The sequence below is a fragment of the Algoriphagus mannitolivorans DSM 15301 genome (genome assembly GCF_000429425.1).
Lineage (GTDB): Bacteria > Bacteroidota > Bacteroidia > Cytophagales > Cyclobacteriaceae > Algoriphagus > Algoriphagus mannitolivorans.
Genome location: NZ_KE386902.1, coordinates 282167 through 397509, shown reverse-complemented (window position 1 = coordinate 397509; position 115343 = coordinate 282167). Strand labels below are relative to the sequence as shown.

General features: G+C 43.2%; 96 protein-coding genes and 4 tRNA genes (2 of these 100 running past the window's edge). 36 read left to right on the top strand and 64 right to left on the bottom strand.

Annotation, left to right across the window (positions count from 1 at the left end):
• From rplB to G458_RS0118645, 23 genes are all read right to left on the bottom strand, one after another.
• Window positions 1-412, bottom strand: the start of a protein-coding gene (gene rplB / locus G458_RS0118755) for a 50S ribosomal protein L2 (protein WP_026953266.1). It extends 413 nt beyond the left edge of the window; only the first 412 of its 825 coding nucleotides appear in the window; the start codon lies at window positions 410-412; the stop codon falls past the left edge of the window.
• A gap of 13 nt (window positions 413-425) precedes the next feature.
• Entirely contained in the window at window positions 426-713 is a 288-nt protein-coding gene (gene rplW, locus G458_RS0118750; RefSeq protein ID WP_026953265.1) for a 50S ribosomal protein L23, read from the bottom strand.
• 4 nt (window positions 714-717) lie between these two features.
• Window positions 718-1347 carry a 50S ribosomal protein L4 gene (gene rplD, locus G458_RS0118745; protein ID WP_026953264.1) on the bottom strand — a complete coding sequence of 210 codons (630 nt, stop codon included), beginning with the start codon at window positions 1345-1347 and terminating at the stop codon, window positions 718-720.
• A 3-nt stretch (window positions 1348-1350) separates the two neighbouring features.
• Window positions 1351-1983: a 50S ribosomal protein L3 gene (gene rplC, locus G458_RS0118740; RefSeq protein WP_026953263.1), complete on the bottom strand. Its 633-nt coding sequence runs from the start codon at window positions 1981-1983 to the stop codon at window positions 1351-1353.
• Between the two features lie 246 nt (window positions 1984-2229).
• Window positions 2230-2535, bottom strand: coding sequence for a 30S ribosomal protein S10 (rpsJ, locus tag G458_RS0118735; protein WP_024284766.1), 306 nt, complete (start codon window positions 2533-2535; stop codon window positions 2230-2232).
• 11 nt (window positions 2536-2546) lie between these two features.
• Window positions 2547-4667, bottom strand: a complete 2121-nt coding sequence (gene fusA / locus G458_RS0118730) for an elongation factor G (RefSeq protein WP_026953262.1) — start codon at window positions 4665-4667, stop codon at window positions 2547-2549.
• Window positions 4668-4672: 5 nt separating this feature from the next.
• Window positions 4673-5140: a 30S ribosomal protein S7 gene (gene rpsG, locus G458_RS0118725; protein ID WP_026953261.1), complete on the bottom strand. Its 468-nt coding sequence runs from the start codon at window positions 5138-5140 to the stop codon at window positions 4673-4675.
• Between the two features lie 19 nt (window positions 5141-5159).
• Window positions 5160-5573, bottom strand: a complete 414-nt coding sequence (gene rpsL / locus G458_RS0118720) for a 30S ribosomal protein S12 (protein ID WP_026953260.1) — start codon at window positions 5571-5573, stop codon at window positions 5160-5162.
• Between the two features lie 98 nt (window positions 5574-5671).
• Window positions 5672-5986, bottom strand: coding sequence for a DUF3467 domain-containing protein (locus G458_RS0118715; protein ID WP_026953259.1), 315 nt, complete (start codon window positions 5984-5986; stop codon window positions 5672-5674).
• A gap of 67 nt (window positions 5987-6053) precedes the next feature.
• Window positions 6054-10367, bottom strand: a complete 4314-nt coding sequence (gene rpoC / locus G458_RS0118710; protein ID WP_026953258.1) for a DNA-directed RNA polymerase subunit beta' — start codon at window positions 10365-10367, stop codon at window positions 6054-6056.
• Window positions 10368-10414: 47 nt separating this feature from the next.
• Complete coding sequence (rpoB, locus tag G458_RS0118705) at window positions 10415-14290, bottom strand: DNA-directed RNA polymerase subunit beta (protein WP_026953257.1); 3876 nt, start codon at window positions 14288-14290, stop codon at window positions 10415-10417.
• Between the two features lie 156 nt (window positions 14291-14446).
• Complete coding sequence (rplL, locus tag G458_RS0118700; RefSeq protein WP_026953256.1) at window positions 14447-14830, bottom strand: 50S ribosomal protein L7/L12; 384 nt, start codon at window positions 14828-14830, stop codon at window positions 14447-14449.
• A 42-nt stretch (window positions 14831-14872) separates the two neighbouring features.
• A complete protein-coding gene (gene rplJ / locus G458_RS0118695) occupies window positions 14873-15415 on the bottom strand; it encodes a 50S ribosomal protein L10 (RefSeq protein ID WP_026953255.1) in 543 nt (180 codons plus the stop codon).
• A 2-nt stretch (window positions 15416-15417) separates the two neighbouring features.
• Window positions 15418-16116, bottom strand: coding sequence for a 50S ribosomal protein L1 (gene rplA, locus G458_RS0118690; RefSeq protein ID WP_026953254.1), 699 nt, complete (start codon window positions 16114-16116; stop codon window positions 15418-15420).
• 10 nt (window positions 16117-16126) lie between these two features.
• Window positions 16127-16570, bottom strand: a complete 444-nt coding sequence (gene rplK / locus G458_RS0118685) for a 50S ribosomal protein L11 (RefSeq protein ID WP_026953253.1) — start codon at window positions 16568-16570, stop codon at window positions 16127-16129.
• 3 nt (window positions 16571-16573) lie between these two features.
• Window positions 16574-17131 (bottom strand): transcription termination/antitermination protein NusG, encoded by a 558-nt coding sequence (gene nusG / locus G458_RS0118680; RefSeq protein WP_026953252.1) that lies wholly within the window; start codon window positions 17129-17131, stop codon window positions 16574-16576.
• A gap of 13 nt (window positions 17132-17144) precedes the next feature.
• Window positions 17145-17333 carry a preprotein translocase subunit SecE gene (secE, locus tag G458_RS0118675; protein ID WP_026953251.1) on the bottom strand — a complete coding sequence of 63 codons (189 nt, stop codon included), beginning with the start codon at window positions 17331-17333 and terminating at the stop codon, window positions 17145-17147.
• A 15-nt stretch (window positions 17334-17348) separates the two neighbouring features.
• Window positions 17349-17419: transfer RNA gene (locus G458_RS0118670), tRNA-Trp, on the bottom strand.
• Between the two features lie 113 nt (window positions 17420-17532).
• Window positions 17533-18720 carry an elongation factor Tu gene (gene tuf, locus G458_RS0118665; protein ID WP_026953250.1) on the bottom strand — a complete coding sequence of 396 codons (1188 nt, stop codon included), beginning with the start codon at window positions 18718-18720 and terminating at the stop codon, window positions 17533-17535.
• Between the two features lie 57 nt (window positions 18721-18777).
• Window positions 18778-18849, bottom strand: a tRNA-Thr gene (locus tag G458_RS0118660).
• A gap of 29 nt (window positions 18850-18878) precedes the next feature.
• Window positions 18879-18951: transfer RNA gene (locus G458_RS0118655), tRNA-Gly, on the bottom strand.
• A 74-nt stretch (window positions 18952-19025) separates the two neighbouring features.
• Window positions 19026-19108 (bottom strand) — tRNA-Tyr (locus G458_RS0118650).
• A gap of 146 nt (window positions 19109-19254) precedes the next feature.
• Window positions 19255-21876 carry a M1 family metallopeptidase gene (locus G458_RS0118645; protein ID WP_051287441.1) on the bottom strand — a complete coding sequence of 874 codons (2622 nt, stop codon included), beginning with the start codon at window positions 21874-21876 and terminating at the stop codon, window positions 19255-19257.
• 69 nt (window positions 21877-21945) lie between these two features.
• On the opposite strand from G458_RS0118645, the gene G458_RS0118640 reads away from it, so the two are divergent.
• From G458_RS0118640 to frr, 3 genes are all read left to right on the top strand, one after another.
• The gene (locus G458_RS0118640) at window positions 21946-22440 is read left to right on the top strand and encodes an acetyl-CoA carboxylase biotin carboxyl carrier protein subunit (protein WP_026953248.1); all 495 of its coding nucleotides are present in this window, start codon (window positions 21946-21948) and stop codon (window positions 22438-22440) included.
• A gap of 216 nt (window positions 22441-22656) precedes the next feature.
• Complete coding sequence (gene pyrH, locus G458_RS0118630; protein ID WP_026953247.1) at window positions 22657-23364, top strand: UMP kinase; 708 nt, start codon at window positions 22657-22659, stop codon at window positions 23362-23364.
• 14 nt (window positions 23365-23378) lie between these two features.
• Window positions 23379-23939 (top strand): ribosome recycling factor, encoded by a 561-nt coding sequence (gene frr / locus G458_RS0118625; RefSeq protein WP_026953246.1) that lies wholly within the window; start codon window positions 23379-23381, stop codon window positions 23937-23939.
• 75 nt (window positions 23940-24014) lie between these two features.
• Here the strand turns inward: frr and G458_RS0118620 are convergent, their stop codons facing one another.
• Window positions 24015-25205: an ATP-binding protein gene (locus G458_RS0118620; RefSeq protein WP_026953245.1), complete on the bottom strand. Its 1191-nt coding sequence runs from the start codon at window positions 25203-25205 to the stop codon at window positions 24015-24017.
• Window positions 25206-25661: 456 nt separating this feature from the next.
• On the opposite strand from G458_RS0118620, the gene G458_RS0118615 reads away from it, so the two are divergent.
• Window positions 25662-27878: a carbohydrate binding family 9 domain-containing protein gene (locus G458_RS0118615; protein WP_026953244.1), complete on the top strand. Its 2217-nt coding sequence runs from the start codon at window positions 25662-25664 to the stop codon at window positions 27876-27878.
• Between the two features lie 66 nt (window positions 27879-27944).
• Here G458_RS0118615 and G458_RS0118610 read toward each other — a convergent pair whose 3' ends face one another.
• Window positions 27945-30608, bottom strand: coding sequence for a DUF5686 and carboxypeptidase regulatory-like domain-containing protein (locus tag G458_RS0118610; RefSeq protein ID WP_035468472.1), 2664 nt, complete (start codon window positions 30606-30608; stop codon window positions 27945-27947).
• A gap of 489 nt (window positions 30609-31097) precedes the next feature.
• On the opposite strand from G458_RS0118610, the gene G458_RS0118605 reads away from it, so the two are divergent.
• The 7 genes from G458_RS0118605 (at window position 31098) to G458_RS0118575 (ending at window position 47537) form a co-directional block, all read left to right on the top strand.
• Complete coding sequence (locus G458_RS0118605; protein WP_026953242.1) at window positions 31098-34091, top strand: SusC/RagA family TonB-linked outer membrane protein; 2994 nt, start codon at window positions 31098-31100, stop codon at window positions 34089-34091.
• Window positions 34092-34110: 19 nt separating this feature from the next.
• Window positions 34111-35601 (top strand): RagB/SusD family nutrient uptake outer membrane protein, encoded by a 1491-nt coding sequence (locus G458_RS0118600; protein WP_035468470.1) that lies wholly within the window; start codon window positions 34111-34113, stop codon window positions 35599-35601.
• Window positions 35602-35666: 65 nt separating this feature from the next.
• Window positions 35667-38954 (top strand): VCBS repeat-containing protein, encoded by a 3288-nt coding sequence (locus G458_RS0118595; protein WP_026953240.1) that lies wholly within the window; start codon window positions 35667-35669, stop codon window positions 38952-38954.
• Entirely contained in the window at window positions 38941-39501 is a 561-nt protein-coding gene (locus tag G458_RS0118590; RefSeq protein ID WP_026953239.1) for a hypothetical protein, read from the top strand. Before G458_RS0118595 ends, G458_RS0118590 begins: the two co-directional genes overlap by 14 nt.
• Window positions 39498-42800: a VCBS repeat-containing protein gene (locus tag G458_RS0118585; RefSeq protein WP_026953238.1), complete on the top strand. Its 3303-nt coding sequence runs from the start codon at window positions 39498-39500 to the stop codon at window positions 42798-42800. The genes G458_RS0118590 and G458_RS0118585 overlap by 4 nt, the downstream gene beginning before the upstream one ends.
• Before the next feature lie 2 nt (window positions 42801-42802).
• Window positions 42803-46063 carry a VCBS repeat-containing protein gene (locus G458_RS0118580; RefSeq protein ID WP_026953237.1) on the top strand — a complete coding sequence of 1087 codons (3261 nt, stop codon included), beginning with the start codon at window positions 42803-42805 and terminating at the stop codon, window positions 46061-46063.
• 124 nt (window positions 46064-46187) lie between these two features.
• Window positions 46188-47537, top strand: a complete 1350-nt coding sequence (locus G458_RS0118575; RefSeq protein WP_051287439.1) for a vanadium-dependent haloperoxidase — start codon at window positions 46188-46190, stop codon at window positions 47535-47537.
• Window positions 47538-47733: 196 nt separating this feature from the next.
• Here G458_RS0118575 and G458_RS0118570 read toward each other — a convergent pair whose 3' ends face one another.
• The 5 genes from G458_RS0118570 to G458_RS0118550 form a co-directional block, all read right to left on the bottom strand.
• On the bottom strand, window positions 47734-48879 hold the full coding sequence (locus G458_RS0118570) for a 6-bladed beta-propeller (RefSeq protein WP_026953235.1): 1146 nt from the start codon (window positions 48877-48879) through the stop codon (window positions 47734-47736).
• 476 nt (window positions 48880-49355) lie between these two features.
• Window positions 49356-49922, bottom strand: coding sequence for a nicotinate (nicotinamide) nucleotide adenylyltransferase (nadD, locus tag G458_RS0118565; RefSeq protein ID WP_026953234.1), 567 nt, complete (start codon window positions 49920-49922; stop codon window positions 49356-49358).
• Between the two features lie 6 nt (window positions 49923-49928).
• Window positions 49929-50507 (bottom strand): guanylate kinase, encoded by a 579-nt coding sequence (gene gmk, locus G458_RS0118560; RefSeq protein ID WP_026953233.1) that lies wholly within the window; start codon window positions 50505-50507, stop codon window positions 49929-49931.
• On the bottom strand, window positions 50504-50776 hold the full coding sequence (locus G458_RS0118555) for a mycothiol system anti-sigma-R factor (RefSeq protein ID WP_026953232.1): 273 nt from the start codon (window positions 50774-50776) through the stop codon (window positions 50504-50506). Before G458_RS0118555 ends, gmk begins: the two co-directional genes overlap by 4 nt.
• 11 nt (window positions 50777-50787) lie before the next feature.
• Window positions 50788-51384: a sigma-70 family RNA polymerase sigma factor gene (locus G458_RS0118550; protein ID WP_026953231.1), complete on the bottom strand. Its 597-nt coding sequence runs from the start codon at window positions 51382-51384 to the stop codon at window positions 50788-50790.
• Window positions 51385-51505: 121 nt separating this feature from the next.
• Between G458_RS0118550 and G458_RS0118545 the strand changes: the two genes are divergently transcribed.
• From G458_RS0118545 to G458_RS0118500, 9 genes are all read left to right on the top strand, one after another.
• Window positions 51506-52345 (top strand): lysophospholipid acyltransferase family protein, encoded by an 840-nt coding sequence (locus G458_RS0118545; protein ID WP_026953230.1) that lies wholly within the window; start codon window positions 51506-51508, stop codon window positions 52343-52345.
• A gap of 209 nt (window positions 52346-52554) precedes the next feature.
• Window positions 52555-54816: an ATP-dependent helicase gene (locus tag G458_RS0118540; protein WP_026953229.1), complete on the top strand. Its 2262-nt coding sequence runs from the start codon at window positions 52555-52557 to the stop codon at window positions 54814-54816.
• 65 nt (window positions 54817-54881) lie between these two features.
• Window positions 54882-55535 carry a DUF4290 domain-containing protein gene (locus G458_RS0118535; RefSeq protein WP_026953228.1) on the top strand — a complete coding sequence of 218 codons (654 nt, stop codon included), beginning with the start codon at window positions 54882-54884 and terminating at the stop codon, window positions 55533-55535.
• Window positions 55536-55540: 5 nt separating this feature from the next.
• Window positions 55541-56848 carry a UDP-N-acetylglucosamine 1-carboxyvinyltransferase gene (gene murA, locus G458_RS0118530; protein ID WP_026953227.1) on the top strand — a complete coding sequence of 436 codons (1308 nt, stop codon included), beginning with the start codon at window positions 55541-55543 and terminating at the stop codon, window positions 56846-56848.
• Window positions 56849-56900: 52 nt separating this feature from the next.
• Entirely contained in the window at window positions 56901-57887 is a 987-nt protein-coding gene (locus tag G458_RS0118525; RefSeq protein ID WP_169719284.1) for a glycosyltransferase family 61 protein, read from the top strand.
• A gap of 90 nt (window positions 57888-57977) precedes the next feature.
• Window positions 57978-59696 (top strand): IlvD/Edd family dehydratase, encoded by a 1719-nt coding sequence (locus G458_RS0118520; protein WP_026953225.1) that lies wholly within the window; start codon window positions 57978-57980, stop codon window positions 59694-59696.
• A 41-nt stretch (window positions 59697-59737) separates the two neighbouring features.
• Window positions 59738-60499, top strand: coding sequence for an SDR family NAD(P)-dependent oxidoreductase (locus G458_RS0118515; RefSeq protein ID WP_026953224.1), 762 nt, complete (start codon window positions 59738-59740; stop codon window positions 60497-60499).
• Window positions 60492-61172, top strand: coding sequence for an acetoacetate decarboxylase family protein (locus tag G458_RS0118510; RefSeq protein ID WP_051287437.1), 681 nt, complete (start codon window positions 60492-60494; stop codon window positions 61170-61172). Before G458_RS0118515 ends, G458_RS0118510 begins: the two co-directional genes overlap by 8 nt.
• Window positions 61173-61430: 258 nt before the next feature.
• On the top strand, window positions 61431-62090 hold the full coding sequence (locus G458_RS0118500; RefSeq protein ID WP_026953222.1) for a hypothetical protein: 660 nt from the start codon (window positions 61431-61433) through the stop codon (window positions 62088-62090).
• 50 nt (window positions 62091-62140) lie between these two features.
• Here G458_RS0118500 and G458_RS0118495 read toward each other — a convergent pair whose 3' ends face one another.
• The 5 genes from G458_RS0118495 to G458_RS0118475 form a co-directional block, all read right to left on the bottom strand.
• A complete protein-coding gene (locus G458_RS0118495; protein WP_026953221.1) occupies window positions 62141-62371 on the bottom strand; it encodes a hypothetical protein in 231 nt (76 codons plus the stop codon).
• 46 nt (window positions 62372-62417) lie between these two features.
• The gene (locus G458_RS0118490) at window positions 62418-65576 is read right to left on the bottom strand and encodes an efflux RND transporter permease subunit (RefSeq protein WP_026953220.1); all 3159 of its coding nucleotides are present in this window, start codon (window positions 65574-65576) and stop codon (window positions 62418-62420) included.
• Window positions 65577-65578: 2 nt separating this feature from the next.
• On the bottom strand, window positions 65579-66631 hold the full coding sequence (locus tag G458_RS0118485) for an efflux RND transporter periplasmic adaptor subunit (protein ID WP_026953219.1): 1053 nt from the start codon (window positions 66629-66631) through the stop codon (window positions 65579-65581).
• A gap of 19 nt (window positions 66632-66650) precedes the next feature.
• Window positions 66651-68021 carry a TolC family protein gene (locus G458_RS0118480; protein WP_035468466.1) on the bottom strand — a complete coding sequence of 457 codons (1371 nt, stop codon included), beginning with the start codon at window positions 68019-68021 and terminating at the stop codon, window positions 66651-66653.
• Between the two features lie 71 nt (window positions 68022-68092).
• Window positions 68093-68554 carry a GbsR/MarR family transcriptional regulator gene (locus tag G458_RS0118475; RefSeq protein ID WP_026953217.1) on the bottom strand — a complete coding sequence of 154 codons (462 nt, stop codon included), beginning with the start codon at window positions 68552-68554 and terminating at the stop codon, window positions 68093-68095.
• A 112-nt stretch (window positions 68555-68666) separates the two neighbouring features.
• Between G458_RS0118475 and G458_RS0118470 the strand changes: the two genes are divergently transcribed.
• On the top strand, window positions 68667-69575 hold the full coding sequence (locus tag G458_RS0118470) for a Nif3-like dinuclear metal center hexameric protein (protein WP_026953216.1): 909 nt from the start codon (window positions 68667-68669) through the stop codon (window positions 69573-69575).
• Between the two features lie 56 nt (window positions 69576-69631).
• Here the strand turns inward: G458_RS0118470 and G458_RS0118465 are convergent, their stop codons facing one another.
• The 3 genes from G458_RS0118465 to G458_RS0118450 all read right to left on the bottom strand — a co-directional run bounded on the left by G458_RS0118465 (window position 69632) and on the right by G458_RS0118450 (window position 71034).
• Window positions 69632-70126 (bottom strand): Dps family protein, encoded by a 495-nt coding sequence (locus G458_RS0118465; RefSeq protein WP_051287433.1) that lies wholly within the window; start codon window positions 70124-70126, stop codon window positions 69632-69634.
• A gap of 264 nt (window positions 70127-70390) precedes the next feature.
• Window positions 70391-70816, bottom strand: a complete 426-nt coding sequence (locus G458_RS0118455) for a sll1863 family stress response protein (protein WP_026953214.1) — start codon at window positions 70814-70816, stop codon at window positions 70391-70393.
• Between the two features lie 23 nt (window positions 70817-70839).
• Entirely contained in the window at window positions 70840-71034 is a 195-nt protein-coding gene (locus G458_RS0118450) for a CsbD family protein (protein WP_026953213.1), read from the bottom strand.
• A 257-nt stretch (window positions 71035-71291) separates the two neighbouring features.
• Between G458_RS0118450 and G458_RS21720 the strand changes: the two genes are divergently transcribed.
• Window positions 71292-71459 carry a DUF1328 family protein gene (locus G458_RS21720; protein WP_026953212.1) on the top strand — a complete coding sequence of 56 codons (168 nt, stop codon included), beginning with the start codon at window positions 71292-71294 and terminating at the stop codon, window positions 71457-71459.
• A gap of 330 nt (window positions 71460-71789) precedes the next feature.
• Here the strand turns inward: G458_RS21720 and G458_RS0118435 are convergent, their stop codons facing one another.
• The 8 genes from G458_RS0118435 to G458_RS0118400 form a co-directional block, all read right to left on the bottom strand.
• Window positions 71790-73238: an ATP-binding response regulator gene (locus G458_RS0118435; protein ID WP_026953211.1), complete on the bottom strand. Its 1449-nt coding sequence runs from the start codon at window positions 73236-73238 to the stop codon at window positions 71790-71792.
• 1 nt (window position 73239) lies between these two features.
• Entirely contained in the window at window positions 73240-73689 is a 450-nt protein-coding gene (locus tag G458_RS0118430; protein ID WP_026953210.1) for a response regulator, read from the bottom strand.
• 14 nt (window positions 73690-73703) lie between these two features.
• On the bottom strand, window positions 73704-75584 hold the full coding sequence (locus G458_RS21575; protein WP_051287429.1) for a sensor histidine kinase: 1881 nt from the start codon (window positions 75582-75584) through the stop codon (window positions 73704-73706).
• A complete protein-coding gene (locus tag G458_RS0118420; RefSeq protein ID WP_026953209.1) occupies window positions 75581-76975 on the bottom strand; it encodes a sigma-54-dependent transcriptional regulator in 1395 nt (464 codons plus the stop codon). Before G458_RS0118420 ends, G458_RS21575 begins: the two co-directional genes overlap by 4 nt.
• Before the next feature lie 23 nt (window positions 76976-76998).
• Window positions 76999-77343 carry a response regulator gene (locus G458_RS0118415; protein ID WP_026953208.1) on the bottom strand — a complete coding sequence of 115 codons (345 nt, stop codon included), beginning with the start codon at window positions 77341-77343 and terminating at the stop codon, window positions 76999-77001.
• A 181-nt stretch (window positions 77344-77524) separates the two neighbouring features.
• The gene (locus G458_RS0118410) at window positions 77525-78118 is read right to left on the bottom strand and encodes a gluconate 2-dehydrogenase subunit 3 family protein (protein WP_026953207.1); all 594 of its coding nucleotides are present in this window, start codon (window positions 78116-78118) and stop codon (window positions 77525-77527) included.
• Between the two features lie 3 nt (window positions 78119-78121).
• The gene (locus G458_RS0118405; protein ID WP_026953206.1) at window positions 78122-79828 is read right to left on the bottom strand and encodes a GMC oxidoreductase; all 1707 of its coding nucleotides are present in this window, start codon (window positions 79826-79828) and stop codon (window positions 78122-78124) included.
• Between the two features lie 87 nt (window positions 79829-79915).
• Window positions 79916-80377: a hypothetical protein gene (locus G458_RS0118400; RefSeq protein ID WP_026953205.1), complete on the bottom strand. Its 462-nt coding sequence runs from the start codon at window positions 80375-80377 to the stop codon at window positions 79916-79918.
• Window positions 80378-80737: 360 nt separating this feature from the next.
• Between G458_RS0118400 and tnpA the strand changes: the two genes are divergently transcribed.
• From tnpA to G458_RS0118380, 3 genes are all read left to right on the top strand, one after another.
• A complete protein-coding gene (gene tnpA / locus G458_RS0118395; protein WP_026953204.1) occupies window positions 80738-81184 on the top strand; it encodes an IS200/IS605 family transposase in 447 nt (148 codons plus the stop codon).
• Between the two features lie 296 nt (window positions 81185-81480).
• Window positions 81481-82770, top strand: a complete 1290-nt coding sequence (locus G458_RS0118385) for a M20/M25/M40 family metallo-hydrolase (RefSeq protein ID WP_026953203.1) — start codon at window positions 81481-81483, stop codon at window positions 82768-82770.
• 4 nt (window positions 82771-82774) lie between these two features.
• A complete protein-coding gene (locus G458_RS0118380; RefSeq protein WP_026953202.1) occupies window positions 82775-84634 on the top strand; it encodes an alpha-amylase family protein in 1860 nt (619 codons plus the stop codon).
• Between the two features lie 538 nt (window positions 84635-85172).
• Here the strand turns inward: G458_RS0118380 and G458_RS0118370 are convergent.
• A complete protein-coding gene (locus tag G458_RS0118370) occupies window positions 85173-86327 on the bottom strand; it encodes a hypothetical protein (RefSeq protein ID WP_026953200.1) in 1155 nt (384 codons plus the stop codon).
• 181 nt (window positions 86328-86508) lie between these two features.
• On the opposite strand from G458_RS0118370, the gene G458_RS21165 reads away from it, so the two are divergent.
• Complete coding sequence (locus G458_RS21165; protein ID WP_051287427.1) at window positions 86509-87315, top strand: glycoside hydrolase family 25 protein; 807 nt, start codon at window positions 86509-86511, stop codon at window positions 87313-87315.
• On the opposite strand, the gene G458_RS0118360 is transcribed toward G458_RS21165, so the two are convergent.
• The gene (locus G458_RS0118360) at window positions 87312-88475 is read right to left on the bottom strand and encodes an alpha/beta hydrolase family protein (RefSeq protein WP_035468516.1); all 1164 of its coding nucleotides are present in this window, start codon (window positions 88473-88475) and stop codon (window positions 87312-87314) included. The genes G458_RS21165 and G458_RS0118360 overlap by 4 nt on opposite strands.
• Before the next feature lie 10 nt (window positions 88476-88485).
• Window positions 88486-88788, bottom strand: coding sequence for a hypothetical protein (locus tag G458_RS0118355; RefSeq protein WP_026953198.1), 303 nt, complete (start codon window positions 88786-88788; stop codon window positions 88486-88488).
• A gap of 123 nt (window positions 88789-88911) precedes the next feature.
• On the opposite strand from G458_RS0118355, the gene G458_RS0118350 reads away from it, so the two are divergent.
• Window positions 88912-89694, top strand: a complete 783-nt coding sequence (locus tag G458_RS0118350; RefSeq protein WP_026953197.1) for a hypothetical protein — start codon at window positions 88912-88914, stop codon at window positions 89692-89694.
• 71 nt (window positions 89695-89765) lie between these two features.
• Here G458_RS0118350 and G458_RS0118345 read toward each other — a convergent pair whose 3' ends face one another.
• The gene (locus tag G458_RS0118345; protein ID WP_026953196.1) at window positions 89766-91403 is read right to left on the bottom strand and encodes a sulfatase family protein; all 1638 of its coding nucleotides are present in this window, start codon (window positions 91401-91403) and stop codon (window positions 89766-89768) included.
• Window positions 91404-91595: 192 nt separating this feature from the next.
• Between G458_RS0118345 and G458_RS0118335 the strand changes: the two genes are divergently transcribed.
• The 3 genes from G458_RS0118335 to G458_RS22040 are packed head-to-tail and all read left to right on the top strand — an operon-like array spanning window position 91596 to window position 93038.
• Window positions 91596-92531 (top strand): sugar phosphate isomerase/epimerase family protein, encoded by a 936-nt coding sequence (locus G458_RS0118335; RefSeq protein ID WP_026953195.1) that lies wholly within the window; start codon window positions 91596-91598, stop codon window positions 92529-92531.
• 9 nt (window positions 92532-92540) lie between these two features.
• Window positions 92541-92903 carry a glyoxalase/bleomycin resistance/extradiol dioxygenase family protein gene (locus tag G458_RS0118330; RefSeq protein WP_026953194.1) on the top strand — a complete coding sequence of 121 codons (363 nt, stop codon included), beginning with the start codon at window positions 92541-92543 and terminating at the stop codon, window positions 92901-92903.
• A 9-nt stretch (window positions 92904-92912) separates the two neighbouring features.
• A complete protein-coding gene (locus G458_RS22040; protein WP_281171632.1) occupies window positions 92913-93038 on the top strand; it encodes a hypothetical protein in 126 nt (41 codons plus the stop codon).
• 158 nt (window positions 93039-93196) lie between these two features.
• Here G458_RS22040 and G458_RS0118320 read toward each other — a convergent pair whose 3' ends face one another.
• Both G458_RS0118320 and G458_RS0118315 read right to left on the bottom strand, forming a co-directional pair.
• Window positions 93197-93913 (bottom strand): hypothetical protein, encoded by a 717-nt coding sequence (locus G458_RS0118320; RefSeq protein WP_035468464.1) that lies wholly within the window; start codon window positions 93911-93913, stop codon window positions 93197-93199.
• A gap of 1 nt (window position 93914) precedes the next feature.
• Window positions 93915-94964 (bottom strand): hypothetical protein, encoded by a 1050-nt coding sequence (locus tag G458_RS0118315; RefSeq protein WP_026953192.1) that lies wholly within the window; start codon window positions 94962-94964, stop codon window positions 93915-93917.
• 197 nt (window positions 94965-95161) lie between these two features.
• Here G458_RS0118315 and G458_RS0118310 point away from each other — a divergent pair, with 197 nt between their 5' ends.
• Window positions 95162-96970, top strand: a complete 1809-nt coding sequence (locus tag G458_RS0118310; protein ID WP_026953191.1) for a serine hydrolase — start codon at window positions 95162-95164, stop codon at window positions 96968-96970.
• A gap of 309 nt (window positions 96971-97279) precedes the next feature.
• On the opposite strand, the gene G458_RS0118305 is transcribed toward G458_RS0118310, so the two are convergent.
• Complete coding sequence (locus tag G458_RS0118305) at window positions 97280-98422, bottom strand: DUF4221 family protein (RefSeq protein ID WP_026953190.1); 1143 nt, start codon at window positions 98420-98422, stop codon at window positions 97280-97282.
• A 313-nt stretch (window positions 98423-98735) separates the two neighbouring features.
• On the opposite strand from G458_RS0118305, the gene G458_RS0118295 reads away from it, so the two are divergent.
• Window positions 98736-99125 carry a VOC family protein gene (locus tag G458_RS0118295; RefSeq protein WP_026953189.1) on the top strand — a complete coding sequence of 130 codons (390 nt, stop codon included), beginning with the start codon at window positions 98736-98738 and terminating at the stop codon, window positions 99123-99125.
• A gap of 193 nt (window positions 99126-99318) precedes the next feature.
• Entirely contained in the window at window positions 99319-99543 is a 225-nt protein-coding gene (locus G458_RS0118290) for a VF530 family protein (RefSeq protein WP_084438899.1), read from the top strand.
• Window positions 99544-99643: 100 nt separating this feature from the next.
• On the opposite strand, the gene dnaN is transcribed toward G458_RS0118290, so the two are convergent.
• The 6 genes from dnaN to G458_RS0118260 all read right to left on the bottom strand — a co-directional run bounded on the left by dnaN (window position 99644) and on the right by G458_RS0118260 (window position 105838).
• Window positions 99644-100768 carry a DNA polymerase III subunit beta gene (gene dnaN, locus G458_RS0118285; RefSeq protein ID WP_026953187.1) on the bottom strand — a complete coding sequence of 375 codons (1125 nt, stop codon included), beginning with the start codon at window positions 100766-100768 and terminating at the stop codon, window positions 99644-99646.
• A gap of 215 nt (window positions 100769-100983) precedes the next feature.
• Window positions 100984-102669 carry a gliding motility-associated ABC transporter substrate-binding protein GldG gene (gene gldG, locus G458_RS0118280; protein WP_026953186.1) on the bottom strand — a complete coding sequence of 562 codons (1686 nt, stop codon included), beginning with the start codon at window positions 102667-102669 and terminating at the stop codon, window positions 100984-100986.
• Window positions 102666-103385 carry a gliding motility-associated ABC transporter permease subunit GldF gene (gldF, locus tag G458_RS0118275; protein ID WP_026953185.1) on the bottom strand — a complete coding sequence of 240 codons (720 nt, stop codon included), beginning with the start codon at window positions 103383-103385 and terminating at the stop codon, window positions 102666-102668. Before gldF ends, gldG begins: the two co-directional genes overlap by 4 nt.
• Window positions 103382-104293: a gliding motility-associated ABC transporter ATP-binding subunit GldA gene (gldA, locus tag G458_RS0118270; RefSeq protein WP_026953184.1), complete on the bottom strand. Its 912-nt coding sequence runs from the start codon at window positions 104291-104293 to the stop codon at window positions 103382-103384. The genes gldF and gldA overlap by 4 nt, the downstream gene beginning before the upstream one ends.
• 206 nt (window positions 104294-104499) lie before the next feature.
• On the bottom strand, window positions 104500-104874 hold the full coding sequence (locus tag G458_RS0118265; protein ID WP_026953183.1) for a four helix bundle protein: 375 nt from the start codon (window positions 104872-104874) through the stop codon (window positions 104500-104502).
• Window positions 104875-105139: 265 nt separating this feature from the next.
• A complete protein-coding gene (locus tag G458_RS0118260; protein WP_026953182.1) occupies window positions 105140-105838 on the bottom strand; it encodes an SDR family oxidoreductase in 699 nt (232 codons plus the stop codon).
• A 281-nt stretch (window positions 105839-106119) separates the two neighbouring features.
• On the opposite strand from G458_RS0118260, the gene G458_RS0118255 reads away from it, so the two are divergent.
• Both G458_RS0118255 and G458_RS0118250 read left to right on the top strand, forming a co-directional pair.
• Window positions 106120-107412 (top strand): amidohydrolase, encoded by a 1293-nt coding sequence (locus G458_RS0118255; protein ID WP_026953181.1) that lies wholly within the window; start codon window positions 106120-106122, stop codon window positions 107410-107412.
• Between the two features lie 142 nt (window positions 107413-107554).
• Window positions 107555-108841: an amidohydrolase gene (locus G458_RS0118250; protein ID WP_026953180.1), complete on the top strand. Its 1287-nt coding sequence runs from the start codon at window positions 107555-107557 to the stop codon at window positions 108839-108841.
• A gap of 269 nt (window positions 108842-109110) precedes the next feature.
• On the opposite strand, the gene G458_RS0118245 is transcribed toward G458_RS0118250, so the two are convergent.
• From G458_RS0118245 to G458_RS0118215, 5 genes are all read right to left on the bottom strand, one after another.
• Complete coding sequence (locus G458_RS0118245) at window positions 109111-109590, bottom strand: hypothetical protein (protein ID WP_026953179.1); 480 nt, start codon at window positions 109588-109590, stop codon at window positions 109111-109113.
• Window positions 109591-109957: 367 nt separating this feature from the next.
• Entirely contained in the window at window positions 109958-110560 is a 603-nt protein-coding gene (locus tag G458_RS0118235; RefSeq protein WP_026953178.1) for a hypothetical protein, read from the bottom strand.
• A gap of 168 nt (window positions 110561-110728) precedes the next feature.
• Window positions 110729-111235 carry a hypothetical protein gene (locus tag G458_RS0118225; protein ID WP_026953177.1) on the bottom strand — a complete coding sequence of 169 codons (507 nt, stop codon included), beginning with the start codon at window positions 111233-111235 and terminating at the stop codon, window positions 110729-110731.
• Window positions 111236-111736: 501 nt separating this feature from the next.
• Entirely contained in the window at window positions 111737-112834 is a 1098-nt protein-coding gene (locus G458_RS0118220; protein WP_026953176.1) for a DUF4249 family protein, read from the bottom strand.
• Window positions 112827-115169 (bottom strand): TonB-dependent receptor, encoded by a 2343-nt coding sequence (locus tag G458_RS0118215; protein WP_169719283.1) that lies wholly within the window; start codon window positions 115167-115169, stop codon window positions 112827-112829. Before G458_RS0118215 ends, G458_RS0118220 begins: the two co-directional genes overlap by 8 nt.
• A 169-nt stretch (window positions 115170-115338) precedes the next feature.
• Between G458_RS0118215 and G458_RS0118210 the strand changes: the two genes are divergently transcribed.
• On the top strand, window positions 115339-115343 hold the start of the coding sequence (locus G458_RS0118210) for a hypothetical protein (protein ID WP_026953174.1). 469 nt of this gene lie beyond the right edge of the window; only the first 5 of its 474 coding nucleotides appear in the window; it begins with the start codon at window positions 115339-115341; its stop codon lies beyond the right edge, outside the window.

Below are 115343 nucleotides of genomic sequence, written 5' to 3'. Positions count from 1 at the left end.
CCATTGGAATGTTTGCCATTGGCATGGCGTTACCCACTTCTGGGGCAACTTGCTCACCGGAAATCACTGTTTGTCCTACTTGCAAACCTTCCGGAGCGATAATGTAGGCTTTAGCACCATCTGCGTAGTAAAGTAGGGCAAGACGTGCTGTTCTGTTTGGATCGTACTCGATAGCTTTTACAGTAGCAGGTACACCAAACTTGTTTCTTTTGAAGTCTACAATTCTTAGTCTTCTCTTATGACCGCCACCGATGTATCGGGCAGTCATTTTGCCTTCATTATTTCTACCGCCTGACTTTTTCGCGGGAGCGAGAAGAGATTTCTCTGGCTTTGACGCTGTAATTTCGTCAAATGCAGGAGCAACTCTAAATCGGGTTCCCGGAGTAACAGGCTTCAACTTTTTAATTGCCATGATATTGATTCAATTAAATTTCTCCGTAAAAATCAATAACCTCACCGTCGGCCACTTGCACGATTGCTTTCTTGAAAGCATTGGTGAAGCCTGATACGATTTTATTCTTGGTGTATCTTGTCTTATGCTTCGCAGCATATCTCATGGTACGAATAGATACCACTTTCACACCGTACGTTTTCTCTACAGCGTTTTTGATTTCTGTCTTACCGGCAGTTTTTTCTACGATGAAACCGTAAATTCCCTTTTCGTTAAGAGCGGAAACCTTTTCTGTAATCAAAGGCTGCTTTAGAATATCCATTGTCTTATTTCGATAAAATGGTTTCCAATTTACTTACAGATCCTTCGCACAGAACCAGATGGTCAGCATTGAGGAGTTGGTAAGTATTCACATCATTTACAGTCACTACTTTCGCCTTTGGAAGGTTTCTGCTGGACAAGAATACATTCTTGTTGTCCTCTGGGAGAACCAACAAAGTCTTCTTGTCAGAAAGAGAAAGACCGTTCAATACTGCGATGTAGTTTTTGGTCTTTGGAGCATCAAATGAAAGATCTTCCAATACCATCAGGCTGTTGTCTTTTGCCTTGTAAGAAAGGGCAGACTTACGAGCCAACTGCTTCACTTTTTTATTCAATTTGAAGGAATAGTCTCTTGGCTTAGGACCAAAAACTCTACCTCCACCTCTGAAGTTTGGAGCCTTCAAAGATCCAGCACGGGCACCACCGGTACCTTTTTGCTTTTTGATCTTCTTGGTCGATCCAGCTACTTCATTTCTTTCTTTTGATTTGTGAGTTCCCTGTCTTTGGTTAGCCAGGTATTGCTTCACGTCCAGGTAGATTGCGTTATCGTTTGGTTCGATCGCGAAGATCTCATCAGAAAGGGTCACCTTTCTACCTGTATCTTGTCCTTTGTGATTGATTACTGCTAATTCCATGGCTTACTTCTCCAGAATAACGTATGAATTTTTTGGACCAGGTACTGAACCAGAAACCAATAGGAGGTTTTGCTCAGGATAAACCTTCAAAATTCTCAAGTTGAGAACTTTAACACGATCACCTCCGGTTCTTCCGGCCATTCTCATTCCCTTAAATACTCGGGATGGCCAAGAACAAGCACCAATGGATCCTGGGTGTCTTTGTCTGTTGTGCTGACCGTGAGTTTGTCCACCCACACCACCAAAACCATGACGCTTCACCACACCCTGGAAGCCTTTACCTTTTGAAGTACCGATAGCATCGACGAAGTCACCTTCTACGAATACTTCTCCAGCCTTCACTTCATTTCCGAGCTTCACTTGGCCTTCAAATTCGACCCTGAAGTCACGGAACTCAACAACTTTGTGCTTTGGTGTAGTACCGGCCTTTTTAAAGTGACCGATCAGTGGCTTAGGAGTGTTTTTCTCCTTACGCTCACCATACGCCAACTGCACAGCGTTGTACCCGTCTGTTTCAACGTTTTTTACTTGCGTCACTACGCAAGGACCAGCTTCTATTAGCGTGCATGCGACATTACGTCCATCGGCACTGAAGATGCTAGTCATTCCGACTTTTTTTCCTATAATACCAGACATCTTGTATAAGATAATTTGATAATCCACAAGCGATTATACACTTGGGCCCTTTTTAAGGACTGCAAAGTTACTGAAATAAAATTCGGCAGCAAATCCCAACTCTAATATTTTCAAACAATTAGGAAAAATTTCATTCTGCCGGATTCACCGTAAAAGGCTTCGGGCAGCAAAAAATTTCAAAAATGGCTATAAAAACAAAAGACCTGCTGGATTTGCAGGTCTTTTGAATTTGCTTTTCAAGTACTGTCAGACTTTGATTTCTACATCCACTCCACTTGGAAGCTCGATCTTCATCAAAGCATCTACTGTCTTAGAAGAGTTAGAGTAGATATCCACCAATCTCTTGTAAGTACAAAGCTGATACTGATCTCTGGCTTTCTTGTTTACGTGTGGAGACTTCAATACTGTGAATTTCTCCTTCTTGGTAGGCAATGGAATAGGACCAACTACTACCGCGCCAGTGGCTTTTACAGCCTTCACGATCTTCTCTGATGACTTGTCCACCAGGCTATGATCGTATGATTTTAATTTTATTCTGATTTTCTGGTTCATTTTCTTGAAGATTAGGCTTTTTCACCTTTTACTTTTGCAATTACCGTTTCTGCGATGTTGCTTGGAACAGGCTCGTAGTGAGAGAAGGTCAAAGACGCTGTAGCTCTACCGGAGGAGATTGTTCTCAAATCAGTCACATAACCAAACAACTCGGACAAAGGAACTGCGGCTTTGATAACAGTAGAAGTACCTTTGGTATCCATACCTCTCATCAAACCTCTTCTTCTGTTCAAGTCACCAGTGATTGGACCTGTGTATTCGTCAGGAGTAACCACATCTACAGACATGATCGGCTCAAGTAACTGAGGCTTACATTTTTTAGCTGCCTCTTTGAAACCAATTCTTGCTGCCAATTCGAAAGACAAGGCATCGGAATCCACGTCATGGTAAGAACCGTGGAACAATCTTACTTTCATGGACTCGATAGGATATCCAGCCAAAGGACCATTTTTCATAGCTTCCTGGAAACCTTTCTGTACCGGCGCGATGAATTCTTTTGGAATAACACCACCCACAATTCCGTTCACAAAGTCCAAACCTGGCTTGATCTCTCCTGTCTCAGGATCTGGATCTTTTGGTCCAAGTTCGAACACGATATCCGCGAACTTACCTTTACCACCTGTTTGCTTCTTGTAAACTTCTTTGTGTTCAACATTGCCAAACAAAGCTTCTTTGTAAGCAACCTGAGGAGCACCTTGGTTGATCTCTACTTTGAATTCACGCTTCAATCGGTCAATGATGATTTCCAAGTGAAGTTCACCCATACCTCTCAAGATGGTCTGACCAGTTTCCTGATCAGTGTTTACCTGAAGGGTTGGATCTTCTTCTACCAATTTAGCGATCGCCATACCAAGCTTGTCAACGTCAGCTTGAGTCTTAGGCTCGATAGCATAACCGATAACTGGCTCAGGGAAGATCATAGATTCAAGAACTACCTTACGCTTTTCGTCGCAAAGAGTGTCTCCAGTTTTGATATCCTTGAAACCAACTACTGCACCGATATCACCAGCTACCAATCTTTCGATTTGGTTCTGCTTGTTAGCATGCATCTGGAATACTCGGGAGATACGCTCCTTATTGCCAGAACGGCTGTTGAATACATAAGATCCAGACTCAAGGATACCTGAGTAAGCTCTTACGAAGCAAAGTCGACCAACAAATGGGTCAGTAGCGATTTTGAAAGCCAAACCAGTAAATGGTTCTTTTTCATCAGGGGCGATTCTGACTTCTTTTTCTTCATTGTCCAATTCATGGCCAATGATATCATCCTTGTCCAATGGAGATGGAAGCAATTCCATTACCAAGTCAAGCATAGTCTGAACCCCTTTATTTTTGAAAGAAGATCCACAAACCATAGGAACAACTTTCATTTTGATAGTTGCTTCTCTAAGTGCAGCCAAAATCTCAGCTTCAGTAATTGAATCTGGATCTTCAAAATATTTCTCCATCAAAGACTCGTCGAATTCAGCTACGGATTCAAGCAAGTGCTCTCTCCATTGTGCTACTTCGTCAAGCATGTCTTCAGGAATAGGAATAACTTCGTAAGTCATCCCCATGTCGTGCTCATTCCAAGTGATCGCACGGTTATTGATCAAGTCAACAACCCCTTTGAACTTGTCCTCAGCACCGATTGGCAATTGCAAAGGAACGGCATGGGAACCCAGCATTTCCTTTACTTGCTTGCAAACCTCCAAAAAGTTTGCACCAGCACGGTCCATTTTGTTCACGAAACCGATTCTGGCTACTTTGTATCCATCAGCCAATCTCCAGTTGGTCTCTGATTGAGGCTCTACGCCGTCAACAGCACTAAACAGGAAAACTAGACCATCCAGGATTCTCAAGGAACGGTTAACCTCAACAGTAAAGTCAACGTGTCCCGGAGTATCGATGATATTGACTTGATACTTTTGCTCTTTGTAGTTCCAAAATACGGTAGTGGCCGCAGAGGTAATGGTGATACCTCTCTCTTGCTCCTGAGCCATCCAGTCCATGGTAGCTGCACCATCGTGCACCTCGCCGATTTTGTGGCTGACACCGGAATAAAATAGGATACGCTCAGTGGTGGTAGTCTTACCGGCATCGATGTGCGCAGCAATCCCGATATTTCTTGTAAATCTTAAATCTCTTGCCATCCTAATTAAAATCTAAAGTGAGAGAATGCTTTGTTGGCTTCGGCCATTCTGTGAGTATCATCCTTCTTCTTCACTGCGGCACCTTCGCCTTTTGCAGCTGCGATGATTTCTCCAGCAAGTCTGTCCATCATGGTTTTCTCACCTCTTTTTCGAGCGTAGTTGATCATCCACTTGATTCCAAGGGCCATCTTTCTTTCTGGTCTGACTTCCATTGGAACTTGGAATGTAGCACCACCAACTCTACGACTCTTCACCTCAACGGATGGAGCAATATTGTTAAGCGCTTTTTTCCAAACCTCAAGACCATTCTCACCTACTTTTGATTCCACTTTCTCGATTGCATCGTAGAAAATGTTGTAAGCAATACTCTTCTTCCCGTCGTACATCAGACAGTTTACAAACTTAGTGACCAAAGTATCATTGAACTTTGGGTCAGGAAGAATATATCTCTTCTTTGGTTTCGCTTTTCTCATTTCTTTCTAAAATATTTTGTTATTTCTTCTTGCCTGGAGCTGCAGCAGGAGCGCCTTTGCCAGCTTTAGGTCTTTTAGCACCGTACTTGGAGCGACCTTGCTTACGGTCTTTTACTCCGGCAGTATCCAATGCACCTCGGATGATGTGATATCTTACACCTGGAAGGTCCTTCACACGACCACCTCTGATCAATACGATTGAGTGTTCCTGTAGATTGTGACCTTCACCCGGAATGTAAGCGTTCACTTCTTTTCCGTTCGTCAATCTCACCCTCGCTACCTTTCTCATAGCTGAGTTAGGCTTCTTAGGGGTTGTAGTATATACTCTGGTACAAACACCTCTCCTTTGCGGACATGCATCCAAGGCACGAGATTTCGATTTGATTTCCAGTGTATTTCTACCTTTTCTTACTAACTGTTGAATAGTAGGCATTAACTGATAAAATTTAGTTTTCCTGTAAACTGTTAAATTTTGGACTGCAAAGGTACAATAAGTAATAAGAGTAACAAAATTAAGCAGTTATATTTTTGTTAGGCTTCACCTGGGGTCCCGAAGGAAATTGGAAAGGACGGAGCCCCTCCTCCTTGATTGATTTTTCCGAAGGCAGCTTCATATTTTTCAATGTTGTCTTTCAATGCTGCAAGCAATCTTTTAGCATGGTCTGGAGTGACAATAATTCTGGATTTGACTTTTGCCTTGGGTACCCCTGGCATTAAGCGGATAAAATCAATTACAAACTCTGAATTGGAATGGGCAATCATCGCCAGATTGGAATACACACCCTCTGCCACTTCTTCCGATAATTCCACATTAATTTGCTGTTCCGGATTTTTGATATCGTCCATGTTGTTTTTGGATTAAAAAAGGCCTGTATGTTTAGTACAGGCCCTTTTGATAAACACTATTTTCTAATTAGAGAATTGCTTCACTGGATTTTTTGGAGGAAGTTCTTTCCATATTTTCAGAAAGTTTTTCATACTCTTCCTTAGATCCGACGATCATATTATGGAAAGCTCGCTGACCAGTACCTGCTGGGATCAGGTGACCTACGATCACATTTTCCTTCAGTCCCAAAAGCTCATCTCGCTTACCTCTGATCGCTGCTTCGGAAAGTACCTTGGTAGTTTCCTGGAAGGATGCTGCTGAGATAAATGATTCTGTGCCCAAGGAAGCTGCAGTGATACCCTGTAGAGTTGGAGCAGATACTGCTGTTTCAGCATCTCTTACCTGTACCAATTTCAAATCTTTCCGCTTCAAGCTAGAGTTTTCGTCTCTTAATCTTCTTGCAGAAATGATCATGCCTGGCTTCAAGGTAGAAGAGTCACCCGCATCCATCACCACCTTCTTGTCCAAGATATTGTCGTTTTCCTCACGGAACGCCCACTTATCTACAACTTGCCCCTGAAGGAAATTGGTGTCACCTGCGTCAAGGATTTCAACTTTCTGCATCATTTGAGATACGATTACCTCAATGTGCTTATCGTTGATTTTCACACCCTGAAGTCGGTACACTTCCTGAATTTCATTCACCAAGTATTCCTGAACTGCGGTTGGTCCTTTGATTGCCAAGATATCGCTAGGAGTAATAGCTCCGTCAGAAAGTGGCTCACCAGCTCTGATGAAGTCATTTTCCTGAACCAGGATGTGCTTGGACAAAGAAACCATGTACTTCTTGATCACCCCGTCCTTAGACTCGATGATGATTTCTCTATTACCTCTCTTGATACCTCCGTAAGTAACAACACCGTCAATTTCAGAAACCACAGCCGGGTTGGAAGGGTTACGTGCTTCGAATAGTTCGGTTACTCTTGGAAGACCACCGGTAATATCTCGGGTTTTACCAACGGATCTAGGAATTTTAACCAAGATCTGACCAGCTTTCACTTTTTCACCTGCTTCTACAGCAAGGTGAGCTCCCACTGGAATGTTATATCCTTTTGAATCTTCGCCATAGTTGACGATGATCGCAGGGTTCTTAGTTCTATCTTTTGTATCGATGATTACCTTCTCACGGAATCCAGTCTGATCATCGGCAACCTCCTTGTAAGTGATACCTTCTACAATTGCTTCGAATTCAATTGAACCATCAAATTCAGAAAGAATCACAGCATTGTATGGATCCCAAGTACAAAGAGAATCTCCTTTAGAAATCTTCTGACCATCCTTCACATTTAGGATTGCTCCGTAAGGAACGTGGTTAGAAACCAAAGTTTTTCCTGACTTAGCGTCATTGATTTTAATTTCACCGGATCTACCCATTACAATGGTCACTGGCTCACCATCTTTGTTAGTGGTTTCGATGTATCTCAATTCTTCTTCGAATTCAACTACACCGTCAAACTTAGCATTGATGCTGGCATCAACCGCCATGTTCGAAGCAGTACCACCTACGTGGAATGTTCTCAAGGTCAACTGAGTACCTGGTTCACCGATAGACTGTGCCGCGATTACGCCGACAGCCTCACCTGCTTGTACCATATTTCCAGTGGCCAAGTTTCTTCCGTAACACTTGGAGCAAACTCCTCTTCTAGTTTCGCAAGTCAATACAGATCGAATCTCTACTTCTTCAATAGCAGACTCGTCTACTTTTCTAGCGATATCGTCGTCGATTTCAATTCCAGCCGGAACAATCAATTCTTCTGTCACCGGATCATACACATCGTGTACAGAAACTCGACCCAAGATTCTTTCAGAAAGTGGCTCGACAATCTCATCGTTGTCTTTCAATGGCTGAACCACCAATCCTCTCAAAGTACCGCAATCCTCTTCAGTCACGATCATATCTTGCGCTACGTCTACCAAACGACGAGTCAAGTAACCCGCATCGGCAGTTTTCAAAGCCGTATCCGCCAGACCTTTTCGTGCACCGTGAGTGGAGATAAAGTACTCCAATACATCCAAACCTTCTTTAAAGTTTGAAAGGATAGGGTTTTCAATGATTTCACCTACGGAACCCTGAAGGTTTTTCTGAGGCTTAGCCATCAATCCTCTCATACCACCCAACTGACGGATCTGCTCTCTGGAACCTCGGGCTCCTGAGTGCATCATCATGTAGATGGCGTTGAATCCTTGCTTGTCCTCTTCCATCTTCTTCATCAGATTGTTCGTCAAATGAGAGTTGGTACGAGTCCAAATATCAATTACCTGGTTGTAACGCTCGTTATCCGTGATCAGACCCATCAAGTAGTTGTTCCAAACCTGGTCAACTTCTTCTTTCGCTTTCGCGATCATTGGTTCTTTTTCTTCAGGAATGATTACGTCATTCAATCCCATAGAAAGACCACCTTGGTAAGCCATTTGGAATCCTAGATGCTTGATATCATCCAAGAATTGGGCAGTACGTGCAATGCCGCAGACTTTTACAACTTCAGCGATGATCTGCTGTAGTTTTTTCTTCGTCAAAAGCTCGTTGACATAACCTACTTCTTCAGGAACAAACTGATTGAAGATCAATCGGCCTGCTACTGTTTCAATGATTTGTTCTGTGATCTCACCATCGGCATTTCTCACCTTCACCTTGCACTTAATGTTGGCGTGCTTGGAGATCTTCTCTTCGTTCAAGGCGATGATAACTTCCTCAGTGCTGTAGAAAGTCATTCCTTCACCTGCAACAGGTTCTTCCGGTGTGGATTTCTTTCCTTTGGTCACATAATACAGACCCAAAACCATGTCTTGAGAAGGTACTGTAATTGGAGCACCGTTCGCAGGGTTAAGGATGTTGTGAGCAGAAAGCATCAAGGTAGAAGCTTCCAAAATCGCCTCATGTCCTAGAGGTACGTGTACCGCCATTTGGTCACCGTCAAAATCGGCGTTGAATGCAGTACATACCAATGGGTGAAGCTGGATGGCTTTTCCTTCGATCAATTTTGGTTGGAATGCCTGGATACCCAATCTGTGAAGAGTTGGGGCACGGTTTAGGAGCACTGGGTGTCCTTTCAATACGTTTTCCAAAATATCCCAAACCACTGGATCTTTACGATCCACGATTTTCTTGGCAGATTTTACAGTCTTTACAATACCTCTTTCAATCAGTTTTCTGATGATAAACGGCTTGAAAAGCTCAGCTGCCATATTTTTAGGAAGACCACACTCGTGAAGCTTCAATTCTGGACCTACGACGATTACAGATCGACCGGAGTAATCCACACGCTTACCTAGCAAGTTTTGACGGAAACGGCCTTGCTTACCTTTCAACATATCGGAAAGGGATTTCAAAGCACGGTTACCATCGGATCTTACCGCATTTACTTTTCTGGAGTTATCGAAAAGTGAATCCACAGCTTCCTGTAGCATACGCTTTTCGTTTCTCAAAATCACCTCTGGAGCTTTGATATCGATCAAACGCTTCAGACGGTTGTTTCTGATGATTACTCTTCTGTACAAATCATTCAAGTCAGAAGTAGCGAATCGTCCACCATCCAAAGGAACCAATGGACGCAATTCCGGTGGAATAACAGGAACCATTCTTACTACCATCCACTCCGGACGGTTTTCAATTCTGGTTCTTGCATCACGGAATGCTTCTACCACTTTTAGACGCTTCAGCGCTTCTGCTTTTCTCTGCTGAGATGTATCGGTAGCAGCTTGGTGACGAAGAGAATAGGAAAGATCATCCAAATCCAATCTTGCCAACAACATTTCCAAAGCTTCAGCACCCATTTTGGCGATGAATTTATTTGGATCGTCATCGTCCAGCATGTGGTTTTCCTTTGGAAGCTTATCCATGATATCCAAGTATTCATCTTCTGTCAAGAAGTCCAAATACTGGATACCTTCTTCCGCCTTAATACCAGCTTGCACTACAACATAACGCTCATAGTACACGATCTGGTCAAGCTTTTTAGTAGGAAGCCCAAGAAGGTAACCGATTTTGTTTGGAAGAGACTTGAAATACCAGATGTGCGCTACAGGAACCACCAATTCGATGTGCCCCATACGCTCACGACGTACTTTTTTCTCAGTCACCTCTACACCGCAACGGTCGCAGATAATGCCTTTATATCTAATTCGCTTGTATTTTCCACAATGACATTCCCAATCCTTCACAGGTCCAAAGATTCGCTCACAGAACAAACCACCCATTTCAGGCTTGTAGGTTCTATAGTTGATGGTCTCTGGCTGGGTTACTTCACCGTTTGAACTATCCAGAATAGATTCTGGAGAGGCCAAGCTGATTGTAACTCGGGAGAAATCGTTGTTGAGTTTTTTATTTTTTCTAAACGACATAATGTTTTGAGATATGTTCAGGGCGGTTACCCGCCCCATGAGCCAAATTAATCCAGTGTAATTTCAAGAGCCAAGCCTCTCAACTCATGAACCAATACATTGAATGATTCAGGAATATTTGGCTTAGGAAGGTTTTCACCTTTCACAATAGCTTCGTAAGCTTTTGCTCTACCGATTACGTCATCAGACTTCACAGTCAAGATTTCTTGAAGGACATGAGATGCACCGAATGCTTCCAGTGCCCACACTTCCATTTCTCCAAATCGCTGACCACCAAACTGTGCCTTACCACCCAATGGTTGCTGGGTAATAAGTGAGTATGGACCGATGGATCTTGCGTGCATCTTGTCATCAACCAAGTGACCTAGTTTCAGCATGTACGCCACCCCTACAGTTACAGGCTGATCAAATTTCTTACCGGTCAAACCATCGTATAGGTAAGTACGGCCATAAGCTGGCAATCCTGCCAATTCCAATTCAGCAGAAACCTCATCCAATGAAGCTCCGTCGAAGATTGGAGTAGCGTATTTCTTGCCCAACTTCTGTCCAGCCCAAGCCAAAACGGTTTCGAAGATCTGACCGATGTTCATTCGGGAAGGTACACCCAGTGGATTCAATACGATATCCATTGGAGTTCCATCTTCCAAGAATGGCATGTCTTCATCTCTTACGATTCTTGCCACGATACCTTTGTTACCGTGACGACCTGCCATCTTATCTCCTACTTTCAGCTTACGCTTCTTGGCGATATACACTTTGGCTAGCTGAACGATACCTGCTGGAAGTTCATCACCCACCTCAAGTGTGAATCTATCACGCTTGAACAGACCGGAAATCTCGTTTCTGGCGTTGGTGTAGTTTTTAACCAATTGTACAATCAATGAATTGGTGTGCGCATCGTCTGTCCAATCATCCAAGATGATGTCGGAAATCAGGTTAGCCTCCTCAGGAACATTGTAGTTAGACTCATCTCTGTAAGGGTTCTTAGCAGGGAAAAGGTTATTCTCGATGTTCTTATGGTTGAACTTCACGCCTTTGCTGATGATTTCATCACCAAACTTGTGCTTCACACCCAAGGAAGTCTTACCATCCAATATGGTCACCAACTTGTTGATCATTCTGGCACGGATGCCCAAAAGATCCTTAGAATATTTTGCTTTCAGTTTTTCAACTTCAGCTTTTGACTTGGCTCTGTTATCCTTGTCCTTCTTAGGTCTGGAGAACAGTTTTGTTTCGATAACCACACCATTCAAAGAAGGAGAAGCTTTCAATGAAGCATCTTTCACGTCACCAGCTTTGTCACCGAAGATCGCTCTCAAGAGTTTTTCTTCCGGAGTTGGATCAGTCTCTCCTTTAGGAGTGATTTTACCAATGATGATGTCGCCTTCTTTTACTTCAGCACCGATTCGGATAATCCCGTTTTCGTCCAAATGCTTAACAGCCTCTTCAGAAACGTTAGGGATTTCAGAAGTCAATTCTTCTTCGCCTCGCTTAGTATCTCTTACTTCCAACTGGAATTCTTCCACGTGAATGGAAGTAAAGATGTCCTCACGAACTACTCTTTCGGAGATTACAATCGCATCCTCGAAGTTGTATCCTTGCCAAGGCATGTAAGCTACTTTTAGGTTTTTACCCAAAGCCAACTCACCGTTATTTGTAGAATAACCTTCTACCAAGACCTGACCTTTCTCTACTCTCTCTCCCTTCAATACCAAAGGAGTCAAGTTGATGGTAGTGTCCTGGTTGGTTCTTCTGAATTTGATCAGATCGTATGTTTTGTATTCGTCAGAGAAATTCACCAATAGATCCTCTTCAGTAAGGTCGTACTTGATGGTGATTTTCTTGGCATCTACATAATCCACAACTCCGTTTGCTTCCGCAATGATCAGGGCTCTGGAATCAATAGCTGCTTTTCCTTCCAAACCTGTTCCTACAATAGGAGCTTCAGGTCTCAACAAAGGAACAGCCTGGCGCTGCATGTTGGATCCCATCAATGCACGGTTCGCATCATCATGCTCCAAGAATGGAATCAAGGATGCTGCTACGGACACGATTTGGTTTGGAGCAACGTCCATGTAAGAAATCTCACTTGGTTCCAATACCGGGAAGTCCCCTTCAAATCTTGCCTTTACTTTTTCATTGATGAAGTTTCCTTTTTCATCCAACGGTGCATTTGCCTGGGCAATGTTATTATTGTCTTCTTCCTCTGCAGTCAAGAACACAATACTTTCTTTGTCCATACCTACTTTTCCGCCCTCCACTTTTCTGTATGGGGTTTCCAAGAAGCCCATGGAATTCACTTTAGCATGCACGCAAAGAGAAGAGATCAAACCAATGTTTGGACCTTCAGGAGTTTCGATGGTACAAAGACGGCCATAGTGTGTATAGTGAACGTCTCGAACTTCGAAACCTGCTCTTTCTCTGGAAAGACCGCCTGGACCCAAAGCTGAAAGCCGTCTCTTATGAGTCAATTCGGCCAGCGGGTTGGTTTGATCCATGAATTGAGAAAGCTGGTTGGTTCCAAAGAAGGAGTTGATCACAGAAGAAAGTGTACGGGCGTTGATCAAATCGACTGGTTTGAAGTCTTCATTGTCACGAACGTTCATTCTTTCTCGGATAGTTCTGGCCATTCTGGCCAAACCAACTCCAAATTGGCTATACAACTGCTCACCTACAGTTCTCACACGTCTGTTAGACAAGTGATCAATATCATCCACTACTGCTTTGGAATTGATCAAACCGATCAAATACTTCACGATGTAGATGATATCTTCTTTAGTCAATACGATCTTCTCAGCTTCGATATCCAAACCAAGCTTTTTGTTGATTCTGTATCGACCTACTTCACCAAGATCATAACGCTTGTCTGAGAAGAACAAACTTTGGATGACTTCACGAGCAGTAGCTTCGTCAGGAGCTTCAGTATTTCTCAATTGACGATAAATAACCTCAACTGCTTCTTTTTCAGAGTTGGAGTTATCTTTCTGTAATGTATTGTAGATGATTGAGTAATCGGCCACGTTCACATCTTCTCTATGGAGAATGATGGACTTTGAGCCGGAATCCAAAATCATTTCGATGTCTTCTTCAGTCAGGACGGTATCACGCTCAAGCAATACCTCATTTCTGTCGATGGAAACTACCTCACCGGTGTCCTCATCTACGAAGTCTTCTACCCAAGTTCTCAAAACCCTTGCCGCCAATTTTCTTCCGGCTACTTTTTTCAAAGCAGTCTTGGTGGCAGATACTTCCTCAGAAAGACCAAACAAGTCTAGGATATCTTTATCAGATCCATAACCGATTGCTCTCAACAAGGTCGTAACAGGGAATTTTTTCTTACGGTCGATGTAAGCATACATGACATTATTGATGTCCGTAGCGAATTCGATCCAAGAACCTTTGAAAGGGATAATCCTTGCGGAATAAAGCTTGGTTCCGTTGGTGTGTTTACTTTGAGCAAAGAAAACACCTGGAGATCTGTGCAACTGAGACACGATCACTCGTTCGGCACCATTGATTACAAATGACCCTTTTTCGGTCATGTAAGGCAGGTTGCCTAGGAACACCTCTTGCTCGATGGTTTCGAAATCCTCATTGTCCTCATCGTGGCAAAGTAGTCTCAATTTCGCCTTTAACGGAACGGAATAGGTCAATCCACGATCGATACATTCACCCACGCTGTATTTTGGTGGATCAACGGCATAGTCAATAAATTCCAGGGTAAAGTTTTCTCTGGAATCACTAATCGGGAAGTTTTCAGCAAAAACTTTAAATAACCCATCTGCCCGTCTCTTTTCTGCGGGAGTATCCAACTGGAAAAAGTCTTTGAATGACTGCAGCTGAATATCGAGAAAATCGGGATAGTCTTTGACCACCTTAATGGAGGAGAAGCTTTTCCTTTCGGTTTGATTCTTGATAGCCAAGGTAGTGTATAGTTTATAGTGAAATTAAATGTTGGAAAGTGAATATTTCCACTTGAAATAATGCAATTTTCGACCTGTGCATAAACAGGAAAAGACCTGACTTTAAAAGTCAGGTCTTCGGGCTTATCCCTGTCCTAATGGGCAGAGATCCGCAAATTACTTGATCTCTACTTCAGCACCAGCTTCTTCTAGAGACTTCTTCAAAGCCTCAGCTTCGTCCTTAGCGATACCTTCTTTCAAGGCCTTAGGAGCAGCGTCAACTAGATCTTTTGCTTCTTTCAAACCAAGACCGGTCAATTCTTTAACCAATTTCACTACTGCAAGCTTCTGAGCTCCAGCAGCCTTAAGAACTACGTCGAAAGAAGTTTTTTCCTCTTCAGCAGCACCGCCATCAGCACCACCAGCAGCAGGACCAGCAACAGCTACTGCAGCAGCAGCTGGCTCAATTCCGTACTGATCTTTAAGGATATCAGTCAATTCTTTAACTTCTTTTACAGTCAAGTTTACCAACTGTTCTGCAAGTTGTGTAAGATCTGCCATTGTATTAATTATTTAATTTGTTTTTTGAATGATTTGATAAGATTATTTTGCTTCTCGATCAGCAAGAGTCTTAAGAACACCAGTGATGTTATTTTGTCCAGACTGCAATGCAGATACGAGATTTTTAGCAGGAGACTGAAGCAATCCGATAAGATCACCCAGCAATTCTTGCTTAGACTTAAGATTAGACAACATTTCAAGGTTGTTCTCGCCCAAGATTACATCTGAGTCGATTCCCGCACCTTTGAATACAGGTCTTGTTTCTTTTTTACCTTGTTTCTTTCTGAAATCCAGCAATACTTTTGCTGGAAGGTTACTAGTCTCTTTAGAGAAAATAATTCCCGAGAACCCCTTCAAAGCACCGTCCGCCAATTTGGAGTAGTCAGAATCCAAGTTCTCAAGGGCTTTGGCAATAAGGGTATTTTTGTACACCTTATATTCAACACCTCTTTCGTAACAAGTTCTTCTGAATGCGTTAACCTCCGCTACTGAAAATCCAGACGCGTCTGTAATATAGAAGAAAGGGTTTTCCTTCAATTTCTCAGTCAGACTGTCGATAATTAGTTTTTTCTCGTCTCTAGTCATGATTAAATACCTTGAATACTACCCTTGTCAATAGCTATACCCGGGGACATAGTACTGGACAAATGAATGCTTTTGAAATATGTTCCTTTAGAAGAGGAAGGCTTAAGTTTGGAAATAGTAGTGATAAGTTCCTTCACATTTTCCTGAATTTGCTCAGGAGAGAAAGACACTTTTCCTACACCAGCATGGATAATTCCAAATTTGTCTACCTTGAAATCAATCTTACCAGCTTTTACTTCTTTTACAGCTTTACCAACTTCCAGAGTTACGGTTCCTGATTTAGGATTTGGCATCAAGCCTCTAGGACCTAATACTCTACCTAACCTACCTACTTTAGCCATTACGTTAGGCATAGTGATGATGACGTCAACGTCAGTCCATCCGCCTTCGATTTTGGCAATATAATCGTCCAAACCAACGTAATCTGCACCTGCTTCGGTGGCTTCTGCTACTTTGTCAGGAGTACAAAGCACCAATACTTTGATGTCTTTGCCTGTACCATGAGGAAGTGCTACTACACCTCTTACCATTTGATCAGCTTTACGAGGATCTACGCCCAAACGAACGTCTACATCCACAGAAGCATCAAATTTTGTCATGGTAATTTCCTTCACCAGTGAAGAAGCTGCCTCCAGGGAGTACACTTGGCTTGGGTCGTACTTAGAAAGAGCTTCTTTTTGCTTTTTTGTTAACTTAGCCATTGTTGTTTATTTATACTTCCCAAGGGGCTTTACCAGATACTGTGATACCCATGCTTCGTGCAGTACCCGCCACCATTTTCATGGCCGATTCTACTTTGAAAGCATTCAGGTCAGGCATTTTCGTCTCAGCGATTGCTCTCACTTGATCCCAAGTGACAGAACCTACCTTTTTTCTGTTTGGCTCCGCAGAACCGCTTTTCACTTTTGCAGCTTCCAACAGCATATTTGCAGCTGGTGGAGTTTTTACTACAAAGTCAAAAGACTTGTCAGAATACACTGTAATCAGCACAGGAAGCACAGTACCCATTTTTTCTTGAGTACGCGCGTTGAACTGCTTACAGAACTCCATGATGTTCAAACCCTTGGAACCAAGAGCTGGACCTACTGGAGGTGACGGATTAGCCTGGCCACCTTTCACCTGTAGTTTTACATAACCAGTGATTTCCTTAGCCATTGCTTAGTCTTGTTTTTCTACTTGTATAAAGTTTAATTCAACAGGAGTATTTCGGCCGAAAATCTTAACCATAACGTTAAGCTTTTTCTTTTCCTCAAATATCTCCTCAATTGTCCCGGTAAATCCACTGAAGGGACCGTCCATTACCTTAACGGCCTCTCCGACTATAAATGGTGTATCCTGCTTCTCGGCAAACTCATCAATCTCCTCAACCTTTCCTAAGATACGGTTGACTTCAGACTGTCGTAATGGTTCAGGGGTTTTGGAAGCTCCCCCCTGGTTTGATCCAAGAAAACCGATTACTCCCGGAATACTCGTAATTACGTGATTGGCTTCACCATTGGAAAGATCCGCATTGACCAAGACGTATCCAGGAAAGAAATTTCTTTCTCTGACACGTTTTTTACCGTTGCGCATCTCATATACTTTCTCAGAAGGAATAAGCACCTCAGGAATGAATTCATCCAACTTCTGTCTGTAGATCTCATTCTCCAGATAAGTCTTGGTCTTTTTTTCCTGCCCTGCTACTACTCTGAGGACGTACCATTTATGTTCAGCCATTCTGTAATGTCAATTAGAATAAATCATAAAACCATGTCATGATATTTTCGAATCCCAAATCAATCACCCCGATAAACAAGGCAAAGATCAGAGACGCTACCAATACCAATACGGCACTGTTTTGAAGGAAGGAGAACTTTGGCCAGGTGACCTTGTTCTTCATCTCATCATAAGATTCGAGGACAAAGCTTTTCAGATTCATAGTCTATTACTGATGCACGGGCAGAGAGATTCGAACTCCCATCAACGGTTTTGGAGACCGCTATTCTGCCATTGAACTATGCCCGTGTAAATGAACGATCCCCAAACGGGAACGCAAAATTAGGGATAAAGTCTTTAGAAACAAATGCGATCCCAAAATTTTCTTCGGGATCGCATCATTAATTTTAAAGTATTATGGATTAGTCCAAGATTTCGGTAACCTGACCGGCACCTACTGTACGACCACCTTCACGGATCGCAAATCTCAAACCTTTCTCCAAAGCCACTGCTGACAACAAGTTAACTTCGATAGTTACGTTGTCACCTGGCATAACCATTTCCACATTCTCAGGAAGTTTGATCTCGCCAGTTACGTCAGTAGTTCTAAGGTAGAACTGAGGTCTGTACTTGTTGAAGAATGGAGTGTGACGTCCACCTTCTTCTTTAGAAAGTACGTAAACTTCAGCCTTGAAGTGAGCGTGAGGCTTCACAGAACCTGGCTTACAGATGATCATACCACGCTTGATTTGAGATTTTTCAATACCTCTCAACAACAAACCTACGTTGTCACCAGCTTCACCTCTGTCAAGGATCTTACGGAACATCTCAACACCAGTAACGGTAGACTTCAAGCCTTCAGCACCCATACCGATGATATCAACTGGATCACCAGAGTTAACTACACCTCTTTCGATACGGCCAGTTGCTACAGTACCTCTACCAGTGATAGAGAATACGTCTTCTACAGGCATCAAGAAGTCTTTGTCAACCAAACGCTCTGGAAGAGGAATGTAAGAGTCAACAGCATCCATCAATTGCATTACTGTGTCCACCCACTTCTCTTCACCGTTCAATGCACCAAGTGCAGAACCAGCGATTACTGGGATGTTGTCACCGTCGAATTCGTAGAAAGAAAGCAATTCTCTAACTTCCATTTCAACAAGTTCCAACAATTCAGGATCGTCCACCATGTCCACTTTGTTCAAGAAAACAACAAGCGCTGGAACACCAACCTGACGAGCCAAAAGGATGTGCTCTCTAGTTTGTGGCATTGGTCCATCAGTAGCAGCTACTACAAGAATAGCGCCGTCCATCTGAGCAGCACCAGTAACCATGTTCTTCACATAGTCAGCGTGACCAGGACAGTCTACGTGAGCGTAGTGTCTCTTTTCAGTCTGATATTCTACGTGAGAAGTGTTGATGGTGATACCTCTTTCTTTCTCTTCTGGAGCGTTGTCGATAGAAGAGAAATCTCTCAATTCAGAAAGACCTTTTTTTGCCAATACGGTAGTAATGGCGGCAGTCAAAGTTGTTTTGCCATGGTCTACGTGTCCAATCGTACCGATGTTAACGTGCGGCTTGGAACGGTCGAATGTTGCTTTTGCCATGCGTGAAAATCCTCAGTTTAAGTTTAAAGATATGTTTAGATAATAATTTCTGTGTTGAGCCAACGACGGGATTTGAACCCGTGACCCCTTCCTTACCAAGGAAGTACTCTACCCCTGAGCTACGTCGGCTTACCAATACTCCGTGCTAAAAAGCACAGAGCGGGAGACGAGGCTCGAACCCGCGACCTGCAGCTTGGAAGGCTGCCGCTCTACCAACTGAGCTACTCCCGCTTGTGTCCGGCGTACCGGATATTTTTAATGCCCTGCAAAACTAGAAAAAAATTTTACAATCAGGCAATTCTAGGTGGGGGAAACAGGATTCGAACCTGTGAAGACATAAGTCAACGGATTTACAGTCCGTCCCAGTTGGCCGCTTTGGTATTCCCCCAACTGCGTTAATTTCTTAAAGTTTCTGAGCCCTTATGACCTTAACGGATGGCAAAATTATAGCCTTTTATCAAAGTATCAAAGGTTAGGTTCTAAAAAAGATTAATTTTTCAAATCATTCAGGCCAAGATTTTAATTATCAACCGATTAATTTTCTTCGGAAAGAATCTCCAGGTAATAATTGAAGTAATTTCTCGCCGTTTCATCAGCCTCTTTCCTGGCTATCTCCCGAATTTTAGCCACTATCTCAGGGCTATCCACAAATCCCATCAAGGCCTGAAATGCCCCAACTCTTAAATAACTCTGGGTCTGAGTCTGCATCATTGATAATAATAAATCGGTTGCTCTGCTTGCTCCCTCCTCAGGAATTCTGCTGAAATACTCCCCAAAATACCCCAGAAAATAATACAAGCCTTCTGCACGAAGCACTGAAGCTTTCTCAAAAAACCAGGACCCTTTTCCTCGAACCTGATTCTCCAAGTAGTATTCAGCCACTGGAATAACCATTCTGAAGTTATTCTCAGACTCAAATCTTTCGAGCTCAAGCGGAGTAAGGCTTCCTTCAGAACCTGCCACCAAACCCGCTAAAGCTGATCCCGCCACATAGAAGGAAGGATCATTGACCAAGCGCTTGAAAACTCCCTGATATTTCTCGGCATCCCAGGAATTCATCAAATCCAAAGCAGATGATCTCACTGAATTTCTCGGATCGTTCTCGGCAATATTCAGGATTAAATCTTCCACTGAAATTTTTTCTCCCCAACTGGGATCATTCTGAAGAAAAACCAAGGCGCTTTCTCTTACAGACCAAAAAGAATCCTTCAAAGCCAAGGGTATTGCTTCTATCAGCAACTCTTCATTTCCAGTCGAAATCAAGCTGTCCAGGGCCTCATATCGCCCTACGCCCAACTGGGACTCTTTCAACTGTCTCAGATAGTATTGCGGAGTGGTTATTTGACTTCTTCTGGCCAATAGGTTTTTTCTTTCATCCAGATAGACCTGATTCACGGGAAGCTTATTCTGCAAGCTGAATTGCTGGAAAGTCTGATTCACAAAAAAAGTTTTCGATTCCCTTTTCCCCTCCACATACCAGCTTACTTCCAAAGGAAACTGAAAAAGCGGGTTTGATTTTAAATCTTGGGCTTGGACCACCGAGATCAAAATATCCTCCGGCTGGGAATAATCCACTTCTAAAAGCAGCTCTGGATGGCCCTTGTCCAAAAACCACTGATTGAAAAACCAATTCAAATCCTGTCCGGTGACTTCCTCAAATGCCATTCGGAGATCATGTACTTCCACAGATTTGAAGGCGTTTTTGGTGAGATATAAATTTAAGGACTTAAAAAAAGCCTCATCTCCTACCTGCTTTCTGAGCATATGCAAGATCACTCCCCCTTTGTTGTAACTGTGGGAATCAAACATGTCCTCACTGTCCTGATAATAATATCGAATCAGATTCTTGGCCTCTCCCTCAGCTTCCGCAAAGTAGCCTTCCATCTCTGCCACCAATTTCAAGGCAGCTTCATCTTTCCCATACTTATACTCATTCCATAAGTATTCACTGTAATTGGCAAAAGCCTCATTGAGCGTAAGATTTGCCCAGGACTCGGTGGTCACCAAGTCGCCAAACCATTGGTGAAACAGCTCATGGGCGATGATATAATCCCACTCGGAATCAATTGCCTCCCGCTCGTCCATCAATAGGTTTTCCATAAAAATGGAGGCCGTGGTGTTTTCCATGGCACCGGACACAAAATCTCTTACTACTATCTGATCATATTTAGGCCAAGGATAAGCTACACCCAGTTTGTCTTCAAAAAATCCAATCATCTCGGGTGTGTTCCCAAATACCTTCTTCGCTCCTTTTTCAAAACCTTTTTCTACATAGTATCCCAGAGGAATATTTTTGTAAGCATCCTCCACTTTGACAAAATCCCCGATGGCAATCGCAGCTAGGTACGGTGCATGCGGCAAAGTCATCTCCCAAGAATCTTTTCTCAGACCATTTCCAAGCTTCTCCTGATGGACCAGTCGACCATTACTCACCGTCACCAATGTATCCGGAACTGTCAGTCGGATTACCTGGGTCATCCGCTCATTGGGTTGATCTAAAGTAGGAAACCATTTACTATTGTGCTCGGTCTCGCCTTGGGTCCAGATCATGCTTGGCTTCTGAGGAAGGGTGTCCAATGGATCTATAAAATATAGTCCTTTGGTATCGGTGATCGCCTGAGAACCAGCTCTTGAATTTTTCTCCGGAAAAGCCCTGTAATTTATTTCTACCTGAAATGTATCTGGAGCTGATAATTCCTCAGGAAGATAAATGCTCAATTTTTTCTCATTGTATCCATAATTAGCCTTGACGGGATCTCCTTTTTTTCGGAAATAAACTGCGCCCATTTCGAAGTCTTTGGCATCTAGCACAAGCACTTTTTGAGAATAGAAATAAGGCTTGAGCGTCAGATTTGCCTTTCCGATCACGACTTGATTTTCCCAATCAAAAGCCAAATCAAGTTCTGTATGAATCAAATCAAAGTTTCTTGGCACGCTGGCACGGTATCCTGCAATTTCGCCTTCCTTCTTTCGGATCAGGCTGAGTATCTCCAAAGTATCCTGAGCGCTCAAAGCAGTGCTATTTTCGACAGGCGGTTGACTTGAAGATCGAGTGCTTGGCTTCTCTGATTTACAGGCGGAAATAATCAGGATTAATAAGAGAAATGGGAAACTTTGAGTGGAGAATACATTTTTTCCTTTGTGGGTAGCACGCATTTGTTTCATATTTGGAAAAACTTTGAAGGAATCCTTTCGAAGAATTATTTTGACCCCAAAATAGCAGTAATGTTTTCAGTTAACCTTAAAGAAAGCACTTTTCAAGTCCAAAAATCCGGAGATTCCATCTTGGTCAACGATCAGGGATTGGACTGGGACTTGAAATGGATTGATGAGCGAACCATTCACCTCATACGAGGAAATGAATCCAAAGTCGCCGAATTAATCTCTTTAGATCGTGAAACCAAATCCATTCGGATCCGACTGGGCTATCAGGTAGCAACTCTTTCCCTGAAAGACCGATTTGACCTTCTATTGGAAAAAATGGGAATGAGTGCCGCAGGTGCAGGAGCGGTCAAGGACATCAAAGCTCCCATGCCCGGATTAATTCTTGACCTTAAGGTCAAGGCGGGAGACGAAGTCAAAAAAGGCGATGTGGTCTTGATTTTGGAAGCCATGAAAATGGAAAACATCATCAAAGCTCCCGGAGATGGAATTGTAAAAGATGTCAAAGTCTCCCTCAAACAGAGCGTGGAAAAAAATCAGGTTTTGATTCAGTTCTAATTGGGAATCGAATCCATCATTCAGGTTTTGGACTGCCACATTTTGGTATCAATCTGTCTCTAATTTGATTTTCATTCTAGCATTCTGACCTGAAGAAATTATATTTGTCGGATTGTTGGCGCTCCCTTGCGGAATTCCCGATCAATTTTGGAAGTCATTCCACCCAAAGAAACCCTTTCAAAAGAGGAAAAAACTTTAGAATCAATACGCCAATCCATGAAATACAAAAGAATCCTCCTAAAACTTAGTGGAGAAGCCCTAATGGGTGAAAAAAAATACGGGATCGACTCTACCAGACTTCAGCAGTACGCTGACGAAATCAAAAAAGTAAAAGATCTGGGAGTAGAAATCGCCATCGTAATCGGAGGAGGAAATATTTTTAGAGGTGTCCAGGCGGAAAAATCCGGAATCGACCGTGTACAGGGAGATTATATGGGAATGCTGGCTACCTTGATCAACGCCATGGCTCTGCAAAGTGCTTTGGAGCAAAACGGAATGTTTACCCGACTGATGTCCGGAATCAAAATCGAAAGTGTCTGTGAGCCTTTTATCCGCAGAAGAGCTATTCGACACTTGGAAAAGGGCAGAATCGTAATTTTCGGAGCCGGCATTGGCAACCCTTATTTCACTACAGATTCCACGGCTGCTTTAAGAGCCATCGAAATTGAATCGGATGTAGTTCTCAAAGGAACCCGGGTGGACGGGGTTTATACTGCAGATCCGGAAAAAGACTCCTCCGCTACCAAATATCAAAACATCACATTCACTGAGGTCTATGAGAAAAACCTCAGCGTCATGGATATGACAGCATTTACCCTTTGCCAGGAAAACAACCTTCCGATCATCGTGTTTGACATGAATAAAGCCGGAAACCTCAGCAAATTGGTCCTTGGTGAAGAAGTTGGAACATTGATCACTGCATAACTCGCCCTAAAATCATGGAAGAAATCGAATTATTCTTAGACGAAGCCAAAGAACTCATGCAAAAAGCGGTGGATCACACCGCCTCCGAACTGGTAAAAATCCGCGCAGGCAAGGCAATGCCTAACCTTCTGGACGGCATCATGGTGCAATATTACGGAGCTGCTACTCCACTCAATCAGGTGTCATCGGTGACTACTCCTGATGCGAGAACTTTGGCCATCAAACCTTTTGAAAGATCCCTGATTTCTGAAATCGAAAAAGCCATCATCAATTCTGATTTGGGACTGGCTCCTCAAAACAACGGAGAAATCATCATCCTGACCATTCCTACCCTGACCGAAGAAAGACGGGTTCAACTGGTGAAGCAGGCCAAACACGAATGCGAAAACGGAAAAATCTCCATCCGCTCAGTCCGCAAAGACACCAACGAATCTTTGAGAAAACTTCAAAAAGAAGGTGCTTCAGAAGATGAGATCAAAAGAGCTGAAGACCAAGTTCAAAAGTTCACCGACACTTATTCTGCTAAAATCGACGAGCTTCTCGTCAAGAAAGAAGCGGATATCATGAAAGTTTAAAGCTCTTGTGTTTACAAATTCAGCCACTTCCAAAAAGAAGTGGCTTTTTTATTTCTAAATCATTCTAACCAAAAATCAGTATAGAAAGCCAAAAAGCCACAGAGGTATTTTATTTCGATGCCCTATTTCAATCCCATCAGCGGCAATCTGAATTTCCATATTATCTGAAGAGGAAAGAGATTTGTTTTTACCCCCCACTTCAAACAACCATTTTTGGTCAATCAGAAAATCTCCTTTTTTAGGCAAGGTGACCTGATGGCCATAGGAAAGTTGATTTAGAAAAAACGTTTCTCTCAGATTACCCTCATTGATATTTTGGCCCAAAGCAAAGGCTAGATTGGTGTTTTCTAGGTAAAGTTTCTCAGGCTTCTGAAGCAGGGAAATCCCCTTTGTGTCGGAATAAAGATTTGCTGTAATCTTAGATTCAGCCAGATAATTTAAATAAGTCAACAGAGTGGTCCGATTTAGACCGATTTTATCACTTAGCTTACTCACATTGGGAATAAAGGGGACCGAATCGGCTATGATCCCTAGGAGTTGTTTGATTTTGGGTAAATACGCGACATCAAATTTTCGGAGCTGTGGGAGTTCAATCTCCAGAATCAGATTAATGATTGCCCGAACCTGGGAATCATACATCTCCTCAAATTCCCTGTAAAAGGGATAATACCCTTTCGCTAGGTAGGTGGAGAAATACTCGAATGGCCTCACATTTTCCAGTATTTTGGGGGCAATGTCAGCATGTTGCTCAATGATAGACTCAAGAGAAAAAACCGGAAAATCCAAACCTGCCTCAATTTTCAAAAATTCACGAAATGACAATCCATGCATCTGAAAAATTAAGGCTCTTCTGCTCAAATCAGCCCGAGAATTGAGAATTTCTAGAAGAGAGGATCCAGTGAAAATAACTTGGAGCTCTGGATTGAAATCATAAATGTTTTTAATCTCCTGAGACCAATTCGGGTACTTATGAACCTCATCCAAAACCAATAATTCCCCCCCTTTTTTGGAAAATTCTTCTGCTAATTCAAATATGGAATTCGAGGCAAACCAAATATGGTCTAAGGAAACATAAAGTGCTTTATTTTCCTTCCCAGAGAAATTCTTTTTGATATGTTGAAGAACCAAAGTGGTCTTACCCACTCCTCTTGACCCCATTATTCCAATCAATCGATTTTCCCATCTAACCTTAGGTTCCAAACTTCTTACGAAATCCAAACTGGTCTTTAGAAGTAGTTTCCGATATAATTCAACAAGCTGATCCATAAAATCAAAACTAAACAAGAGACATATTGCTTACTTTACTAAGCAAAATTTAAGAATTATTGTTCATTGTGATAAACATTTTTTCTTACCAAGACTTTCCTAATCCAAAAGGGCACATTCCGACTCTCCAAAAATTGAGCTTCATGACTCGTAAATCACAAATGAGGAAAAAGTCTTGAGAAGCAGTCTCATCATTAGGGTTTGTCAAATTGAAAGTATTTTGAGACAGTCTCCCTTTTAATCCTTAAAATTAATATTGAAGACAGATGCTTTCCCAAAAAATGGTCCGGCTCCTTAATAGCATCCCTTCTCGAAGGCCACGACCAGTTTTACTCGCAATATCCGTAACAGGTTATCCGAGGAATACCCGATCTCAGTGTAATGCGGGGAATTTAAATACCTACCACTGATATAAATTCCCATTTCCCTACTCCAGAAGTAGGCTAATTTTGTATCATGGTAAGGAAGATTTTATTTATCCTGAGTTTCAATTTGTTTTTTGGCAGTCTCTCTGCCCAGGAAATCCAATTCAAAAGAGTCAACAGCCCCATTGAAATCGATGGTGTGATAGAGGACGCATGGGCAATGGCAGATTCAGCATACGATTGGATGCAATATTTTCCTTTCGACTCTTCCTTGGCGGTCAACCAATCTGTAGCCAAGGTCCTATTTGACGATAAGAATATATACATCCTAGGTGTGATGTATAGTGATAAAAAGGAAAAGGATTACGTCACTCCATCCTTGCGCAGGGATTTCAGAGGATCAGCCAATGATAATTTTACGGTCATCTTCGATACTTTTCAAGACAGGACCAATGCCTTTACCTTCGGAATCAATCCTTTTGGTGTCCAAAGAGAAGGCCTTGTATCCAATGGTGGAAGCGGGGAAAGCTCTTTCAGTCTGGAATGGGACAATATGTGGGTAGGTGAAGCCAAACAATATGATGGCTACTGGGTAGCCGAAATGTCTATTCCATTTAATACCCTTCGCTTCAATGAAGACCAAACAGAATGGAATATTAATTTCTACCGAATAGACAGTGAAAGTGCTGAAAGATCCACTTGGGCACCTATTTCAAGAAACTTCACCTTGTTTAATCTTGCCGCTTTAAGAGTCGCAAACTGGGAGGAACCCACCAAGAAAGTAGGGAAAAACCTCTCTTTTATCCCTTACTTGTCAGGAAATTCGAGTAAAAATTTTGAATCCAATACCGCAACCAAATCTGGGCTTAGCGCTGGGTTTGATGTCAAATATGGAATTACCCCGGGATTGAATTTGGACCTAACCGTAAATCCGGATTTTTCTCAGGTAGAAGTGGACCAGCAGGTCACCAACTTGGACAGATTCGAAATTTTCTTTCCAGAGCGACGACAGTTTTTCTTGGAAAATGCTGATTTGTTTTCCAATTACGGGAATAGAGGAACCAGACCTTTTTTTAGCAGAAGAATTGGAGTATCCCGAGATGAAAGTACCGGGCAAAACATAGAATCCACCATCCCATTTGGAGCGAGGATCAGTGGAAAGGCTAATGACAATCTAAGAGTGGGTGTACTGAGCATGCAAGTGGCAGATGATAAGGCTGCAGGTTTACCTTCCTACAACTATTCCATGGTTTCTCTTCAGCAAAAAGTTTTTGCCAGATCGAATATCTCAGCTTTTTTAGTGAACAAACAGACTTTCCAAAACCCGAAAGAGTATTCCGATAGCTTATACAATGAGTGGGATAGAACTTTTGGGGTGGATTATAATTTGGCTTCTGAAGACAATCGGATTACCGGCAAGTTCTTTTACCACCAAAATATCAACCAAGCCAAAGTCGATAGTGCCTTCGCCGCTGGAATAGAACTACAATATAGCGTCCCCAAATGGTCCTTGGATATGAGGGCTCAGGCGGTAGGTGCGAACTATGCTCCGGAAGTTGGATTTGTTCGGAGAACCGACATTCAACAACTAGCCATGACCTACCGGAGGAGTATCTTTCCTTCCAGTGGCGGAGTACAGCGACACGGCCCAGGCTTAGATTTCGATATAGTCGGCAATGATACTTATGGCTTTCTCGATTGGGACATGAATTTTCTTTATGATATCAATTGGAAGTCATCTGCCCGATTTTCTCTTCGGCTAAGAAGACAATACACCTATCTATTTAACGGCTTTGATCCGAGTGGAACAGACGGCCTACGATTACCTGCGAATACAGAATACACCAACAATTTGTTTATAGCAAGATATGAGTCTGACGAGAGAAAGAAAGTTTCTTTTAATCTAAGTACTCGATCAGGTCAATATTTTAACGGGACACGAATCAATTTAGAAGGGGGTGTTCAGTGGAGATATCAGCCGCTAGGTTTTACCAGTATAGATTTCGCGTACAATCGAATCAGACTTCCACAGCCATATAATAGCTCAAACTTGTTTTTAATTGGACCAAGATTCGATTTCACTTTCAGCAAAGAGCTCTTTTGGACCACCTTCGTCCAATACAATAGTCAGATCGATAATGTAAACATCAACTCCAGGCTTCAGTGGAGATTTGCGCCTGTGTCTGATATTTTCTTGGTTTACACTGATAACTACTTGGCGGAAATGAATCCGGATGGGTTTATCGAGTTTGGAGGTTCTAAATCCAGGGCTATCGTATTTAAAATGACCTATTGGCTAAATCTGTAATCCGTATTTAGGAAAGAATAGGCTACTCATTTTTACTCCATTTAGACAAATGCCAATTGGGTAGCCTCAGTCCTCAAAATTAATATTGAAGATAGTTGCGATCCCAAAGAGAGGACCAGCCCTTAAAAAGTCCCCATTTTCAAAAGCCACTCCCAGCTCCACCCGGAAAATCCTAAACAGGTTATCCAAAGAATATCCGATTTCTGTGTAATGCGGGGAAGTTTCGGTTTTCAGGTAATTGACAAAAACATTTTCTCTCAAACCAGAAAATCTCAGCATGGGCAACTGGGTGAATAAGAATTTTCTAAACTGATAGTGCGCAATCCCGGAAACGAAGGAAGTTGAAGTGCTGTATCGGTAATAATCCATCAGTCGGTAATTGGATGCAGGTCCGAAATTCGAAAATAGGGTCCTATTGCCGCCAAAATGCTTGAAATCCGGAAAATAAACCCTGCCATGGGTCAGGAAAGTACCGGCATTGAGCTTGACATCGAGCTTGCCACTGACTCCAAAGCTCCAGTCATGCTCCAGTCCCATTTCCAACAAATCAAAATCAGATGCATTCCGTCCAGAGATCAAATGGGGAATGGCCTTCTGGTAGGAAAAGGTCACCAGCGGGGATCGGGAAAAATTCGGGGTTTTTCTACCATCCCGGATAGTGTAGGTCAACCCCGGTCTCCACTCAGCAGATGCAGAAATCTTGGCGATTTGATGATCCTGAAAACTCAGGCCATTCGCCTCCACATTTCCAGGTCTGTTGGAGGAATAATCCCGCTCCGGCTTGTTGTAGAAACTATAATCCGAAGTATTGAAAAGTTCCCTTCTTTGCGCATAGCTCAGGTTTAGCCGATAGGTAAACCCATAATTGACCCGATGAAACCAATAGCCTTGGACAAAATCCTGTTCGTATAATTTCATATAGTTTCTCCTCACAAGGAGGGAATACAAAGCATTAACTTGCTCATTGATTGGATTCTGATTATTGAATTGGTAAATGAATCTTCCCCCTTCAATCCCCCATGTCTGTCCAGAAGTTGGCTGGGTATGGGCCCATCTGAAATTTACTTTCCCATAAAAACGCTGGCTGGATAACCCGTACCGCAGCTCTGGGCGGATCGTGAAACTTTTGCGGTTGACATTCACACTGTCTGCCAGCTTTTCTTCTTCATATTTTCTATAGAAAACCCCAAGTCCGACTTTCCAACCTTCCACTGTATTGAAGGAGAATTTTGTCAAATTCTGGCTAAAGCCTATCGTCACACCTTTCCCAAAACTGAAATTTTGACCAGTCAAAAAGTCCAAGGGCTGGTACTTCCTTCTTGCTTTTTTGGCAATCGAGTCCACTTCACTCATTTTAGCAGCCTCCACCGTAGCCAAGCTATCATCCCTTTGGTATCCTTGAATTTCTTTTAAAGTAAGAGGAACTGGCCGGATGCTATCCCAGTAGGCCAAGCCTCTCTTTTTAGCCAGAGAATCCACGCTGTAATAGCGCTCAGCCACCACTGGATCTTTTGCCCTAGCTTTTTCTTCCTCCATCATTTCCTTTTCGTATTGATTCAGGAGTTTGCGGTATTCTTTTCTGGTTTTGGGTTCTTCGGTAGCCAGCTGCTCCAAAGCTGAAATTGATTTATCTACCTTCAACACACCTGAAGGGATCTCCTGAACTTTTTCATCAATAATCTCAGGCACATGCGCCAGATCTGGATTCAATTTGAGGTCATACTCCCGGGTAGAAGCCAAGTATTTAAATTCTCCGGCAAAGCCAAAAATCTTCCCTCCAAAGGTGTAGGTATGGGTCAAAGGCATCCAGACATTTTCACCGACGGGAGCATACTGTTGCCTTGCGGTGATTTCAAACCCCAACAAAGAAGTCTTTAGGTCCAGACTATGAATAGCCCATAGCCCTTCGATTATATAGATGTACCCTTCAAAAACCTGTTCTCCTCGGGACCGTGGAGTGACCCGGATTTTGCTGACCAAGACATTTTGGTCAAAAAAGCTGCCTTCATAGCGAAATTGATAATACTGGAAGGCATACCGGGAAAGTGGAGACACTACCCCATTGATCTGATCTTGGTAAAAGGAGGTTTGAATATAGGGAGCCGGGGAAGTTCCTTGATTATCGCCGTTGGTGCGGATGGAAATCACTTTTTCCTCCACCTTGTCTGGTAGGGAAAATTTAATTCTGGATACAGACTCGGAAGTATAAGCTTCGTTCAGCTTCATCCCCTCTTCTTCCAGTTTTTTTCTCAGGAAAAAAGGGGCATCTGTTAGCTGTCCAGTACCCTTTAGGTAAACAGTCATGGAATATTCCTTCAGTTGAAGCCGATGATATTTGGCTTTTGCGATGGCCTTTCGCATGATGGTCAATGCCGGGTCTTCTGCTCCAGCCTTGACTTCCACCTCACTGAGAGTAAATACCTGCGGCTCCAAGGCAAAATCCAACTCGATCCATTGGTCTCTTATTTCCAGCGTATGCAATTGAGATTTATAGCCTAGGTATTGAATTAGAACATCATAAAATCCCGGTGCCAGTCGGTATTCAAACAGCCCGTTTTCATTGGTGGGAACTCCATCCTCCAAATTGCGGATGTAAACAGAAGCGAAGGCCAAAGGCTCGCCTGAAGTTGTTTTGACTTTTCCTCGAATTCCCTGTCCCAGTACCACGGAAATACTTATCCAAAAGACTATAAAAAACAAAGCGGATTTTTTGAAAATGAAAAGGCGCATGGAGTTGGTTAGTTGCTTTATTATGGGATGCTAAACGTTAAAAAAATGTTGCAGGGTTGTCATTAAATATAACATCCAGAAATTTATGTAATATCTATACAAGGGATTGTTAATTATTATCAAATAGCTTTAACGAAAAACTTCAACAAGAATAAATACTTGACCATCCGACTTCTTTAATTTTTTTAAAAAACTCCAAAACACGCTGTATGGCGAGTTTTTCAGAAAAGCTGAAATTTTCAATTAATTAATAAAAATTGATTTTTTTAAGATTCTTTAAACGGAAAACGTTTTCCGTTAAATATTAGGAATCAAAATCAAATTTTGAATAATTAATCGTTAAAATAAGGTTAATTCTGTTGAGAATAGATTTTTCAGGGGTGGAATTCAGCATTTGTTAATAATTGCAAAATTAAAATTTAAGCCTGACTTTAGGTTTGAAATTAAGTACTCATACCTATTTCGCTTTTTCAAAAAACAAAAAACCCTATGAGAAATTATTTACCAAAACTCAAGTCGTTGATGCTTGCGTTGGTGCTTATGCTGGGCACTATCGCATTCGCCAATGCCCAAAGCCGTACCATCTCAGGCACAGTCCTGGATGCAGGTCTTGGAGACCCTGTACCGGGTGCTACAGTTCTTGTCAAAGGAACGACACGCGGAACAGCCACTGATCTGGACGGGAAATTTACCCTCCCACTTCAGCCTGGCGACCAAGTATTAGTGATTTCCTTCGTGGGCTACCTTACCCAGGAAGTAGAAATCGGTAACCAATCCAACATTACCATCAACCTTCGTGAGGATGTTCAAAGCCTCGAAGAAGCGGTGGTAATCGGTTATGGTTCACAGGACAAAAAAGAAATTACCTCTGCAGTAGTAGGCGTAAAGCCTGAAGACTTCAACAGAGGTAACGTGACCAACCCTGCTCAGTTGCTTCAAGGTAAAGTAGCAGGTCTATCCATCACTCGTCCAGGTGGTAACCCAAACAATGCCTTCAACGTGCGTTTGAGAGGTCTTTCCACTTTCGGAGCTAACTCCTCCCCTTTGATCGTATTGGATGGTGTGATCGGTGCTTCTCTTGAAAACGTCGATCCAAATGACATTCAGTCCATTGACGTATTGAAGGACGGTTCTGCAGCTGCTATTTACGGTGCAAGAGGTTCTTCGGGTGTTATCTTGATTACCACTACTAAAAGAGGTAAAAAAGAAGGCACTACCAATGTGACTGTGAATTCATTCGCCACTCTTGACCAGGCTACCAACCTCATTCCAGTGCTTTCTCCTGAAGAATTTGTTGCCAGAGGTGGAACTGACTTCGGTAGCAGAACAGACTGGAGAAATGAATTGATCTCCGATGCTTTGTCCTACACTACCAACGCCAGTGTATCCGGTAGCTTCGGAAATTCAAACTACATGGCTTCTGTCAACTACCGTGATAACAACGGTATCGTAAATGGAGTAGGAAATGAAAGATTGAACACTCGTTTGAATCTTTCTCAGGGAGCATTGAACAACAGATTAAGATTCAATGTCAACCTATCATTCACAAACGTGGATTCTGAATCTATCAATGATGCAGCATTCCGTTATGCTACCATCTACAATCCTACTGCTCCGGTATTTGAAAATACCGAGACGGCACAAAACAGATTTGGTGGATATTTCCAAAGAGATTTGTTTGACTTCTACAATCCAGTAGCTCTTGCCAGACAGCAAAAGTTTATCGGCGAAACAAAAACAGCATTGGTTTCTTACAGAGCTGAATTTGACTTGATGCCTAATTTGACTTTGTCAGCTCAATATTCTCAAGACAGAAGAAATACCCTATCTGGGGCATTCTGGTCCTTGCAGGATTTCCAAGTAGGCCTTGGTGCTACTGGATCTGCTCAGAGAAATACATTTGACAGAAAGCAAAGAATCTTCGAATCTACATTGAGATACGAAACTGATCTTTCCGACAAGCTTAACTTGACTTTGTTGGGTGGTGTTGGATTGCAGTACACTACAAATCAAGGATTCAATGCAAGAGTACGTCAATATCTATTTGACTTAGGCTGGAATAACTTGGGAGCTGGTGCAATCCGCGTGGGTAATAACACAGACGTTTCTTCTTTCGCAAATGAAGATCAGTTGAACTCTGCTTTCGGTAGAGCTAACTTCAACTGGGACAATACTTTCTTCTTTTCTGCTTCTGTGAGAGCTGAAACTTACTCAGGTTTCGGTGCTAACAACCAAACTGGTGTATTCCCAGCTGTTTCCATTGGTTCTGACTTTACGCAGATCTTCGACATGGGCGTATTCAACCAATTCAAGCCTAGGGTTTCTTACGGTGTAACCGGTAACCTTCCTCCATCTCCAACCTTGGCTTTGGGTGTGTTCGGTAACGGTAACAGAATTGACTTGGATGGTGATCCATTGACTCAAAATGACATCTTCGTAGGCATCAACCAGTTCTCCAATCCTAACAAGGACTTGAAGTGGGAAACCAAAAAAGAATTCAACGTCGGTGTTGACTTTGGATTGATGAATGGAAAAATTACCGGTAGCGTGGACTACTACACCAGAAATATTTCTGACTTGTTGTTCAACGTTCCAGTTGCAGCGGGTGCTCCAAACCCATTTGATCCAGGACGATTCAACACAGCAGGTTCTACTTGGGTAAACTTGGCTGACTTGAGAGCCGCTGGTTTTGAATTCTTGGCTACTGTAAACCAGATTGGAAAAGGTTCTTTGAAGTGGACTCCTACCGTAAACTTCACCATCTATGACAAAACCACCATCGAAAGCTTGTCAGCGGGTGAACTAGGGTTCGAAGAATTGAGATTTGCTACTCCAGGTGCTCCTGGTCAAAATAACAACCCAATCATCTACAACAGAGTAGGTCAGACTTTGGGTGACATTTACGGTCCAAGATTGAATGGCTTGACTGAAAGCGGACAATACATTCTTTCTACTACAGATCCAAATGAATTTGAAAAGCTAGGTAACGGTTTGCCAAAAGGTGAATTCGGCTTTGCCAACAGCTTCATGTGGGGACAGTGGTCTTTGAATGTATTCCTTAGAGGAGCTTGGGGACATGATCTGTACAACTCTTACAGAGGCTTCTATGAAAACGGTGATCCAGGATCAAACACTTGGAACTCTGTCATCACAGACAAAACTCCAACCAGCCCATTGGTATCTTCCAGCCCTACCTTCAACAGCTCTTATGTAGAAGACGCTTCTTTCATCCGTTTGGACAACATGGAATTGGGTTACAATTTGAAAACCAATTCTCCTAATTTGAGTTCTCTTAGAGTGTATCTAGCAGCCCAAAACCTATTTACACTTACAGGTTATACAGGTATCGATCCTGAGGTAAGAACAAACGACTCCGAAAACGGTGATGCGTTTACTTCAGCACTTTCTCCAGGTATCGAGCGTAGAAATACTTACTTCCAGACTCGTTCATTCACTTTGGGTGTAACTGTAAACTTTAAATAACCAGTTAAATCATACAGATATGTTAAAATCATTCAATAAAATCTGCTTGATGCTTCCTTTGGTATTTGCCATCGGAGCATGTCAGGAATTGGAGCAAGAGGTACTAGATGGGGTGACAGCAGAGGATATAGCCAATAGCAAAAATCCCAACTTGGTTAACGTACTTAAGGCTTCAGCTTACTCCCGAATCGTTGGTTCTTGGGGAGGTCATAATAGTATTTGGTCCATTCAGGAAGTATCTTCCGACGAAATGGCAATCCCTCAAAAGGGCGCTGACTGGGAAGATGGTGGTCAGTGGATCAGAATGCATCAGCACAAGTGGAATCCTTCCGAGGAATCTTTCAACAACTCTTGGGCTTATTGCTACAGTGCCATCGGTGAGATCAACAACTTGTTGATTCAATATCCGGATGTAGCTTCTTTGAACGCTGAATTGAAAGTGTTGAGAGCCTTGATTTACATGTGGTTGATCGACAGCTTCGGAAACGTGCCGATCATCGATGAAAACACCACAGGTGGAAACCCTACCAATGCTACAAGAGCTCAAGTGTTTGCTTTCATCGAGAAGTCCATCAAGGACAATATCGCCTTGCTTCCTGAGACAAGCTTGAAGCAGAACATCAACAAAATGACTGCTCAGGCAATGTTGGCCAAGCTTTATTTGAATGCCGGTGTTTACACAGGTACTACCAAATGGGCTGAGGCAGAAGCAGCAGCTGACGCAGTGATCAACAGCGGTAAGTATTCTTTGACCTCTAATTTCTTTGCGAACTTCTCTGAAAGAAACAGCGGATCTACTGAGAATATCCTAACCCTTCCTTACGATCAAAACAATGCAGGAGGATTCAACTTGGCACAAATGACCTTGCACTACCTAAGTCAGCAGACTTACAACCTGCAAGATCAGCCATGGAACGGATACGCATCTTTGGAAGAGTTTTACAACAGCTTCGACGCCAATGATTCCCGTAAGAAATCCTTCATCGAAGGACCTCAATTTGCTGCAAACGGAACGCGTCTTCTTGACATCTCCGCTGAAGCAAATGATCCGGATGGACAGCCTCTTACCTTCACTCCTAAAATCAACATGCTTTTCCCTAACGCTTTCCGTCAGGCAGGTGTAAGAGTAGGCAAGTTTGAATTCGCTAATGGAGCTGCATCTTCCCTAAACAATGATTATCCATTGATCAGATACGGTGAAATCATCCTAATCAAGGCAGAAGCTGCTTTGCGTCAAGGTAAAACTGCTGTGGCCTTAAACTGGGTCAACTTAATCAGAACCAGAGCGAACATGCCAGCATATACTACAATTACTCTTGACGAGCTATTCGCAGAGAGAGGTAGAGAAATGTTTGCTGAGGCCACCAGAAGATCTGACCAAATCCGTTTCGGAAAATGGAATCAGCCATGGTGGGAAAAAGGACAGTCTGAAGCTTTCAGAGCCTTGTTCCCAATCCCTCAAAATCAAATCAATGCCAACCCTGCTCTGAAGCAGAACCCTGGTTATTAATTGATAGAATCTATATTTGTAAAAGGAAGTGTGCTTCGGTACACTTCCTTTTTTTTACACAAGTTTTGAAAAAACTATTCCTATTTACAGCATCACTTTTACTTCTCTTTTCCTGCGCAAAAAGAGAACAGGAGGACTTTACACTTTTCAAACTAATTGACCCCAAAGCCTCCGGAATTGACTTCCGTAATGATCTAAGCTATACCGAAAAGGTCAACCCATACACCTTCCGAAATTTTTACAATGGAGCTGGAGTCGCCTTAGGCGATATCAACAATGATGGCCTGATTGATATCTTTCTGGCCAGCAATCAAGGCAGCAACCGATTATACCTCAATCAGGGAAACCTGAAATTTAAAGACATTACCGACGAGGCAGGATTGAACTCCACCGGATACTGGTCCACCGGCGTAAGCATGGCCGATGTCAATGGAGATGGACTTTTAGATATCTATGTCTGTAAATCCGGACCTTTAGGCGGAGAAAAACGCCACAACGAACTCTTCATCAACCAGGGAAACCTGAGCTTCCAGGAGAAATCTAAAGAATATGGACTGGCAGAAACAGGCCTGAGCCAGCATGCAGTTTTTTTTGACTACGATAAAGACGGAGACCTGGACATGTATCTCCTGAGCAATTCAGGACGCTCGGTAGGGATCTACGACCTAAGAGAAGGACAGCGGGAAATTCGCGATCCCGAAGGAGGAAATAAGCTCTTTAGAAATGATGGACAAAAATTCACAGACGTATCTGTGGAAGCAGGAATTTATGGAAGTGCCATTGGCTATGGTCTTGGAGTGACCGTCGCTGATTTGAATGAAGATCATTGGCCCGACCTGTATGTCTCCAATGACTTTTTCGAGCGGGATTACCTATACCTCAATAATCAGGATGGTACGTTTACCGAGATTTTGACCGAAGTGCTTCCCGAAATCAGCATGGGATCCATGGGTGCCGATATTGCCGATCTTGACAATGATTCCCGCCCCGATATTTTTGTCACGGAAATGCTACCCGCTACTTGGGAACGCATCAAAACCAAAACTCCATTTGAAGAATGGGATAAATATCAGGCCAATATCAAGTCAGGCTATCACCATCAGTTTACCCGAAATACCCTCCAAAGAAATCTGGGATTCAGACCTGGATCCAAGATGCCGGTATTTGCCGAAGTATCCAGACAAGCAGGGGTTGAGGCCACGGATTGGAGCTGGGGAGCTTTGATCTTTGATGCAGATTTGGATGGATTGAGAGACATTTTTATCGCCAATGGCATCGTCAAAGACCTTACCGATTTTGACTATGTGGATTTCTATGTCAACAATCAAAGCAAGGTGGCAGAATATCGGAAGGATTCCGTACTGCTGACCAAAATGATCGACGAATTCCCTTCCGAGCCTCAGCATAATTACTGGTTCAAAAATCTCGGAAACTGGAAGTTTGAAAACCGTGCTGGGACTTCGGGCTTGAATGAGGCAAGCTTTAGCTCAGGAGCTGCCTACGGAGATTTGGATAATGACGGAGATTTGGATTTGGTGGTCAATAACCTGAACGGATTGGTCTCCCTATACCAAAACCAACTTGCCGAAACCCAAAAAATCAATTTTCTGACCTTGGACTTGGGAAATTCATTCGGGGCCAAGGTTTGGATTTATGCCCAGCAGGACCAGTATTTTCAGGAATTCCAGCCAGTCAAAGGCTATATGTCTTCGGTAGATTCCCGTCTTCATTTTGGCTTGGGAAGTCACACCTCGTTGGATTCACTCCACATTCTTTGGCCTGACGGGACTTTTACCCGGCTTCAAAACGTTCCTTCCAACCAAATTCTGAAGCCTAAAAAAGAAAACCCAATCCCTTCAGCCAAACCTCTGAACCCAGACTTCAATCCCCCATTTGTCCTATCTGGCATTCCGATTCCCTTTCGACATCAAGAAAGCGATTTTGTGGATTTTGACCGGGATCGGTTGAGATTCTGGATGATCAGCAACGAAGGTCCCAAAGCCGCCAAAGCCGATGTCAACGGGGATGGTTTAGAGGATATTTTCATTCCGGGTGCCAAAGGCCAAGCTTCTGCGCTGCTTTTACAAAACTCCAAGGGTGAGTTTGTTTCCCATCAAAAACAGATGTTTGAATCCAGTGCGCTGTCGGAGGACATATCTGCCTTCTTTTTTGATGCCAATGGGGATCAGATCCCAGACCTTTTGGTGGCCAGCGGAGGAATAGAGTTTTCTGATTTCTCTCCCACCTACCAAGACCGGCTTTACTTGAACGACGGAAAAGGAAACTTCACACTTTCCTCTCAGATCTTTTCAAGCTTGCCAAGCTCCTTTGCCCTATCCTATGACTGGGATCAGGACGGAGATCAGGATTTGATAATCGGACAAAGGGCTGTTCCCTTTGGATACGGAATCCCTGTGGGGGTGGAATTTTGGGAAAATGACGGGAAGGCCAACTTTACAAATATCAGTAAAACCCTTGCCTCCGAGCTATCAGAACTCGGGATGATTACCTCAGGAGCTTTAGAAGACTTGGATGGAGACCAAATCCCGGAGCTGATTCTCGCAGGTGAATGGATGTCCATTCGGATTTTCAGCCTAGCAGAAGGAAAATTCACGGAGAAAACTCAAGCTTTGGGATTCCAATCCACTCACGGACTTTGGAATGCCTTAAAGGTCCAAGATATCAATGGGGATGGAATGCCAGATATCCTTGCCGGAAATTGGGGGACAAACTCAAGAATAAGAACCTCCTCCATCGCTCCACTTCGAATGATCATCAATGATTTTGATCAAAATGGATCCCTGGAGCAAATTCTGGCATTTGAGAACAATGGGGAAACTATTCCCATGGTTTTGAAAACAGCCCTGCTTAAGCAGATTCCATCTTTGAAAAAGCAATTGACCACTTATGCTGCCTACAAAAGCATGCCTTTGGAAAAGCTTTTTCCTGCCTCCATTTGGGCAAATTCCTTAATTTTACGTGTGGATTTATTGGAGACTACTCTATGGATGAATCAAGGAAACGGAAGGTTCACCCAAGCTTCCCTTCCAGTCGAAATCCAGTCCTCCCCAGTGTATTCCATAGAATTTCTGAAAGACTCCCAAGGCCAATCCTATTTGGTGTTTGGGGGAAATCAAAGCAGAATCAAACCTGAAATGGGTTCGCAAATGGGAAGCTATGGATGGGTGCTGAAGGCAGAAGAAAATGAAAAATGGAAAGTACTTCTTCCGGAAGAAAGTGGATTCTTCGTTCCGGGGGAAATCCGGAGTATGCTCCAAATTAAATCCGGAGAAAAGTCCAAATTAATTACAATTAGAAACAATGAAACACCTTTGGTTTTTGAAATACACTAGTGTTCTGGCAATCTTGGTTCTCTTTTCCTGCAAAACAGAATATGAAAAACTGGAGGAAAGGGAGTTAAGCTCTGGCAAACAAGTGAATGAACTCTTTCTGGGCTTAGAATTAGGAATGACAAGAAAAGATTTCTTCCAAACTTGTTGGGACCTCAATAAGCAAGGCCTTCTTACCAATGGCCCAACGGAGCTATCTGTGGAATATTCCCCTAAAATGCCCTCAGGAAATACCGCAAAAATGCGCTTCTATCCCAGATTTGAACAGGATAAAATCTACCTCATGCCTATCGAATTCCAATATGAAGGCTATGCACCTTGGAATGAGGAACTGAATGTGGATAATCTAAGGGATGATGTCATTGCTTTATTCGAAGAATGGTACGGCCCGGGATTTTTGGAAGTCAGCAATGAGGACAAAACCAAAGTGGTATTCGTCAAGATGGACGGTAATCGCCGCATCCGCATTTTCAAGAAAACCCTCGCCATCGTACGGGTAGAAATCTCTGATCTGCCGGTTCAAAAATCCCTTAATCAGGAAGAGTCATGAGAAAAATCTATGCCTTCCTTCTCCTTTCGGGCCTTCTCGCCTCCTGTTCAAAATCCCAACAGGAAACCCCTACCCTTTTTCAAGAAATCAGCCCAGAGAAATCCGGAGTTGGTTTCAGAAATGATCTTGGCTTTGACGAGGAGTTTAACATTTTCACCTATCGAAATTATTACAACGGTGGCGGTGTAGCCTTGGGAGATGTCAACAATGACGGGCTGGTCGATATTTACCTTTCTGCCAACCAAGGCCCCAATAAACTTTACCTCAACAAAGGAAATCTCCAATTCGAAGACATCACGGACAAAGCCGGAGTAGCAGGCACGCGTGCTTGGAGTACCGGGGTGGCCATAGCAGATGTGAACGGTGACGGGTTTTTGGACATTTATGTCTGCAACTCCGGGGATGTGTCAGGAGACAACAAGCAAAATGAGCTTTTCATCAATCAAGGAGACGGTACTTTTCAGGAAAAGGCAGAGGAATATGGCTTAGCTGATCAGGGATTTTCTACCCACGCGGTATTTTTTGATTATGACAAAGACGGAGATTTGGATGTGTATCTCCTGAACAATTCCTACCAGGCGATTGGCTCTTTCAACAAAATGCAGAATGAAAGACCCAAAAGAGACCCTGTCGGAGGTGATAAACTGTATAGAAATGAAGGCGGGAAATTTGTGGATGTCAGTGAGGAGGCAGGGATTTATGGCTCGATCATCGGGTTTGGCTTGGGAATTACCATCGGGGATGTCAATCAGGATACCTGGCCGGACATCTTCATTTCCAATGACTTTTTTGAAAAAGACTATCTCTACCTAAACAATCAGGACGGGACTTTTACCGAAGCTTTGGAGTCCCAAATGCGCTCCATCAGTGCCGCTTCCATGGGAGCGGATATTGCAGACATGAACGGAGATGGCCTTCTCGACATCTTCGTGACCGACATGCTTCCTGAGCCTAGCACCCGGCTCAAGCAGGTGACCACTTTCGAAAACTGGGATAAATTCCAGTTCAACAAACTGCATGGGTACCATTACCAGTTTTCCAGAAATATGCTTCATGTGAACAATGGCAATGGAACATTCAGCGAAGTTGGAAGACTGGCCGGCGTCGAAGCTACGGACTGGAGCTGGGGAGCTCTGCTATTTGACATGGACAACGACGGCATGCGGGATATTTTCGTGGCCAATGGAATTTATCAGGACATCACTGATCTGGACTACCTGAACTTTATCGACAACGAGGAAACCAAGATCAAAATCATTACACAGGACGGGGTGGATTACCGGGCACTCATCGATCCGATTCCCGTAAATCCGGTACCCAACTATGCCTATAAAAATCTGGGAGACCTGAATTTCAAAAATATGGCCCAGGAATGGGGCTTGGGCAAAGCCATTCATTCCAATGGAGCTGCCTATGGAGATTTGGACAATGACGGAGACCTCGATCTGGTAGTCAATAATGTGAACCAATTTGCCCAGATTTTCCAGAATCAATCCACTACCCTCCTTCCGGAAAATCAGTGGATCCAGTTCTCTCTCAAAGGAAAAGGCCAAAATACCGGAGCGATTGGTACCCAAATCCTCGCCAAATCAGGAAATCAGACTTTTTACCTAGAGCAAATCCCCAACCGTGGATTCCAGTCTTCCATGGATCCTAAATTGACCTTAGGACTGGGAAATGTCAGCAAGCTGGATGAGATCAAAATCCTCTGGCCTGACGGTAAATTCACTGAATTGAAGAATGTTAACTCCAAGCAGGTACTAGAACTGAGTTGGGAAGAGTCTGGAGATTTGCCTCCGGGAACCTCCTTTTTCGACAAAATCTCCACTACTCCGATATTCAGTCTGGAGACTGATAAACCTTTGGATTTTGTCCATCAGGAAAATGAATTTGTGGACTTTGACCGGGACCGTCTGACCTATCACATGCTCTCTACCGAAGGTCCGGCCTTTGCCAAAGCAGATGTGAATGGAGACGGATGGGAGGACTTGTACTTTGGAGGCGGCAAAACCTATCCTGGGAAATTATATCTCGGAAAAAATAACGGAAAGTTTGTACCCAACGAGCAAAAAGCCTTTTTGGAAGATGCCATTTCGGAGGATACAGATGCTGTTTTCTTTGATGCAGATGGTGATGGGGATTTGGATCTATTTGTGACTTCCGGGGGCAATGAATCCGGTTTTGGCTCACCAGATCTAGCCGACCGCTTATACATTAATGACGGGAAAGGAAATTTCTCCAAAGGGTTTTCCACCGGAATGCAGGGCGTGTTTGGCTCCAGCTCAGTCGTCGAACTTCTTGACATCAATGAAGACGGAGCCTTGGACCTCTTGGTAGGAGGAAGATTGGTGCCTTTTACCTATGGAGCAAATCCTGATTCTCAGCTTTGGATCAATGACGGAAAAGGAAATTTCAAGGAAAAATCCGCAGAACTTGCTCCTGCTCTCAAAGGACTCGGAATGGTCACCGATGCCAAAGTCAGTGATTGGAATGGAGATGGAAAATCCGATGTGATCCTAGTGGGTGACTGGATGGCTCCCGTAATCCTGGAAAATAGAAACGGAAAACTGGAAAAGCTTGAAATCCCGCTTTTGGAAACCCTAAAAGGCTGGTATCAAAGTCTTGAAATCGCCGATCTCAATCAAGACGGCAGGCCGGATTTCATTTTGGGTAATCACGGAAAGAATTCCAGATTCCGAGCAAGCCTGGAAAGTCCGATCACTCTTTTCCTCAATGACTTTGATCAGAATGGCGCCATCGAGCAAATCATGACCAAAAGATCCGGAAATGCAGAAATTCCTTACACGCTCAAGCATGAATTGGAAAAGCAAGTTCCGGGAATTAAGAAGAAATACATAAAATACACCGACTACAATCACCAAAGCCTGACAGATATTTTCCCTCAGGAAGTAGTCGGAAAATCACTCACCAATTCAGTAAACAATCTGGAGTCAGGAGTAATACTAAATTTAGGCAATGGAAATCTGGAGTGGAAACCTTTTGGCTCCATGGGGCAGAAAACCTGGATTTATGCAATCCATGTGGCAGATTTCAACAAAGACGGTAAGCTGGATATACTGCTGGGAGGCAACCTAAGCGGAGCCAAACCTGAAGTCGGTAAATACGATGCAGGATACGGGGAAATTCTACTCGGTAAGGGTGATGGAAGCTTTGAGTACTATCCTAATGCAATTCACGGCCTGAACCTAAGTGGGGATATTCGGGCGTTTTCCATGCTGGGCACCAACCAACTCTTGGTGGTGAAAAACAATGCTCCTGCTGAAATCTGGAGGTATTGAAAATGAATAAACTTGTCTATTGGCCCCTGGGAATCTGCCTTTTATTCTCTTCCTGTAAAAAGGAAGCTGAAAAGGAATCGAATTTATTTACCCTTTTATCTCCGGAAGAAACTGGCGTTCATTTCCAAAACACACTGAATTCCGACTCCGAACTCAACATTCTGGAATACCTCTATTTCTACAACGGAGGAGGAGTCGCAGCTGGAGACATCAATAATGACGGTTTGGTGGACCTTTTCTTTACCGGAAATCAAGTTCCCAACAAACTCTATCTCAATAAAGGAAACTTTCAATTTGAGGATATCAGTGAATCGGCGGGAATCACGGCAGATGGAGCCTGGTCAACCGGAGTGACATTTGCAGATGTCAATGGAGATGGTCTTTTGGACATCTATGTTTGTCAAGTCGCCGAAATCGGGAAAACACCCGGATCCAATAAGCTTTACCTCAACCTTGGCCAAAACAAATTCAAAGAATCAGCCGAAGAATACCGGGTGGACTTCAGGGGCTACAGCACCCATGCCCTGTTTTTTGACTACGACCGAGATGGGGATTTGGATCTTTACCTTCTCAATCACAACGTCAAATCCCCGGAGGTTTTTGCCCAAGCAGAAAAAAGAACCCAAGCAGATCCCAGTGGGGACAAGCTTTTCAAGAATCTTCTTGCCGAAGGAAAAAAAGGCTTTGTTGATGTGACCGAATCCGTGGGGATTTACTCCAGTATCCTGGGATTTGGATTGGGAGTGGCTGCAGAGGACTTCAATGGAGATGGATGGCTGGACTTGTACGTGTCCAATGACTTTACCGAAAACGACTACCTCTACCTCAACAATCAGGACGGGACATTTAGGGAGGCATTACAGGAATTGATCACCAGCACCAGCCGGTATTCCATGGGAAATGATGCCGCAGACCTGAATGGAGACGGATTTCCGGAAATCTTCACTACGGACATGCTCCCCGAAGATCCAGAAATCTGGATGAAGTCGGTGGGTGAAGACAAAGCAGAAGTGTATCAGATTAAGGAACGCTTTGGCTATGCAGATCAATATGTCCGAAACCACCTGCAATTGAATCGAAATGGAAAAGGATTCTCCGAGATCGCACTATTCTCTGAAGTATTTGCCTCTGATTGGAGCTGGTCTCCTTTGATCTTTGATTTTGACAATGATGGACTGATGGATATCCATGTTACCAATGGAATCACCAAAAGACCCAATGACCTGGATTTTATCCAATACAGTCAAGATGTGGACGCCAAAACTCCCATGGAAGAACTCCGCAAAAAACAGATCGACATGCTGCCACAGCTGAAGATTGCCAATTTTGCCTGGAGAAATCAGGGAGACCTTCGATTTTCCAACGAAGCAAAATCTTTAGGATTGAATCAGGAAAGCTATTCCAATGGCTCTACTTACGCAGATTTGGACAATGACGGGGACTTGGACTTGATCATCAACAACATCGACCAACCCGCCTTTATCTACCAAAACCACAGCGAAAAATCCGGAAATCATTTCCTTAGAATTAACTTGGAATCCCTTCCCACCAACTCTTTTGGAATCGGTTCCAAAGTCACACTCTTTGCCGAAAACCGACAATTTGCTCAGCGGATCAGCACTTCCAGAGGTTTTCAGTCAGGCACTTCCACGACATTGGTTTACGGTTTGGGAAAAGTGGAAAAAATCGATTCCATAGAAGTCTTTTGGCCGGAAGGGGAACGGGAAATTTTTCCGGGATCCCCCAGTAACCAAAGTCTTCTTCTCCAAAAAGGAAAGGGAAGACCCGCTGCTTTTCTACCAATTCAAGGTTCCAATCAGCCTACCTTCCCAACCATCCCTTGGAAGCATCAGGAGAAAAACGAGGTGGATTTTATCAAGCGGGAATACCTAGCTCCGAAGAGTTTTACTCAAATGGGTCCTGCCTTGGCAGTGGGGGATGTCAATGGTGACGGATTAGAGGACGTGTATCTGGGAGGAGCCAGAGATCAGGCTGGAGTTGTTTTACTTCAGCAGAAAAACGGGGAGTTTCTGGAAGCAGAAAATCCCATTTTCCAGCAATTGGCCAAGGCAGAGGATGTGGTTGCAGAATTCGCGGATCTCAACGGAGATGGATTTTTGGACTTGTTTGTGGGGAGCGGAGGAAATGAAAACCCATCTGGAGACCTGTATAATTTTGACCGGATTTTCTTAGGAGACGGACAGGGCCATTTTCGCTTTTCCATGAATTCCCTTCCTCCTATCGGAGAAAACACCAGCACAGTAGCCATTGCTGATGTCGATCAAGACGGAGATTTAGACCTTTTTATAGGCTCCTCAGTAGTGACTGGCGATTATGGGGCAAATCCCAAAAGTAGTCTCTTGTTGAATAATGGAAGGGGACAATTTCAGGACATGACTGCCTATTACTTTGGACAGGATGTGGCTTTGGAAATGATCAATGCCTCCAGATTTTCGGATTTGAATGGAGACGGAAAGCCGGAGTTAATCCTGTCCGGAGATTGGAATGCCTTACGGGTTTTTACTTTTGAAAATGGAAAAGCTGTGGAGCTATCCCCTAAAGGCCTTGAGTTCTCGGCAGGCTGGATACAAGCGCTAGAGATCGCGGATGTGGACGGAAACGGTAAACCGGATATTCTGGTAGGGAACCTTGGCCTCAACTCCAAGCTAAAAGCCAGTCGGGAAAAGCCGGTTTGGCTCTATCATCATGATTTTGATGGCAATGGGCAGGCAGATCCGCTGATTTTCCATCATATGGGTGAGAAGCTGGTTCCGTTTGCTACCCGAGACGACCTGATTCGACAGATTCCCGGAATCAAGAAAAAGCATACTTCCTATGCAGAATATGCCCAAATCTCCAAGCCAGAGGACCTTTTCCCGAGTGAAGAACTCCAAAAAGCCAGAAAACTCCCAGCTTATGAATTCCGATCAGGTGTTTACTTACAGCAGGAAGATGGAAGCTTTGTGTTTGTAGCTTTCCCACAGGAATTACAATTGAGCCCGGTAGGAGCTCTTGCTTGGGAGGAAACTTCCAAAACCTTGGCTTTGGGTGGCAACTCCAAAGATTTGAGGGTGGATTTAGGCAAATCTCGAAATCTCAGTCCTACCCTATTACAATGGGGAGCCGGATCATGGGACCTAATTCCCAATGCCTTGTCCGGTCAGATAACTCCTGAAATCAGAGTGATTCGGTCAATTTCTGTTCAGGGGAAACAGTATTTCCTGGGAGCTGAAAATAATGGATCAATCTATTGGATTCGGTAAAAACCTGTTATAAATCATTGGTGAATGGGAAGCATATCCTTAGCTTTGGAGTCTCATCTAAGTTGATAAACCGCTCAAACCCAATCTGGAGCAATCTTTATCACACTTAATTGGTATACCCACTATGCGTACGTTTAAAATTACCCTAAAAGCCTTCTTCTTGGTTCTTTTGGCTTTTGCCTGCCAAGAAAAGAAGGACTATTCGCAAGCGATCTCCGATGGAAGATATTTTCATCAGGCCCAGAAAAGAATCACGGAAGTCATCATTCATGACATCTTTTCCCCGCCGGTAGCTGCGAGGATCTATTCCTATTCTTCATTGGCGGCCTATGAAGTAGCGGCCGCCACAGATCCGACTCACTATGCTTCCTTGATGGGACAGCTGAATGGTTCAGAACCCATTCAAGTAACTGTACCGGAAGGAATTTATCCCCCTCTGTCAGCACTAGCAGCCTATTATCAGGTAGGAACGGCCTTGATTTTCTCCGAAAAGATGATGCAGGAGCATCGGGACAAAGTATTTGCGGAATTGAAAGAAAAAGGAATTCCGGATGAGGTATTTGAAGCCTCTCTGGCCTTCGGAAAAGAGATTGCAGATCATGTCATCGCCTATTCCAAAAAGGACAATTATCACCAAAGCCGGTCTTTTCCTAAGTACACCGTAGTAAGCGATGCAGGAACTTGGCAGCCCACTCCTCCGGCATACATGGAAGCGATCGAGCCGCATTGGAACAAAATCAGAACTTTTGTCCTGGACTCAGCGGCTCAATTCAAACCCCTTCCTCCACCTCCTTTTTCCACAGATCCAAATTCGGAATTCTTCAAATTGGCGAAAGAAGTCTACGAAGCGGACATCAATGCGACCAAAGAAAATAAAGACATTGCCATGTTTTGGGATTGCAATCCCTACAAGATGAATGTCAAAGGCCATGTGATGTTTGCGGAGAAAAAAATCACTCCCGGAGGACATTGGATGAGCATAGCTTCTATTGCCGCGGCAGGTGCCGGCAAAGACTGGAAAGGGACCGTTGAAGCCTTGGCCTTGACCGGAATTTCCCTGAATGAGGCATTTATTTCCTGCTGGGACGAGAAATACCGAAGCAAACTGATCCGTCCGGAAACCTACATCAATCAGCATATCGATGAAAACTGGGTGCCATTGCTTCAGACTCCTCCATTCCCTGAGCATACCAGCGGGCATAGCGTAGCTTCTGCAGCTTCTGCCTATACTTTGGCTCAGCTTTTCGGGGATGAATTCCATTTGGTGGACAGCTCTGAAGTGGATTATGGGCTTCCTATCCGTGAATTCAATTCCTTCACCGAAGCAGCCAAAGAAGCAGCAATCAGTCGATTTTATGGTGGAATTCATTACCGTCCTGCGATTGAATACGGGGTCACACAAGGCACTCAGGTAGGAGAATTGATCTGGAAAAAAATATCCACCAAGCCGGACCAGGTAGCGATGAAGAAGTAAGAGTCAAGATAGTAGACCTTAGACACAAGACGTAAGACGTTAGATCCAAGAAGCTAGAAAGTACTGCGCAGGTATTGACCTAGTTTTAAGAAACAAGAATCCCGGGCGAGAAGCTCGGGATTTTTTATTTTCATTTGGTTTTCAACCCACCACTGCCCACTAAAAAATAACTATTTCTCTATTCTTAGTGGTCAACTTAATTACTTGTTGAACCATCCACTTTGAGTTTAAACTGGATTAGAAAACCTAATGCCTCGGGGTTAGATTCAATTACACTTTTTAAGTCTGAGTTTTTGAATTCTGGCATTGAGTGATTTATCTGATCCCTAGAAACAAATGCCAAAAATCTGTCCTCATTTACCCCGATCACTTTTGGAAAAGGCTGGTCAAAACTTATGTCATTCTTAAAGTTTTGAAACCTGAAACTCAACCCGAAATCTCCATCAACCAAGGCCATTTTTGGTACCTCATTGATAATATGGAAAAGCAAAAACTGATTTGCTGTTTTTTCAAAAAGAGTGAAAAAAGATGGTTGACTTTGAAGTGTGGTCCTGAATTGATCAAACCCTTCCTGATCCAGGCGATAGTCTGTTTTTTCATGGATTTTCAATGGTTCACTACCAAAGGCAAATCGTTTGAATTCTACTAATTCATCCTGGTCTACCCTGTAAATCAGGGGAGAAAATTGGGTATGTAGTAATACCATCGACAAATTCCCATCATTTACTTGATGAAATGGATTCATAGGATTCATCAAATATTCGATTGAAAAAGGAAGATGCGTAGAAGTGACTTTACCATTGCCGTTAACAAAAGCCAATGCAAAATCCTGTCCCCCACCTGTAAGCCCAACAAACCCTGATTCCGTCTTTGCAAATTTTCTTAAAGGTACTTCTAATGGAACCGGGTTTTGGAGGATAAAACTACCTTCTTCAATCTTCATGGGCAGGATTTTTCTCCCAACTCCGTCTAGGATATAAAGGAAATCATTAGCAATCCAGAAATCTGAGACTTCTTTGGCTTCATTTGGACCTTCGCCTTTCCGCAATGGAATAGGAACAATTTCCCAGGATTCCTTTTCAAATACATACAAGCTTTGGGAATAAGTAAAATCTCCTACCACAATAAATTGATCTGAGACCATTGCTTTGTCTAGCTCATTTGGAAAAAAAGCCGGGTCACCTGCTATAGGGATAATTTCCACCTCTTCAAACAAACTGGAAATAAGGATTGGATCTTGGGATTCTTGAGGGATAGTCAGATACCCTGAATTTGGACTATTACGTTTGCAGGCTATATTAAAAAAGAAGAAAATAATACAAGCAAATTTGAATTTGTTCATTTGGTGTATTCAAAATTGTGGTTTTAAAGTATTGAAAACCCTCCACCAGTTTGATGGAGGGGAAATTAAATGGATTAGGGACAAGTTGTGGATTGACCGCATTGACAATCTACACCCGAGCCATTTTGATGGCAAACTTGTCTTGTTGTCCCAGTAAACCAGTTACAGGTAATAATTTCCACTTTACAAGTAAACCCACCTCCCCCATCTCCTGGAAGTGAAGCCTGTGCCTGCGCACCTTGATTGAACATTAGGACTGATCCCAAAAACGCCAGTCCAAAGAATACTTTTTTTATAGTTTTAAAGAGTTAGAATTGGTAAAAAAGTTTTTGGCCCAAAAACGGCTTCATGATGAAGTTGAAACTAAGCTAATAAGCTAGTCCTATTCACGCAATAGGTAGTTAAAAATAGATTTTATGTTTTACACCACCGGTGTTTTTTTTTTTTGCAAACGGCAATTTTAAGAGATGTGATTTTCAGTGGTACAATTTCTTGTCCAGAATATACTCCTCCACTTTTTCAGGGAGGAGATATTTGACAGAATACCCTTCTTGGATGGATTTGCGGATAAAGGTGGCAGAGATATCCAGTAAGGGGGCATCAATGGTCTTTACCTTGGGATGCTCCCAGGTAATCGCCTCTCCCGGACGTGGATAGACCAGCAATTCGTAGTGCCCCAAAATAGCCTCGTAATTCTTCCACTTTTTGAAATGGGTCAGATTATCCGAACCCAGAAATAACACAAACTGATGCTGAGGATGCTGCTCATTCAGGTAGGTCAGCGTATCGATGGTATAGCTGGGCTTAGGCATCCGAAACTCCACATCTGAAGCTCTAAAATGAAAATGATCCGCAATCGCCAGCTCCACCATACGCAGTCGGTCAAACTCGTGGACTAGAGACTGTTGCTTTTTGAAGGGGTTTTGGGGACTGACCACAAACCAGACTTCGTCCAAGTCGGTCCTGTCATATAGCGTATTGGCAATAATCAGATGCCCGATATGAATGGGATTGAAGCTACCGAAATAGAGCCCTACTTTCATGAGCCCTTATTTGGCTAAAAAATCAGCAACCAAACTCACTGCTTCCTGAGAAGATTTCTCGAAGTCATCATTCAAGATCGTCACATCAAACTGCGGGGCAAAAGTCATCTCAAACTGAGCTTTGTACAATCTTCGGGATAGGGATTCAGGGGATTCCGTTCCCCGGTCATTGAGTCGGGAAGCTAAAACTTCCATACTTGGAACTTTCACAAAAATGGCCAAGGCCTGCTTGCCAAAGTATTTCTTCAAAGCCAATCCACCTTTCACATCCACATCAAAAATGACCGCCTTGCCGCTGTCCCAGATGCGCTGCACCTCTTCTTTGAGGGTTCCATAAAAATTCCCCTCATACACCTCTTCCCATTCCACGAAAGCATCTGCATCTATTTTTTGTTTGAATTCTTCGATACTCAAAAAGTAATAATCTCTTCCATGAACTTCATGCCGACCGCGCTTATCCCGCGTACAGGCTGAAATGGAAAAACCCAGGTTGGGAACATGCTGAATCAGGTGTTTGACCAGGGAAGTTTTTCCGGAGCCAGAGGGCGCGGAAAAAATAATGGCTTTGCCGGAGGCTGTACTCATTTGATTTCTTGGATCATCTGGCGAATGGAATCCGCCAATTTTTCAGGACAAGGTTGTTTGGTGCATTTGTTTTTGAGTACTTCCCGGATGGCTTGCTCGAGATGATAATGCTCAAAGCAAGGCTGGCATTTAGCCAACTTTTCTTTCAGGACATCTTTGCCCTCTTCTCCCATGTCTCCGTCCAGAATGCTCTCCAGGAGCTGAAAGCACTTGCTTACATCACTGCATTCCAGCTTTCGGGTGTTGGATGATAATTCGTTGTTTTCCATCAATACTTGGTTTATTCCTCCTCTTCGTCAGTTTTATAGCCCATGGTTTGGGCATAGCCCCGCAATTTCTCTTTCAAAAGATTCCTTGCCCGGTGGAGACGGGACCTGACAGTTCCGATGGGAATGTCCAGAATCTTTGCCATTTCCTCATAAGTGAATCCCTCCAAATCTGCCAGGATAATTACGGTACGGAAATCCACCGCCAAAGCATTGAGGGCATTGGAGATCTCATCTCCGAGCATATCCTTGACCGATTCAGCCCTTAGGTCTGTGGTACTCTGATAGTCAACATCATCGGAGTTGTAGAAAGTTTCCACCTCTTGATAATCGACCTTTGCTGGCTGCTTGCTCTTCTTGCGATACTCGTTGATAAAGCTGTTTTTCAGAATCCTGAAAAGCCATGCTTTGGCATTGGTTCCCTGCTCAAAAGAATTGATAAAACGAAAGGCTTTCATGTAGGTATCCTGTACCAGATCCTTGGCATCGTCCTCATCAAAGGTGAGCCTGAAGGCAAAATTGTACATCGAGTCTATGTGTGGCATAAACTCCCCATCAAAGATGGCGGTCTTCTCTTCTTGAGAATATTTCCTGCGCTGGACTTCAGACATAAGACCCAAAAGTAAGCATTGCGTCAATTTATGCCTAATCGCTGAACTTAAAGTCAGCCTATTTCCTTTAATTTGTCAGGCAATTGCTTCCTTGGAGGCAGATTTAGATTTCCCCAAAGCCATGTTTTTGATCAGACTGCTGTCCAGACTTCCCCTGGGAGTCCTGTATTTCTTTTCTGACATCCTTTACCTGATTGCAAGGTATGTGATTCGCTACCGCAAAAAAGTAATCGATGAAAATCTCAGATTCGCCTTTCCGGACAAATCGGAAGAGGAAAGAAAAGTGATTCGCAATCGCTTCTACCGCAACTTCACGGATGCTTTTTTCGCCGAGACACTCAAGTGTCTGACGATTTCCGAATCAGAACTCAGAAGAAGGTTCCAGGTCGTCAATCAAGACCTGATCGATCGAGAGGTCCTTCAGGGAAAGACTGCGATCATGATGGCCGGTCATGTCTTCAACTGGGAAATGGCGATTTTGGGCGTAGCCCTGAATACGCAAGTGGATGCCGAGACCGTTTATCTAAAACTTAACAATCCTTTTTTCAACAAGCTGATGCTGGCCATCCGAACTCATTTTGGAGGGATTATGACTGAAAAACAGGATTTTCGGAAAAGCATGATCACCTTGAGAACTCAGCATAGAATTCTTCATTTGGCTGCTGACCAACGTCCTCCGGGAAAGGAAAACCGATACCAAAGGGATTTTCTCCACCGCCCGGCTTATTTCTTTGAGGGCGGAGAGGTTATCTCCAAAAAGATGGGATTTCCGGTGTTTTTTGGCACTATCACCAAAGTCAAAAGGGGGCATTACCGCTTTGAGTACACCAAATTAGCCGATCCACCTTATGGAGACCATGCACCGCACAGCATCACCGATGAGTTTTGCAAAAGACTAGAAAACAATATCCGTTTGCAACCTGATTTGTACCTTTGGAGTCACAAACGCTGGAAGATTTAAATTGGAAAATTGGAAGATTGAAAGATTGAATAATTGGGCTAAGACTTTTCCCACTAAATCCTAACAACCATGGATACAGTGGCTTCTGTCTTCCAACTCCCGCCTCCAGTCTTCCATCTCCTTGCTTCTTGCTTCTTGCCAATTGTATATTGCCTCTTGCTACTTGGACCATATCTTGATACTAACTTCTAGCTACTAGATACTAAAAAATGGATTATCTCAAGGACCTCAATCCTCCCCAAAGACAAGCTGTAGAACAAACCGACGGACCAGTCATGATCATTGCCGGTGCCGGTTCGGGCAAAACCCGGGTACTCACGTTTCGGATTGCACACTTGATCTATGCCAAGGGAGTTGATCCTTACAACATCTTATCACTGACATTTACCAACAAGGCCGCCAGCGAGATGAAGCACCGGATCGAAAGGCTGGTGGGACTGGAAGCCAGAAATACCTGGATGGGGACTTTTCACTCCGTCTTCGCCAAAATTCTCCGGGTAGAATCGGAAAAATTAGGGTATCCTTCCAACTTCACCATTTACGATACTGACGACTCCAAATCTCTAATCCGGACGATTGTGAAAGAAATGAGACTGGACGACAAAGTTTACAAACCCAGCGTGGTATTGTCCAGAATCTCAGGGGCCAAAAACCGCCTGATCTCCTGGCAGGCTTATCAATCAGATCCTTTTGTAAAGGCGGATGACGAGGCTGCCCAAAAGCCAAGAATGGGAGAAATCTACCAGCGATACCAAGACCGCCTTTTTAAGGCCGGGGCGATGGACTTTGACGACTTGCTATTCAATACCAATGTCCTGTTCAGGGATCATTTAGACGTGCTCAACAAGTACCAGCAGCGATTCAAGTATGTGATGGTTGACGAGTTTCAGGACACCAACCTTTCCCAGTATTTGATCACTAAAAAACTCGCCGCCGTACATCAAAATATCTGTGTGGTGGGTGATGATGCGCAGAGTATTTATGCCTTTCGCGGAGCGGATATCCAGAATATCCTCAACTTCGAAAAGGACTACCCCGACCTTTTTGTGGTCAAACTGGAGCAAAACTACCGCTCCACCAAAACCATTGTGGAGGCCGCTAATTCCATTATCGACAAAAATAAAGCTCAGCTGAAAAAGGTCGTGTGGACCTCCAATCCCGACGGAGACCTGATCGAATTGATCAAAGCGACTTCGGACAATGAAGAAGGAAGGATCGTGGCCACAACTATTTTCGAAGAGAAGAATAACAAAAAACTCAACAACAGCGACTTCGCTATCCTTTACCGGACCAACTCCCAATCCCGAGCGATGGAAGAGGCCCTTCGGAAAATGAATCTCACCTACAAGATTGTGGGGGGTCTTTCCTTCTATCAAAGAAAGGAAATCAAAGACCTCATGGCCTACCTTCGCTTTACGGTCAATCCAGCAGATGAGGAGGCCTTCAAGCGAATCATCAATTATCCCAAAAGAGGAATCGGAGATACTTCGGTTGAAAAAATCCTCGTGGCAGCCTATGAGCATGACATTCCGCTCTGGGAAGTCGTGCAAAATGCCCATAGCTTTTTGGGAGGCAGAGCAGGGTCTTCTGTCGATGACTTTTCCACCATGATCAAAGCCTTCCAGATTGAGGTAGAGCGCAAAGATGCCTACGAAGCAGCTAGCTCTGTAGCCAAGCAAAGCGGATTGCTTCGCGAGCTTTATGAAGACAAAACCATCGAAGGACTTAACCGCTATGAAAACGTCCAGGAACTCCTGAATGCCATCAAAGAATATGTGGACAATCCAGAAAACCCGGACAAAAGTCTAGGTGCTTTTCTTCAAGAAATTGCCCTTCTGACAGACAATGACCAGGACAAAGACCAGACGGATGCCATTACCCTGATGACCATCCACTCCTCAAAAGGCCTTGAGTTCAAACAAGTCTTCGTTGTGGGGATGGAAGAAGATCTTTTCCCTTCCCAAATGATGATGCAGAGCCGGGAAGATTTGGAGGAGGAAAGGCGACTCTTTTACGTGGCCACTACCCGAGCAATGGACAAACTCTACCTGACCTATGCGCTTTCCAGGTATCGTTTTGGTCGCTTATTGAATTGTGAGCCGAGCAGATTTCTGGAGGAAGTCGACCCTGCCACCATCAAGGTCAACAAAAAAATGTCCGCAAGTCGGGAGTTTCCCGGAGCCTTAAGAAAAGAAGGGCTGCCGGGATCACAGGGTTTTATCGGCATCAAAAAACAGCCCGAGGCACGTACTCCCGTTCAGATGAAAATCCATACTCCCAGCCCGGATTTCAAGCCCAGCAACACCAATAATCTTCATGCAGGACAATTGGTAGAGCACCCTAAATTCGGCTTTGGGAAGGTTCAAAAAATTGAAACAGAAGGACTTAACAAAAAAGCAACGATCCAATTTGAGCATTTTGGTGAAAAGACATTATTGCTTAGCTTTGCCAAGCTCAGAATTATAGACTAATCACCTGCTTCCCTGTCATTTGGTGATTTTTTGTTACCTTTTATGAGGCAAAATGGGGAAGTGACATGGAGCATAACGAATCAGAAAAACATCAACTTATCTTGAAAGAATACGGCAAAAACATTCAGCAGCTGGTCAATCATGTGGCCGCTATTGAAGACCGGGAAAAGCGCACGCAAAGTGCCTACACCGTCATTGAAATCATCAAACAACTCAATCCGTCCTTAAAACAGGAAAACGACCAAAAGCTTTGGGACGACCTGTATATCATGTCGAATTTCACCTTGGATGTCGATGGGCCTTTTCCCATGCCTGAAAAAGAACTTCTGGGCAAAAAACCTCTTCCGGTAGGCTATCCTAAAGGGGAGATCAAGTTCAAACATTACGGCAGAAACATCGAAAAACTGATCGAAAAAGCCATTGAAATCGAAAATGATGAGGAGCAGGAGAATGCGATCATCTACATCGGTCAGCTGATGAGAAGCTTTCATTCTACCTGGAACAGGGATAATTTCGACGATGGCATCATCATCGATGATATCAAAACACTCTCCAAAGGAAAGCTTCATATCGATTTGGAAAAAGTAAGGGAAAATGCACTCTTCGAATCCAATACCCGAAGAGACTTCAAAATCCCTCACATCGAGGAAGAGTCTCATTCCCACAAGAAAAAACATCACGGTAAAAAACACCGAAACGGTCACAAAAAACGCAGATAGGATAAATGGCATCTTTTAGAGTCACCGGAGGCACCCGCCTGAAAGGTGAAATCATCCCCCAAGGAGCAAAAAATGAGGCGTTGCAGATACTTTGTGCAGTACTCCTCACCCCAGAAGTAGTCACCATCCATAAAGTTCCCAATATCCGGGATGTCAATAAGCTCATCGAGCTTTTGGCAGACATGGGTGTCAAAGTGACCAAACTAGGCCCAGAGTCCTACAGTTTCAAGGCTGACGAAGTCAAATTGGATTATTTGGAAACAGAAGACTTCCTGAAAAAGGCCTCCTCTCTTCGTGGCTCTGTGATGATCTTAGGCCCACTTTTGTCAAGGTTCGGAAAAGGAAAACTTTCCAAACCGGGAGGAGATAAAATCGGCCGCAGAAGAATGGATACCCACTTTTTTGGATTCCAGAAATTAGGAGCCCAATTCCACTACGATGCCAAAAACGAGATCTTCCATATCGACGGCAAAAACCTGAAAGGCACCTACATGCTTCTCGACGAGGCGTCGGTTACCGGGACGGCTAATATTGTCATGGCGGCAGTTTTGGCCGAAGGAAAAACTACTATCTACAATGCTGCCTGTGAGCCTTACTTGCAGCAGCTATGCGACATGCTCAACCGCATGGGAGCTAAAATCACAGGAGTAGGATCCAACTTGCTGAATATTGAAGGGGTAAAATCTTTAGGCGGAACTGAGCACACCATGCTTCCGGATATGATCGAGATTGGCTCTTTCATCGGACTTGCAGCCATGACTCAGTCCGAAATCACGATCAAAGACTGCCAGATTCACCGATTGGGTATCATTCCGGAAACCTTCCGAAGAATGGGTATTCAGCTGGAATTCCGAGGAGATGACATCTATATCCCGGCTCAGAAGCATTATGAAATCGAAACGTTCATTGATGGGTCCATCTTGACTATTGCAGATCAGATTTGGCCTGGTTTCACTCCAGACTTGCTTTCCATCGTATTGGTAACGGCTACGCAAGCCAAAGGGACAGTACTTGTACACCAAAAAATGTTTGAATCCCGCTTGTTCTTTGTGGACAAATTGATCGACATGGGAGCACAGATTATCCTTTGCGATCCTCACCGTGCAACAGTGATCGGATTGGATAGAAAATATCCGCTGAGAGGAATCCGGATGACTTCTCCAGACATCCGTGCCGGTGTAGCCTTGCTGATCGCTGCTTTGTCGGCCAATGGTATTTCCATCATCGACAACATTGAGCAAATTGATCGGGGTTACCAAAATATTGACGAAAGACTTAATGCCCTCGGGGCAAAAATCGAAAGATTGTCTTAATGGAATCAAAAAGGGAGTTCGGCTCCCTTTTCCTTTCAAACTCACTTTTCCCTTGCGCCAAGAAATCACAGTTCAGCGAAAACTCCCTGTAAACCTTGACCCCAAGGATTTGCCTTTATTCAATAACTCCATTAAAGCATCTTTTGAAAGGCAGCATCCAGTTTTTATTAAAAATGCCTGGATTTTACAAGACACAGTTTTTTCCCCGGGGGAATTCAAATTCTACGCACACCTGACACATATTGCCAAGCTTGGCCCAATCCAATTTGCGAAAAGGGCAGCCTATTGTGCTACAAAATCTTGGAAAAAAATCCCAAAAGGGATGTGGGTGATTGACGAATGGAGTCCTAACTACTTCCATTGGATAGCAGACTGCCTACCCCGAATTTGGGAAGGTTTGGAAAAAGATCCTGAATGCCCACTAATCTTACCAGAATCTTACAAAAGTTTGAGCTTCGTCACCCAGTCATTGGATCTCCTTGGCCTTCGGGTCATTTATTATAAATCCAATGTAAACCTTCAAGTGGACCTCTTGATCCTGACTGCCAAAACAGCCCCTTTCCCACATTTTCATGTGGAAAGAACCTTAAATACCAGAGAAAGGCTGGCCAAAACTATCTTGAAGGAACCTTGGAGGAAAGTCTATATTTCCAGAAGTCTAGCCCTAAAGCGGAAGGCCCATAACGAACCTGATGTTGAAGTCTTGTTGAAAAAAAGAGGCTATGAGATTTACCATGCTGAGAGGCTAAATTTTGTGCAGCAGATTCAGCTCATGGCAGAAACGCAAGTTCTCGTCTCCCTCCATGGAGCCGCCTTGACCAACATGATTTTTCTACCCAAGACATCCAAGGTTTTGGAATTGAGAAATGCCGGGGATTCCCTCACCCAGTGCTACTTTAATTTGGCGTCTGTATTGGGACTTCCCTATTATTACACGCTCAACCAGGGAGATTCTGCCAACACAATTATTACAGAATTCACAATCAATATTGAAGCCCTCCAAATGGCCTTAGATGAAATCGAGGGCTTGGATAATTAACCATAGATTCTTTTGTTTTCTATGATTTTGAAGTCGGGTTAATTGAATTTTTGGTAACTTCTTGCCAAATTATCTCAACCCAGTTAACCTATGACCAAGAAAAAACTCCGTAGCCAAGAATGGTACGGGCGTACCGGAAAAGACGGTATTATTTACAGATCCTGGATGAAAAACCAGGGTCTACCCCATCACCTTTTTAATGGAGAAAAGCCAGTCATTGGCATTTGCAATACTTGGTCCGAACTCACTCCTTGCAATGCCCATTTTAGAGACTTGGCGGAAGCCTTGAAGCGTGGAATATGGGAAGCGGGAGGATTCCCTTTGGAATTCCCCGTGATGTCCTTGGGGGAGTGTTCGATCAAACCGACTGCCATGCTTTTCCGAAACCTGGCCTCTATGGACGTGGAGGAAAGCATCCGTGCCAATCCTATGGATGGCGTGATCCTGATGTGCGGTTGTGATAAAACAACCCCCTCCTTAGTCATGGGCGCTGCATCTGTCAATCTTCCTACTTTAGTCTTGTCTGGAGGCCCTATGCTGATCGGACGATTCCGAGGTAAAAAGATCGGCACTTCCGACATCTGGAGATTTGCCGAGGATTACAAAGTGGGAAAACTAACCCAAGAAGACATGATCGAGGTAGAATCCTCCATGTCCCGATCCATAGGTCACTGCGCCCCTATGGGAACCGCCTCCACCATGGCAGCCATGGTAGAAGCTTTGGGACTTGCTCTTCCAGACAATGCCACCATACCTGCTGCGGATTCCAGGAGAAAGGTTTTGGCACATCTTGCCGGAATGCGAATCGTGGAAATGGTCAAAGAAGACTTGACTATGGACAAAATTCTTACCCGGCAGGCCTTTGAAAACGCCATTATGGTTAATGCCGCTATTGGAGGTTCAACCAATTTCATCCTTCATTTGACAGCCATTGCCAAAAGAATAGGTGTAGAAATTGATCTCACGGATTTTGATCATTTCTCTTCCAAAATCCCCCTAATCGCCAATGTTCAGCCTTCGGGAGAACATTGGGTAGAAGACCTATTTTATGCCGGAGGCATGCCTGCCGTCATGAAAGAAATCCAAAAACAACTCCACCGAGATGCCTTGACCGTCAACGGGAAAACCATCGGTGAAAATATCGCCAAAGCTGAATGCTGGGACAGAAACCTGATTGGCACCTTGGAAAATCCCATCAAACCTGAATCCGGAATTGCGGTACTCAAGGGGAACCTTTGTCCCAACGGAGCTGTGCTGAAGCCTTCAGCAGCTACTCCTAGCCTGTTGAAGCACAAAGGCCGAGCAGTGGTCTTCGAAAATATTGATGAATACAAGGCCAAGGTGGATGATCCAAATTTGGATATCGACGAAAACTGCGTGATGGTTTTGAAAAATGTCGGACCCAAAGGCTACCCTGGCATGCCCGAGGTAGGGAATATGGGTCTCCCGAAAAAGCTTCTGGAGAAAGGCGTAAAAGATATGGTAAGAATCTCTGACGGCAGGATGAGTGGAACCGGCTTTGGAACAGTAGTCCTTCATGTTTCCCCTGAGTCTGCTATCGGAGGTCCCTTGGCTTTTGTCCAGAATGGAGATTTGATTGAGCTTGACGTTCCTAACCGAACTTTGAATCTTCTGATCTCAGAGGAGGAGTTTGATAAAAGAAGAGAAACTTTCATACCAACCCAACTTCCCTACGAACGTGGCTATGTGAATCTCTTCTTAGACAAAGTCAATCAAGCGCATGAAGGTGTCGATTTTGATTTTCTGCAAGGAAGTTCCGGATCGGAAGTGAAAAGAGATTCTCATTAAGATAAGTCAAGCAAACCCTCCAAGGGTTTAATATAAAGCATATGAAAATCCCAAAAGTAGCCCTCGTCACCGGCGCCGGACAGGGAATAGGTCTGGAAATCGCCCGAAAACTTCTGGATGGAGGTTCCATGGTTATTTTGAATGACCTGGAAAAAAGCCTGACTGAGGAAGCTGTAGCCAATCTTTCCAAAATGGGAAAGGGGACAGTTTTGGGATGCTCTGGAGATTCCGCATCCGAACAGGTAATACAGGAGCTGCTTGAATTGGCCCTGAAAAACTTCGGAAGGATTGACCAGGTAGTCTGTAATGCCGGAATCACCCTTTTTGGAGATTTTTTGAGCTATTCACGAGAGGATTTCCTGGAAGTGATGCGGGTCAATCAGCTTGGGACATTCTGTCTGACTCAAGCTGTGGCTAGAGTGATGAAGGATCAGGAAAACGGAGGATCTATCCTCTACACTTCATCTGTGACTGCACATCAGAGCCATGAAAATCTTGCTGCCTATGCCATGAGCAAGGCGGCCGTGGAAATGCTTGCCAAAAACCTTGTTCTGGAATTAGCCCCATTCGGAATCCGGATCAACACCATTGCCCCGGGGGCGACTTTGACCGAAAGGACTACCTCAGATCCGGACTATGCCAAGACCTGGTCGAATTTGACTCCTTTGGGTCGCCCTGCCTCCACGACTGATATCGCTGAAGCTGCTGCCTTTTTGCTATCTGATTCCGCCCGACACATCACCGGACAGACACTGATCATTGACGGTGGCTGGACATCCATTAGCCCATCTCCCTATGCTTGACGTAAGTTCCAAATTGGCAAACCGACATTTGGTCAAAAAGGCACCTGCCCCATGGAAACTTTCAGGGGAAGCAGTCATTTTGATGTATAAATTCAAAAAAGCCTGGGTGGAAGAGCACGGCATGCTACCTGCAAGTTTAAAAGGGAAATTCAAAGGAGGGCTCGGATTCGTAATGATGGTCAATTACACCTCATCTCCCGTGGGGCCCTTTCAAGAACTCGTGTTCATGCCTGGGAAATTTCGAAAATCCAAAATGCAGGCGATTACCAAAATTTACACAGACTCGGAACCAAGTGCTATAAATGGGCAAAATAACTGGGGACTGCCCAAAGAAATTCTCCCTATAATTTGGGAAAAATCAAGGAATTGGGATCAAATCACCCTGTATCATCGAGACCATCGCGTGTTTTCATTAGAGGTGGAAAGCAAAGGAATTGCTATTCCTATTTCTACTGTTTTCTTCCCTATGCAGCTCTGCCAAACCTGGAATGAACTGAAATACTTTACTAAACCAATGATTACTGGCTGGGGTAAATTCGCCAAAGTCAAAAAACTTGAGCTTGATCCGAAATATTTCCCAGACATTCGCCTGCAAAAACCTCTATTTGCCCTGAAGGTTAATCCTTTCAATCTGGAATTGCCAGAAGCAATTTTCAAAGATGAGGTCGGTTGATCCTGTTAATTTTCGTAACACTGAAAAATTAATATGATTATCCACAATTGCACCACAATCCAAAATTCCTTTGGTTTGGCGGTCGGAAGTCCGAAGACCAAAGACCGAAGCTGACTAAAACTGAACTTCAAGTGGGATTTTATTCATAGTGTACGGCCAACTGGCAAGAAAGCCGATATACTTAAAAATTAAATTTAAAACACTCCTTTTAAAACCAGACTAAATATCAGTAGCTTAGACCTCTATCCATATTATTCTATGAAAAACATCTTCACCCTATTTCTATCTATTATTCTTCTGTATGCATGTTCACCAAAAGAAGAGATTCCTGATACGCTTCCCATGAAAGTGGCCAAAGCTTACGGATTTGATAATTTCGATCAAGTCAATTCTATCGCCTACACTTGGAATGTACAGCGGGATTCTGTGACGGTGTTTTCCAGATACTGGAAATGGAACATAAAGGATAGTACCGTGGACTATTCCGGGCCAGACACCACATTCACTTACAGCCTTACGGCAGATTCACTTCCCAAGCAAGACGGAGCCTTTATCAATGATAAATATTGGGCGATGATGCCTTTTCAACTGGCCTGGGATACTGGATATACCTATGAAGTAGAAGAAAATGTCAGCTCTCCCATAGGAGGTCAAAACTCAACCAAATTGACCATCCTTTACCAATCAGGGGAGCCGAAAGCATCAGGAATGGGCTATACTCCAGGAGATGCTTATGACTTGTTTTTGGACGAAAACAACATGATTATCGAATGGGTATTCCGAAGAGGAAATGGTCCAGAAGGCAGACCAACTACCTGGGAGCAGGTAGAGACTCATGGTCCTTTGAAATTTGTGACCACCCATAAAAATGCAGAAGGAAATCGCACGCTGTGGATTTCTGACATTAAGGTAGATTAGGCAGTCTTGCAAAATCAAAAAAGCCCGGTTAACAAACCGGGCTTTTCCCATCAACTTATCAACAACTCAATCACTTGAGCCGGTGCTTGGATACCGGAAACTTTTTCATCGTCCAGCTCCTTGCGTAGCTCAAATTCCAATTCGTAAATCAATCCATTTACAAAGATTTTATCCATTTTCAGGTCGCCCTCAAACGAGGCAAACTTTCGCTTACCAGTTAGTTGAATTCCATATTGTTGGAAGACCTTGGAAATTTTTCGAAGCTCTTTTACGTGTTTCATTTCAGTTCCTTATCTGTTTTTATATCAATTCTTGAAAGAAAATTGCTTATACATAAGCCGCTGCTTCTGATTCAAATTCCTCGATAGGAGTATCTTCCAATGGAATCTCTTTTTTATCGGACTTTCCTATTCTGATTAGGAATCTATCAAAGAGGTAATAAATCACAGGCACCACGACCAAAGTCAGGAACATGGAGGAAAGCAAACCACCGATAATAACCCAAGCCAAACCGTTTTTCCACTCCGCACCTGCTCCCGAAGCCAAAGCAATCGGCATCATCCCGATCACCATTGCCAAAGTGGTCATCAAAATCGGTCGGAATCGGATCTGCACGGCTTTTTCCAAAGCTCTCCTGACCTCTACTCCCGCAGCTTTTAGCTGATTGGTAAAGTCCACCAAAAGAATGGCGTTTTTTGCCACCAAACCCATCAGCATGATCAATCCCATGATGGAGAAAATACTTAGGGTGCTTTTACTTAAAGCCAAGGCCAACAAGGATCCAATCAAAGCCATCGGAAGGGAGAACATCACCACCAAGGGATAGACATAGGAATCATAAAGCGCCACCATGATCAGGTAGATTAAGAGAATGGATGCAATCAGGGCTATCCCCAAGCTTCCGAACCCTTCACTTTGGTTTTTCATGTCTCCTTCAAAGTTGATCTCCACTTGCGGAGGGAGCTTCAATTGTGCAATGGCGGTCTGTAATTCCGCGCCCACCGTACCAGAAGGGACTCCGGCCACTTGAGAAGACACTTTTACAGATCCCACACGATCCCTTCGCTCGAGCTTGGTAGGACCTTCGGACTGAGTCACCTGAGCAAATTGGTCCAGCTTGATTAATTGACCTCTGGAATTCAGAAATGTGATATTCTGGACATCGGCAATATTCTTTCGGTCAAATTCATTGAGACGGATCTGGATATCATATTCATATTCCCCATCGGTGTATTTGGAGTCTTCATTGCCATTGAAGGCAACCTGAAGCGTACCCCCGACTTGATCCAAGGAAAGACCTACCTCGTTCATTTTCAAACGATCCACTTCCACACGGATTTCCGGATTTCCGGATTCCAGTGAACTGGTGATTTTTCGGGTACCACGAATCCCCTCCAGAATTCCCATGATTTTATCTGCAGTTACAGCCACAGAATCCCGATCTGGTCCGGATACGATTACTTGAATCGGAGCATCATTGGCTGTGCCGAGGATAGAAACTGGTACAGCGGTGTATTCTGCCCCGACGATATTTTCCTCCAGATAATTTTCTACGTTTCTGGCATAATCTGGCCCAGAAAGGCTTCTTTGCCCCTTTGGAACCAGTTTAACTGAAACTTCAGCCGTGTATGGGGAGGATTGAGACCCGGTATATTGCCCACTGGAAATACCGACTTTGGTAAATACTTCTGTGACCTCTGGCAAGGAACGGAGGTAAGATTCCACTTCCTGGGTTTTGTAGTTGGTTTGTTCCAAAGTCGCATCCTTTGGCAATTCTAATCTCAAAATAAACTCACCTCGATCCCCTTGGGAAACAAACTCACTTCCAATCCATCCTCCGGCAATAAGGAAGAATGAGCCAATAAAGAGTCCAAAAGTGATCGCCAAAGTGGCAAACTTATTCGCAAACCCCCATCTAAGAATTCCCACTAGCCAATCCACAAATCCATCCAAGACCGCCTCAAATCCATGTACAATTCTTCCAAAAAAGGAAGTTTTGCTCAAATGCTCCAGCTTGGAAAAACGGGAAGTAAGCAAAGGAATCAAAGTAAAGGCAACCAGCAAACTGAATAATGTCGCTACAGCCACTGTGATACTAAACTGCTTGATTATCCCTGAAATCAAGCCTCCGGTCAAGGCCAAGGGTACAAACACCACGATAATCACCAAGGTAATGGAAACTACTGTGGCTCCGATTTCACGTATTCCATCATAGGAAGCCTGAGCGATGCTTTTACCCAATTCCAGATGTCGGTAAATGTTTTCGATCACCACAATCGCGTCATCCACCAGAATACCCACCACCAAGGATAGTGCGAGCAGGGACATCAAATTAAGTGTAAAGCCTGCCAAGTACATCACCGTAAAAGTGGCGATGATGGAAGCTGGAACAGCAATCATTACAATGACGGCATTTCGGATGCTGTGCAGGAACAGGAGCATGATCAAGGCTACCAGAATGATCGCAATGACCAAGTCCTTGATCACATCATTTGCCGCTTCAAGAGTAAATTCAGAACTGTTTTGGGAAATCTGGAAGGACAAACCTGAACTGCTGTAGGTTTGCTCCAGCGCATGAAGCTCTTTTTCCAAAATCTCGGAAACCTCCACCGCATTGGCGTCAGATTGCTTTTGAATAGTCAGACCGATCGCATCGTTATTATTTAGTCGGGTAAGGATAGTTTCATCTTTAAAAGCATCCAAAACCTCCGCTACTTCCTTGAGCTTGATCGGAGATTCATCATTTCGGTAGGTAATGACTAGGTTTTCAAGATCCTCCACAGCGTGGAATTTGCCAGCCAGACGGATCAATACCTGTCCCTCGTCATTTTTCAGACGACCAGTCGGAAAGTCCAAGTTGCTGGAATTGATCTTGGACATAACCATCAGAGGCGAAATTCCATAAGCCTCTAGTTTGTTTCGGTCCAAGTTTACCTTAATCTCCCGCTCGGTACCACCAAGCATATTTACCTGAGCAACCCCATTGATTTTAGCCAAGGAAGGTTGGATTTTGTTTTTGATGAGGTCATAAAACTCTGCCGGATTCAAATCAGAATAGACGGCCAGCTGCATGATCGGCATGTCATCCAAGTCAAATTTTCCTAAACTCGGTGGATCCGCATCATCCGGTAGATCTCCAAGGATTGCGTTGATTTTTCGCTGAGCCTCTTGAAGGGCCTGATCCACATCTGTGCCGGAGGCCAGCTCAATGGTCAGGATAGAGACACTTTCTTGAGAAATGGAATTCATCGCTTTGATGCCTTCCAGAGAAGCTACTGCATCTTCGATTTTCTTGGTCACGGAAGTTTCCACCTCGGAAGGGGCCGCTCCGGGATAGACCGTTGTGATGGTCACCACATTGGTGTCCATTTTTGGCAAAAGCTCATAAGACAGCTGGGTATAGGAAAACAGCCCCAAAAGTGTCAATATGGTAAACAGCACGACGACGAGCGTCGGTCTCTGAATGGATAGTTTTGTAATCTGCATGGTTATTGAACCTTGACTTTACTACCTTCTTTTATGTTGATCAGACCGGAAGCGATAATCTCTTCTCCGGCTTGAAGTCCGCTCAAGACTTCCACGGTTCCGTCTTCAAGAGGACTGATTTGAATTGGTCTGTAGACCGCCACTCCATCTTTTACAGTATAGACTCCCGGATCTTTCAAGCTTCCCACCACGGATTTTCTATTGATGGTCAGGACCTTGCTTTCTTGTGAAAACTGAAATTTGGCAGTGCCAAACATCCCAGGTTTAATCAGCTTTTGATTGGGACTCGTCATTACCAAAATCACCTCATATTTGAATGAACCATCTGCCTTATTGGAGATGAAATCCACCTTTCCTGCAAAGTCCTCTCCTTTGATGGCATTGACATTCACAGGCACCACGTCTCCCAATTTCACTTTGGAGATTTCATATTCGGTCACATTTACCGCCAATTTCAAAGGAGTGGTATTGATCAGATCCGCAATGGCCATTCCCGGACTTACCAAAGTGCCAAGTTCATAGTATTCTTCATTGATATACCCTGAAATCGGTGCCTTGATTTTCGTGTCATCCAGTCTTTTTTGAAGAGCTGAAAGTTGCGCATCAGCAATTTTGAAGGCCTTTTGACTGTCTTCCAGCTGCTTTTTGGTCACAGCATCTGTGCTGGCTAGGTTTTCAAAACGCTGCATGTCTTTCTCCGCCTGATCTCTATTCAGCTGGGCAATCGTATAATCCGCTCGGATCAATCGGTCATCCACCTGAAGAATGGCTTCTCCAGCTTTGACATAATCACCCTTGCGCTTGTAGATTTTGAGGATGGAACCGGAAGTTTCTGCCATAAGCTTAAGCTCTTGATTGGCTTCAAAGGTCCCGTTGGCTTCAAAATTTCTATTGACTGAGGATTCGGCTACTTTTTCGGTAGTCACAGAAAAAAACTCACTGGTCTTCATGGCCAGATTAGCACTTTCCTCCAGTTCTGTTTTATTCTTATAAAGTGTAAATGCAATGGCGCTGACCCCGATCAGCATAAATGCCACGATTAATAATTTTTTCATGGGAATGTTGGATTAGCTTTTATTGAATGAGGGACTTGATTCTTCCAGAGGAGTTGAGGATTTCCAGCTGGGCAATTCTTACTTGAATGAGTTGATTGTTGTAATTGGCCTGAGCTTGTCTTTGGGTAGCTTCTGCCTCCAATAGATCCGTCAGGGGACTTAGACCTTCCTTGTACAAAAGGGATGTTTCACGTAGGATATCCTGGGCTAGGGCCAAGTTGCCTTCCAAGGATTTCAGGGTACTTTTTGAACTGTAGTAATTGTTTAATGCACTTTGGTACTCTAGCTCTGCGGCATCAATAGCTAGACTCCGATCCAATTGCAGCTGTTGGGATTTGACTCGGCTTTGAGCAGCCTTGTATTTGGTCTGCATTCCGTCGAAAATCGGAATCTCCAGTTTTAGCCCTACCAAAAATCCCTGATACCAAACCTTGCTTCCCTGCATAAAATCGAATTCCGTAGCAAAGGCATTTTTGTTCCAATCCGCAAAACCTACCAATTGAGGTTGATGGCCGGCCTTGATATTTTTCAACTCATAGTCGTAAAGTTTTTCTTGGACTTCCAAAATCTGGATGTCCCGACGATCCTGAATATTCAAGTCTCTTACCTCAAAACTATCCAAGGAAGGATGGAAACTAGCAATGGACCTATCTAGCTGGATCGGAGTGCCCACAGGAATCCCCATGACCAGCTTCAAATAACCCTCTCGCTGATAAATAGCGATGTCAAGATTTTCCAATTCCGAACGGATGGAAGTAAGATTAACTTGCACTCGATTCCAGTCTACTTTTCGGGCCAAGTCATTTTCGTATTGAGCCTTGAGGATTTTTTCCAAACCAGAAAGTTGGTCTAGGTTGGAAAGGAGGTTTTCCCGTTGAAGGTGCAGCTGAATTGTGCTGAGATAGTTCATGGAAATCTCGTGGATCACATTCTCCTCAGATTGCTGCGCAAGGAGTCTGTAAAACTCCTCACCTGTCTTGGCGGCTTTAAGTCCAATCAAATAAGAATTACTAAAGATGAGCTGGTTTAGCTGAAGTCCAGCCTTCAAGGATTGAGGCACTCCAAAGGCGATGACATTGATATCTTCCGGATCACCTCCGAAAAACCCTCCTCCAGGGATTGCCTGAGGAAATACATCTACGAAGTTGTTGTAATTCCCGTAGGCAGAAAGCTGAGGAAGACCTGCTCCCCGGATTTCATTTCTTTGGAATTTGGCTTTATCCTCATCCAAAAGTGCCTTTTGGTAATTCCTGTTGTTTTCCAGACCAATGTGTATACTCTCTTTAAGGCTTAATGTATCTGGCAAGGAATACCTGGTTTCGGATGTTTGGGCTACCAGATACCCCGGGAACAGGAACAAATACGAATAGATCAGATACTTTCGAAACATGTTGTGATAAATAGTTGATTTAGTTAAATATGGTTAGTTCTGTATTTAGTGAACTAATGAGATAAATTTTTTTAGTGATACTGCTTTTTAAAACGCTCAAAAAGGATTGGAATCTCCTTTCGGAAAAATTCCAGGAAGTTTGAAAAGTCTTTCATTTTGGTGCAGAATTCTGAGCTTTTATCTTTTCGGGTGTCCAAAACCTCCTCCAGGAATCTTTGTATCTCCGCGATATTGAGTAATTCTTTCTCGAAATCAGACCGCCAATCTCCAAGCTTAAGGGAAAAATACCTTTTCCTATCTCCTGGTTTGGTATGATAAGTAACTCTTTCTTTGGCCTGTAAAAAGGTCAAGGCATTGCTGACTGCACTTTTACTTACTCCCAAATGCTCTACGATTTCATCAAAAGTCACCTCGGCATCCTCGTGAACAAGCATCAGTCCAATGATTCTGCCCACCAAAGGTTGCAATCCCTTATGCTCATGGAAAACACCGATCATCTCAATCAGCTCTTTTTGTTTTTCGCTTAGTACCATGCCTTCTTTTGATTACCTTGAGGTTTACGAGGCAAAGATATAAAAGTTTTGTTTGTTCTGTAAAAGAAGAACCAAAAAATATTTATAATCTTCCATCATAACCTAACAACCTATGTGGCAAAAACCCAAAATCACTGGAAAAAGCCGTCGGGATTTCCTCTTAAAAAGCAGCTTGATGCTCGGAGGAACCTTGGTTTTGAATCCAGAATTAGCCTTTTCTTTGGCGAACCGAAAAAACTGGACCGTCGGAGAAATCATTGACACCTTTGTATCTCAAGTTCCTACTGCCCCTTTCCAGCAAACGGTGGATACAATCAAGGTCGGGTCGAGAGACACCATTGTCACCGGTATCGTGACGACTATGTTTACAACCATGGAAATCATTCATAAGGCAATCGAACTCAAGGCAAACTTGATCATTCCGCATGAACCCACATTTTTCTCCGGACAAGATGAGACAGATTACCTTCAAGATGATCCTGTCTTTAGGGCCAAGTATGATTTGATGGAAAAAAATGGCATTACACTTTGGAGAAACCATGACCATGTTCACCGCCTTCAAGACGATGGAGTCAGAATCGGCGTAGTAGAAGATTTAGGGTGGTCTGAATATTATACCGCAGGAAGCCCTATACTCAATATTCCCAAAACAGATCTCAAAGGCTTAATCAACCACATCAAAACCCGCTTGGATGTACCTGCCATGCGCTATGTGGGTGATCTCAATCAGACGTGTTCCAAAGTACTTCTTCTTCCAGGTGCCGTAGGTGGAAGGCTACAAATCACCAGAATCATGGAGCACCGCCCGGATGTATTGGTCTGTGGGGAGTCCAATGAATGGGAGACACCGGAATATGTCCGGGCAGCCAATGAAATTGGAATGAAACTCTCCATGATAGAAATTGGCCATTCTGCCAGCGAAGAAGGAGGATCTGAATTTGTGAAAAAATGGCTCAACCAACACATGCCGGAGATTCCAGTTTACCACATTCCTTCCGGAAATTCCCTGAAAGTCTTTTAAACCAAAAATGGTTGCTTCTATTCGAAGCAACCATTTCTTTCTGGAAATAAGTCGGTTTATTTCCGATACATCGTAAACATCCACATTCTCTTCTCAAGGTCTCCGACGAATGCGGTCAGCATATCTTCTGTGGCAATATCTCCGGCTTCACCGGCAAATTCCGCTACTTTTCGGTGAGAACTTACCAATGTGCCTAATCCATGAATCACTTGATTGACACATTCCTCCTCGCCGGAAATATCCGTGATTTCCTTGTGTATGGTGTTTTTGAGGTAGTCTGAATAGGAATGCAAAGGGCGGAAACCAATGGTAATGATTCGCTCAGCCAGATCATCGATGTTTTGGTACAGCTGAGTATATAATTCCTCGAACTTCTCATGGAGTACAAAGAAATCTCTACCTTGAACATTCCAGTGAAATCCTCTTACATTTTGGTAAAACACATGGTAATCGGACAATAAATCATCCAGCATTCCATGTAGTTTTTTCATTTTCTTTTCGTCCAAATTCAAATGATTGGACAGCATTGCTTTTGTGTTTGTGGTTGTCATATTCTATTTGGTTTTGTTATTCCATATAGTCCAATAAGAAGGCCATAGGGCTCTAAAAAAAGGATATTTCATAGGTTCTGGGTATTCCAAATATGCTTTTGAAGACAGATCATCCTCCCAAATCAGGTTTGGAAGCGGAATTTCACAGGCAATTCTAGGTGTAGATTCATTCCACAATCCGTGGAAGCTATTACACAGTCTTACAGCAGTGAAGGCAAAAAAAGGGTTGGTAACCTACCAACCCCTTTTCTATTCCAGCACCCATTACTTATTGTCTTTATCAAAAGTCTCTTCGACGTTTGACTTCAGTTTTTTCCATTCCTTTTCAATATCCCGGGTAGTCTTGTTGACGGATGTTTTGATATCCTTCCAGGTATTTTCGGTGGCTTTTTCCAAATCGTCTATAGCTTTGCCAACCTCGGTTTTTTCCCGGTTTAGCTCGGCTTCCATTTCTTCAATTTCTGCTTTCATTTCAGCATTTGCCTTTTCCTTTTTCATTTCGAGCTGCTTGATTTCCCAATCAATGTTGGCTTCAAGCTCCTGAAGTTCTTTTCGCATTTCTGCTTTTTCGTCTTCAAAGTTGACCTGAACTTCTACTTTGTCTTTTTTTTCTGCTCTGTTTTCTGAACAGGACATTGCGGACAGACCGAGCGCTGCAGCTCCAATAAGTGCTAATATTCTCGTTTTCATCTTATTTGATTTAAGGTTAAAAATTAGAGTTGGTTGATCTCTTCTTTAATTTTATCGATGGAGCTTCCCAGCTTTCGCTGAAGCCTTCCCAGGAGCTCATCCTCCTGACCTTCTTCATACATCAGATCATCTTCTGTCAGGGAAGCATATTTTTGCTTTAGCTTTCCCTTGATTTCTTTCCAAGATCCTTCTATTCTAAATTTTGTGTCAGTTTTCATGAGTAGTGTGGTTAAATGAAACAATTGATTTGCCTAACAGAAATTCAATCCCAGTGCCAAGGCCAAAAAAGCCCGAAAATGCCCAAAAAAAGCCCTCCATTCTTTTTAAACTGTAGAAATTGAAGGAAAACTGGGGAGTGCCTTCTACACTTGAGACTGAAAAATCAACCCAAAAATGCCTCGAAGGCCATTTCCGGACCTTGGCACCTTTCTTTCTCTATACCAGTCAAATAAATTATTCACTAAACCAAAAAGCTATGTTACGTTGGGCATTAGGATTCTTCATAGTAGCTATTGTAGCTGCTTTATTCGGATTTGGAGGATTGGCCGCTGGGGCAGCTTCCATCGCAAAAATTCTCTTTTTCTTATTTATCGTTTTATTCCTACTCACCTTGATTTTTGGAAACAGGGTACTAGGAAAATAAATATGATTATCCGCAATTGCACCACAATCCAAAATTCCTTTGGTTTGGCGGTCGGAAGTCCGAAGACCGAAGACCGAAGCTGACTAAAACTGAACTTCAAGCGAGATTTTATTCACATTGTAAGGCCTACTGGTAAGAAAGCGGATATACATAAAAATTAAAATTGGCCGTCTCAAAACTTATTCAGGATCAATAAGGAATACATAATCTCCTTTTCAATTGGAAACTGATATTCCCTATTGGCCTGAAAATTAATTCTTGAGACAGCCTTTTTTCGTTTTCAGCATTTTTCAATCAACGGGCTATACTCAAAAGCCCTCTTCCAAATTATTACCCCGGAAGTTTGAATTCTATTTCAAAGACAGTTCCTTCTCCCACCTTACTATCCACCTGGATACCGGCATTATGACTGGAGAGAATATTTAAGGTAGAAGTCAGGCCCAATCCAGTACCTGTGGGCTTATTGGTGTAAAAGGGGTCAAAAATCTTCTTCAAGTCTTCTTTTTCTATCCCCTTGCCATTGTCAGCTATGCGGAGAAAAATAGAGTTGTTTCGAAGCATGGTTTGCACATTCAATTCTCCCTCAGCATGATCAATGGCCTCGATTCCATTGATCATAATATTGACGAGGGCAATGGAAAGTTTTTCTTTATCCACATAGACCCGGGGCAAGTCACTCGCTATCCCCAGCTCGATATCGATGCCTTTTAGCGTCGCTCTATCTTTGACCAGATCAATAATATCGCGAAGGATGACATCCAATGCGATCAGCTCTAATTGCAGGTCTTTCGGCTTGGAGGAATTCAGCAAATCCCCAATCAAGGACTCGATTCGGTTAGAGCTTCGCTGGATGATTTCAGTATAGACCGTGGCTGATTCATCAGCAAAAGCCATGTCCTCTTTCAGGTTATCCAAAGCCAAATTCAGATTAGTCAGTGGATTTCTGATTTCATGAGCTATCGTACGTGCCAATTTACCGGTCATGGACAGCTTCTCTGCCACCATCATATCCATCTCCAGCTTTTTCCACAAAGTCAAATCCCGGATAATTCCCTGGTAACACGAAAACCCATCTCCCTGGTCAGGAATAAAAATGCAATTGAAGAGACAAGTCTTCTGCTCTTTGTCGGAAGTCTGCAATACAACTTCAAAATCCTTCACTAAACCAATATCCTCAAGCAAACTTTTGCAGACTAGGAAGTCCTCCTTTTCCGAAAAAATCTCACTAAGATGAAGTCCAAATGAACTGCTCCGTTCATATCGAAAAAACTCAAAAAAGGAATCATTGATCTCGATAAGATTGAAATCCTTATCCGTCAGAAAAATCGAATCCAAAGATCTCTCAAAAAGAGAGCGGTACTTTTTCTCCTTTTCGTTAAGCTCCCGGATGATTCTACCTTGCCTCAGGGAATACCTGATGGATCTTTCCAAGATATCAGGCCTGAGATCCCCTTTGACCAGGTAATCAAAGGCCCCCGCCAAACTCGCATCCACATCGATCTGGGCATCATTTCTTCCCGTGAGAAGAATTGCAGGAATGAGAATTTTTTCACGGGTAAGTTGATCAAGGAGGGATAGACCTGTGGACTTCCCTAAGTAGAAATCAATCAACACCAAATCGTAATGTCCCTCCCGGATTTTTTGGATCCCCAAATCAGGGTTGGGCTCCCAGTCAAGTTGGGATCGGAAATTTTTGACATCAGACAGGTATTCCTGAATCAGGAACGCATCATCCTCATCATCTTCGATCAGTAAAATTTTGATTTCTTCTCTGTTCATTTCATCTGCTTTCGGGCAGAGTCACCGTTCCCAGCCAATAATTGCTGATTTCCCGGGTCACTTCCACCAAGTCTTGAAAATTAACGGGCTTACTTACGAAAGAATTTACTCCCAAATTGTAGCATTCCAGGATGTCTGAGTCGGCCTTGGAAGTCGTCAAGACTACCACTGGAATTTTTCTGAGAACAGGGTCCGCCTTGATCAATTTTAGCGCTTGCCGACCATCCATTTTGGGCATGTTGAGGTCCAAAAGAATCAAACCCGGAACCGCACAATCGGCTCCTTCAAACTTTCCCTTTTTGTTCAGAAAATCCAGTAATTCTTCTCCGTTTTCCACAAAACAAACCACGTTGGGAATGTTATTTTCCCTTAGGGCTTCCTGCAAAAGAATTTGATCATCCGGATCATCATCCGCCATCAAAATGGTCGCTTTATGGTTTAATTTTGGCATTGAAAAGGGTTAATTTATGATACTGCGGGTAAGATAAGAATAAAATCGGAGCCCTTCCCTTCGGCACTTTGAGCGGAAATAATCCCTCCATGATGGGAGACGATCTTTTTACAGATCGCCAGTCCAATTCCAGTACCTTCAAATTCATTCCTTCCGTGAAGCCTTTGAAACACGTTGAATATTTGCTCTGAATATTTTTTATCAAATCCTATCCCATTATCAGAAACGGTGATTTTGACATAGAACTTGTACCGGGGGGTAAAATTATACTCCTCAGTAAGCTTCAAAGCTGAGATTTTTTCTCCTGAGATTTTGATCAAGGGAGATTCTTCCGGCTTTCTAAACTTAATCGCATTGCTGACCAAGTTTTGGAAAAGCCTGTGCATCTGCCCTTTTACGCCTAAAATCGGAGGGATATTTTCGATCTCCACTTTGGCGCTCTCTCTGGTAACCTGATCTGATAAGTCATCCAACACTTCCGCCATCAGCTGATTGATATCCACCTTTACCGGTAGCTCACTGCTTCGGGTAATCCTCGAAAAGGCCAGAAGATCCTCTATCAAATTTTGCATTCTTTGAGCGGCCACCTGCATTCGCTCGATATAATGCTGGCCTGTATCGTCCAGTTTTTCTTGGTATTTGGAAATTAAGCGATCTCCAAACGACCTGATTTTGCGAAGTGGCTCCTGCAAATCGTGGGAAGCTACATAGGCAAACTGCTCGAGATCCTCATTGGAACGCTTCAGTTCCAAGGTGTAATTTCTCAATTGGATCTCGGTGTCTTTTTCCTTGGTGATGTCAGAGAAAGTCACCAAAAAACCATCATCCAGCTTGACAGCTAAAATTTTGAACCAAACTTTAGATCCATCCAAGTCATATTCTATCTCGGTCCTCAAGTCTTCCCCAGTCTCGGTGACATGAATGTACTCCTCCAATAATTTGTACCTATTTCCGGGAAAAATCTCAAGAAGCCTTTTTCCGATCATCTGTACCTGAGTTCTGTTGGTCATCTGGGTGGAGGCTTCATTAGCAAGGATGAAGCTGAAATCCACAATTTTCCCTTTTTCATTTCGGACGGATTCAAAAGCCATAATTCCGTCACGGGAATTATCCAGCACGTTTCTCAGGAGATTCCCGGTAGTAATCCGTTTTTTGGTCTCTTCCTGAAGATCATTCAGGGCTTTTTCCAGGTTTTTGGATTTTTTATCCCTCTCCTCCAGCAACAAAACAGCTCGGGTAAAAAGTAACAGCACTCCGCCGAAGGCAATCAAGGCAATCACGAGCAGATTGACCGGGGTGAGATCTTTGAATCCACCCTCATCTTCCAAAGCTGCAGAGATGATTTGCCGGGATGAGGCATTGATCCTTTCTGCCACTTTTCGGATTTCAGCCATGTTTTTCTTACCGACCTCTAGAAGCCTCACTTCCTCTTCTTCCAAAGGGGAATATTTCCAATTCGTCGCCCGAAGGATTTGCTCAATGATTTTCAGCTGAATTCCTACCAGACTTCTGAGCTTGTCAACATCGCCTTTGATGCTCGGGGCAAATCCAGCGACGCTATCCAATTTGTCCAATTCCCCGGAGATAAAAATCTGAGCATTGTAGTAGGGCTCCAAATAACTTTGGTCAAACGTCAACTGATACCCTCGATGGCCAGTCTCAGCATCCTTGACCAAAGACAGCACTTGGGTGGTCGTCTGAATGATGTAATTAACATTTCGGATATTTCCAACGGTCTGTATATAGTTATTCAGATTCCAATAAGTCCAGATGCATAGCATTATCAGCAATCCCATGATCAGGGAAAAAAGCAGACGCAAACTTTTCAGATTCATCGTCTTAGCATTACCAATCGAAAACTCCTCTTTCCCTATTGGGATTTTTTCCTTTTTCAATAGTTCTGGATATTGTAGAGTTTCAGCTTATTGTAAAGAGTTTTGCGATCAATATTCAGCAAATCAGCGGCTTTGGATTTATTGAACCTAGTCGCCTCCAAAGCATTCATGATAGCCTGTCTTTCGGCTTCTCCAGAGGCAGACTTTAGAGAATGACTGTCTTCCGAAGAGGAATTTTCCTGCTGAACTTGAACTCTGGGCTGGGTGATTTCCTCAGGAAGTGCATCTGGCTGTACTAGGTCACCTTGAGTCAACAGCACTGCCCGCTTAACCACATTGTTTAACTCCCTCAGGTTGCCATACCACTGATAATTCATAAAATGATGCAATACCTGGTCTGAAAACCCCTTAACATCCTTGTTGAGGGATTGGTTGGCAAGCTCGAGAAAGTGTTGAGAGAAGGACAAAATGTCGTCTTTCCTTTCACGGATGGGCAAAAGATTGATTTTAAACTCGTTGATTCTGTGGTAAAGATCCTCCCGGAATTTTCCCTCCTTAATTGCGTCGATCAGATTTTCATTGGTAGCAGCTATGATCCTTACATCGATGGGAATATCTCTTTGCCCCCCGATTCTTTTAATTTTTCGTTCCTGAATTACCCGAAGCAGTTTGACCTGATTTTCATAGCTCAAGTTTCCGATTTCATCCAAGAAAATGGTGCCCCCATTGGCGAGTTCAAAACTTCCGACCTTGTCTGCGATGGCTCCGGTGAAGGATCCTTTCACATGTCCAAAAAGCTCACTACCTGCCAGCTCTTTAGGCAATGCCCCGCAATCAATAGCAATAAATGGCTTTCCGGCTCTGCTACTTTTCAGGTGGATGGAATTGGAGACAAACTCTTTTCCGGTACCGGTCTCCCCAATAATCAAGACCGACATGTCTGTTGGACCAATCAGGTCGATGTGCTGCTGCACTTTTTTGGAGGCCTGGCTTGAACCGGGAATAAATTTGGGAGATAATTCTTGAGCCTTCGCATTTCCTTTTGGATTACTTGGACTCTGCCCGGTTTTCTGTTGATTCTTCTCCTGATTTTTTTGAATGGTCTCTTTGACAGTTACCAGCAATTCATCCGGATAGAGCGGTTTGGTGACGTAGTCATTTGCACCGTATTTGAAAGTATCCACAGCTGTTCTCACATCACTGTAACCTGTGATAATTATGACTGCAGATTCAGGACTTAGTACTTTGATTTTTTGTAAAGCCTCCACGCCTGTCATATCGGGAAGGCGATAATCACAAAGGATCAAATCATAGGACTTTTCACGAAGAAGCTTCAAGCCATCGTCCGCCTTGTAGGCTACATCCACCTCGAAATTGGACTTTTTCAAAAAGTTGGAAAGGACTCTGCAAAGGTCCTGATCATCGTCGATTACTAATATTTGCTGGTTCATGGGCTGAAAATATTCTAGTGAAATTATATGGCTGAAAGTATCTGAGCCACCTTTTTCTTGGTGAACGGTTTGGGAAGAAAAAAATCCGCGCCTGATTCGAGGACTCTTTTCTGTTCTGTGTCGTAGGCACTGATGACTATAACCTTTTGAGTTTTGGGATAATCTTTCATGAAATCGAGCATGTCATAGCCACTTCCATCTTTCAGATTTAAATCCAGAAAGATAATCTCGTATTGATTGGTCTGGAATCTTAGCTTGGCTTCCTGAATGGTATTTACAAATTCATTGGATACTCCTAAGGACTTTAACTGCACGGATAGTAATCTGCACAAATCAACTTCATCATCTATTATCAGGGCATTCTTCATGAAAGTTTTTTTTCTTCTCCCCTATACTTGCAATACCATGCCAATTGATAATCCCAATCAAACAGCATGTTTACTCCTTAGTGGGAATTTTATTCCACAACATTTTGTGGAATTTTTTCCACAAATAAAAACCCCTTCCCATGGAAGGAAAAGGTCTATGTTGGAATAGAGAATCTAAAATTTATAAACTCCAAGTATTTCCTACATCTGACAGAGGAATACAGCCCAAATACTCTCCCGGAATAGGATCATAGCTCAGTACATTTTTCCCGATTTCTTCAGAACTGAAATATGCCCAAAGCGCTGTGGATTTTAAGCTTCGATAAAATCCGACTGGTTCGCGGGGACCTACAGCTCCACCCCAAACAGTTTTTGGGAATTTGGGGGAATTCGCTTCATGCTCTTTGAAGCAAGCTTTTTTGTCTTCTTCAGAAAGCTCGGCAAATACTTTCCCATACTTCTCCTTGCAGTCTGCATTGAATTTTTCGATGTCTGCAACTACCTGTTTTTGTCCAGCTTCATCGTAGGTTTTTGCATACATCAGGTCGATGAAAACGTCTGCTTTGACATCCAAGCCGCCAGGGGTTTCTGTCTTGGGTAAAAGAAAATCCACAAAGGATGTAATGAACCTTGCCTGGTCTTCAGAGAGAAATTGAGGAGTCCAAGTGAGTCGATCCGTTTTTGCACAAGCCTGAAGCAAGCTGAGCAAAGTCGGTGCTCCGGCCGCTGCTCCGAGCGCTAAAGCTGATTTTTTGAGTGCGTCGCGTCTATTCATGGCTTAGAGATTCATTTTTTTAAGTTCGGACACCGCATGATTAGCAGCTCTGGCAGAAAGGGCCATATACGTCAAGGAAGGATTCACACAGGAAGAAGAAGTCATGCATGCCCCATCCGTAACGAAGACATTTTCGCAGCCATGAACCTGATTGTTGCCATTTAGCACAGAGGTTTTTGGATCGCGACCCATTCGGGCAGTACCCATTTCATGAATCCCAAATCCCATCTCATGCTTATTGTCAAATTCCATGATGTCCTTCAGTCCCGCTCTTTCTAGCATTTCTTTAGCATCCTGTCTTGCCTGATCATTTAGCGCCAACTCATTGGTTTTCCATTCTGCATCTATAGAAAGGGTAGGCTGTCCCCATTTATCCAAGACCTCCTTGTTGAGGTAAACTTGATTTTCATGATACGGAAGACACTCAGAAAATCCTGTGATAAAAAACTCCCAAGGTCCCGGTTTCATCAAGCTATCTTTGAAGTTTCCACCAAAATCCTCCTGATTACTTCCAGCACCCCAGCCTGATCTTCCACCACCGCCTTGGAAGCCAAAGCCCCGGACGAATTTATCTGATTGAGGCCCGCCTTTGAGATTGACATAGCGAGGGATATAAATCCCGTTTGGCCTGCGTCCTTTGTAATACTGATCTTCAAATCCCTCCACAGTTCCCATGGCTCCTACCCGATAAGTGTGATCCATCAGGTTGTGACCCAATTCACCTGAATCATTACCCAATCCATTTGGAAAACGGCTAGAAGTCGAATTCAGCAATATTTGAGTTGTACTTAAAGTCGAAGCATTGACGAATACAATTTTCGCCTTGTAAACAATATCCTCCCCAGTTTCTGCATCGATAATCCGAACGCCAGAAGCTTTACCTTTTTGCTCATCATAAACGACAGATTGGACAATGGAAAATGGGCGGATGGTCAAGTTTCCAGTAGCGTTTGCAGCTGGCAAAGTCACTGCATTGCTGGAAAAATAAGCACCATAAGGACAGCCCCGATCGCATCGATTTCGGAATTGGCATTTGCCTCTTCCATTCAAAGGTTCGGTCAAATGGGCCACTCGGCCGATAATCATATTTCGGCCATTAAATTCTTTTTCGATTCGGGCTTTGACGTGTTTCTCCACACAGTTCAATTCCATAGGGGGTAAAAAATGGGAATCCGGCAACTGAGGCAATCCCAAAGCTTCCCCACTGATCCCAGCAAATTTCTCCACATGGGTATACCATGGCTCGATGTCCTTGTAGCGAATCGGCCAATCTACCCCATGCCCGTCTTTGGCATTTGCTTCAAAATCCAAGTCTGACCACCGATAGGTCTGTTTTCCCCAAAGAAGAGATCTTCCACCCATTTGATGGGCTCTGACCCACATAAAGGGTTTGACTTCAGTGTAGGGATTTTCGAGATCATTGGCATGAAAATGCTCATTGAAAGCCCCTATAAAACCAGACCTACCTCCTTTGGGATGCTTGGCTTTTTGCTCTGGAGTGAGTCCTCCCCGAAGCTCATGTTCCCAAGGATCCAAGGTCATAGTGGGGTAATCCACCACATGCTCCACGATTCGTCCCCGTTCGAGGACAAGTGTTTTGAGCCCGGCTTCGCAAAGTTCCTTTGCAGCCCAGCCCCCGCTGATTCCAGAACCAATGACGATGGCGTCATAGGTTAAGTTTTTATCAGCATCGATGTTAAAATTGGCCATTTCAATAGGTTTTTTAGGAACCTAATAATAGCCAAAAAACAGACAAAACCCTCCATTTCCATCAATCTTAGAGGATAAACAGGAAAATCACTCCAAAGAAAATTGTCCAAAAAACCCGGTACCCATGACAGGCTCCATATTCACTTCGTTGAAAGCACTCCCGGAAAAGGAAACATTGTAGGCCACATTATCTCTGCAGGAATCCTTCCAGGTATAATTTCCTGAGGAAGCATTAGCCCCAAATCTCCAAATTGGATTGGAAATTGTCAGACACTCTTTGCCTTGAATGGTCACGATCAATTTCTGATCAGAGGTGATTTCAAAGGTTGCTTTTGTACCCAGAGGAAAAGGAGAGCCAGGATTTGCAAAAGTCACCACACACTTATAAACTCCTACGGCTGAAGCAGGAATCGTTGCGGCAATTTCCCCGGTAGCGATCGCAGGAGAGCAGGAAGCTCCATTGCAACCTTCAGAACCGGGATTTTCATCTTCAGAATTACAGGAAGACAAGGCCAAAAGAAGTAGGAAGGAGAAAATTAGATTTTTCATGGATTAAAGAATTTGTATGATTTTCAAAAATCCCGAAAAGACTAAGGGCAAGGAATACGTCAGATGACCTAGATTTTAGCGGTGAATATGAATATTTATTAAAGATCGCCCCGTTGGGGCTCTGGTCTAAGTTTTTGCATCCAGACCCCAAATTGAATTTGGGGTTAATATAGAACGCACCTTTGGTGCTTTTTTGAAACTGTCCAATTTCGGAAAAGTGCCAAAAGCACGCCCTGTTAAAGCCCAGAATTGAATTCTGGGTTTCTAATCAATTTTGTATTTTAAGAGTGCCAAAGGCCTGCCTGACCGTCAGGCAGGCACGATCTGTATTCCATTTTTCAATCGAAAATTTTTCAATCCATGCCTCAGTCCTTAGCCAAAGTCTACCTTCACATCGTTTTTTCTACCAAGAATCGAATCCCGATGATTTCAGAAGAAATCAGGCCAAATGCACAAGCCTATTTTGTAAAAGTTGGATCAAATCTCGGAAGCTTTACCGAGGAAATTTTCATGATGCCTGATCATATTCACTGGCTTTGCACCTTACCAAGAACAATCCCTATTGCCGATTTGGTGAAAAATGTAAAAATCTCCAGTTCCATAAAATACAAGGAACTTATTCATCAAAATTTTGAATGGCAAAAGGGTTATGGCGCATTTTCCGTTAGCCAATCCAAATTGGAAACCGTCAAAAAATATATCCAAACCCAGCAGACGCATCATCAGAAAATAAATTTCCAATCCGAATACCGAAGGTTTTTGGAAGAATATCAGATTGATTATGATGAGAAATATGTATGGGATTGAGGTACAATACAGATCGCCCCGTTGGGGCTCTAGATTGGTTGAATTTATCAGGGCCCCAAATTGAATTTGGGACTCTCACAAAATGCGCCTTCAGTGCTTTGAAATTCCAATCGATATCTGAAATAATGCCAAAGGCATTTTTGTAATAGCCCAGAATTCAATTCTGGGTAATAAACATAGATTCCGATGTCCAAGAAGAGCCCCTAGGGGGCGATCTGTATCAAATTTTTGATCCAATCACCCCTGATTAAAAATCCATCCTTGCCCCCACGCCGGATTTCCCCTATTTTCCACCCATGAAAAAAATTACCCTAATCATACTAATTGCGGTATTGCCGCTTTTCTCAAGTGCCCAGCAAAAACTCAACAAGGAGGAACAAAAGCTCCTCGAACTAATCGATAAAAACTATCAGGAGACGCTTTCCCTTTTAGAAGAGGTAGTGAACATCAACTCGGGTTCTTTGAATAAAGAAGGAGTGCGAGAAGTTGGGAGGGTTTTCGAACGGGAATTTCAAAAAATCGGCTTCCAAACTGAATGGGTGGAAGTACCTGCAGAAGTGAATCGTGCTGGGCATTTTGTGGCAACCCGAAAAGGAACCAAAGGCAAAAAGCTATTTTTAATAGGGCATTTGGATACGGTTTTTGAAAAAGACATGCCTTTTACCCCATTCACCTACTTGAATGACAGCACAGCTACTGGCCAAGGTGCCAACGACATGAAAGGGGGAGACGTGTTGGTTTTGGCAAGCTTAAAGGCACTTCATCAAATCGGCCTTTTGGATGATCGCACAATAACCGTGTATTTCAATGGAGATGAGGAAAGTACTGGGAATGAAAAACTTTCCAGAAAAGACTTCATCGAGCGGGCAAAACTACATGACATTGCCTTGGGCTATGAGACAGCACAGGGGTTTAGCACTGCTACAGTAGCTCGAAGAGGAGCAAGTGGCTGGAGACTCAAAACCAGCGGCAAACAATCTCATTCCAGCGGAGTCTTTGGGCAAAATGCCGGATATGGAGCTATCTATGAGGCTGCTAGAATTGTCAATGAATTCCGGGAAGCCTTGGCAGGGGAAAAATATCTGACTTTCAATCCGGGCCAGTTTGTAGGAGGATCTGATGTGAAATTTGATGAAATCACCGGAACTGCAACTGCCCTGGGAAAAACCAATATCGTAGCTCGAGAGGCTATTGTCACAGGAGATTTGCGTTTTTTGGGTGAAGCTCAAAAAGAAGCTGCAAGAGCCAAAATGCGAGAAATTGTAGCCAATAATCTTCCTCAAACCGGTGCAGAAATTACCTTTTATGACTATATCCCGTCCATGGAACCTACGGAAGGAAATTATGCTTTGGCTGAAGTATTAAGTCAGGTTTCTCAGGATATGGGATTTGGTATCGTCAAACCCGGAGATCCTGGAAGCAGAGGAGCGGGTGATATTTCCTTTGTGGCTGAATTCCTGGATTGCCTGGATGGCTTGGGTGCTTCTGGCTCAGGTGCCCATGCACCAGGAGAGACAATTAACATGAAGCAGTTCCCTGATTTGATCAAGAGAAATACTATTTTACTCTACCGATTGACCCGATAACCTGATGAAGAAATTTTTCATCCTAGCAGCAATGACTTTGGTTGTATTTTCCTGCCATGAGGCTGAGCTGCAAGAACCAGAACCTATGAAGCCTAAAAAAATCATCGTTTATCAGGTTTTCACCCGCCTGTTTGGCAATACCAATACCACTAACAAACCTTGGGGTACCAAAGAAGAAAATGGGGTCGGGAAGTTCAACGACTTCACAGATACCGCTTTAGAGGAAATCAAAAAACTTGGCGTATCCCACATTTGGTTCACGGGTGTGCCGCATCATGGCGTGATCGGGGATTTCCCGGAAATAGGTGTGAGTTCGGATGATCCGGATGTGATCAAAGGGCGAGCAGGATCACCTTATGCAGTACGGGATTACTATCAAGTCAATCCCGACTTGGCTGTGGACGTGACCAAGCGGATGGAGGAATTCGAAGCGCTAATTGCCCGAACTCACAAGCATGACATGAAGGTGATTATCGACATCGTGCCAAACCATGTTTCTAGGCATTACGAAGGAAAAAACAATCCAGCCGGGGTAAGAGATTTTGGAGCCGATGATGACATAACGATAGAATACGCTAAAAACAACAACTTCTATTATATCCCGGGAAAGGAATTTCAGGTACCTGTTTCCAAAAATGGATATCGCCCGCTGGGAGGAGAAAAGCATCCCCTTTCCGATGGAAAGTTTGACGAAAATCCAGCCAAATGGACCGGGAACGGCTCTCGACTTGCTCAACCCAACTTTGACGATTGGTACGAGACCGTCAAGATCAATTATGGAATAAGTCCCGATGGAAAAAAGGATTTTGCCGAGTTGCCTACCGGAGCAGATTCTTTGGATTGGGAAGCCCATTATGACTTTTGGCAAGGCAAAGAAGTGCCGGATTCTTGGAAAAAATTCAAAGACATCACCCAGTTTTGGTTGGGCAAAGGCGTAGATGGATTCCGCTTTGATATGGCCGAGATGGTTCCGGTAGAATTCTGGTCTTACTTGAATTCACATATCAAAAAGACCAATCCGGAAGCTTTCCTTTTGGCAGAAGTTTATAATCCTAGCCTCTACAGAGACTATATCCGAAAGGGAAAAATGGATTACCTCTACGATAAGGTAGAGCTTTATGATACCTTAAAACACATCATTCAGGGCCATGGGTCCACGGATAATCTGGTGTCGATTTTGGAAGGATTGAAAGACATCGAGCACCACATGCTACACTTTTTGGAAAATCACGACGAACAGCGCATTGCCAGTCCGGAGTTTGCCGGAAATCCTTGGAAAGCCATGCCTGCCATGGTCGTCTCAGTAACGATTTCTACTTCTCCGACCATGATTTATTTTGGCCAGGAAGTCGGGGAACCCGGGGCTGAAATGGCTGGATTTGGACAGCCCAGCAGAACTTCCATCTTCGATTACATCGGGGTTCCTCAGCATCAGAAGTGGATGAATGGAGGAAAATTTGATGGAGGACAGCTATCGGAAAATGAAAAAGCCCTGCGCAACTATTACTCCGAAGTTCTGAATTTCACCAGGAGCAGTTCGGCGCTGATGGGAGAGTATATGGAATTGCATTCTTTCAACCGAAAGCAAAATCCTGCTTATACCAACAAGACCTTCGCTTTTGCCCGATGGGATAAAAGCCAAAAGCTAATCGTGGTGACCAACTTCGATGAGTTTCAATCGGTAAAAACAACCCTTAAACTTTCTCCGGAACTGCTCAAGGCTTGGAAACTGGAAAAAGGCGAAAGAGAGCTCAAAGAGGTGATGTTTGGGAAAAAGAAGACCATGCTTCGTGTGACAGATAACGGTGCTGAAATCGACTTGGACTTTGGGCCTTGGGAATCGGCGGTTTTTGAGGTGAGGTGATTTTATTTCCCGCTGATTTGCACAGAAAAAGACGCAGATTTTCACGGATTATTTCTTTCTCGCTAAGACGCTGAAGACGCAAAGTTTTGTGCTAGATTTTTCCACAAAAAACTGAATTGGGACAGGATTAAGTTTCAGCCCTTTGCGCCTTTCCGGCTTTGCGAGAAATAGTCCTTCCTAACTAACCAAGCTGTTCAGGATTTGTAATCCTGAACTCAGGTCATAGGATTTCAAATCCGGATAAATTTAAGATGAGAAATGAGATACTAGAGATTATAAATCTTGGGATCAAACTTCGAAATGGCAAATCTCGAAGAGCTGATTATTTTATTTCCCGCAGATTTTCACAGAAAAAGACGCTGATTTTCACAGATTATTTCTTTTTCACTAAGACGCTAAAGACGCAAAGTTTTGCTCTCAGACATCCCAATTCAAACAAAATCAGAATGGGATTAGATTTTAACCCTTTGTGCCTTTCCGGCTTTGCGAGAAATATCTTTTGCTTACTATTTCCCTAAAACCTTGCATAACTTCAGATTTACTTTTTCACCAACTTCATTCGATACAGGATTACACCTTTATCTTCCACCTCAGATAGGCTTGGATTTTTGGAAGTCACCAATTCACCTTTTTTATTGATTACGGTGGGACCATGTACTCCATGAGGTAGGCGAAGGTCGGCTCGGATCAATTCATACTCCTTGGAAAAAACAGCCACATAGTAAGGATCATTTTTCTGAATATTCAGCCGTCCTTCAGGAGTGGTACTGTCCATAGTGGCATATTTTTCTTTGGAAATCCCCTTTTTATAAATCGCCAAAATGTATTCGTCCATCACCAAAATATCCTCCAAAGAAGCCGAACGGAAGCTTTGCATTTGATCAAAGAAAGATCCTGCTTGGGCTGGCTCTACGGGTGAGTAGCCAGCCCAGTTTGGAATAGGTAATTCCACAGTGTGCTGATAATTTAATTTCCCTCCTTCTTCCCGATAAACATAAAATCTCGGCTCCAGCCACATTCCCAAAAGCCATTCCTTCCCGTTTTTGGTAACTACCGGAATGGGAAACCCATGCACCTTGCCGTCCAAAAGCGGGGAGGTTTCAGGCAAGAACATCGTCCCCACTGTATCAGGAGAAGCCAAATCCTGAATTTGGATCATCGGCTTTTTGTAAATGCTCAAGTAAAAATCAGGACTGTCAAAGCTCATCGGCATATTCTCTGGCAATAAGTAAGGATATATTGCTTTCCCGTCTTGCTCATGAAATCCGAGTTTGGGATAAAATATAAAGCTAGTGTATGGATACGGAACGGACACCTCCCCTACCCTTTCCCCATTTTCAAACTTGACATATCCTTGATCCGGAGTAAGTACTATCACTTTCCCATCTACATAAGAAATGCCCATAACCATCGAAATTCTATCCAATCCTTCTGGGCTCAAGACCTTGTTTTGAACAACCTTCCCGTCTCCTGAAACTTCGAGATAAGCTTGGGACATATCGTTGACCAAGAGATATTGGTCCAAATTGGCATCATAATCCTGAAGTCGTAATTCCCCCAGAAAATCAACTTGAATGGAGTCTATCACCTCCAGAGAAAGCTCTGTTTTGGAGTTGGTATCAGATTTTTTTGGACTACAGCTAGCAATTAAAAGAACTGAAACAGCACTAGCCTTGATTAACTTATCAATCATCGGTAAATATTTAAAAAGGAGTAGAAAAACTAAAGATACAATATAGCTAATTGCCAAAAGCTTACAAGTCAGAAGTCTAATTTTTTCTTAAGGAAAAAGCCTTGTAAATGCTCAAGAAAACGAAAAAAAACTGAAACCTGAGCCTTCAAACCAGCCGGTTTTTTTCACAATTTTGCCCCACATGCCTCGAAAGCCTTCCACCAACTCTTCCATCTGGGTAGTATTAGTGATCCTTGCCTGCCTCTTTATTGGGGCATTTTGGGTTATTCGTTACCAAAGTTGGCAGAAAAAAGAACTCAGAGATTACACTCGACAAGCTCCCAAATGGACAGAAGCACTAAAATTTGAGCAAGTTTTTGGAAACTTCTCGGATGGGATTTTAGGCATTGATGTATCAGAATATCAGGGAAAAATAAACTTTAGTGGCCTCCAGCTTCAGCTCCAGAGTCGCCCTATAGAATTTGTAGTCATTCGGGCAACTATGGGCAAGGATGGAGTGGACCGGAGATTCAAGCAGAATTGGGAAGGATTTAGAACCTTACCAGTGGTAAGAGGCGCCTATCATTATTATCGACCGGATGAAAACAGCACCCAGCAGGCTAAGAACTTCATTCAACAAACAAAGCTCAAGGAAGGGGATTTAATTCCGGTGCTGGATATTGAAAAGCATAGCACCATTCAGTCCAAAGATCGTCTCCGTCAAGGAATCAAAAACTGGCTGCAACTCGTGGAGGCTCATTACGGAGTCAGGCCTATGATTTATACAGGAGATAAGTTCTTTTGGGAAGTGCTTCATAACCAAGGATTTGATGAATATCCGATCTGGGTGGCCAATTACAACCGGGTGCTTGAACCTCAAACCCAAAACTGGGTCATCTGGCAGTTTTCCGAAAAAGGAAGCCTTCCCGGAATCGGAGCAAGAATTGACCTGAACTTGCTTCGCGGAGGAAGATTCCAGTTGGTCAAGCTGAAAATGCCACCCCGTTAATCCAACTTTAGGTATTCCATCACTGCTGCATCTCCCTGAAGTGCAGTAGCTGGAAAAGGATATTCCAAATTAAAAACCCGCAATTGATCCGGTGAGAGTAAAGTCACAAAGCTTTCGTCAAAGCCATCCCTGTAGGGAATTTTTCCAACAGAAAGTCCCAAATAGTGCCCCAGAAAATTATAGGCTGCAGCCCGTTTGTTTTTCCCATAATCATGACGCTCTCCTGCAAAATGAACATTGTCTGCTTTGCTTTGGGCTTGGTAGGTTTTATATACTTTTTGGACATAAGGAAACTCGATCCGAGGGGTATTTTTCGTCCAGTCTCCCCCGTCCGAAATCAACAACATAGGTCTAGGAGCTGCCAATGCCGCTATTTCGACGTTGTTGGTTTGGTGATGAGAACTTTTATGGATGGGCATTCCGCTTTCACATTCACATCCTCCAAAGAAATAAGCCGAAACCATCACCACAGGAACTGAGACGGTAATTCGGGAATCCAAAGCGGTAATGACTATGGTTTGAGTCCCTCCTCCAGATTCCCCGGTTACCCCAATTCTTGAGGCGTCCACATCAGGTCTGGAGATGAGGTAATCGATCACCCGCTGGGAATTATAGGTTTGCAGGGTCAAGGCAATGGGCATTTTATGGCTTGTCTGCTTGGAATCTCCGTAGCCGATCATGTCGTAGGCAAAAACGACCGCTCCCATTCTGGCCATTGCAGCACTCCTTTTCTGGACACTCTCCCCAAACCGGGGGTCATTCCCATGGCCATGGGCACTGAGGATCCCAGGGAATTTTTGAAAAGGCTCTGAAGAAACAGGACGATAAAGATTGCCGGTGATAAAAAACCCAGGAAAGCTTTCAATCGCAATATTCTCCACGATATAACCATCCATTTCCCGAGTGCTGTGAATGATGGGCTTAAATTCCGGACTTCTTGGTGGCATTTGATTCAGCTTCATTCCGGTGATCATTCCCTCCCGGATTACTTTTGCCCGAATTTCCCAATCCGATCGAGTAGTCCAATCTTTTGCCCACTGATTCATAAAAAACTCTGCCTCATCTTCGGTCCAGTAAGCTCCTTGACAAAGCATGGATTCTTGGGAAAAACTCAAATTCGACAGCAATACTGACAGGAAAAGGATGAATGGCTTTTTCATGGAAATAGGATCAATTAAGAATGAGGCTTTGTTCATAGGGCAGGTACCCGATTCTTTGGGCGTTCAGGTAGAGCGAGTCTCCTGAACTGGCCTCAAAGGCTTGGGTGAAAATTTCCCAGGGATCAGAGGTTGATTTTCGATATCCGATCCAAGTGCTTGAGGTGGGACAGGAAAGTCTAACTTTTCCATTTTTAAAATCCACTTGAACGCTCTGGGTTTTTGGGGCCTCCTCACCTTTCCACCAGCTTCTAACCATCTCCATTTCGTTGAGGGCTCCCTTGTCACCAATTTGATCACTTTTTCCTTTAGGCATCGCTTCGTTAAACTATTTCACTTTTTTTCAATAAAGAATAATCTAAATTTATGTGGCTAGTAATTTAGATTGCCTGTTGTTTTCGGTAATTTCTTTGAATCTATTTATCTCAATACTCTTTAAATGAAAAATCTTTTTCTTCTGGTTTTATTCTTTGGCTTTATGCTTCAATCTTCCTTTTCCCAGGAAAATCCACCTCAAAGATTCTCATTTTCCGTCAGTGCAGGTCCTGCCTTTTCAGTGGGTGTATTCGGAGGAAATAATATGGAAGAGGCTGCGATTTATTTTCCAGATTCCAGCATACCCAATCTTGCGAGTATTTCAAAGGCTAGCAATGGATTTGCAAAAGTAGGCTATTCTATTTACGGAACTCTTAATTATCATTTCGCCAGTCACTTTTATGTATTTCTTAGATCAGGTGTTACAAACAATCCGATCTCTGTTATCGAAATGGAAGATTTCGTCAATGATCTTTACGGAATGGATTTTCGCTTTTCTCATGAAAATAACAACATGCTATCAATCACTCCTGGACTGGGATATTTCTTGAAAAAAGGAAGTTGGGAATATCGAACGGGAATATTTTTAGGCTATGGACAGATCAACTACCCTTATTACGAGATGGTTAGGGCAGTTGGAAATGAAACTCTTACATGGGCTCATGTCGGCTCTAGACCCAATTCATCCTCTATTACAGCGGGAGGAAATCTGCAAGTATCCAGGGCTATTGGAAAATTTCAATTAGGCTTGGAAGCCAGTTATCAACGGGCTGATTTTGACTACTCTATATTTCCCCGTACAAGTCCCGGAGGTAGTCAATCTGTAACCTACGAGGATACAATTAAGGTCCGAACCTTGAATTTTGGACTTTTCTTATTGTATCCTCTGGTTGGACATGAAAAATAGACCATGTGAATATGTTTCACAGAAAAAAGAACTGATTACTTTTCAGTAGTTCATGTTTTGTCAATTTTTTTTCAATCCTTTTTACCCAATTTTATGGAAACCTCCACCGCCTCAAAGCCTATTCGGTGGCTATTTACATATAATGAATCTCCTACCACCGCCTCAAAAGGCCCGGTGTAAATCTTCCAAGCATCCCCACTGGACTTTCGCCAGCCGATCAGGGCTGAGGATGTAAGGCAAGAAAGGGTGACCTTCCCATCGGAGAAACTTACCTCAGCTTCCGCAGTGACGGGAGGGTTTTCTCCTCCATTCCACCAGTTTCGAACCATTTCCATTTCATTCAGGGCACCTTTGTCTCCGTACTTAGCGACCCAGTCCTCGTGGGCTTTACGCAGCTCAGCAAGCTTCTCGGCGTATTCTGGATTGCCTGCCAGATTATTAAACTCCCAAGGATCGCTTTGGGTATCGTAGAGTTCTTCCTCGGGCTTGCTTTGGGCAAACCAGCGGGCTTGATTGGCATCCAAAAGTCCTTTTTCATTCAAGTCTAGCAAGTGAAGCATCAAGGGATTCTGAAGGCGGTATTGAATGTTTTGGTAATTAGCCTTCTCAGGCATGTAATTTCGGATGTATTTAAATCGACCATCGGAAACTGCCCTTACCCGATCGTACTCGCTGTCCATCCGGTCTCTGGCAGCATAAACGTATTTTCTGGGCTCTGTTTTTTGGGCTCCCAAGAAAGCCTGCCCCTGCATGGATTCAGGAATTGGTACTCCTGCCAGAGAAAGTAGTGTCGGACCAAAATCCACAAAGCTGACCAGTTCATCTGTTTTGCTTCCTCCTTTCAACCATGGTGCTTTCACCAAAAGAGGCACTTTCAGCCCCCGGTCGTACAGTTCCCGCTTGAAATAGGGCATCCCATCCCCGTGGTCGGAATAGAAGAAAATGATGGTATTCTCATAGAGCCCATCCTCCTTGAGCTGGGCAATTATTTCTCCCACCTGCTGATCCATCCGCATCACATTGGTGATGAATCGAGCCAAAACTTTTCTTGACACCTCGTCATCCGGATACACCGGGGGGACTTTTACGTCTTTCGGATCCACCAACAACTCCTCATTTTCCCTAGCCCAAACCTGAGACTCATGCGTAATGGTAAAGTTGAAAATGGAGAAAAACGGCTGATCGGGATCTTTGCGGTTTCTCCAATGAGCCTTAGTGCCACTTTCATCCCACATGATCACCGGGCTTTGAAACTGGTAATCTTCCTTGGAATTGTTGCTGGTGTAATAGCCATTGAGCCGGAGATATTCTGGATAGGCGCGCATACCTTCTGGCAATACGACAGAGTAACTTTTAAACCCCGGAGGATAGGCATCGACGGCATTTGCAGACATTCCGGTGGTTCGCATATGCATGGCGCCAATGGAGGTCTGGTATGCTCCCGTGATCAAGGCTGCCCGACTGGGTGCACAGACTCCTGCGGTGGAAAAAGCATTTTGGTATTGGACAGATTCTGCGGCCAAAGCATTGAGATGGGGAGTCTTGCCCCCTGTACCTCCATAAGTCTCCAAATGCTCCGGAGACATGTCCTCACAAACAATCCAGACAATATTGGGACGCTTGGGAAAATCAATTTCCTCCTCTTCTACTTTTGGGGAAGCACAGCTCATGACAAAAAACACCAGAACGGCGAATGAGAAAAAGCGCATGGTCGATTATGGGTTGGATGAATTACAAGATAAACTTTTCGAAAGATTTTCCTTCCCCGCTCTTCACTGATTCCCAGCCTTTACCCAGATCAAAATTCAGGATTTCTATTTTTTGGTTAACTTCCCTCTTCTATGTTGAGCAGCTGATCCTCTTCAACATATTATGACCCGAAAACCTACTTTCCTTATTCTATGAATTCGAGAAGAATATTCCTGAAAAATTCCAGTTTGGCTGCAACTGCCTTTGGCTTGGGCCTTCCTCAATTGGCTTTTGCCCAAAAAGAAGCAGATCCTTTGTTTAAAATATCCCTAGCAGAATGGTCAGTCAACAGGCTCCTATTTTCCAAGCAACTGGACCATTTGGATTTTCCCTTGGAAGCCAAAAAACACGGGATTTTGGCCGTGGAGTATGTCAACCAGTTTTTTATGGACAAAGCCCAAGATGAGGCCTATTTGAAAGAAATGAATTCCCGCTGCGAAAATGAAGGGATTACTCAGGTTTTGATTATGGTAGATAGGGAGGGGATGTTGGGAGCTCGATCCGATGCAGACCGGAAAGAAGCCGTGGAAAAACATAAGAAATGGATTGAGGCTGCAAAATTTTTGGGATGTCATACTGTACGAGTTAATGGCTATTCGGATATCGCCTGGTCCCAGAACCCTGCTGATGCGGCCGAAGCATCCAAATTGGTAACCGACGGCATTCGGCAGCTTTGCGAATTTGCAGCTCCTTATGGGACCCATATCGTCATCGAAAACCATGGGGGATTTTCCTCCAATGGAAAATGGCTGGCAGAAACTATCCGGAATGTTCAACACCCATTGGCGGGAACCCTTCCAGATTTCGGGAACTTCAGAATTGGAGCAGTGGATGGAAATCCGGTTTCTTACGATTCCTATCGAGGAGTAGATGAACTCATGCCATTGGCTACCGGAGTGAGTCTCAAGCCGAAAGTATGGGATGATGCAGGAAATGAGTCCGAACTGGATTATGAGCGGATGATGAAAATCGTACTGGCCCATAATTATCATGGCTATGTTGGAATCGAGCATGGGGAGCGGGATAGAGAATGGGAAAGCATCGTGGAAATCCGTGAGATATTGGAAAGATTACAACAAACACTTTGATGACATATCGTGGCTACTGAGTTTCTCCAAGCAGTCCCCGTACTTCCCTCTCAGAATATCGAAAGAGATGTAGAATGGTATTGCAACAACTTAGGTTTCACCAAGGTGTTTGGAGACGAGATGTATGCTGGAATCAGGCTTAACGAAATCTGGATTCATCTTCAATGGCATGCGGACACCCCTGAAGATCCTTTGTTAGGGGGATCAGTCATACGGATTTTTGTCAAAAATATCCAACCCTATTTTGAAGCCTTGGTCGCCAAAGGTGTGGTTCCTTCAGATAAGCTACGTTGGAATACCCCATGGGGAACCCATGAATTTGGCCTTTATGACCTGAATCAAAATGCAATCTTTTTTGTAGAAGACCTTTAATTCTGACTAATGAGAAAAATCTTTACTCCTATTCTGATCCTTTTATCGATTTCCTTTTCCTATGGGCAAAGCAAACTCATCAATTTTAAAGAACTTGAAGCTGAACTTGAAAAGGAAAACTTAGCTTTGGAATAGGTAAAATGGTCTGAATACCAAATCAATTTTAAAACTCTACATGATCAAAGTTGGAATCATGGTTACTTGGTCGAGGACGTACAAAATAAACCAGATTTGAAAAACATTAGAAAATTTTTATCTGGAAACTGGCTGGGGAAATTCCCCAGCCAAATTATTTAAAAGCTAATACGATAGCCAAGAAGTAAAGACCAATAATTCCCGCTAAATGTGTAGTTATTACTGTAAGAATTATTCTGGTACTCTACTCGATCCAATTTATATGAAATCGAAGGTTCATTCAAGTCAACTCCCCATCTTGAAGTAATTGTAAGTCTTGATTTTTCAGAGAAATCATAATAAAGACCAATCTCTGGCTTTACATGAATTGATTGACGGGTGACAAATGTCTGTCCATATAGTAAAATCGGAATCTGTTGCTCTCCATTTGGAAGTCTTATCGACTGCCAAATTCCGGTATATTCAATCTCATCAAAACTAGTTTGGGAATAATGAATACCTACTCCAAGAAATATTCCCAAATCACCAGAGATAAAAATATCTTTTTGAATTTTTGGACCAATTGACCAGTAATTCGCATTTGGACCACCTTTATTTATAATATTTAAGGGTGAAAACGAATATCCAATATCAAACCTGTAAACATCTGATTCCAGCCCCAGTAAAAAGTTATTTTTCAATCTTCTAAGGACTCCAAAATTAAGAAACAAATGATTCGTCGTTCCCAATGAAAGTTCAGGAAAATCTCCTTTCAAATTAACATTTGTATTCCCTCCACCAATTTTTGCATCAATTGCCCAATTACTTTGAGCGCTCGAGATAGTTCCAGAAAATATAGAGACTATCATAAATAAGGTCAGTATTAAAGATTTCATTTTAATAACCTTTATCTATTTGCTGAAGATTAAACTGCCAAAATGCTCCAGAAGGTGAATAACCATGAATTCCTCCTGGTTCTCCATAAAACTGTGATCTTAAATAAAATTTTTCCAAGCCTCTACTAGAGGAATAAAAAGTCGCTTCCAGCTCATTATTTAAGGTATTTGATTGGGACATGGACTTTTGTAGAGTACTTCCACTCTTTTTACTCAAAAATTCATAATCCCAAAACAGATAAAGTGTAGTTGAGGTTGCGGTCCAAACAACAGAGCCATCTTCCGGTTTTCTCATATGTTTTGCTTTTGAAAATAACCTAAAAGAAATTGCGGCTGCATCATAAACATGCTTCGCATCTAATCGATACCGAAAACTTCCTCCCGAATAGGCTATCCCGAGAATGTCACCGTTGAAAGGGTCATTGAAGTATTGCGAATTATCGCATTTATCCCATCTACATCCTGCTGATACGGTTGCAGCAGAAGGATTGAAAGAATTCAATATTCTAGCATTGTAGGAAGCTTTTTCAACTGTCGAAGGACTATTGATTTCTAATAATCCAATCACATCATCTTCAAACTTGAATAAACGAATTGATTCACTTGAAATATCCCCTGCAAGAATTTCATCCTTTAGATTTAAATCGGTGGATACAACGGCAGTTCGGTTATTGAAATTTAAGTAAATCAGATAGTCTTCAAGGATTATAAATCCATCTTGATCCAAAAGCTCCAAGAGTGTACTTCCTTCCCAAGCTGTAATTTCATTATACTCTTCTTGACTGATTCGAAGATTATCACCCGATTGCTTCAATTCATCAAGTCCTTTTTGAAAACTGTTAAAGTCTCTAAAGGAGAGTTTTTCCTTTCCGGTGATAAGGTCCTCATACTTATCAAATGAATTTACTTTTAAAGTTCCCTGTATCACTTCCACTTCAGATGAAGCTAACTCCAAGGGAATTTCTTCATCAAACGAGGTAGTACAACTAATGCCCTCCCAGATCATTAAACCAAGAAGGCTTTTACTCAAAATTTGTTTTTTGCTTTGCATAAAATATTCGTTAAAAGTATTCCCAACTTTAAGCGAAAAAATTTAGTCAAAAAATACCCTATATAGGGGATTTTCGAGCGCTTTATTCAATCTCTTGGACGAACCTTAGTTTGTGTAATGGTCAATTAGAATCGGAAAGAAATCTATGTTTCTTTAGTTCCAATTATTTATACTTGTAGGATTACCTCAAGAGACCAATGAAAAAATTTCTCCTTTCCCTGCTCCTTCTCAACTTCATTTATAGCTTCTCATTTTCTCAGAAAACCCAAGATGTCTTTAAGCAATTGGACTCCGAACTCGAAAAAGCCCGAGTGGCTTTAAAGGCACCTGGCTTTGCCATCGCCATTGTCCAAAAGGATAAAATCGTCTATGCGAAGGGATTTGGCTACAAAGATGTGGAAAACCAAGTTCCGGTAACGGAGAATACGCTTTTCGCCATTGGTTCTTCTTCGAAAGCCTTTACCTCGGCAGTCTTGGGTGTGCTGAGAAAAGACGAGAAAATTGACTTTGACGAGAGGCCCGGCAAATATATTCCCGAACTCCGGTTCGCAGAACCCTGGATGAATGAACAAATCATCGTCAAAGACTTGATGGCGCACCGGACGGGATTGCCGAGGCATGACTTTTCCTGGTTTATGTTTCCCTCCGAATCCAAATCGGAACTGATCAAGCGCATCGAATTTCAAGAGCCTTTCACCGGGTTGCGACAGCAATGGTACTACAACAACTGGATGTTTTTCCTCCAAGGAGAAATCGGTGCCCGACTCACGGGCAAGACTTGGGAGCAAAACGTGAAGGAACTCTTTTTTGACAAATTGGGCATGACCCGAAGCAATTTCCGCATTCCAGAGATGGAAAAGGATGCTGATAAATCCTTTGGCTATTCGGTGGAGCTGGATGGAAAAACCAGCAAAATGGACTACTACAACATCGCTGCCATGGGTCCTGCAGGAGCAATCAATTCCAGTGTTTCGGAAATGTCCAATTGGCTCATCACCTGGATCAATGGCGGAAAATTCAAAGGCGAACAAATCATTCCAGAGGATTATGTGAAGGAAGCGATGAGTGCGCAGATGGTGGTATCCGCTGGCACCCCTTCTAAAGAGCATCCCGATGTGCAGTTTTCCAACTATGGCTATGGCTGGTTTTTGGCTTCCTATCGGGGACATTATCGAGTAGAGCATGGAGGAAATATCGACGGCTTCTCGGCTTCCGCCTCCTTCTTCCCTTCAGATAGCCTGGGGATCATGATTCTGACCAATCAAAATGGCTCTCCCCTTCCCAATGTCGTCCGAAATATGGTCGCCGACCGAATGCTCAATATCAGCCCGCAGGATTGGGTTGGAGAAGCTGTCAAGCGACTCGAGGAAGCCAAAGAAGCACAAGCCAAAGCCAAAGCGGCTGCCGACTCTACGGCCAAAGCCAGCCTGACCAAGCCTTCTCACATTTTGATGGACTTCACCGGCACTTACGAACATCCCGGCTATGGTAAGATGGAGATTGACCTGAAAAATGATACGCTCTTTGTGCAGACGGGGCTGTTGGGTGGATTCTTGGAACACAAAGATTACGACACCTTCAATATGTATCTGATTTATCAGGGTAAGCCCAATCGGAACAATGCCTTTCCTTTTCAGTTTGTCAGTAATATGACCGGAGATATTTCCGGATTAAAAGCTGCTTTTGAACCAACCCTCGATCCGATCGAATTCAAGCGGACCCCGAAAGAAAATGAGCTTTCGGTGGATGACTTGAAAAAGTACGAAGGAGCCTACCTCCTGATGGGCGTTCAGGAGGTGAAGATTTACATCAAGGAGGAAAAGCTCTATGCCTTTGTGCCCGGTCAGCCCGAATACGAACTGGTCAATATCGGCGAGCATGAATTTAACCTAAAGGTGCTGGAAGGCTTTAAAGTGAAGTTTGAGGAAAAAGACGGGGAGATAACTGCAGTGAGCTTTATCCAGCCGAATGGGACGTTTAGAGGAGAAAGGAAGCTGGTAAAGTAAGTCTGAATGCTAAAATCAGAAAGCTTAAAATGATGGAAAACCTTTGAGGGCTATTCAGACCTCGAAGGTTTCTCTTTTTTGCAAAAATTGGCTCGCGAAGACGCAGCTCTTCGAGATTTACAATCTCGAAGCCTTATCAGGAGATTTTTAATCTCCAAATCCAAATTCTCTTTAAAACAGAAACTAAAAGGTTTATCCAGATTGAAAATCCTATGATTGAGGTTCAGGATTACAAATCCTGAAAAGCAAAATAAACATGAATTATTCGATGAGGTTAACCAATCCTCCTCATTGGAAAAGCGGTTTATGTTATCTCAACTCCAGCAATTCAAATTGCATTAAATCCTCCTGATTTTCCGGATTCTTGGGGTGCTGCAGGGATAGGTAAAGGCCCTTTTTCCCAATAAAAACATTGTCCGGATGGTACTTCCCGGGTTCAAATTTTTTCTCGGTGATCACCTTCAGATCAGAGTCCAAAACCATCACCACAAATGACCCTAAGGCATTCCCTTGGCTTCTAATATCGGCAATAGAGGCATCTGGCAAACTTGGAAACGCAAACCTATAGTAGACATCCCGGTAAGAGTCATATAAAATCGATCCATATCTGCTCGAGGCAAACGCATAGTTTTGATATTCCTCAGACACAGCATCAGGTTTGAAATTAGGCATAGTTTGATCCAAAAACTCACTTGCCGCATCCACCGATTTCAAGGTGGAGTCATAGGAAGAGGCATAGTAAAGCCTATGGTCACCAAATAGGGAATAAACCACCTTATCCTTTCCCTGCGCTCTACTGAAATCAACATTTTTCAAGCCAGTGGCCAGGTAATCTTGTGGATAAAAATGATTGAAATACTGAGTCTCTCCGGTTTCCAAATCTATTAGATAACCAAAAGTTTTGCTTGATAAAATCTCGGGAGTAAGCTCTCTGGGGTTTTGCGGAAAACGATGATTGACTGCCAATTTTGAACCTTTCAGCACCGGCGGAGAAATCATATAGCCATTATGCACAAAAGCTGACCCCGCGCCTTCAGGTATTTGATAATTGAATTTCTTCAACAATTCCCCTTCAGCATTAGCCAAGTAAAATGAGGATCCAAATGGTGGATTAAACAGGAAAATACTATCCATACTTTGGACATGAAATCCAAATAATCCTCCCACTCCATTGGGGCCTTCCAGGTCAAATTGAAGAGATTTGATTTTTTCTCCGGTAGAAAAATCAAAGATCTGTAAGGTATTACCCTCCATTTTTAGATTAAAAAAGTATTCCTTTCCATTACCGAAATGATATTGGTAGGAATAGCTCACATTGGAAGTAGAATCATCCAATTGAAGGGCGACAATTTCACCAGTTGGATGAAGTTCTTTGGGTTGAATCTCGGAATTGGATTTGTTTTGGCACTGGAGAAAAAGAACTCCCAGGATTAGCGATAGGAAAAGTCTCATGAAGTAATTTTTCACTAAATATAACGTCATCATTTAAAAAATAAATAGCTTGCCCTGATTATTCGCTGAAATATTACTTTTCTAATTTCAATCGGTCTAGGGACTGTGCGAATGGTAGAACTGCTAGCTCTCCAGCTCTTCGAGATTTGCAATCTCGAAGCTCTATCATGAGATTTTTAATCTCTAAATCCAAACTCTCTTTAAAAAAGAAACTAAAAGGTTTATCTGGATTGAAAATCCTATGATCGGGTTCAGGATTACAAATCCTGAACAGCAGAACAGCTGAAACAGCAAAATTCTTTTACTTTGAATCATGAAACAACAGCTCGGACAAATCACTTTGCTCGTCGGAGACTATGATGAAGCAATCTCCTATTATACCCAGACCCTGGGGTTTGAACTTTTAGAAGATACTCCTATGAGCGAAACCAAACGCTGGGTGAGCGTCTCTCCTCCCGGGTCAGCTTGTCACTTGCTTTTGGCTAAGGCAGCCAACGAAGCTCAGGAAAAGCAGATTGGAATTCAGGCAGGAGGAAGAGTGATGTTTTTCTTATATACCGATGACTTTTATCGGGATTATGAAAACTATCGTTCCAAAGGGGTGGAATTTATCCGGGAGCCTTCTGTGGAACCTTATGGAATCGTATCGGTATTTAAGGATTTGTATGGAAATCTTTGGGATTTGATCCAGCCGGTGCAGTAGGAAGTGGGCAGTAAGCAGTGGGCAGTAAGCAGTGGGCAGTAAGCAGTGTCCAGTAGGCGGTTTGCAAAAGTACAAATGATAGAAAGTAGTCCTGTTTTCTGAAAGCAGGATTTAAAAATCCAATGAAATAGTCCAGCTTCGGAAGAAGTGCGATAACAATAACTTATAACTAATTTCTAATAACTCTTACCCTTTGGAACATCAACCCAACAATCCCCTGCATGGCGTCCGACTAGATGCCATGCTTCAGCAACTGATTGAATTTTATGGATGGAAAGAACTTGGGGAAAGAATACCAATCCGCTGCTTTACCCATAATCCTTCTATGGGCTCCAGTCTCAAATTTCTCAGACAAACTCCTTGGGCCAGAGAAAGAGTGGAGGGTTTGTATTTGAAGATGTTAAGGGATAAAAAGTAATCTTTGGCTAACCCTCTAAGAGATAAAAACCCATGGAGGGTCCATAAAAAAAGCCCGGATCAAAAAAATCCGGGCTTTCGATTTATGGTTGTGGTTAAGATTATACGTAGTTGTTCAACATTACAGGCATGACAAGCATTAGGATATCTTCGTTGGCATCCTGCTCTACCGGAATGATCAAGCCAGCACGGTTTGGCGCAGAAAATTTCAAACTTACTTCTTTGCAGCTGAGGTTATTGAGCATTTCTACCAAAAACTTCGCATTGAACCCGATTTCAATATCTTCACCTTCGTGATCACAGGAAAGTCTTTCATTGGCTTCATTGGAGAAGTCCAAATCTTCAGCTGAAATCATCAATTCACTTCCTGTCAATTTCAGACGAACCTGATGAGTCGTTTTATTGGCATAGATGGCAATACGTCTCAAAGTTCCGAGTAACTCCAAACGATCGATGTTCATCTGGTTTGGATTGTCCACTGGAATTACATTTTCGTAGTCCGGGAATCTTTCGTCGATCAATCGGCAGATCATTTTGATTTGTCCAAACTTAAAGTAAGCATTGCTTTGGTTGAACTCCACTGATACCGGCACATTCTCAGATGGCAAAGTAGACTTCAGGAGGTTTAGCGCTTTTCTTGGAATGATCAAGCTAGCTCCATTGGAAGAAGCCACATCCACTCTTCTGTATCTGATCAATCGGTGACCGTCTGTAGCCACAAAGGTGGTATTGGTAGGGCTCAAATTGATATAAACACCTGTCATGGCGGGGCGAAGCTCGTCTGAAGAGGTTGCGAAAATGGTGTTGGCAATCGCAGAAGAAAGCACTTCAGTGGACATATCCACCGTGGTGGCATTGTTTACCGTAGGGATCTTCGGGAAGTCCGTCGCATTTTCCCCTGCCAATCTGTAGCGACCATTGTCCGAGCTGATTTCTACAGCATAGGTGTCGTGATCGATGCTGAAAGTCACGGGCTGCTCTGGAAGATTTTTGAGGGTTTCGATCAGAATTCTAGCCGGAACCGCAATATTTCCATCCTCTTTGGCTTCCACATGGATTTGCGTCATCATAGAAGTTTGCAAATCTGAAGCAGTGATGGTCAGTTCGGAGTCTTTGATCTCGAAAAGGAAGTTTTCCAAAATCGGAACTACCGGATTGGTAGTGACAACACCGTTGATGGCCGAAAGCTGCTTGAGCAAAGCAGAAGAGGAAACAATAAATTTCATATGACTATTATTATTTTATTTTCTTGGGCCTGATGAAATCCTGGCAGTTAGGTGACATCCCACTAAGGAAAATTCCTCACTTGATCGGACTTCATGTCTAAAGGCTTAGTATTACTTTTTATACCAATGGGGTAAATTTATAAATAAAATGCTAATTCGATGGACTGCATTGATCTTTCCATCAAAATTCTTACAGGCAAATTTATCTTTCAGGCCTATGCACTTCGGCTATACCTTTTCTTTCGGATAAAAAGGATAATTCCTCCCAAAATCAACACCACTAGTACAGGTCCTCCAATATTGATTACTTGCCAGTAATTCTTCTGCTCCACGACCTTTACCCGATCCAAAGGCCTAATTCGGAAACTCCTGGTCCGTGTAGCAATGATCCCCTCAGGATCCGAAAGGTATTGCGTCAAGTTTAAAAGCAACTGCTTATTGGCAAAGGTGGTCATCGAGAAAGGGTCTTCTCCCAAAGGCAGGGGCTGATTGGTTTCTACCTCTGCTTGGCTTTGGAAGATCGAGCCGTCTCCGAATACTACCACTTTCCCTTTCCCGGATTCCAGAAATTGCCGGCCTTGAAATTCATCCGGTAAAAATCGGTTTTTGAACAAAGAGGTAAACTCCCCTTCCAGTAAATACGCCAAAGGCAAATTCTTCAGACCAAACTCTTCCACTTTGGGAGCTTGCTGCATATCTGCAAAAGCTACCCGGGAAGGTGCTTGGATTTTTCTTGCATTGTCTGATCCGAAAATAAGCGGTGTCTTCACCACACCTTCGGCCATCACCGTATCCAAACTGCTGACAAATCTGAAGTTAACTTGATCCAGAGCTTTAGTAATCGGATGAGTGGCGACTCGACCGGCGTTGAAATAAAATGGCCAAGGCAAGGGAACCATTTGGTTTTGATTGCCAAAGGTTCCTCCCATCACAGGGATATAGCTGAAATTCAAGTCCTGAATCAAATCTTTATTTATCCTGACACCATACCGAAAAAGCAAACGGTCCAGCTCATTTTCCAAGGGAAAAGAGACTGTGCCATCTCCTCCAGCCTGAGCCAAATCCACATCCACTCCTTCAGCTCCAATCACCAAATTCCCTCCTTGAAGGACATATTGATCCAGTAAAAACAACTCCCGATCGGTATAGCTTGACTTTGGCCCTAAAATGAAAATAGTGCCGAAAGTCTTCAGGTCTTCTACAGATTTAGCTTGCTCCAAAGGAACTTTGAATAGCTCATACTGACCATCCAAGGCCTCCACCATTCCGAATCCATCATCCTCAGAAAGCTCTCCATGCCCAATAATCATGGCAATGGCAGACTTCTCTGGAAAGACCAATTTTCGAATGGCATTGCTTAGTTCATATTCAAGATTCTCAATCGAAGTGTTCAGAATCTGATCAGGAGACATTCCCCTTTCCCCCTTTAACACCAGAGCCCCAACTTCATATTCCTCATCGCTGACCAGAATTCCTGGGAAAATAAGCTGCGCCTGCTGACCGGAATTTTGATTGACAAAAAGGTTGGTTGGGTTGATCCCGTAATCCGCTAAAGTGTAAATAAAATCTTCCTGTAAGGAATCAGTCACCGAGAGCGGGTCAAAGTAAGAAACGGTGATTTTTTCCGCCGAATAAGCATTGAAAGTACGGACGGTTTCTTCGATGGATTTTTGAAGTCTTCGCATGCCCCCGGGAAGATTTTCTCCGGTCAGCAAAATATCCACATGTAATGGACGATCCAGACCTTGGAGCAACTCTTTGGTAGCAGGATGCAGAGAAAACCTTTTTTCTTCTGTCAAATCCACGCGAAATCTCAAAAACTGGCTAGCCAAAACCAAGGCAAGCAGTCCTCCAAAAAGGACCAAAGTAGCACGAATGTTTGTTTTTCGGTTGGAGCTCATTTTCCTTTCAAAATCAAAACTGAACCCCCTAAAAACACCAAAATCATCCCCAAAAGGAAAAACACATCCCTGCTATCTACCACTCCCCGGCTAAGGCTGATGTAATGATAACTAAGGCTAAACTCTTCCACCCAATACGCCAACTCCCCGGAAAGCATCTCAGACAATGCGGTAAATCCAAAGTAAAGGACAAAACAAAGAAAAACGCCCAACACAAAAGCCACCACCTGCTGGGAAGTCAAAGCACTGGCAAACAATCCAACCGCAGCAAACGTGGCTCCGATCATGATTAATCCGATCCAGCTTCCAAAGAAGCCTGCCCAATCCAGATTTCCGGGAGGATCCCCCAGCTGGGCTATAGCATAGGCATAAAGAAGTGTGGGCAATACTGCCAAAATCACCAGGGCCAATAAGGCTAAATATTTGGCAAGAATGATCTGAACCAATGATAGTGGTGAGGTTTGCAACAATTCCCAGGTTCCGTTTTTCCGCTCCTCAGCTATCGCCCGCATAGAAAGTGCCGGAATCAAAAAAGTGAATACATAAGGAGTGTAGCTAAAAAGTGACTCTAAATCTGCGAATCCATATTCCAAAACAGAGCTTTCCGGAAATACCCAAACGATCAAACCTATGGCCACTAAGAACAATACCAATACCAGATAGCCGGTTAGGCTTCCAAAAAAGGCGTTGATTTCTTTGAAAAACAGACTTTTCATTGGCCTTGGGTGATTTCTCGAAAAAGGGTTTCCAGATTTTTCTTGCCTTGATTGAGACTGATTAGGTTCAGGTTTTTGGATTGCACAATTTGCATCAAAACCTTTCTTGCCTCTTGAGGCTCTGAAGTCAACAGAACCAATTCTCTATTTCCTTTGGGCCCAAATTTCAACTCACCCAGATTGGCGAACCAGTTCAAACTCAATTCCTCCTCAGTCTCCAGGATCAACTCAATCTGACCTGCATTAGCTTTCAAATCTGCTAAAGGACTTGCGGCTAAAATTTTCCCTTGATTGATAATTACTACATCCTGACATATGGCTTCTACTTCCTGCATGATGTGCGTGGAGAAAATCAAAGTTTTGTCCGCTGCGATTTCCTGAATCAGTCTTCGAATATCCACCAGCTGGTTGGGATCCAGCCCCGTGGTCGGTTCATCCAAAATCACTACCTGAGGATCATGAATCAGGGCCCTGGCTAGTCCAACTCGTTGCCGGTAACCTTTGGAAAGCTGGCCTATTTTTTTGTGTTGCTCAGGCAGAAGTCCCGTCTTTTGGATCAGCTCATCTACTCTACGGCGGATTTCCGCAGATTTCATTCCGTAAATTCCTCCGGAAAATTCCAAAAACTCACGGACGTAGAGGTCTAGGTAAAGGGGGTTGTGTTCAGGCAAGTAGCCAATTTTGGAACTTACTTTTTTTGAATTTTCCAGCGCATTTTCTCCCAATACCTTTACCTCCCCGGAATCTGCTCCCAGATATCCGGTGATGATTTTCATGGTGGTTGATTTCCCGGCTCCATTGGGTCCTAAAAATCCCAAAATCCTCCCCGGAGTCGCCGAAAAGCTGACTTCATCCAGTGCTTTCTGGGAACCATAAACCTTACTGAGTCGGGAAACTTGGAGTGACATAAAAAGAAGGACCAAAGAGAAAATCACCCGCATGGCAGGGGCAAAATCCCCTTTGGTCAGGTCTATGGCAAAAATAGGGAATGAGGTCGGAAAGGCAAGGGTTTCAGTAGGCAGATTTCAGTGGGCAGTTTGCAATGGGCAGTTTGCAATAAAAAAGTTCCTGTTTTCAGCTGGCAGTTTAATGGTAAACCAAAGTAGGATTGGAGTTAGTGAGAATGGGCTGAGCCAAACTTTTCTGGATGAGAAATCATATAGCCAATCAATTTCCCTACTTCACCTACTTTTTGAAGTAGATCTTCAGTTTTTTCGTCTGAAATATACCCACATCGATTCGCAAAGCTTATCCAAATGAGTGTTTCAGCATTCTCCATGTCAGCATCCGAAAGCTTGGAAACAAAATGAGCAACATATCTTCGTTTTCGATACCCTTCCCCAATGTTTACACAAACTGATCTACTGGATCTCCTAATCTGATCAGTCAAGGAAAATTTTTCTTCTTTAGGAAATCCTTTGCTGATTTCAAAAATTTCCATAGCAAGTTGAAATGCTTTTTGATAGGCAATAAGGCTGGTAAAATCCATAAACAAATTATCAGTCAAGAAAAATGAACTAAGTTTATTTTAAAAGCTAAGTTAAGTAGTGTCAGTACATATCATATTTCCAAATTCTATATAAATGGATTATTAAACTACATCCAAAAAGTAAATCTATTTCAGACCCTTACATAATACCAATAGATCACTATCGACTGCATACTGCTTACTGCCTACTGCCAACTGATCACTGCCGACTGATCACTGCCGACTGTAAATTGCTTACTGCATACTGCCATCTGCCCACTGCCTATTACTTCTTCCCCTTCGGTCTCAAAGGTCTACACTCCACATCAGCCACAAAGTAATTCGGGTGAGTTTCCAAAGTCTGGACAATCGTCAAAGCCACATCCTGTGGACGCATCATATTTTCATGGGCGTTCATTCCGGGGATTTCGTCAAAGAAATTGGTCTGCACAGAGCCTGGATAGATCGTGGAAACCTTAATTCCAAAATCTCTCAACTCCATATACATGGAATGGGAAATCCCTCGCACAGCATGCTTGGTTCCTACATACCCTGCAAAATTGGCAACCCCATTCAAACCTGCAATCGAAGCTACATTTAGGATATGTCCTTCATCCGCAGCTTTCATGGCAGGAATCAAGCACTTACTTACGTAAAATATTCCATGCACATTGGTGTCAAACATGGACTTCCAATCGGCCGAACTCATTTCCTCAAAAGGTCCTGCCACGCCAAATCCTGCATTATTCACTAGAATTCTGATATCTGCTCCCAATTTGGCAATAGTCGCCTGGTAGGCAACTTCCACACTGCTTTCATTGGAGACATCGCAGGTAAAAAAGTGGAAACTCGGATGCTGAAAATCCGGCTGAGTTCTACCCCAACCCGCTACAATGGTTCCTTTTTCGACCAAAAGTTTGACGACTTCCAATCCTATTCCTTTGCTGACTCCCGTAACTACAGCGATTTTTTCTTTCAATTCCATTTTTTCTATTTCAACTAGTTAAAATCTAACACAATATTTTACCGATTCAGGGCTGGAGGATCAACGTAAGCTAATTCCCCCTTTCTAAGGGGGTAAGGAGGATTTGTTCTACGAAAATCCCGTTTTGAGTTTATGAATTCTCTTATCTCTAAAGCGAAATCAACTCCAAAAGTTCTCCAAAACCGCTTTTTATCTGAAAGGTTAAGGTTTTTACCTTGGCGTAGACTAATTTTCCAAACCACCCAAAAAACCGCCAAAACCATCATTAACCTTATAATCTTATGAGAAAACTAATTATCCCCTTACTCCTGTTAAGCGGAACAGCCTTTGGCCAAAGTAAACTCCGCCCGACTATCGATCAGAAAGCAGCCTCCTTAGAATCCAAAGTCATCGAGTGGAGACGCGACATCCACCAACATCCGGAACTCGGCAATAACGAAGTCCGAACTGCCAAGAAAATTGCAGATCACCTTAGATCTTTGGGCATTGAAGTGACCGAGGGAATGGCCGTGACTGGAGTAGTTGGGGTTTTGAAAGGTGGAAAGCCAGGGCCCATGGTTGCTCTTCGTGCAGATATGGATGCTCTCCCAGTTACTGAACGGGTTGATTTACCTTTCAAATCTACCGTGACCACCACCTACAACGGCCAGGAAACCGGTGTCATGCATGCTTGCGGACACGATACCCACGTAGCCATCCTGATGGGTGTGGCAGAGGTTTTGGCAGGAATGCGAAACCAATTGGAAGGTTCTGTGAAATTTATTTTCCAACCAGCCGAAGAGGGCATCTACGAACCAGGAGTGACTTCTTGGGGAGCCAAGCAACTGGTGGAAGAAGGGGTGATGAAAGATGTGGACGCGATTTTCGGATTGCATATTTCTTCCCAGACCGAAGTGGGAAAAATCGGCTATCGTTCAGGCCCCGCCCAAGCTGCAGTGGATAATTTGGAAATCATTGTTCATGGAACCCAAGCTCATGGAGCTTCTCCTTGGTCCGGAGTGGATCCGATTGTGACAGCTTCCCAGATTGTGACTGGCTTGCAGACGATCCTTTCCCGAAGTGTCAATATCACCCAAAACCCTGCCGTGGTCACTGTGGGAGCTATACATGGAGGGATTCGTCACAACATCATTCCAGAGAAAGTAGAAATGATCGGTACCATCCGGACTTTCGGAGACGAGCAGCAGGCCTTGGTACACAAGCGCATCACTGAGATCGCTACCAATATAGCTGAGAGTGCCGGTGCCAGAGCAGAAGTAAATATTCAAAAACTTTACCCTTCAACTGTTAACGACCCAGAACTCACCGCCAAAATGGTTGCTTCCATGGAAGCTGCGGCGGGAAAAGAAAACATCAACTACAATCCACCAGTGACGGGGGCGGAGGATTTCAGCTTTTATCAGCGGGAAAAGCCCGGGCTATTTATCGGCTTGGGAGGAATGAAAAAAGGCGGTGACCCTACCAAAACACCATCTCACCACACGCCTGACTTCTACATCGACGAGGGAGGATTTGTACTCGGTATGCGGGTGCTGAGCTACTTTGTAGTGGATTATATGGGGATGAAGAAGTAGGATTTGGTCAACTGTCGACGGACTGCAGTCCACTGAACCTAGTCAATAGAAAAACCCCTTCTGAAGGATTTTGAGAGGGGTTTTCCCATTTTAGGAATTAATTTCAGATTTCATACATTTGAAACTTCCCAATAAATATTTCATGAAAAAGCTTTTCCTTCCTTTACTCTTTCTATCCTTTACCGCTCTTGGCCAGTCGAAACTTCGGTCAGAAATTGATAAAAAATCTGATGCCATCGAATCCAAAGTCATCGAATGGAGAAGGGATTTTCACAAATACCCTGAATTGGGAAATCAGGAGTTCCGAACGGCTAAGATCGTCGCAGATCACCTGCGCTCTTTGGGCATGGAAGTTACTGAAAATGTAGCCGTGACAGGAGTTGTTGGAGTCTTGAAAGGAGGCAAACCGGGTCCAATGGTCGCCCTTAGGGCAGATATGGATGCGCTTCCCGTAACTGAAAGAAATGACCTACCCTTCAAATCCGTCAATACTTCCACCTACAATGGTCAGCAAACCGGTGTCATGCATGCCTGTGGTCACGATTCTCATGTGGCGATTTTGATGGGAGCTGCTGAAGTATTGGCAGGGATGAGAAATCAGCTGGAAGGTTCGGTGAAGTTTATTTTCCAACCTGCCGAAGAAGGAATCTATGACGCCGACATGGCCGGGGCAGAATTGATGGTCCATGAAGGTGTGATGAAAGATGTGGATGCCATTTTTGGCCTGCATATTTGGGCACAGATAGAGTCCGGGAAAATCGGGTATCGCTCGGGTCCTTTTATGGCAGCTGTGGACAATCTGGATGTGACCATTACCGGAACCCAAGCGCATGGGGCTGCTCCTTGGTCCAGTGTGGATCCCATTGTCACCGCGGCTCAAGCGATCATGGGTTTACAAACCATCCTGTCCAGAAATGTCAATATCACAGAAAATCCAGCCGTGGTCACAGTAGGAGCTATTCATGGAGGAATCCGCCACAATATCATTCCTGAAAAAATCGAAATGATCGGAACGATCCGAACCTTTGGAGACGAACAGCAAGCATTGGTTCATCGAAGAATCACCGAAATCATCACCAACATTGCTGAAAGCGCGGGAGCAAAAGCTGATGTGAAAATCGGGAAACTTTACCCTTCCACTGTCAATCCACCCGAGCTTACCGCTAAAATGACCCCATCCATGATTGCCGCTGCCGGGGAAGGAAATGTCATCGCCATGGATCCCGTCACGGGAGCAGAAGACTTTAGCTTTTTCCAGCGGGAGAAACCGGGCTTTTTCATCTTTCTGGGAGGGATGAAAAAAGGAGGAAACCCCTTGACCACCCCATCCCACCATACTCCGGATTTTCATATTGAGGAAGACGGATTTAAGCTGGGGGTGCGCGCCTTGAGTTATTTCGTTGTGGATTATATGGGGATGAAGAAGTAATTTCTGGTCAACGGTCGACAGACCACAGTCCGCCGAATCTAGACTTTAGAAAAACCCTTCTTGTAGGATATGCGAAAGAACTTTTTCCCATTCAAAAAAGGGTTTAACCACATAGGCACATAGAATACATAGACTATGTGAACCTATGTGTCTATGTGGTTTCTTATAATTTCATAGGAAAGACTCTGATTTGGTTTGATTATACCTTGATGGGCCTTAGCTCAAAGAAAAACACTTCCTGAAGGGTTTTGGTAGGGGTTTGAATAAGATCAGTTCACCTGAGGCTTTTTAGCAACCACATAAATTGGGGACTCAATTCTGGGGCAATTCGTCTGGTCTGAATCTTTAATCAAAGACTGGATTGCAGCCCCTAAACTATTTGAATCATCCTTCAAATAGTCAAAATTAAAAAGCACAGGATAAATAATGATTAACTCATTATCAAATTTCTTTCCTAGGCTTTCAATATAATTAACCAAATCGTTTTTTAATTTCTCAATTCTATTTTTCGACCCCCAAGGTGCATGTTCACTGATTTTTACACTTGTCTCATTTCCAATTCTCACCTCATAAGAAAAACTAATATATTTTCTCCCAGTAGAATCAAATGGAGTGAGCACCGCTGTATTAGACACTATTTTCTTTAATTCTGCGTAAAACTGGTCCTCTTCTAAAGATTGACATTGAACTTGATTTGCAGATTTCAGAAGAAAGATCAAGCTTAAGGCTATAATTAATTTAATCCGCATACTATTATAATTTAATCATCATTTTATCAAACCCTTTGCCCCCCGAACTGAAATCTATTTCGTTGCTTCTGCACCTTAGGAATTAGAATATTTTTTGAATTTGGCAAAAGCCAATCTAATCGGGTCATAAGAAGACCAGCACCAAAGAGAGCTCCCTCATTAGTTTTTCCACATGGCCCAAAGAAAAAAATCATTCATTGATAGCTATGTTAATTTACAATTATATGGTTCCACAATTTTCATGGCTTCTTATCACCGGTCGACAGACCACAGTCCACCAAATCTAGTCCATAGAAACCACCTACTGAAGGAATTTGGGATGGGATTAGTCTTCTTCTTTTCAAAAGAATATCTAGGAATGTTTTTTTCAAAAGCAAACTGGCTCATAAATGAACACGACCTGAAACAAATCCAATTTTGGATAGAATTCCTCTCCTACCCAGCTATCAAAAACAGGAATCCCCACAAGATTGTAATCAAACCGTACATATCTTGGAAAGGATTTTAAAAGAAGAATCTCTATCTGATCTTTGACATTATTTTGTTCTTCAGAAAAAGGGAAGAAACTAATATGTGGATTTTCCCATTCTATGTTTTCAACCTGACGATTCAAATTATGATCGAAAAGATTTTCGGGCTGAACTGCTTTTTTGGATTGGCTGCAAAAGTAAAACCCATAAAAACCACCTAAAGTACTTAATAAAACCAGTATACTCTCTGGGCTATTGCTCAAGTTAACCTCGATCATAGCGCTGTAGGGGTTAGCTAGCGCGAATCTGTTCATCACACGACCGATTCCAGAAATTTCCTTAAGCGACTTCGAAAATTTATCCCATTCAATTTCTATTGATTGAATTTCTTTGGCTAATTCATCAAATTTCTCAAGACTAATGGTTAAACTTAATTTTTGATCATTTTTTGAAATAAAGGGATTAAGTCGATTAATATTAGACAGTTCATTCTTTAGCATAATGGAGAGTAACTTGCGAAGACATTAACTTTCCCTGGAACAGGGTTTTTATTTACTGTGGATCCTGGGGCAAAAATTTTCAAGAATTCTGCAAAATAGTCAGTGTAGTAATTCATTTTCATTGGATTTGATGCTGGAAGGGTTCCTAAATTTTAATATCAATCAAGTCTAATGTCTAACACCCTTTAAATAAGTTACAATGGGAACCTCAACCCTAGATTCCCTAGAAGGAGGAAAATTCCACCCTGAATCATACATTTTTTCAAATACTTCTGAAAGATTGTCCTCTCTTTCTTTTCCATCATCCCAAATATGGAGAATGGTATAGAGGACCTTTATCTCTGAATCAAATCGAATCCCCTTTTCCTCCATAAATTTTTTAAGACTTTCTTCCGGGTTAAAAACCTCGTACTTGTCTAGAATGGATTTGGGTGTTTGCTCAGAAAACTGGATTGAAATTGAATCTCCGTAAGTGATCTGAAACGAGTACGCAAAGTAGTTTACCGAGTCATCCTCTCTTGGATGTCTTAAGATTACTCGTGCTACTTCCCTTCTAAGCAAGGAGAAATATTCCTCATTGACATTTTTATTCTCTTGGCCAAGTGAAACATGAGGGTTGAAAAAGGCCATCATAGTTACCACTCCTAATGCAATGTATTTGAATAGCATATTCATAAAAGTCAGTATGGTTTACGAATAATACCCCCCTGATCAAATAATCAATAGTTTACTTAAAAAGTATTTTTAAAATCCTGAAAATCAATTACTTTATTTTTAGTCTCAAAGCATATATTCTTTCTTTTCACAAAAGTATCTTAGTTTAAGGAAATTCAGGAGACTGATTTCCAGACAAATGGAGCATAGTCAGGAAGAAAAATTATTCTGTCAACGGTCGACGGACCACAGTCCACCGAATCTAGACTATAGAAAAACTCATTTTGTGGGATTTGGGAAAGAACTTTTTTCGATTCAAAAAAGGATTAAACCAATAGGCACATAGAATACATAGACTATGCGATCCTATGTATTTATGTGGTTCTTTAAAATTACTTTAGAATCAAATTGAAGTTCAAAGAATCTTCTTTCCTCTTCCTAACCTAGTGAGCGGAATGGAAGTATCCAAGCAGCCAAGTAAAAGAAACCTGCCTTCTGACGGTATGGCGCTAATTCAGAAAATCAATCCTCAAACCACCAGTCCGGATACGCTGAGGTGCTATTGGGGAAAACATTACAGCTCAAGCAAGTGGGTTTATAGAGCTGAGAAGATTTACCCGGAATGTATTCACAGACTTTCTCAATAAAAAAAGGAATATCAGCCCGGGTAGTGTAAATCCGCTTGACTTTGGACTTAGCAACCTCGAAATAGCCCAAGACGACCTCTTCGGAATCTTCTACATTGAATACATTCCCTCGAACCGCAGCGGGAGGAGAATCGAATACCGACCCGGTATTGTTGACCACTTCCCTGACTTTTCTCCAATATTCATAGGATTCTTGGGTAATACTGAGCTGCTGAACATTGAAATAATGTCTGCTCAAAAAGGACTGATCCACCAAGCGTTGGGCCACCACCAAGTTGGATTTTCCTCCTGGTCTGTTCAGTAGATTTCCATTCACCAAAGTAATCCGCTCCGGGTCCGGAAAATCAAAAACAATGCAATTGGGGGGAGGAGTATTGAAAGGATTGGGAAAAAACGTCAAATCCCAAAAATAGGCTTCATCCACCATCCACCTAAGGTAATATCCTCCCACTTGATTGGGCAGAGTAGTTTCAGTTCTGATCACTACTTGAGCAGCATCTGGATTGTCCTTCAAGCGGGCTCGCTCCAGGGAAAAACTCAATGAATCAGACCCTATTACCGTGGGCATTTTCTGAATTTCTGAGCGGTATATTTTCCCCTCAATTTCAATTTGAAGGAAAAATTCCATCCCATCCTCTTGGGCAAATTTACCTCTCAATTCATATTCACCCGGCCTGACTTCCTGAAACTGTCCCCCAATTCCTGCAGAAGTGGAAAGTAGAAGGACTCTGGCATTTCTCACAGGTCTGGGTTTGTCATTCAGGGTAAAAAATCCACCTGAAAACAGCGGTTCCCTCGCTTGAGAAGTCGTTTGGGAAAGAAAAACAGTATGCGGTCCTTCCAGATCGGTAAACAAACCCGAAACAATCAAACGCTCCTTAGGGGCTTTTTCCAAGGGAAAGCTGATCTGATCCACACAGGAATTGAACCCCAAGAGAATGAAAATCCATAACCCTAAAAACTTTCTATTCATGGCCTCCTCCAAATTGAATGGTGTATGAAATCGAAGGAAAAATAGCTCCTAAAATAGCTAGACGATAAGGTCTTAGCTGTTTGGAGTCGCTGTCCTTTTTCCAAAAAACAGAATAGGCATTTCTCCTCCCAAAGAGATTATAAATACTGAAATTCAAACTATCACCCTTTTTGGAAAACACCTTTTCCACGGTATAAGAGACATCCACCCGAAAATAATCCGGGATGCGGTACTGGTTTCTGGCTGAATAATCCGGCACCACCAATCCTCCATTGAGTAGGTAAGAAGCCGTCACAGCACTGACCGGTCTTCCAGTGGCATAATTGACCGAAAGATTGAACAAGCCACCGGGATACATTTTTCGGCTCAGGATAAAATTCACCTCATGGGGCTTGTCGTAATTGGAAGGAAACCATTCGTTCTGGTTGATCTGCTCTACCTCAAAGTCGCTGAGTGAGCGAAAAAAAGATCGGCTATAAGTATAGGCCAACCAGCCTGTCAACACGCCCAGGTTCTTTTTGATCATAAACTCCCCACCATAAGCTCTCCCGTCTCCAAAAACCAATTCGGTCTCCAAGTGTGGGTTGAGAAAAATATCCGCAAAATCACGGTATTCCACCTGATTTTGACCTTTTCTATAAAAGGCATCCACAGAATATTCCCATTTATTGTCCTCCGAGTTTTTAAATATTCCCAAGGAAAAATTATCACTTCGCTGTGGAGGAAGATAGGTGGTGCTCAATTGCCATAAATCAATGGGAGTAGGCCCAAACGTATTGGAAATGGATTGAACATATTGATACAGCCTGGCATAGCTCAGCTTGACTGAGGTGGATGAATTGATATTTTGGCGAAGGGAAATCCTAGGTTCCAAGCCGGAATAAGACTTGATTTTTCCTTCAAAAAACACCTCTTGCCCCTGGATTTCATTTTCAGAAATCGGCGCATTGGGCTTGTATTGATAGACTGTATCCGGCCCGAGCTGGGAATAGGTAGAATAGCGAAGTCCGGCTACAATTCCGGTAGATTCTCCAAATTCATATTCCATAGTCAGGAAACCGGAAAGCTCGATCCCTTTTTCTTTCCCGACTTTTTCAGGAATTATTCCCGAATCTGGACCATAAGGCCGTAAGAGCTCAGGTTTTCCACGGTAATTTATCCCTTCTCCTCCAGCAGTCACCGCAATTTTTTCATTTGCCCAAGTTAGAGCGAGTTTCCCTTGCCGATAATTCATCCCGTTCTCTACCTGAGCTGCTGCCACTCCCTCCGGGTCAAGAAACGCGTTGGTGAATTCTCCATCGGCAAAAAGGGCATTGAGAGAAATATTTTCACCTAAAATCCCCCTATAGCGAAGCGAACTCACCCGGTTGCTCCATTCGTATCCAAACTGGTCAGAAAACAAAAATTCATCTCCCGTCAACAGTGTGTTCGCTTCCAGGGTATGACCTTGAGCTAGCTTCCAGTTCAGCCCGAGATATCCATCATAAAAATTCAGCCGGCTGTTTTGCAAGTCCAAGTCCCTGCTCTGGTTGAGCAGCCAGTTCACATTAGAAATACGACCTCCGGCGATCAAGCTGATTTTGTCTTTGGCCACAGGGCCTTCGAGAAGTAATTTGCCATTGGAAGTACCCATACCAACAGATCCTTTCCATGAATTCATATCCCCGGGACGCATCAGGATGTTCAAGGCGGAACCGGATCTCCCGCCCAAATTCGCCGGAAGATTTCCCTTATATAAGGTTAATGTTTCGGTCACGTCCGTATTGAATGCTGATAAAAAGCCCAAAGCATGGTTAGAACTCAGGACTAAAGCCTCATTCATCAGGATCAGATTTTGATCGGTTTTTGCACCTCGGACATTGATTCCGGAAGTCCCCTCACCTACTGAAGAAACCCCAGGCAAAAGCTGTAAGCCCTTGAAAATATCGGCTTCCCCCAAAAAGGCGGGGATTGCCTTCAGCTCTCGGGTGGTCAGTTTGGTGATACCGGTGATGGATTCCCGGACATTCCTATCCGGCTGATCTGACATGACCACCACTCCCTCGAGTTCAAAATTTTTCTCCTCCATCTCCAAGTTGATCACGCCATTTTCATAAAGGTAAACCTGAGTGAAAATGGGAATGTGAGAGACATGTCGGAAAGTTACCCGATGAAATCCTTTGGGAATGCTGAGGTAATAAAACCCAAATTTATCAGTACTCACCCCTGAGAATAACCCATCCAAATGAACCCCTACCCCAGCTAAGGGATCTCCAGTATTTTTGGCGATTATTTTTCCCGTTAGTACATAGGATGCTTGGGAGGCGTTGACTTCCGATCCAAATGTATAGGTCAAGGAGTCGGTTTGTGAAAAACTTTTAAAAAACACTCCCAAACAAAGAAAAAAGAAAATAATCCTGATTTTTTGCATCACTTTGCAAGAAAAGAAAATATCCCTAATCTCATGAAAAGATTACCCAAACGGATGATTCTTTATTTCGTATGAAATCAAAAAAAGCATAACTATGAA

Coding starts and splice junctions, on each gene's coding strand:
- rplW (WP_026953265.1), bottom strand. CDS start 713: ATGGATATTCTAAAGCAGCCTTTGATTACAGAAAAGGTTTCCGCTCTT.
- rplD (WP_026953264.1), bottom strand. CDS start 1,347: ATGGAATTAGCAGTAATCAATCACAAAGGACAAGATACAGGTAGAAAG.
- rplC (WP_026953263.1), bottom strand. CDS start 1,983: ATGTCTGGTATTATAGGAAAAAAAGTCGGAATGACTAGCATCTTCAGT.
- rpsJ (WP_024284766.1), bottom strand. CDS start 2,535: ATGAACCAGAAAATCAGAATAAAATTAAAATCATACGATCATAGCCTG.
- fusA (WP_026953262.1), bottom strand. CDS start 4,667: ATGGCAAGAGATTTAAGATTTACAAGAAATATCGGGATTGCTGCGCAC.
- rpsG (WP_026953261.1), bottom strand. CDS start 5,140: ATGAGAAAAGCGAAACCAAAGAAGAGATATATTCTTCCTGACCCAAAG.
- rpsL (WP_026953260.1), bottom strand. CDS start 5,573: ATGCCTACTATTCAACAGTTAGTAAGAAAAGGTAGAAATACACTGGAA.
- G458_RS0118715 (WP_026953259.1), bottom strand. CDS start 5,986: ATGGACGATATCAAAAATCCGGAACAGCAAATTAATGTGGAATTATCG.
- rpoC (WP_026953258.1), bottom strand. CDS start 10,367: ATGTCGTTTAGAAAAAATAAAAAACTCAACAACGATTTCTCCCGAGTT.
- rplL (WP_026953256.1), bottom strand. CDS start 14,830: ATGGCAGATCTTACACAACTTGCAGAACAGTTGGTAAACTTGACTGTA.
- rplJ (WP_026953255.1), bottom strand. CDS start 15,415: ATGACTAGAGACGAGAAAAAACTAATTATCGACAGTCTGACTGAGAAA.
- rplA (WP_026953254.1), bottom strand. CDS start 16,116: ATGGCTAAGTTAACAAAAAAGCAAAAAGAAGCTCTTTCTAAGTACGAC.
- rplK (WP_026953253.1), bottom strand. CDS start 16,570: ATGGCTAAGGAAATCACTGGTTATGTAAAACTACAGGTGAAAGGTGGC.
- nusG (WP_026953252.1), bottom strand. CDS start 17,131: ATGGCTGAACATAAATGGTACGTCCTCAGAGTAGTAGCAGGGCAGGAA.
- secE (WP_026953251.1), bottom strand. CDS start 17,333: ATGAATCTGAAAAGCTTTGTCCTCGAATCTTATGATGAGATGAAGAAC.
- tuf (WP_026953250.1), bottom strand. CDS start 18,720: ATGGCAAAAGCAACATTCGACCGTTCCAAGCCGCACGTTAACATCGGT.
- G458_RS0118645 (WP_051287441.1), bottom strand. CDS start 21,876: ATGCGTGCTACCCACAAAGGAAAAAATGTATTCTCCACTCAAAGTTTC.
- G458_RS0118640 (WP_026953248.1), top strand. CDS start 21,946: ATGTTTTCAGTTAACCTTAAAGAAAGCACTTTTCAAGTCCAAAAATCC.
- pyrH (WP_026953247.1), top strand. CDS start 22,657: ATGAAATACAAAAGAATCCTCCTAAAACTTAGTGGAGAAGCCCTAATG.
- frr (WP_026953246.1), top strand. CDS start 23,379: ATGGAAGAAATCGAATTATTCTTAGACGAAGCCAAAGAACTCATGCAA.
- G458_RS0118620 (WP_026953245.1), bottom strand. CDS start 25,205: ATGGATCAGCTTGTTGAATTATATCGGAAACTACTTCTAAAGACCAGT.
- G458_RS0118615 (WP_026953244.1), top strand. CDS start 25,662: ATGGTAAGGAAGATTTTATTTATCCTGAGTTTCAATTTGTTTTTTGGC.
- G458_RS0118610 (WP_035468472.1), bottom strand. CDS start 30,608: ATGCGCCTTTTCATTTTCAAAAAATCCGCTTTGTTTTTTATAGTCTTT.
- G458_RS0118605 (WP_026953242.1), top strand. CDS start 31,098: ATGAGAAATTATTTACCAAAACTCAAGTCGTTGATGCTTGCGTTGGTG.
- G458_RS0118600 (WP_035468470.1), top strand. CDS start 34,111: ATGTTAAAATCATTCAATAAAATCTGCTTGATGCTTCCTTTGGTATTT.
- G458_RS0118585 (WP_026953238.1), top strand. CDS start 39,498: ATGAGAAAAATCTATGCCTTCCTTCTCCTTTCGGGCCTTCTCGCCTCC.
- G458_RS0118580 (WP_026953237.1), top strand. CDS start 42,803: ATGAATAAACTTGTCTATTGGCCCCTGGGAATCTGCCTTTTATTCTCT.
- G458_RS0118575 (WP_051287439.1), top strand. CDS start 46,188: ATGCGTACGTTTAAAATTACCCTAAAAGCCTTCTTCTTGGTTCTTTTG.
- G458_RS0118570 (WP_026953235.1), bottom strand. CDS start 48,879: ATGAACAAATTCAAATTTGCTTGTATTATTTTCTTCTTTTTTAATATA.
- nadD (WP_026953234.1), bottom strand. CDS start 49,922: ATGAAAGTAGGGCTCTATTTCGGTAGCTTCAATCCCATTCATATCGGG.
- gmk (WP_026953233.1), bottom strand. CDS start 50,507: ATGAGTACAGCCTCCGGCAAAGCCATTATTTTTTCCGCGCCCTCTGGC.
- G458_RS0118555 (WP_026953232.1), bottom strand. CDS start 50,776: ATGGAAAACAACGAATTATCATCCAACACCCGAAAGCTGGAATGCAGT.
- G458_RS0118550 (WP_026953231.1), bottom strand. CDS start 51,384: ATGTCTGAAGTCCAGCGCAGGAAATATTCTCAAGAAGAGAAGACCGCC.
- G458_RS0118545 (WP_026953230.1), top strand. CDS start 51,506: ATGTTTTTGATCAGACTGCTGTCCAGACTTCCCCTGGGAGTCCTGTAT.
- G458_RS0118540 (WP_026953229.1), top strand. CDS start 52,555: ATGGATTATCTCAAGGACCTCAATCCTCCCCAAAGACAAGCTGTAGAA.
- G458_RS0118535 (WP_026953228.1), top strand. CDS start 54,882: ATGGAGCATAACGAATCAGAAAAACATCAACTTATCTTGAAAGAATAC.
- murA (WP_026953227.1), top strand. CDS start 55,541: ATGGCATCTTTTAGAGTCACCGGAGGCACCCGCCTGAAAGGTGAAATC.
- G458_RS0118520 (WP_026953225.1), top strand. CDS start 57,978: ATGACCAAGAAAAAACTCCGTAGCCAAGAATGGTACGGGCGTACCGGA.
- G458_RS0118515 (WP_026953224.1), top strand. CDS start 59,738: ATGAAAATCCCAAAAGTAGCCCTCGTCACCGGCGCCGGACAGGGAATA.
- G458_RS0118510 (WP_051287437.1), top strand. CDS start 60,492: ATGCTTGACGTAAGTTCCAAATTGGCAAACCGACATTTGGTCAAAAAG.
- G458_RS0118500 (WP_026953222.1), top strand. CDS start 61,431: ATGAAAAACATCTTCACCCTATTTCTATCTATTATTCTTCTGTATGCA.
- G458_RS0118495 (WP_026953221.1), bottom strand. CDS start 62,371: ATGAAACACGTAAAAGAGCTTCGAAAAATTTCCAAGGTCTTCCAACAA.
- G458_RS0118490 (WP_026953220.1), bottom strand. CDS start 65,576: ATGCAGATTACAAAACTATCCATTCAGAGACCGACGCTCGTCGTCGTG.
- G458_RS0118485 (WP_026953219.1), bottom strand. CDS start 66,631: ATGAAAAAATTATTAATCGTGGCATTTATGCTGATCGGGGTCAGCGCC.
- G458_RS0118480 (WP_035468466.1), bottom strand. CDS start 68,021: ATGTTTCGAAAGTATCTGATCTATTCGTATTTGTTCCTGTTCCCGGGG.
- G458_RS0118475 (WP_026953217.1), bottom strand. CDS start 68,554: ATGGTACTAAGCGAAAAACAAAAAGAGCTGATTGAGATGATCGGTGTT.
- G458_RS0118470 (WP_026953216.1), top strand. CDS start 68,667: ATGTGGCAAAAACCCAAAATCACTGGAAAAAGCCGTCGGGATTTCCTC.
- G458_RS0118465 (WP_051287433.1), bottom strand. CDS start 70,126: ATGACAACCACAAACACAAAAGCAATGCTGTCCAATCATTTGAATTTG.
- G458_RS0118455 (WP_026953214.1), bottom strand. CDS start 70,816: ATGAAAACGAGAATATTAGCACTTATTGGAGCTGCAGCGCTCGGTCTG.
- G458_RS0118450 (WP_026953213.1), bottom strand. CDS start 71,034: ATGAAAACTGACACAAAATTTAGAATAGAAGGATCTTGGAAAGAAATC.
- G458_RS21720 (WP_026953212.1), top strand. CDS start 71,292: ATGTTACGTTGGGCATTAGGATTCTTCATAGTAGCTATTGTAGCTGCT.
- G458_RS0118435 (WP_026953211.1), bottom strand. CDS start 73,238: ATGAACAGAGAAGAAATCAAAATTTTACTGATCGAAGATGATGAGGAT.
- G458_RS0118430 (WP_026953210.1), bottom strand. CDS start 73,689: ATGCCAAAATTAAACCATAAAGCGACCATTTTGATGGCGGATGATGAT.
- G458_RS0118420 (WP_026953209.1), bottom strand. CDS start 76,975: ATGAACCAGCAAATATTAGTAATCGACGATGATCAGGACCTTTGCAGA.
- G458_RS0118415 (WP_026953208.1), bottom strand. CDS start 77,343: ATGAAGAATGCCCTGATAATAGATGATGAAGTTGATTTGTGCAGATTA.
- G458_RS0118410 (WP_026953207.1), bottom strand. CDS start 78,118: ATGAATAGACGCGACGCACTCAAAAAATCAGCTTTAGCGCTCGGAGCA.
- G458_RS0118405 (WP_026953206.1), bottom strand. CDS start 79,828: ATGGCCAATTTTAACATCGATGCTGATAAAAACTTAACCTATGACGCC.
- G458_RS0118400 (WP_026953205.1), bottom strand. CDS start 80,377: ATGAAAAATCTAATTTTCTCCTTCCTACTTCTTTTGGCCTTGTCTTCC.
- tnpA (WP_026953204.1), top strand. CDS start 80,738: ATGCCTCAGTCCTTAGCCAAAGTCTACCTTCACATCGTTTTTTCTACC.
- G458_RS0118385 (WP_026953203.1), top strand. CDS start 81,481: ATGAAAAAAATTACCCTAATCATACTAATTGCGGTATTGCCGCTTTTC.
- G458_RS0118380 (WP_026953202.1), top strand. CDS start 82,775: ATGAAGAAATTTTTCATCCTAGCAGCAATGACTTTGGTTGTATTTTCC.
- G458_RS0118370 (WP_026953200.1), bottom strand. CDS start 86,327: ATGATTGATAAGTTAATCAAGGCTAGTGCTGTTTCAGTTCTTTTAATT.
- G458_RS21165 (WP_051287427.1), top strand. CDS start 86,509: ATGCCTCGAAAGCCTTCCACCAACTCTTCCATCTGGGTAGTATTAGTG.
- G458_RS0118360 (WP_035468516.1), bottom strand. CDS start 88,475: ATGAAAAAGCCATTCATCCTTTTCCTGTCAGTATTGCTGTCGAATTTG.
- G458_RS0118355 (WP_026953198.1), bottom strand. CDS start 88,788: ATGCCTAAAGGAAAAAGTGATCAAATTGGTGACAAGGGAGCCCTCAAC.
- G458_RS0118350 (WP_026953197.1), top strand. CDS start 88,912: ATGAAAAATCTTTTTCTTCTGGTTTTATTCTTTGGCTTTATGCTTCAA.
- G458_RS0118345 (WP_026953196.1), bottom strand. CDS start 91,403: ATGCGCTTTTTCTCATTCGCCGTTCTGGTGTTTTTTGTCATGAGCTGT.
- G458_RS0118335 (WP_026953195.1), top strand. CDS start 91,596: ATGAATTCGAGAAGAATATTCCTGAAAAATTCCAGTTTGGCTGCAACT.
- G458_RS22040 (WP_281171632.1), top strand. CDS start 92,913: ATGAGAAAAATCTTTACTCCTATTCTGATCCTTTTATCGATTTCCTTT.
- G458_RS0118320 (WP_035468464.1), bottom strand. CDS start 93,913: ATGAAATCTTTAATACTGACCTTATTTATGATAGTCTCTATATTTTCT.
- G458_RS0118315 (WP_026953192.1), bottom strand. CDS start 94,964: ATGCAAAGCAAAAAACAAATTTTGAGTAAAAGCCTTCTTGGTTTAATG.
- G458_RS0118310 (WP_026953191.1), top strand. CDS start 95,162: ATGAAAAAATTTCTCCTTTCCCTGCTCCTTCTCAACTTCATTTATAGC.
- G458_RS0118305 (WP_026953190.1), bottom strand. CDS start 98,422: ATGAGACTTTTCCTATCGCTAATCCTGGGAGTTCTTTTTCTCCAGTGC.
- G458_RS0118295 (WP_026953189.1), top strand. CDS start 98,736: ATGAAACAACAGCTCGGACAAATCACTTTGCTCGTCGGAGACTATGAT.
- dnaN (WP_026953187.1), bottom strand. CDS start 100,768: ATGAAATTTATTGTTTCCTCTTCTGCTTTGCTCAAGCAGCTTTCGGCC.
- gldG (WP_026953186.1), bottom strand. CDS start 102,669: ATGAGCTCCAACCGAAAAACAAACATTCGTGCTACTTTGGTCCTTTTT.
- gldF (WP_026953185.1), bottom strand. CDS start 103,385: ATGAAAAGTCTGTTTTTCAAAGAAATCAACGCCTTTTTTGGAAGCCTA.
- gldA (WP_026953184.1), bottom strand. CDS start 104,293: ATGTCACTCCAAGTTTCCCGACTCAGTAAGGTTTATGGTTCCCAGAAA.
- G458_RS0118265 (WP_026953183.1), bottom strand. CDS start 104,874: ATGGATTTTACCAGCCTTATTGCCTATCAAAAAGCATTTCAACTTGCT.
- G458_RS0118260 (WP_026953182.1), bottom strand. CDS start 105,838: ATGGAATTGAAAGAAAAAATCGCTGTAGTTACGGGAGTCAGCAAAGGA.
- G458_RS0118255 (WP_026953181.1), top strand. CDS start 106,120: ATGAGAAAACTAATTATCCCCTTACTCCTGTTAAGCGGAACAGCCTTT.
- G458_RS0118250 (WP_026953180.1), top strand. CDS start 107,555: ATGAAAAAGCTTTTCCTTCCTTTACTCTTTCTATCCTTTACCGCTCTT.
- G458_RS0118245 (WP_026953179.1), bottom strand. CDS start 109,590: ATGCGGATTAAATTAATTATAGCCTTAAGCTTGATCTTTCTTCTGAAA.
- G458_RS0118235 (WP_026953178.1), bottom strand. CDS start 110,560: ATGCTAAAGAATGAACTGTCTAATATTAATCGACTTAATCCCTTTATT.
- G458_RS0118225 (WP_026953177.1), bottom strand. CDS start 111,235: ATGAATATGCTATTCAAATACATTGCATTAGGAGTGGTAACTATGATG.
- G458_RS0118220 (WP_026953176.1), bottom strand. CDS start 112,834: ATGAATAGAAAGTTTTTAGGGTTATGGATTTTCATTCTCTTGGGGTTC.